General features: G+C 62.8%; 114 protein-coding genes and 4 pseudogenes (2 of these 118 cut by a window edge). 66 read left to right on the top strand and 52 right to left on the bottom strand.

What is annotated here, in order from left to right; genetic code table 11:
* The 15 genes from LPB73_RS15260 to LPB73_RS15190 all read right to left on the bottom strand — a co-directional run.
* Positions 1 to 46, bottom strand: partial view of a hypothetical protein gene (locus tag LPB73_RS15260; protein ID WP_093759161.1) — the 5' portion only. 212 nt of this gene lie to the left of the window's left edge; only the first 46 of its 258 coding nucleotides appear in the window; its start codon is at positions 44 to 46; its stop codon lies beyond the left edge, outside the window.
* Between the two features lie 113 nt (positions 47 to 159).
* Entirely contained in the window at positions 160 to 1,413 is a 1,254-nt protein-coding gene (locus tag LPB73_RS15255; RefSeq protein ID WP_231077381.1) for a multidrug effflux MFS transporter, read from the bottom strand.
* 153 nt (positions 1,414 to 1,566) lie between these two features.
* Positions 1,567 to 2,235, bottom strand: a complete 669-nt coding sequence (locus LPB73_RS15250) for a pyroglutamyl-peptidase I (RefSeq protein ID WP_231077380.1) — start codon at positions 2,233 to 2,235, stop codon at positions 1,567 to 1,569.
* Between the two features lie 200 nt (positions 2,236 to 2,435).
* A complete protein-coding gene (meaB, locus tag LPB73_RS15245) occupies positions 2,436 to 3,419 on the bottom strand; it encodes a methylmalonyl Co-A mutase-associated GTPase MeaB (RefSeq protein ID WP_231077379.1) in 984 nt (327 codons plus the stop codon).
* Positions 3,416 to 4,213 carry a DUF3298 and DUF4163 domain-containing protein gene (locus LPB73_RS15240; RefSeq protein WP_231077378.1) on the bottom strand — a complete coding sequence of 266 codons (798 nt, stop codon included), beginning with the start codon at positions 4,211 to 4,213 and terminating at the stop codon, positions 3,416 to 3,418. Before LPB73_RS15240 ends, meaB begins: the two co-directional genes overlap by 4 nt.
* Positions 4,210 to 4,626: a DUF86 domain-containing protein gene (locus LPB73_RS15235; protein ID WP_231077377.1), complete on the bottom strand. Its 417-nt coding sequence runs from the start codon at positions 4,624 to 4,626 to the stop codon at positions 4,210 to 4,212. Before LPB73_RS15235 ends, LPB73_RS15240 begins: the two co-directional genes overlap by 4 nt.
* On the bottom strand, positions 4,545 to 4,862 hold the full coding sequence (locus tag LPB73_RS15230) for a nucleotidyltransferase family protein (RefSeq protein ID WP_093759043.1): 318 nt from the start codon (positions 4,860 to 4,862) through the stop codon (positions 4,545 to 4,547). Before LPB73_RS15230 ends, LPB73_RS15235 begins: the two co-directional genes overlap by 82 nt.
* A 35-nt stretch (positions 4,863 to 4,897) precedes the next feature.
* Complete coding sequence (gene scpA / locus LPB73_RS15225) at positions 4,898 to 7,051, bottom strand: methylmalonyl-CoA mutase (RefSeq protein WP_093759042.1); 2,154 nt, start codon at positions 7,049 to 7,051, stop codon at positions 4,898 to 4,900.
* Between the two features lie 199 nt (positions 7,052 to 7,250).
* A complete protein-coding gene (locus tag LPB73_RS15220; protein WP_093759041.1) occupies positions 7,251 to 7,718 on the bottom strand; it encodes a GFA family protein in 468 nt (155 codons plus the stop codon).
* A gap of 11 nt (positions 7,719 to 7,729) precedes the next feature.
* Positions 7,730 to 9,601 (bottom strand): methylmalonyl-CoA mutase subunit beta, encoded by a 1,872-nt coding sequence (locus tag LPB73_RS15215; protein WP_231077376.1) that lies wholly within the window; start codon positions 9,599 to 9,601, stop codon positions 7,730 to 7,732.
* A 283-nt stretch (positions 9,602 to 9,884) separates the two neighbouring features.
* A complete protein-coding gene (gene folK, locus LPB73_RS15210; protein ID WP_231077375.1) occupies positions 9,885 to 10,376 on the bottom strand; it encodes a 2-amino-4-hydroxy-6-hydroxymethyldihydropteridine diphosphokinase in 492 nt (163 codons plus the stop codon).
* 3 nt (positions 10,377 to 10,379) lie between these two features.
* Positions 10,380 to 10,745: a dihydroneopterin aldolase gene (gene folB, locus LPB73_RS15205; RefSeq protein ID WP_068734298.1), complete on the bottom strand. Its 366-nt coding sequence runs from the start codon at positions 10,743 to 10,745 to the stop codon at positions 10,380 to 10,382.
* Positions 10,742 to 11,587 carry a dihydropteroate synthase gene (gene folP, locus LPB73_RS15200; protein ID WP_231077374.1) on the bottom strand — a complete coding sequence of 282 codons (846 nt, stop codon included), beginning with the start codon at positions 11,585 to 11,587 and terminating at the stop codon, positions 10,742 to 10,744. Before folP ends, folB begins: the two co-directional genes overlap by 4 nt.
* 211 nt (positions 11,588 to 11,798) lie before the next feature.
* Entirely contained in the window at positions 11,799 to 12,206 is a 408-nt protein-coding gene (locus LPB73_RS15195; protein ID WP_068734294.1) for a DUF4332 domain-containing protein, read from the bottom strand.
* A 59-nt stretch (positions 12,207 to 12,265) separates the two neighbouring features.
* Entirely contained in the window at positions 12,266 to 12,631 is a 366-nt protein-coding gene (locus LPB73_RS15190) for a DUF2267 domain-containing protein (RefSeq protein ID WP_231077373.1), read from the bottom strand.
* 368 nt (positions 12,632 to 12,999) lie between these two features.
* On the opposite strand from LPB73_RS15190, the gene LPB73_RS15185 reads away from it, so the two are divergent.
* The 4 genes from LPB73_RS15185 to LPB73_RS15170 all read left to right on the top strand — a co-directional run bounded on the left by LPB73_RS15185 (position 13,000) and on the right by LPB73_RS15170 (position 17,904).
* On the top strand, positions 13,000 to 14,628 hold the full coding sequence (locus LPB73_RS15185; RefSeq protein WP_175367502.1) for a helicase HerA-like domain-containing protein: 1,629 nt from the start codon (positions 13,000 to 13,002) through the stop codon (positions 14,626 to 14,628).
* A gap of 140 nt (positions 14,629 to 14,768) precedes the next feature.
* The gene (locus tag LPB73_RS15180) at positions 14,769 to 16,061 is read left to right on the top strand and encodes a glycosyltransferase family 87 protein (protein WP_231081159.1); all 1,293 of its coding nucleotides are present in this window, start codon (positions 14,769 to 14,771) and stop codon (positions 16,059 to 16,061) included.
* Between the two features lie 12 nt (positions 16,062 to 16,073).
* Positions 16,074 to 17,477 carry a M20/M25/M40 family metallo-hydrolase gene (locus LPB73_RS15175; RefSeq protein WP_231077372.1) on the top strand — a complete coding sequence of 468 codons (1,404 nt, stop codon included), beginning with the start codon at positions 16,074 to 16,076 and terminating at the stop codon, positions 17,475 to 17,477.
* A 211-nt stretch (positions 17,478 to 17,688) separates the two neighbouring features.
* A complete protein-coding gene (locus LPB73_RS15170; protein WP_093759036.1) occupies positions 17,689 to 17,904 on the top strand; it encodes a hypothetical protein in 216 nt (71 codons plus the stop codon).
* A 170-nt stretch (positions 17,905 to 18,074) separates the two neighbouring features.
* On the opposite strand, the gene LPB73_RS15165 is transcribed toward LPB73_RS15170, so the two are convergent.
* Together LPB73_RS15165 and LPB73_RS15160 are read right to left on the bottom strand one after the other, a co-directional pair.
* A complete protein-coding gene (locus LPB73_RS15165; protein ID WP_089267004.1) occupies positions 18,075 to 18,854 on the bottom strand; it encodes a class II aldolase/adducin family protein in 780 nt (259 codons plus the stop codon).
* Positions 18,855 to 18,993: 139 nt separating this feature from the next.
* A complete protein-coding gene (locus LPB73_RS15160) occupies positions 18,994 to 19,998 on the bottom strand; it encodes a GlxA family transcriptional regulator (RefSeq protein ID WP_231081158.1) in 1,005 nt (334 codons plus the stop codon).
* Between the two features lie 61 nt (positions 19,999 to 20,059).
* On the opposite strand from LPB73_RS15160, the gene LPB73_RS15155 reads away from it, so the two are divergent.
* Positions 20,060 to 20,776, top strand: coding sequence for a DJ-1/PfpI family protein (locus LPB73_RS15155; protein ID WP_231077371.1), 717 nt, complete (start codon positions 20,060 to 20,062; stop codon positions 20,774 to 20,776).
* Between the two features lie 36 nt (positions 20,777 to 20,812).
* On the top strand, positions 20,813 to 21,187 hold the full coding sequence (locus LPB73_RS15150) for a nuclear transport factor 2 family protein (RefSeq protein WP_231077370.1): 375 nt from the start codon (positions 20,813 to 20,815) through the stop codon (positions 21,185 to 21,187).
* 7 nt (positions 21,188 to 21,194) lie between these two features.
* Here the strand turns inward: LPB73_RS15150 and LPB73_RS15145 are convergent, their stop codons facing one another.
* Positions 21,195 to 22,691 carry a PLP-dependent aminotransferase family protein gene (locus LPB73_RS15145; protein ID WP_231077369.1) on the bottom strand — a complete coding sequence of 499 codons (1,497 nt, stop codon included), beginning with the start codon at positions 22,689 to 22,691 and terminating at the stop codon, positions 21,195 to 21,197.
* A 109-nt stretch (positions 22,692 to 22,800) separates the two neighbouring features.
* On the opposite strand from LPB73_RS15145, the gene LPB73_RS15140 reads away from it, so the two are divergent.
* Positions 22,801 to 23,757, top strand: coding sequence for a DMT family transporter (locus LPB73_RS15140; RefSeq protein WP_175367496.1), 957 nt, complete (start codon positions 22,801 to 22,803; stop codon positions 23,755 to 23,757).
* Here LPB73_RS15140 and bla read toward each other — a convergent pair.
* The gene (gene bla, locus LPB73_RS15135; RefSeq protein WP_175367495.1) at positions 23,717 to 24,586 is read right to left on the bottom strand and encodes a class A beta-lactamase; all 870 of its coding nucleotides are present in this window, start codon (positions 24,584 to 24,586) and stop codon (positions 23,717 to 23,719) included. The two genes, LPB73_RS15140 and bla, sit on opposite strands and share 41 nt — an antisense overlap.
* Before the next feature lie 227 nt (positions 24,587 to 24,813).
* On the opposite strand from bla, the gene LPB73_RS15130 reads away from it, so the two are divergent.
* A complete protein-coding gene (locus tag LPB73_RS15130; protein WP_175367494.1) occupies positions 24,814 to 25,527 on the top strand; it encodes a DNA helicase in 714 nt (237 codons plus the stop codon).
* Between the two features lie 143 nt (positions 25,528 to 25,670).
* On the opposite strand, the gene LPB73_RS15125 is transcribed toward LPB73_RS15130, so the two are convergent.
* A complete protein-coding gene (locus LPB73_RS15125) occupies positions 25,671 to 27,320 on the bottom strand; it encodes a glycosyltransferase family 39 protein (protein ID WP_231077368.1) in 1,650 nt (549 codons plus the stop codon).
* Between the two features lie 352 nt (positions 27,321 to 27,672).
* Between LPB73_RS15125 and LPB73_RS15120 the strand changes: the two genes are divergently transcribed.
* The 4 genes from LPB73_RS15120 to thrS all read left to right on the top strand — a co-directional run bounded on the left by LPB73_RS15120 (position 27,673) and on the right by thrS (position 31,785).
* Complete coding sequence (locus LPB73_RS15120; protein ID WP_231077367.1) at positions 27,673 to 28,536, top strand: hypothetical protein; 864 nt, start codon at positions 27,673 to 27,675, stop codon at positions 28,534 to 28,536.
* A 163-nt stretch (positions 28,537 to 28,699) separates the two neighbouring features.
* Positions 28,700 to 29,113 (top strand): MucR family transcriptional regulator, encoded by a 414-nt coding sequence (locus tag LPB73_RS15115; RefSeq protein ID WP_089267012.1) that lies wholly within the window; start codon positions 28,700 to 28,702, stop codon positions 29,111 to 29,113.
* Between the two features lie 540 nt (positions 29,114 to 29,653).
* Positions 29,654 to 30,250, top strand: a complete 597-nt coding sequence (locus LPB73_RS15110) for a DUF6456 domain-containing protein (RefSeq protein WP_231077366.1) — start codon at positions 29,654 to 29,656, stop codon at positions 30,248 to 30,250.
* 323 nt (positions 30,251 to 30,573) lie between these two features.
* Positions 30,574 to 31,785 (top strand): threonine--tRNA ligase, encoded by a 1,212-nt coding sequence (thrS, locus tag LPB73_RS15105; protein ID WP_231077365.1) that lies wholly within the window; start codon positions 30,574 to 30,576, stop codon positions 31,783 to 31,785.
* 63 nt (positions 31,786 to 31,848) lie between these two features.
* Here the strand turns inward: thrS and LPB73_RS15100 are convergent, their stop codons facing one another.
* Together LPB73_RS15100 and LPB73_RS15095 are read right to left on the bottom strand one after the other, a co-directional pair.
* Positions 31,849 to 32,292, bottom strand: a complete 444-nt coding sequence (locus tag LPB73_RS15100) for a SufE family protein (protein ID WP_068734257.1) — start codon at positions 32,290 to 32,292, stop codon at positions 31,849 to 31,851.
* A gap of 92 nt (positions 32,293 to 32,384) precedes the next feature.
* Positions 32,385 to 32,774 (bottom strand): DUF5330 domain-containing protein, encoded by a 390-nt coding sequence (locus tag LPB73_RS15095; RefSeq protein WP_231077364.1) that lies wholly within the window; start codon positions 32,772 to 32,774, stop codon positions 32,385 to 32,387.
* Positions 32,775 to 33,182: 408 nt separating this feature from the next.
* Between LPB73_RS15095 and LPB73_RS15090 the strand changes: the two genes are divergently transcribed.
* The gene (locus tag LPB73_RS15090; RefSeq protein ID WP_231077363.1) at positions 33,183 to 35,027 is read left to right on the top strand and encodes a PAS domain-containing sensor histidine kinase; all 1,845 of its coding nucleotides are present in this window, start codon (positions 33,183 to 33,185) and stop codon (positions 35,025 to 35,027) included.
* Positions 35,020 to 35,748 carry a peptidoglycan-binding domain-containing protein gene (locus LPB73_RS15085; RefSeq protein ID WP_231077362.1) on the top strand — a complete coding sequence of 243 codons (729 nt, stop codon included), beginning with the start codon at positions 35,020 to 35,022 and terminating at the stop codon, positions 35,746 to 35,748. The genes LPB73_RS15090 and LPB73_RS15085 overlap by 8 nt, the downstream gene beginning before the upstream one ends.
* Positions 35,749 to 35,779: 31 nt before the next feature.
* Here LPB73_RS15085 and LPB73_RS15080 read toward each other — a convergent pair whose 3' ends face one another.
* Together LPB73_RS15080 and LPB73_RS15075 are read right to left on the bottom strand one after the other, a co-directional pair.
* A complete protein-coding gene (locus LPB73_RS15080) occupies positions 35,780 to 36,103 on the bottom strand; it encodes a helix-turn-helix domain-containing protein (protein ID WP_089267016.1) in 324 nt (107 codons plus the stop codon).
* Positions 36,036 to 36,470, bottom strand: coding sequence for a type II toxin-antitoxin system RelE/ParE family toxin (locus LPB73_RS15075; RefSeq protein ID WP_120290804.1), 435 nt, complete (start codon positions 36,468 to 36,470; stop codon positions 36,036 to 36,038). The genes LPB73_RS15080 and LPB73_RS15075 overlap by 68 nt, the downstream gene beginning before the upstream one ends.
* Before the next feature lie 141 nt (positions 36,471 to 36,611).
* Between LPB73_RS15075 and LPB73_RS15070 the strand changes: the two genes are divergently transcribed.
* Positions 36,612 to 36,959, top strand: coding sequence for a DUF1491 family protein (locus LPB73_RS15070; RefSeq protein WP_175367485.1), 348 nt, complete (start codon positions 36,612 to 36,614; stop codon positions 36,957 to 36,959).
* Here the strand turns inward: LPB73_RS15070 and LPB73_RS15065 are convergent.
* Positions 36,956 to 37,930, bottom strand: a complete 975-nt coding sequence (locus LPB73_RS15065; RefSeq protein ID WP_231077361.1) for a DUF2336 domain-containing protein — start codon at positions 37,928 to 37,930, stop codon at positions 36,956 to 36,958. The genes LPB73_RS15070 and LPB73_RS15065 overlap by 4 nt on opposite strands.
* Positions 37,931 to 38,036: 106 nt before the next feature.
* Complete coding sequence (locus tag LPB73_RS15060; RefSeq protein ID WP_231077360.1) at positions 38,037 to 39,014, bottom strand: class I SAM-dependent methyltransferase; 978 nt, start codon at positions 39,012 to 39,014, stop codon at positions 38,037 to 38,039.
* A gap of 174 nt (positions 39,015 to 39,188) precedes the next feature.
* Between LPB73_RS15060 and LPB73_RS15055 the strand changes: the two genes are divergently transcribed.
* The gene (locus LPB73_RS15055) at positions 39,189 to 39,395 is read left to right on the top strand and encodes a hypothetical protein (protein ID WP_068730489.1); all 207 of its coding nucleotides are present in this window, start codon (positions 39,189 to 39,191) and stop codon (positions 39,393 to 39,395) included.
* A 16-nt stretch (positions 39,396 to 39,411) separates the two neighbouring features.
* Complete coding sequence (locus LPB73_RS15050) at positions 39,412 to 40,203, top strand: hypothetical protein (protein WP_231077359.1); 792 nt, start codon at positions 39,412 to 39,414, stop codon at positions 40,201 to 40,203.
* 32 nt (positions 40,204 to 40,235) lie between these two features.
* On the opposite strand, the gene LPB73_RS15045 is transcribed toward LPB73_RS15050, so the two are convergent.
* Positions 40,236 to 41,216 carry a sterol desaturase family protein gene (locus tag LPB73_RS15045; RefSeq protein ID WP_231077358.1) on the bottom strand — a complete coding sequence of 327 codons (981 nt, stop codon included), beginning with the start codon at positions 41,214 to 41,216 and terminating at the stop codon, positions 40,236 to 40,238.
* A gap of 133 nt (positions 41,217 to 41,349) precedes the next feature.
* Entirely contained in the window at positions 41,350 to 42,171 is an 822-nt protein-coding gene (locus LPB73_RS15040) for an outer membrane protein (protein ID WP_231077357.1), read from the bottom strand.
* Positions 42,172 to 42,413: 242 nt separating this feature from the next.
* Here LPB73_RS15040 and LPB73_RS15035 point away from each other — a divergent pair, with 242 nt between their 5' ends.
* Positions 42,414 to 43,547 (top strand): helix-turn-helix transcriptional regulator, encoded by a 1,134-nt coding sequence (locus LPB73_RS15035; protein ID WP_231077356.1) that lies wholly within the window; start codon positions 42,414 to 42,416, stop codon positions 43,545 to 43,547.
* Between the two features lie 103 nt (positions 43,548 to 43,650).
* Here the strand turns inward: LPB73_RS15035 and LPB73_RS15030 are convergent, their stop codons facing one another.
* Genes LPB73_RS15030 through LPB73_RS15020 form a run of 3 tightly spaced genes read right to left on the bottom strand, consistent with a single transcriptional unit; the run spans position 43,651 to position 47,117 of the window.
* The gene (locus LPB73_RS15030) at positions 43,651 to 44,229 is read right to left on the bottom strand and encodes a DUF1254 domain-containing protein (RefSeq protein WP_089267023.1); all 579 of its coding nucleotides are present in this window, start codon (positions 44,227 to 44,229) and stop codon (positions 43,651 to 43,653) included.
* Positions 44,226 to 44,804, bottom strand: coding sequence for a DUF1214 domain-containing protein (locus LPB73_RS15025; protein WP_231077355.1), 579 nt, complete (start codon positions 44,802 to 44,804; stop codon positions 44,226 to 44,228). The genes LPB73_RS15030 and LPB73_RS15025 overlap by 4 nt, the downstream gene beginning before the upstream one ends.
* Positions 44,805 to 44,828: 24 nt before the next feature.
* Entirely contained in the window at positions 44,829 to 47,117 is a 2,289-nt protein-coding gene (locus tag LPB73_RS15020) for a transglycosylase domain-containing protein (protein ID WP_231077354.1), read from the bottom strand.
* Between the two features lie 292 nt (positions 47,118 to 47,409).
* Here LPB73_RS15020 and LPB73_RS15015 point away from each other — a divergent pair, with 292 nt between their 5' ends.
* A complete protein-coding gene (locus LPB73_RS15015; RefSeq protein WP_184515499.1) occupies positions 47,410 to 47,922 on the top strand; it encodes a YcgN family cysteine cluster protein in 513 nt (170 codons plus the stop codon).
* Positions 47,923 to 48,115: 193 nt separating this feature from the next.
* Positions 48,116 to 49,729, top strand: a complete 1,614-nt coding sequence (locus tag LPB73_RS15010; protein WP_231077353.1) for an MDR family MFS transporter — start codon at positions 48,116 to 48,118, stop codon at positions 49,727 to 49,729.
* 285 nt (positions 49,730 to 50,014) lie between these two features.
* Here the strand turns inward: LPB73_RS15010 and LPB73_RS15005 are convergent, their stop codons facing one another.
* Together LPB73_RS15005 and LPB73_RS15000 are read right to left on the bottom strand one after the other, a co-directional pair.
* Entirely contained in the window at positions 50,015 to 50,833 is an 819-nt protein-coding gene (locus LPB73_RS15005) for an alpha/beta fold hydrolase (RefSeq protein WP_231077352.1), read from the bottom strand.
* An 85-nt stretch (positions 50,834 to 50,918) separates the two neighbouring features.
* Positions 50,919 to 51,069: pseudogene (locus LPB73_RS15000) on the bottom strand (alpha/beta fold hydrolase); the annotation flags it as partial.
* Positions 51,070 to 51,177: 108 nt separating this feature from the next.
* Between LPB73_RS15000 and LPB73_RS14995 the strand changes: the two are divergent.
* The 13 genes from LPB73_RS14995 to LPB73_RS14935 all read left to right on the top strand — a co-directional run bounded on the left by LPB73_RS14995 (position 51,178) and on the right by LPB73_RS14935 (position 59,977).
* Complete coding sequence (locus LPB73_RS14995; protein WP_231077351.1) at positions 51,178 to 52,101, top strand: LysR family transcriptional regulator; 924 nt, start codon at positions 51,178 to 51,180, stop codon at positions 52,099 to 52,101.
* A gap of 260 nt (positions 52,102 to 52,361) precedes the next feature.
* Positions 52,362 to 52,526, top strand: coding sequence for a Flp family type IVb pilin (locus tag LPB73_RS14990; protein WP_093759013.1), 165 nt, complete (start codon positions 52,362 to 52,364; stop codon positions 52,524 to 52,526).
* A gap of 166 nt (positions 52,527 to 52,692) precedes the next feature.
* The gene (locus LPB73_RS14985; protein WP_158596822.1) at positions 52,693 to 52,977 is read left to right on the top strand and encodes a DUF3551 domain-containing protein; all 285 of its coding nucleotides are present in this window, start codon (positions 52,693 to 52,695) and stop codon (positions 52,975 to 52,977) included.
* Positions 52,978 to 53,006: 29 nt separating this feature from the next.
* Positions 53,007 to 53,315: a hypothetical protein gene (locus LPB73_RS14980; RefSeq protein WP_147421687.1), complete on the top strand. Its 309-nt coding sequence runs from the start codon at positions 53,007 to 53,009 to the stop codon at positions 53,313 to 53,315.
* Between the two features lie 283 nt (positions 53,316 to 53,598).
* A complete protein-coding gene (locus tag LPB73_RS14975; RefSeq protein WP_176454703.1) occupies positions 53,599 to 53,766 on the top strand; it encodes a hypothetical protein in 168 nt (55 codons plus the stop codon).
* 185 nt (positions 53,767 to 53,951) lie between these two features.
* On the top strand, positions 53,952 to 54,566 hold the full coding sequence (locus LPB73_RS14970; protein ID WP_231077350.1) for a hypothetical protein: 615 nt from the start codon (positions 53,952 to 53,954) through the stop codon (positions 54,564 to 54,566).
* Positions 54,535 to 55,806 (top strand): DNA-packaging protein, encoded by a 1,272-nt coding sequence (locus LPB73_RS14965; RefSeq protein WP_231081157.1) that lies wholly within the window; start codon positions 54,535 to 54,537, stop codon positions 55,804 to 55,806. Before LPB73_RS14970 ends, LPB73_RS14965 begins: the two co-directional genes overlap by 32 nt.
* 36 nt (positions 55,807 to 55,842) lie before the next feature.
* Entirely contained in the window at positions 55,843 to 57,033 is a 1,191-nt protein-coding gene (locus LPB73_RS14960) for a phage portal protein (RefSeq protein ID WP_231077349.1), read from the top strand.
* A gap of 207 nt (positions 57,034 to 57,240) precedes the next feature.
* Entirely contained in the window at positions 57,241 to 58,071 is an 831-nt protein-coding gene (locus LPB73_RS14955; RefSeq protein ID WP_231077348.1) for an outer membrane protein, read from the top strand.
* Positions 58,072 to 58,243: 172 nt separating this feature from the next.
* Entirely contained in the window at positions 58,244 to 58,924 is a 681-nt protein-coding gene (locus LPB73_RS14950) for a metallophosphoesterase (RefSeq protein WP_231077347.1), read from the top strand.
* A 75-nt stretch (positions 58,925 to 58,999) separates the two neighbouring features.
* Positions 59,000 to 59,257: a hypothetical protein gene (locus LPB73_RS14945; RefSeq protein WP_089267034.1), complete on the top strand. Its 258-nt coding sequence runs from the start codon at positions 59,000 to 59,002 to the stop codon at positions 59,255 to 59,257.
* Between the two features lie 5 nt (positions 59,258 to 59,262).
* Positions 59,263 to 59,805 (top strand): hypothetical protein, encoded by a 543-nt coding sequence (locus LPB73_RS14940; RefSeq protein WP_141137162.1) that lies wholly within the window; start codon positions 59,263 to 59,265, stop codon positions 59,803 to 59,805.
* Between the two features lie 22 nt (positions 59,806 to 59,827).
* On the top strand, positions 59,828 to 59,977 hold the full coding sequence (locus LPB73_RS14935) for a hypothetical protein (RefSeq protein ID WP_158596823.1): 150 nt from the start codon (positions 59,828 to 59,830) through the stop codon (positions 59,975 to 59,977).
* A gap of 49 nt (positions 59,978 to 60,026) precedes the next feature.
* On the opposite strand, the gene LPB73_RS14930 is transcribed toward LPB73_RS14935, so the two are convergent.
* The gene (locus LPB73_RS14930) at positions 60,027 to 61,037 is read right to left on the bottom strand and encodes a tetratricopeptide repeat protein (protein ID WP_231077346.1); all 1,011 of its coding nucleotides are present in this window, start codon (positions 61,035 to 61,037) and stop codon (positions 60,027 to 60,029) included.
* 194 nt (positions 61,038 to 61,231) lie between these two features.
* Between LPB73_RS14930 and LPB73_RS14925 the strand changes: the two genes are divergently transcribed.
* Both LPB73_RS14925 and LPB73_RS14915 read left to right on the top strand, forming a co-directional pair.
* Positions 61,232 to 61,447 (top strand): hypothetical protein, encoded by a 216-nt coding sequence (locus LPB73_RS14925; protein ID WP_089267037.1) that lies wholly within the window; start codon positions 61,232 to 61,234, stop codon positions 61,445 to 61,447.
* 436 nt (positions 61,448 to 61,883) lie between these two features.
* A complete protein-coding gene (locus LPB73_RS14915; RefSeq protein ID WP_231077344.1) occupies positions 61,884 to 62,600 on the top strand; it encodes an HK97 family phage prohead protease in 717 nt (238 codons plus the stop codon).
* Between the two features lie 28 nt (positions 62,601 to 62,628).
* Here LPB73_RS14915 and LPB73_RS14910 read toward each other — a convergent pair whose 3' ends face one another.
* Complete coding sequence (locus tag LPB73_RS14910) at positions 62,629 to 63,540, bottom strand: outer membrane protein (protein WP_089267040.1); 912 nt, start codon at positions 63,538 to 63,540, stop codon at positions 62,629 to 62,631.
* Positions 63,541 to 63,610: 70 nt separating this feature from the next.
* On the opposite strand from LPB73_RS14910, the pseudogene LPB73_RS14905 reads away from it, so the two are divergent.
* A pseudogene (locus LPB73_RS14905) lies at positions 63,611 to 63,823 on the top strand (phage major capsid protein); the annotation flags it as partial.
* A 72-nt stretch (positions 63,824 to 63,895) separates the two neighbouring features.
* On the opposite strand, the gene LPB73_RS14900 reads toward LPB73_RS14905, so the two are convergent.
* From LPB73_RS14900 to LPB73_RS14890, 3 genes are all read right to left on the bottom strand, one after another.
* Positions 63,896 to 64,060 carry a hypothetical protein gene (locus tag LPB73_RS14900; protein ID WP_231077343.1) on the bottom strand — a complete coding sequence of 55 codons (165 nt, stop codon included), beginning with the start codon at positions 64,058 to 64,060 and terminating at the stop codon, positions 63,896 to 63,898.
* 154 nt (positions 64,061 to 64,214) lie between these two features.
* Positions 64,215 to 65,030 (bottom strand): putative phage abortive infection protein, encoded by an 816-nt coding sequence (locus LPB73_RS14895; protein WP_231077342.1) that lies wholly within the window; start codon positions 65,028 to 65,030, stop codon positions 64,215 to 64,217.
* 135 nt (positions 65,031 to 65,165) lie between these two features.
* Positions 65,166 to 65,660, bottom strand: a complete 495-nt coding sequence (locus tag LPB73_RS14890) for a hypothetical protein (RefSeq protein ID WP_231077341.1) — start codon at positions 65,658 to 65,660, stop codon at positions 65,166 to 65,168.
* A 209-nt stretch (positions 65,661 to 65,869) separates the two neighbouring features.
* Here LPB73_RS14890 and LPB73_RS14885 point away from each other — a divergent pair, with 209 nt between their 5' ends.
* Positions 65,870 to 67,126 carry a phage major capsid protein gene (locus LPB73_RS14885; RefSeq protein WP_231077340.1) on the top strand — a complete coding sequence of 419 codons (1,257 nt, stop codon included), beginning with the start codon at positions 65,870 to 65,872 and terminating at the stop codon, positions 67,124 to 67,126.
* Positions 67,127 to 67,175: 49 nt separating this feature from the next.
* Here the strand turns inward: LPB73_RS14885 and LPB73_RS14880 are convergent, their stop codons facing one another.
* Complete coding sequence (locus LPB73_RS14880; RefSeq protein ID WP_231077339.1) at positions 67,176 to 67,505, bottom strand: hypothetical protein; 330 nt, start codon at positions 67,503 to 67,505, stop codon at positions 67,176 to 67,178.
* 118 nt (positions 67,506 to 67,623) lie between these two features.
* Here LPB73_RS14880 and LPB73_RS14875 point away from each other — a divergent pair.
* The 6 genes and pseudogenes from LPB73_RS14875 to LPB73_RS14850 all read left to right on the top strand — a co-directional run.
* Positions 67,624 to 67,824, top strand: a pseudogene (locus LPB73_RS14875) (phage major capsid protein); the annotation flags it as partial.
* Between the two features lie 161 nt (positions 67,825 to 67,985).
* Complete coding sequence (locus tag LPB73_RS14870; protein ID WP_231077338.1) at positions 67,986 to 68,999, top strand: AAA family ATPase; 1,014 nt, start codon at positions 67,986 to 67,988, stop codon at positions 68,997 to 68,999.
* Between the two features lie 136 nt (positions 69,000 to 69,135).
* Entirely contained in the window at positions 69,136 to 71,475 is a 2,340-nt protein-coding gene (locus LPB73_RS14865; protein WP_231081022.1) for a S8 family peptidase, read from the top strand.
* A 277-nt stretch (positions 71,476 to 71,752) separates the two neighbouring features.
* Positions 71,753 to 72,460: a hypothetical protein gene (locus LPB73_RS14860; protein WP_231081021.1), complete on the top strand. Its 708-nt coding sequence runs from the start codon at positions 71,753 to 71,755 to the stop codon at positions 72,458 to 72,460.
* On the top strand, positions 72,375 to 73,646 hold the full coding sequence (locus LPB73_RS14855; RefSeq protein WP_231081156.1) for a DNA-packaging protein: 1,272 nt from the start codon (positions 72,375 to 72,377) through the stop codon (positions 73,644 to 73,646). Before LPB73_RS14860 ends, LPB73_RS14855 begins: the two co-directional genes overlap by 86 nt.
* A gap of 76 nt (positions 73,647 to 73,722) precedes the next feature.
* Entirely contained in the window at positions 73,723 to 74,034 is a 312-nt protein-coding gene (locus LPB73_RS14850) for a hypothetical protein (RefSeq protein ID WP_231081020.1), read from the top strand.
* Between the two features lie 81 nt (positions 74,035 to 74,115).
* Here LPB73_RS14850 and LPB73_RS14845 read toward each other — a convergent pair whose 3' ends face one another.
* The 3 genes from LPB73_RS14845 to LPB73_RS14835 all read right to left on the bottom strand — a co-directional run bounded on the left by LPB73_RS14845 (position 74,116) and on the right by LPB73_RS14835 (position 75,744).
* Complete coding sequence (locus LPB73_RS14845) at positions 74,116 to 74,325, bottom strand: hypothetical protein (RefSeq protein WP_089267048.1); 210 nt, start codon at positions 74,323 to 74,325, stop codon at positions 74,116 to 74,118.
* A gap of 188 nt (positions 74,326 to 74,513) precedes the next feature.
* Positions 74,514 to 74,846, bottom strand: a complete 333-nt coding sequence (locus LPB73_RS14840) for a cytochrome P450 (protein ID WP_231081019.1) — start codon at positions 74,844 to 74,846, stop codon at positions 74,514 to 74,516.
* A 112-nt stretch (positions 74,847 to 74,958) separates the two neighbouring features.
* Positions 74,959 to 75,744: a S1 family peptidase gene (locus tag LPB73_RS14835; protein ID WP_231081018.1), complete on the bottom strand. Its 786-nt coding sequence runs from the start codon at positions 75,742 to 75,744 to the stop codon at positions 74,959 to 74,961.
* A gap of 94 nt (positions 75,745 to 75,838) precedes the next feature.
* On the opposite strand from LPB73_RS14835, the gene LPB73_RS14830 reads away from it, so the two are divergent.
* The 8 genes from LPB73_RS14830 to LPB73_RS14795 all read left to right on the top strand — a co-directional run bounded on the left by LPB73_RS14830 (position 75,839) and on the right by LPB73_RS14795 (position 79,902).
* Positions 75,839 to 76,408 carry a head-tail connector protein gene (locus tag LPB73_RS14830; protein WP_231081017.1) on the top strand — a complete coding sequence of 190 codons (570 nt, stop codon included), beginning with the start codon at positions 75,839 to 75,841 and terminating at the stop codon, positions 76,406 to 76,408.
* A complete protein-coding gene (locus LPB73_RS14825; protein ID WP_231081016.1) occupies positions 76,405 to 76,725 on the top strand; it encodes a head-tail adaptor protein in 321 nt (106 codons plus the stop codon). The genes LPB73_RS14830 and LPB73_RS14825 overlap by 4 nt, the downstream gene beginning before the upstream one ends.
* A 178-nt stretch (positions 76,726 to 76,903) precedes the next feature.
* Positions 76,904 to 77,323, top strand: coding sequence for a DUF3168 domain-containing protein (locus tag LPB73_RS14820; RefSeq protein ID WP_231081015.1), 420 nt, complete (start codon positions 76,904 to 76,906; stop codon positions 77,321 to 77,323).
* Positions 77,324 to 77,401: 78 nt separating this feature from the next.
* Positions 77,402 to 77,809, top strand: coding sequence for a phage major tail protein, TP901-1 family (locus tag LPB73_RS14815; protein ID WP_231081014.1), 408 nt, complete (start codon positions 77,402 to 77,404; stop codon positions 77,807 to 77,809).
* A 169-nt stretch (positions 77,810 to 77,978) separates the two neighbouring features.
* Positions 77,979 to 78,305 (top strand): gene transfer agent family protein, encoded by a 327-nt coding sequence (locus LPB73_RS14810; protein WP_231081013.1) that lies wholly within the window; start codon positions 77,979 to 77,981, stop codon positions 78,303 to 78,305.
* The gene (locus LPB73_RS14805; protein ID WP_231081012.1) at positions 78,302 to 78,517 is read left to right on the top strand and encodes a rcc01693 family protein; all 216 of its coding nucleotides are present in this window, start codon (positions 78,302 to 78,304) and stop codon (positions 78,515 to 78,517) included. The genes LPB73_RS14810 and LPB73_RS14805 overlap by 4 nt, the downstream gene beginning before the upstream one ends.
* Positions 78,510 to 79,079: a phage tail tape measure protein gene (locus LPB73_RS14800; protein ID WP_231081011.1), complete on the top strand. Its 570-nt coding sequence runs from the start codon at positions 78,510 to 78,512 to the stop codon at positions 79,077 to 79,079. Before LPB73_RS14805 ends, LPB73_RS14800 begins: the two co-directional genes overlap by 8 nt.
* Before the next feature lie 184 nt (positions 79,080 to 79,263).
* Positions 79,264 to 79,902 carry a DUF2460 domain-containing protein gene (locus LPB73_RS14795; protein WP_231081010.1) on the top strand — a complete coding sequence of 213 codons (639 nt, stop codon included), beginning with the start codon at positions 79,264 to 79,266 and terminating at the stop codon, positions 79,900 to 79,902.
* 31 nt (positions 79,903 to 79,933) lie between these two features.
* Here the strand turns inward: LPB73_RS14795 and LPB73_RS14790 are convergent, their stop codons facing one another.
* On the bottom strand, positions 79,934 to 81,502 hold the full coding sequence (locus LPB73_RS14790; RefSeq protein WP_231081009.1) for a serine hydrolase domain-containing protein: 1,569 nt from the start codon (positions 81,500 to 81,502) through the stop codon (positions 79,934 to 79,936).
* Positions 81,503 to 81,603: 101 nt separating this feature from the next.
* Between LPB73_RS14790 and LPB73_RS14785 the strand changes: the two genes are divergently transcribed.
* A complete protein-coding gene (locus LPB73_RS14785; RefSeq protein ID WP_231081008.1) occupies positions 81,604 to 82,470 on the top strand; it encodes a DUF2163 domain-containing protein in 867 nt (288 codons plus the stop codon).
* Positions 82,471 to 82,476: 6 nt separating this feature from the next.
* On the opposite strand, the gene LPB73_RS14780 is transcribed toward LPB73_RS14785, so the two are convergent.
* The gene (locus tag LPB73_RS14780; protein ID WP_170849701.1) at positions 82,477 to 82,617 is read right to left on the bottom strand and encodes a hypothetical protein; all 141 of its coding nucleotides are present in this window, start codon (positions 82,615 to 82,617) and stop codon (positions 82,477 to 82,479) included.
* Positions 82,618 to 83,182: 565 nt separating this feature from the next.
* Here LPB73_RS14780 and LPB73_RS14775 point away from each other — a divergent pair.
* Entirely contained in the window at positions 83,183 to 87,142 is a 3,960-nt protein-coding gene (locus tag LPB73_RS14775) for an autotransporter outer membrane beta-barrel domain-containing protein (RefSeq protein WP_231081007.1), read from the top strand.
* A 375-nt stretch (positions 87,143 to 87,517) separates the two neighbouring features.
* On the opposite strand, the gene LPB73_RS14770 is transcribed toward LPB73_RS14775, so the two are convergent.
* A complete protein-coding gene (locus LPB73_RS14770; RefSeq protein ID WP_231081006.1) occupies positions 87,518 to 88,279 on the bottom strand; it encodes an SDR family oxidoreductase in 762 nt (253 codons plus the stop codon).
* A gap of 34 nt (positions 88,280 to 88,313) precedes the next feature.
* Positions 88,314 to 89,546, bottom strand: a complete 1,233-nt coding sequence (locus tag LPB73_RS14765) for an MFS transporter (protein WP_231081005.1) — start codon at positions 89,544 to 89,546, stop codon at positions 88,314 to 88,316.
* Positions 89,547 to 89,716: 170 nt separating this feature from the next.
* Here LPB73_RS14765 and LPB73_RS14760 point away from each other — a divergent pair, with 170 nt between their 5' ends.
* A complete protein-coding gene (locus LPB73_RS14760) occupies positions 89,717 to 90,640 on the top strand; it encodes a LysR substrate-binding domain-containing protein (RefSeq protein ID WP_231081004.1) in 924 nt (307 codons plus the stop codon).
* 202 nt (positions 90,641 to 90,842) lie between these two features.
* Here the strand turns inward: LPB73_RS14760 and LPB73_RS14755 are convergent, their stop codons facing one another.
* Positions 90,843 to 90,983, bottom strand: coding sequence for a hypothetical protein (locus tag LPB73_RS14755; protein WP_170849700.1), 141 nt, complete (start codon positions 90,981 to 90,983; stop codon positions 90,843 to 90,845).
* A 526-nt stretch (positions 90,984 to 91,509) separates the two neighbouring features.
* Here LPB73_RS14755 and LPB73_RS14750 point away from each other — a divergent pair.
* A complete protein-coding gene (locus tag LPB73_RS14750; RefSeq protein WP_231081003.1) occupies positions 91,510 to 94,071 on the top strand; it encodes an autotransporter outer membrane beta-barrel domain-containing protein in 2,562 nt (853 codons plus the stop codon).
* Positions 94,072 to 94,111: 40 nt separating this feature from the next.
* Here the strand turns inward: LPB73_RS14750 and LPB73_RS14745 are convergent, their stop codons facing one another.
* From LPB73_RS14745 to LPB73_RS14735, 3 genes are all read right to left on the bottom strand, one after another.
* Positions 94,112 to 95,302: a helix-turn-helix transcriptional regulator gene (locus tag LPB73_RS14745; RefSeq protein WP_231081002.1), complete on the bottom strand. Its 1,191-nt coding sequence runs from the start codon at positions 95,300 to 95,302 to the stop codon at positions 94,112 to 94,114.
* 268 nt (positions 95,303 to 95,570) lie between these two features.
* Positions 95,571 to 96,095 (bottom strand): DUF3455 domain-containing protein, encoded by a 525-nt coding sequence (locus LPB73_RS14740; RefSeq protein ID WP_231081001.1) that lies wholly within the window; start codon positions 96,093 to 96,095, stop codon positions 95,571 to 95,573.
* A 19-nt stretch (positions 96,096 to 96,114) separates the two neighbouring features.
* Positions 96,115 to 96,537, bottom strand: a complete 423-nt coding sequence (locus tag LPB73_RS14735) for a GFA family protein (protein ID WP_231081000.1) — start codon at positions 96,535 to 96,537, stop codon at positions 96,115 to 96,117.
* 192 nt (positions 96,538 to 96,729) lie between these two features.
* Here LPB73_RS14735 and LPB73_RS14730 point away from each other — a divergent pair, with 192 nt between their 5' ends.
* The 9 genes from LPB73_RS14730 (at position 96,730) to LPB73_RS14690 (ending at position 107,528) form a co-directional block, all read left to right on the top strand.
* Complete coding sequence (locus LPB73_RS14730) at positions 96,730 to 97,170, top strand: NlpC/P60 family protein (RefSeq protein WP_231080999.1); 441 nt, start codon at positions 96,730 to 96,732, stop codon at positions 97,168 to 97,170.
* Positions 97,170 to 101,024, top strand: coding sequence for a baseplate multidomain protein megatron (locus tag LPB73_RS14725; RefSeq protein WP_231080998.1), 3,855 nt, complete (start codon positions 97,170 to 97,172; stop codon positions 101,022 to 101,024). The genes LPB73_RS14730 and LPB73_RS14725 overlap by 1 nt, the downstream gene beginning before the upstream one ends.
* Before the next feature lie 101 nt (positions 101,025 to 101,125).
* A complete protein-coding gene (locus tag LPB73_RS14720) occupies positions 101,126 to 102,196 on the top strand; it encodes a DUF2793 domain-containing protein (RefSeq protein ID WP_231080997.1) in 1,071 nt (356 codons plus the stop codon).
* Between the two features lie 43 nt (positions 102,197 to 102,239).
* Positions 102,240 to 103,004, top strand: a complete 765-nt coding sequence (locus LPB73_RS14715) for a glycoside hydrolase family 19 protein (protein ID WP_231080996.1) — start codon at positions 102,240 to 102,242, stop codon at positions 103,002 to 103,004.
* Between the two features lie 2 nt (positions 103,005 to 103,006).
* Positions 103,007 to 103,594 carry a 3TM-type holin gene (locus tag LPB73_RS14710; protein ID WP_175367436.1) on the top strand — a complete coding sequence of 196 codons (588 nt, stop codon included), beginning with the start codon at positions 103,007 to 103,009 and terminating at the stop codon, positions 103,592 to 103,594.
* Between the two features lie 76 nt (positions 103,595 to 103,670).
* Positions 103,671 to 104,336 carry a response regulator transcription factor gene (locus LPB73_RS14705; RefSeq protein WP_089267078.1) on the top strand — a complete coding sequence of 222 codons (666 nt, stop codon included), beginning with the start codon at positions 103,671 to 103,673 and terminating at the stop codon, positions 104,334 to 104,336.
* Between the two features lie 22 nt (positions 104,337 to 104,358).
* The gene (locus tag LPB73_RS14700; protein ID WP_231080995.1) at positions 104,359 to 105,735 is read left to right on the top strand and encodes a sensor histidine kinase; all 1,377 of its coding nucleotides are present in this window, start codon (positions 104,359 to 104,361) and stop codon (positions 105,733 to 105,735) included.
* A 404-nt stretch (positions 105,736 to 106,139) separates the two neighbouring features.
* Complete coding sequence (locus LPB73_RS14695; protein WP_231080994.1) at positions 106,140 to 106,682, top strand: helix-turn-helix transcriptional regulator; 543 nt, start codon at positions 106,140 to 106,142, stop codon at positions 106,680 to 106,682.
* Positions 106,683 to 106,757: 75 nt separating this feature from the next.
* Entirely contained in the window at positions 106,758 to 107,528 is a 771-nt protein-coding gene (locus LPB73_RS14690; RefSeq protein WP_231080993.1) for a carbon-nitrogen hydrolase family protein, read from the top strand.
* A gap of 18 nt (positions 107,529 to 107,546) precedes the next feature.
* On the opposite strand, the pseudogene LPB73_RS14685 reads toward LPB73_RS14690, so the two are convergent.
* Positions 107,547 to 107,759 (bottom strand): annotated as a pseudogene (locus LPB73_RS14685) (transposase); the annotation flags it as partial.
* 373 nt (positions 107,760 to 108,132) lie between these two features.
* On the opposite strand from LPB73_RS14685, the gene LPB73_RS14680 reads away from it, so the two are divergent.
* The gene (locus tag LPB73_RS14680) at positions 108,133 to 108,603 is read left to right on the top strand and encodes an RT0821/Lpp0805 family surface protein (RefSeq protein WP_231080992.1); all 471 of its coding nucleotides are present in this window, start codon (positions 108,133 to 108,135) and stop codon (positions 108,601 to 108,603) included.
* 99 nt (positions 108,604 to 108,702) lie between these two features.
* Entirely contained in the window at positions 108,703 to 110,082 is a 1,380-nt protein-coding gene (locus tag LPB73_RS14675; protein WP_231080991.1) for a hypothetical protein, read from the top strand.
* 59 nt (positions 110,083 to 110,141) lie between these two features.
* Here the strand turns inward: LPB73_RS14675 and LPB73_RS14670 are convergent, their stop codons facing one another.
* Positions 110,142 to 112,146, bottom strand: partial view of a pyridoxamine 5'-phosphate oxidase family protein gene (locus LPB73_RS14670; RefSeq protein ID WP_231080990.1) — the 3' portion only. It continues 71 nt past the right edge of the window; the window shows 2,005 of its 2,076 coding nt (coding positions 72–2,076); the start codon falls outside the window, past its right edge; its stop codon occupies positions 110,142 to 110,144.

Raw genomic sequence — 112,146 nt, 5'->3', positions numbered from 1 at the left:
AGGATTTGCTCAGTTTCGCGTCGTCACAGAACAGTGCGTAGGGCATCGGATTGCTCCGGTAAAAATTGATAACGTTCATGGCGGCGCCGGGTTCGCCCCGACGTATTCCCAGACATTTCAAAATTGCGCGACGGCCATTCGGCTACGCCGCGAGAGCGCTCAGCTCACCATCTTGTGAGACTTGAACAGGCGGCCCTTTTCCACCACGAGGATCACCGCCAGCGCGGCGAGCGTGCAGAGAAAGAGGCCGGTCGCAAACGGCAGCAGCGTGCCGTCATAGTGCTGCCCGATAACATAGCCGATCCCGATGCCGAGCAGCGTGGTCAGTGTGCCATAGAGCGACGATGCAGTGCCGGCGATGTGGCCTTGCGGCTCCATTGCCAGCGCTGTGAAATTGGCGAACATCAAGCCAAAGGAAAACATCATCAGCGCCGATAGCGCCATGAACAGCGGCAGTGGCAGCATGCCGTTGCTGGCCGCCAGCAGCATCGTGCCACCCACCGCGACATAGCCAAGCAACGCGCCATGCGAGATCACGCGCATGCCAAGGCGATTGACGAAACGTGCATTCGTAAAACCGGCAATGGCGACGCCCAACGCAATCGCTGCGAAGGCCAGCGGGAAGTAATGGCCGAGATGATAGATTTCGGTGAACACCTGCTGCGAGATGAAGACGAAGGCAAACAGCGAACCCTGCAATCCGCCGGCCGCGAGCGCATAGCCCAGCGTCTGCCGGTTGGTGACGGTCTGCCGATAGGCAAGGAGGACGTCGCGCAGCGCGATCGACCTGCGATCGGCGACCGCGAGCGTTTCCGGCATGCGCACGGCGCTCCAGATCAGCGCCAATACGCCATAGAGCGTCAAGACCACGAAGATGCCGCGCCATTCGGTGAGCAGCATCACGGCCTGGCCGAACGATGGCGCAATCACCGGCACGGCGATGAACACCATCATCGCGAGCGATACGACACCGGCCATGCGACGGCCGGCATAGCAGTCGCGCACGATCGACACGGCGATCACGCGCGTCGCGGCGGTGCCGAGGCCCTGCAGCAGGCGCGCCAGCAGCAGGAGTTCGAAACTGGGCGCGATCACCGCCAGCAGGCTGGCGACACAATAGACAGCCATGCCACCGAGCAGGACGGGGCGGCGGCCGAACCGGTCCGACAGCGGACCGATGGCGAATTGCGCGACGCCGAAGCCGAGCAGGAACACCGACAGCACCGTTTGCAGCCGGTTCGCATCGGCGATTTTGAAAGCTGCGCCGAGATGGGGCAGCGCCGGCAGCATGATGTCCATAGCCATCGGATTCAGCGCCATGATCGAGGCGATCACGACGACGAATTCCGGAAATTTCATCGGGCTATGGGTCGATGACACCACCAGGGCGGCGTCGGCGTTGATGTCGGTCACAAAGCTATTCCTGAAAGCATTCCCGCCATTAGGGTGTTCATGCTGCGATGCACAAGTTGACTTTCGGCATGGCTGCGTCGCGGAAACCGGCGGAATTTTCCCATTGTATGAATTAATGTTCAGAGAATGGCCGGGAGCGTCGTTTCGACGGTCTTAAACCCCGGAATTCCGGGCCGCGTCACCCAGCTTGACCCGGGTCATGCGGATCATTTCCAGCAGGATCGCTTCACCGGTATCGGTGAGTTGGTCGGAGGTCATGCGGTGCGAGGTGGTGTCTTGTGTCAGCAGCGGCACGTGGACGAAGGCCGCGAGGCGTGGCCCGTTCGGCGCGCGGGTGGCCTCGATGCTGCGCCAGGACAGATAATTGCAGAGATAGCGGCCGGCATCGCGTGAGGAGCGCACGTGGGCGCCGGTGGCGAGGGCAGCCCGGAACAGACGCGCCGTGTGCGGGCCGAAGTTTTGCGCGCTGGCGCCAGGCACGATGCAGGCGCGGCGCACCGTGGCGTGGCCGGCATCGGGCCACAGCATCGACACCGCGTTGCGGGCGCGCGTCTCGATCCGGATATAGGGCGTGCGTGCGGCGAGGCCGAACATCAGCAGTGCATCCGGGCGATGGCGTGCGATAAGCTCGGGCAGGTCGCGATCGACGGTGGCATAGGTGACGTCGAAAATATGCGCGATGCGGGTGACGTCGGCGAAAGCGGGGCGGCGCAGCGTTGCGAGTTTTCGCACCAGCGCCTGCGTCGGGTTCACCGGCGCGCCGGGGAAGGGGCCGAAGCCGGTGATGAGGATGCGGGGGGATGTACCGGGACGGTTCAACATTCGCCTCCATGATCGCGACGGCGCGCTAACCTCTCCCCGCTTGCGGGGAGAGGTCGCCTGTAACATGCGAAGCATGTGGAAGGCGGGTGAGGGGGACTCTCCACGAACTAGGAGCGAGTGGATAGTCCCCCTCACCCGTCTGGCTTTGCTGCGCTCCGCCAGCCGACCTCTCCCCGCAAGCGGGGAGAGGTTAGGGCGCGCTACCTCAACAACTCCACGATCGCTTCCGCCGCGACGGCCGGCGTCATCGTGCCGTCGGCGACGTCGCGTTCGACTTGTTTGACCTTGCTGCGAATGCCGGGATCGCTGCGCAGCCGCGCTTTCAAACGATCCTCCAGCATGGTCCACATCCATTTCACCTGCTGCTCGCGGCGGCGGGCGGCGAAATCGCCGGAGGCATTCATGGCGGTGCGATGCGCGACGACCTTGTCCCAGAGCTCGGTGATACCCGTCTTGGTCAATGCCGAATAGGTCACGACCGGCGGATGCCAGTGCTCCGAGCGCGGCGCCAGGATATGCAGCGCGCCGCGATAATCCCCAGCGGTGATATTGGCGCGTTTAAGGTTGTCGCCGTCAGCCTTGTTGATGGCGATCATGTCGGCGAGTTCGATCAGGCCTTTCTTGATGCCCTGCAACTCGTCGCCGCCGCCGGGCAACATCAGCGCAAGAAAGAAATCGGTCATGTCGCAGACCGCGGTTTCCGACTGGCCGATGCCGACGGTCTCCACCAGCACCACGTCGAAGCCGGCGGCTTCACACAGTAACATGGCCTCGCGGGTTTTCGCCGCGACGCCGCCGAGCGTGCCGGAGGACGGCGAGGGGCGGATGAAGGCGTTCGGATGGGCCGACAGATCGTTCATCCGCGTCTTGTCGCCGAGGATCGAGCCGCCGGTGCGCGCCGAGGACGGATCGACGGCCAGCACGGCGACTTTGTGGCCGCGCTCGATCAGATACATGCCGAGCACATCGATGGTGGTCGACTTGCCGACGCCGGGCGAGCCGGTGATGCCGACGCGAAACGCACGGCCGGTGTCGGGCAGCAGTGCCTGCACGAGTTCGCGCGCGGCGGCCTGATGATCGGCGCGGCGGCTTTCCACCAGCGTGATCGCCCGCGCCAGCGCGGCGCGGCTGCCGGCGCGGAGGTCTTTGGCGAGCGCGTCGATGTCGAGGGGGGCTTTCGTCACTGCGGCCCCTTGTCGTCGTCCTTCGGCCGCTCGCCGGCGAAGATCGCGCTGCCCTCGGCGGACAGATAGGGCTTGAGTTTCTCCCACGGCACGAAGGCGTCGTAGTCGCCTTCGGCATAGGATCCGACCGCATAGGGGCCGTAATGGAAGCTGAGACCGGAGCTCTTGCCGGCTGATGTCGACGGCGCCAGCGACACCGGGCCGATCTTGAGCAGCTTCGGCTCCAGCGCGTCGACGAGGCTCATGTCGGGATTGTCGTTGTCGCGCTTTTTCTTCTCGACTTTGAGATCGGCGATGACCGCATCGCGGATCGCCGTCATCGCCGGCCCGCTATCGGCGAGCTCGGTGAAGAAAGGACGAATGCTGATCATCTTGCCGACCTGCCTGTCCCACAGCAGCGTGTCGTTGGCACGATTGGGATGCGCGCCGCCGGTGTAGTTGTAGTCCGCGCGGATGATGCTGACATAGCGGCCCGCGACCAACGAGCTTTGCGCATAGGTCCGCTCGGATTCCCATGGCCGGTTGCGCATGTCGGCAGGGAGATCGTTCATCTCCTTGCGCTGCTCGGCCAGTTCCTTGAGCGTCTTCGCAGCCCAGCCATTGCTGGCGGATGTTAGATATTTCAGCAGCGGGGCATCCGACTTGATCGCGGCATCGAAGAAGACGGCGACCTCGGTGTATTTGGCCTTGAGCTGGATGTCGGGCTTTAGCTCAGCGGCGAGGGCGGGCGCGATGCATGGCAGTGCGAGGAGCAAAGCCGCAAGCAGCGACTGATGAAAGGCACGTATAGTCATTCGCGGATGACGCTTTCAACAAAGGCTTTGAGGGGAGGCAGGTCATTCTGCACGATCTGCCAGACTTCGTCCGCATCCGTTAGATGATAAGCGTGACGGAGGTGATTTCCGAAATCATTCATTCTTCGCCAATTGATATGCGGAGCGAGAATCTTGACGTTATCCGGTAACCGCAATGACGCTTCGTAGATGATGGCAAGGAAGCGCTCTACCGCACCGCGAACAACTTCGTCTTCGGCGAACTGATCCGGCGCCATGCCGCTCGTGACGCGCTCGATGAGATGAACGCGATCAAGAATGTCTTTCAGACGATCTTCGGACGTGGGAGGCATCAAAACACCTCGATCAGATCGTCGGCCATGCGTTCCCTGATGCGAGGTGTCAATTCGGTTGGAAACATGACGTGCGGCCAAATTCCAATCGTATCCTCGATGAGATGCATGACCTTGAACAGATCGAAGCGTCGCGCTGAAGACGCTCTGTCGAACGTCTCAATCAAAATATCCAGATCGCTGTCCGGCCGTGCGTCACCGCGAACCCTAGAGCCGAACACGGCCAGCCGCGTCACGCCTTCTGCTTTGATGGCAGGCGCAATCGCTCGCAGTTTTGCGAGGATCGTCTCCAGCGGGATGTCGATCACGTCGGTCATCCCGCGATCCTACCACGTTTGCCGTGACGCTGCAGCTACGCCGCCGCCTCGCTATGGCCCAGCCGTGCATTGAGCTTGTGGATCAGCTCTTCGGCGGCCTCGGAGATCACCGTGCCGGGCGGGAAGATCGCCTCGGCGCCGGCCTTGTAGAGTTCGTCGTAATCCTGCGGGGGGACGACGCCGCCGATGATGATCATGATGTCCTCGCGGCCCTGCTTCTTCAGCGCGGCCTTGAGTTCGGGCACCGCGGTCAGATGGGCTGCGGCCAGCGACGACAGGCCGAGGATGTGCACGTCGTTTTCGACGGCCTGCCGCGCGGCTTCATCGGCGGTGGCGAAGAGCGGCCCGATATCGACGTCGAAGCCGACATCGGCGAAGGCCGAAGCGATCACCTTCTGGCCGCGGTCGTGGCCGTCCTGGCCGATTTTCGCGACGAGAATACGCGGGCGGCGGCCCTCGGCGTCCTCGAAGGCGTCGATCAGCGCCTGAACCTTCTGGACCTTGTCGTTCATGGTGGACGCCTCGCGCTTGTAGACACCGGTGATGGATTTGATCTCGGCGCGGTGGCGGCCGAACACTTTCTCCATCGCGTCCGAAATTTCGCCGACGGTGGCCTTGGCCCGCGCGGCATCGATCGCCAGCGCCAGCAGGTTGCCGTTGCCGTCCTTGGCGCTGCGCGTCAGCGCCGCCAGCGCGGCATCGACGTCGGCCTGGCTGCGCTCGCCACGAAGCCTCTTCAATTTGTCGATCTGCAGCCGGCGCACGGTGGAGTTTTCCACCTTGAGCACGTCGAGCGCTTCTTCATTTTCCGGCTTGTACTTGTTGACGCCGATCACCGCCTGACGGCCGGCATCGATGCGTGCCTGGGTCTTCGCCGAGGCTTCCTCGATGCGCAGCTTGGGCACACCGGCCTCGATGGCCTTGGCCATGCCGCCGAGTTCTTCCACTTCCTGGATGTGCGCCCAGGCCTTGGTGGCGAGATCATGTGTCAGGCGCTCGACGTAATAGGAGCCGCCCCATGGATCGATGATGCGGTTGGTGCCGGTTTCCTGCTGCAGGAACAGCTGCGTGTTGCGGGCAATGCGCGCCGAGAAGTCGGTGGGCAGCGCCAGCGCTTCGTCGAGCGCATTGGTGTGCAGTGACTGGGTGTGGCCCTGCGTCGCCGCCATCGCCTCGATGGTGGTGCGCATCACGTTATTGTAGACGTCCTGCGCGGTCAGCGACCAGCCCGAGGTCTGGCAATGGGTGCGCAGCGACAGCGATTTCGGGTCCTTCGGATTGAACTGCGTCAGGAGTTTGGCCCACAGCAGCCGCGCGGCGCGCATCTTGGCGACTTCCATGAAGAAGTTCATGCCGATCGCCCAGAAGAACGACAGCCGGGGCGCGAAGCGGTCGACATCGATGCCGGCGGCAAGACCCGCGCGCAGATATTCGACGCCGTCGGCGAGCGTGTAAGCCAGCTCAAGATCCTGCGTCGCGCCGGCCTCCTGCATGTGATAGCCGGAGATCGAAATCGAATTGTACTTGGGCATCTTTTGCGAGGTGTAGGCGAAGATGTCCGAGATGATCCGCATCGAGGGCGTCGGCGGATAGATATAGGTGTTGCGCACCATGAACTCTTTCAGAATGTCATTCTGAATGGTGCCTGTCAGCTTCTCCGGCGGCACGCCCTGTTCTTCGGCGGCGGCGACATAGAGCGCGAGGATCGGCAGCACCGCGCCGTTCATGGTCATCGACACGCTCATCTGGTCGAGCGGAATGCCGGCGAACAACGTGCGCATGTCATAGATCGAGTCGATCGCCACGCCGGCCATGCCGACATCGCCCGAGACGCGCGGATGATCGCTGTCATAGCCGCGATGGGTGGCCAGATCGAACGCGACCGAGAGGCCCTTCTGGCCGGCGGCGAGATTACGGCGATAGAAGGCGTTGGAATCTTCCGCGGTGGAGAAGCCGGCATATTGCCGGATCGTCCAGGGCTGGTTGACATACATGGTCGGGTAGGGGCCGCGCAGGAACGGCGCGATGCCCGGATAGGTGTCGAGGAAGTCGATGCCGGCGACGTCGGATTCGCCATAACCGGGTTTCACCAGGATGCCTTCGGGCGTCAGCCACGGCTCGCCCTGCGATGGCGCACCGGCGGCGATGGGCGAGAAAGCGATGTTGGTGAAGTCAGGAATCTTGGTCATGGTCGTTTCTCGAATTCTCGATTGCGTTCGATGAGTCTCTGAACGTTCTTCTTGTAGGTCGGGTCGTCTGACGGGGGCGTTTCAGTTTTCCGCCAGAGTACCACGTCAAACACTTTTTCAAGCACCTTGGCGATCGGCCACATCAGCAAGTCGAATAGCAAACTGCCCATGCGCGCGATCCTTGTTGAAACACGCTATCTCAATCATGATCCGGATGCTGATAGCTGAACACTTCCGCGCATTTCTCCGGTCCGAAATTCTGCATCGTCGTCTTGCTCGGCAGGTTCGACACGTTGCCGACCCAGCCCAGGCGTGACTCCGTGCCGAATTGCTGCGTCGGCACCACGCGGTCCGGCCTGTCGAAGGCGCCGGTCATGATCTCGATTTTGGGGCCGCCGATGGCGCGATAGCTCAGCGGCGTGCCGCATTTGGCGCAGAAGTCGCGCTCCGCAATCGACGATGACTTGAACGCCGCCGGCTTGCCGCGGGTCCATGCAAAGTTCTCGTTCGGGATATCGGCAAGCGAGGCGAAGGGCGCGCCGGTGGCCTTCTGGCACATGCGGCAATGGCAGATGCTGACCCGGGTCGGCGCAGCCGACAGCGCAAAGCGGATCGCGCCGCATTGGCAGCCGCCGGTCAGCGCGGGTTTGCTCGCCGTTGCCGTCATGGCTTACTCCATCAGGCCGAATTTAGTAGATCATGGGCCTGCACCAGCATCGCCAGCGCATCGCCGCCGGCAATGATAAAATCCCTAACGCCTGCGTCGCGCAAGGGCGCCTCGAGGTCGCCGGGGCGGCCTGCCAGATAGATATGCTTCGCGCCGGCGGCCTGAAGCGCTTTTGCTGCGGGCGCGGCCTGGCCGGCATAGAGCTTGTCGGACGAGCAGATACATACCAGCGCGGCGCCGGAGGCCTTCCAGGCCTTGGCGAGTACGGCCGGATCGGCGAACCCGTCGCTGTCGAGGGCTTCGATGCCGCCGGTCTCGAAGAAGCTCTTGGCGAAGGTCGCGCGGGCCGTGAAATCGGCCGGCGTGCCGAGATTGGCCAGAAACACTTTCGGACGGGCACCCTTGCGCGCCAGCAGATGATCCGACTTGTCGCGCAGCGCCTCGAAGGGCGAGGCCAGCCGGATCGGTTCCAGCGGGTTGAACTTGATCTTGTCCTTGCCATAGGGCTTGCCGGGGATCGGCTTCACCTTCAGCACGGTGGCGCGGGCCTCATGCAGGTTCGGGAATTCGCTGGCGCCGGTGAGCACTTCGCGGCGCTTGGCGACGCTGGCCTGACGGGCGGCGCGGGTGGCGGCGATCTTCGGCTGGATCACATTGTTGCCAAGCGCCGGGAAGGCGCCGCCGGCTTTTTCGATATCCTGGAACTGGGCCCATGCGGCGTCGCACAGTTCGCGCGTCAGCGCCTCGATGCCGCCGGCGCCGGCGGCGGGATCGGTGACCTTGGCGAGATTGGACTCTTCCAGCAGCACCAGTTGGGTGTTGCGCGCAGCGCGGCGCGCAAAGCCATCGGGCAGGCCGAGCGCCAGCGTATGCGGCAGCACGCAGATGGAGTTGGCACCGCCGAGACCGGCGGCGAAGGTCGCCATGGTGGCGCGCAACATGTTCACATAGGGATCGCGCTGGGTGAGCATACGCCATGCGGTGTCGGCAGCGATGAACAGCGGCTTCGGCGCGAGGCCGCAGCTTTCCTCCACGCGCCCCCAAAGCAGGCGCAGCGCGCGGAATTTCGCCATGGTGAGAAACTGATCGGCATCGGCCGCGAGACGCGCATAGACCATGCCGCGGGCCGTCTCGAGCGGAATGTTATGGTCTTCCATCGCGCGCAGATAGGACACCATCACCGCGAGGACGTAAGACAGCTCCTGCACTTCGGAGCCGCCGGCATCGTGGATGATGCGGCCGTCGGCGACGGCGAACGGGCCCTTGAAGCCTTGCACGGCGAGCTTCTTGATGGTGTCGGTGACGGCCGGCGCCATCTCCCACCAGTTATAGGCGCTGGTGCCCCACACCGCGGTGGCGCCGATGGGATCGAGGCCAAAGCGGATATCGCATGTGGCGGGATCGATGCCCTTCGTCTTGATGTAATCGGCCAGATGCGTCACGGCCATGCGCGACTGCGGGCCGGCATGGAGTTCGATGCCGATGCCGGCGTCGAGATAGATGCCGTCGAACAGCGTCTCGATGGTGTCGGGCGAGGCGACGAGGCCGAAGCCACGCGCGCCATTGGCGCCTTCGAACACCAGCGTGAGACCAGTGGCGCCGTTCTCCAGATCGTGCAGCGCCTGCTTGTTCGATTTCGCGGCATCGGGGTGGTCGATCCGCTGCATGATCTGCCATGGCGCCGCGGCCGGCCGGCCGGCAATCGGCGCCGCATCCCGGGCGCGCGGATAGATCGGCTGGATCTTGACGCCGTCATAGGTCTTGCTGATCAGCTTCTCGAACGGAGCGCCTTTCAGCACGCCATCGACGAGCTTGCGCCAGTCATCGTAACTCGCAGGCGCAAAATCGGCGGCCAGCCGCAGGTCGTCAGTCGCAGTCGACATTGAGGAACTTCACTCCCGGTATTGCTTCGTGGTTGAGCCGGAAAATGCCATGCCGAGAAGGGGTTGCCAATGGCTGTTCGAGCATAGGGATGCGCGGAATTGGCGCGTGGAGCCGGGGAGCGCGGCCGTTTCCCTCTCCCCGCAATGCGCGGGGAGAGGGTGGCGCGGACGAAGTCCGCGACGGGCGAGGGGCGGGGCACAGAGCTAAACCAATCTGGTCCGAGCTGGTCGCGCCGTGGGATCTGCGAGTGGTCTTGTGAGGATAGTTCCGGCGTGTTGGCGCTCAATCGAGGTCCGGCAGCTTCTCGATGCCGTCGGTTGAGAGGGCCTTCAGATGCTCGGCAACGGTCTTGCCTGATATCATCCGGTCCGGGGCGATCTCGGCCAGCGGCACCAGGACGAAGGCGCGTTCCGTGGCGCGGGGATGCGGCAGGTGCAGTTCCGGCTTGGCGATGACCACGTCGTCATAGGCGATCATGTCGAGATCGAGCGGACGCGGACCCCAGTGCCCCTCGGCAACGCGGTTGCGGCCGAATTTGTGTTCGATCCTGTGCAACGTGAACAACAGTGCGTGCGGATCGAGTTCGGTCTCGATCTCGATTGCCGCATTGACGAAGTGGTCCTGCGGCACATCGCCCACCGGCGGTGTGCTGTAGTCTGCCGAGCGCTCGATCAGCGCGGCCTGTGTCATGCCGCAGATATTGCCGATCGCCTTGCGGAAGGTCGTGCGAACATCGCCGACATTGCCGCCGAGCGCGATGAGGACGCTGGCCATCGGTTACGCCCGCGATCTGCGCAGCACCACGCCGACATCGTCGAAGATCGCGGCGATCGGCGCGTGCGGCTTGTGCACGGTGACCTTGACGGAACTGATGCGCGGGAAATCCGCGAGCACCGCATCGGCCACGGCACCGGCGGCGCGCTCCAGCAGCTTGTAATTGGTGTCCTTGAAAGCGGCGATCGCGGTGGCGACGACATTGGCATAGGACACGGTATCGGCAAGGCGGTCGCTGCGCGAGGCAAGGTCGATATCGGCGTCGAGTTCGAGATCGATGACGAAGCGCTGCCCGACCACGCCTTCGTAATCGAGCACGCCGTGATGGGCATGCACAGATACGCCCTTGATGAAGATCATGTCGGTCATCTTAAGTCCTCGATGGCTGCGGTGACGCGCAGGGCCTGAACGGTTTCCGCGACGTCATGGGCGCGGACGATTTTGGCGCCGTACCGCACCGCGAGCAGATGCGCGGCGAGCGATCCGCCGATGCGCTGCTGTGGCTCCGACGGTACGACGGTCGATATGAATTTCTTGCGCGAGGCGGCGATCAGCACCGGCAGGCCGAAGCTGGTCAGCTCGTCGAACCGCGCCAGCGCAATCATGCTCTGCTCAGGTGTCTTGCCGAAGCCGATGCCGGGGTCGAGCACGATGTGGCCCGCGGGGATGCCGGCCCTGGCGGCGATCTCCAGCGAGCGCGCGAAGAAGCTTTTCATGTCGGCGACGATATCGATGCTGCCATCGACGGTGTCACGGTTATGCATGACGACGACAGGCGCGCTGTGCTCGGCGATGACGCGTGCCATGTCGGGATCGCGCTGCAGGCCCCAGATGTCATTGGCTATGGCGACGCCGGCGGCGAGCGCTTTGGCGACGACGGACGCCTTCATGCTGTCGATCGATACCGGCGTGCCGAGCGCGATGACGTCGGCCAGCACCGGCACGAGCCGCGCCCATTCTTCATCGGCAGTGACCGGCCGGGACCCATAGGGCCGTGTGGACTCGGCGCCGATGTCGATGATCCCCGCGCCCTCGGCGATCATTCGCCTGGCCTGCGCCAGCGCACGCTCGGGGGCATCGAACTGGCCGCCATCGGAGAAGGAATCCGGGGTGACGTTCAGGATGCCCATCACGGCAGGCACCGGCGATGCCAGCAGCGCGGCCAGCACCGGGTGGACCGTCGGAGCAGACGTGGTCGGACGCGCGATCATGCGGTCGCTTTGCGCGGTCGGGGGGAGGGAGTCAAGATGGATCAAAACGTCATTCCGGAGCGCATGCGGCGTGAGCCGCAGGCGAACCCGGAATCTTGCAGTGTGAAGCGATCCGGCGTTTCAGCCATCTCGGGATTCCCCGTCACTCCAATCGGAGTGGCTGCGGTTCACGCTCCGCTAGCGCTGCGCGTGCCCCGGAATGACGAGAGGCTCAATACGAAATCTTCAGCGGCAGCTGGCGGGCCTTTTCGATCAGGTCGCCGACGGACTTCTCCGAGGGCATCACCCGGACCAGCTTGCGCTTGTCATTGGCGTCGCGCATCGCCTGAGCGAGGCGGGCGGGATTGCGGTGGGTCAATTCGCGTACCGTGTTGACGCCGGAGGCGCGGAGCAGTTCGGCCTTGGCCTTGCCCATGCCGGGGATGCGCAGGTAGTCGGCGAGGTTCGCCCATTCGAGCAGTTGCTGTTCGCTGAACCCGGTCTTGGCAGCGAGTTCCTTGCGGCACTTCGCGGAGTGAGCGGCGTCCAGCAGCCCTTCCATGGTGCGGATGCCTGCCTTTTTCAGTTTGGTCGCGGCGAAGGCCGTCAAACCGTCAATCTTGGAGATGGGATATGTCATGGTACTCAGACGTATGAAGATGCTGGACGCTTACGCGCGGCTGCTGACGTAACAGACGGTCAGGAGAACTGGCTCAGGCCAGGTGTGCCGGCAACGATCTCGTCCATGGCATCCGCGCCGATCTTCTCGCGGCCGAACTTGAACAGTTCGCGCGCGACGCTCTGGATCTCGCCCATGCCGAGGCCAAGACCCATCAGCTTGCTGCCCAGAGCCATGATGCCGCCGCCCATCAGGCCGCTCAATCCACCACCGCCCTCTGACGATGCGATGGCTGCATCCGCACCCGGAATTTTTTCGATGAGCGCATTGACCGGCGCGGCCGGTGCTTCCTTGCGCAGGAACCCCAAGATAATGCCGACAGCCTTTTCAGCCACAGCTTCGTCGATGCCGACCTTTGCGGTCAGCGCTTTGATCAATTCGTCCATGATGCCCCGCCTCACATCGGTTGAGTGCCGATGCCCTTATGTTGAAAAGTGATCTTGAGCCGCTGTGATTCGAATTACAAGCGCGCCAACTCGCCCGACGTGCGATTCAGTGTGATCGCGTATCGAGTGTTGCACCAATGCAAGAGCAAACGTGAAATTTTGGTCAATTGTTCGCAGATGCGACAGCGCCGTACTTTGGAAAGAGCAAAAAGATACGGCTTGTGTTTCGTCCGTGGGAACGACGGACGGGTTTCAGGTGTGGCGGGAACGCTTTGCGTTTCAATCGCTCGCCAAGATGCGGTAAGATCATGGTGAGCCGCAAATTTTTTTGAAATCTTTTTCTTGATGCGCGCGACAGAGGCGATCCGATGGCGACCACCGAACTGAAGTCAGGCGATACCGACGGCAAGATCTTCATCGGCAAGGGCGACCAACCGGCATGGCTGACGCTGGCCCTCGGCAATCGCCACGGTCTCGTCACGGGCGCGACGGGAACAGGTAAAACCGTATCGCTGCAGGTGATGGCGGAGGGCTTTGCACGTGCCGGTGTGCCGGTCTTCGCTGCGGACATCAAGGGCGACCTCTCGGGGATAGCCGAAGTCGGCGAGGGCAAGGACTTCATTTTGCAGCGCGCCAAGGAGATGGCGCTGACGTTCCAGCCCGATCAGTTCTCGACCGTGTTCTGGGACGTGTTCGGCGAACAGGGTCATCCGGTGCGCGCGACCATTTCGGAAATGGGGCCACTATTGCTGGCGCGGCTGCTCGATCTCAACGATGTGCAGGAAGGCGTGCTCAACGTCGCCTTCCGCGTCGCCGACGAGAACGGCCTGACGCTGCTCGACATGAAGGATCTGCGCGCGTTGCTCGACGCCATCGTGCCGATGACCGCCAAGAAGGACGAGGTCGATCCGCTTGCCGATGTCCGCAAATCGGCCTTGAGCTTCGGAAACGTCACCAAGGCGACAATCGGTACCATCCAGCGCCAATTGCTCGTGCTGGAGAACCAGGGCGCCGATAAATTCTTCGGCGAGCCGGCGCTGGAGCTGAAAGATTTTCTCAAGACCGACCGCGACGGTCGCGGCATGGTCAATATCCTCGTTGCCGACAAGCTGATGTCGAGCCCGCGGCTCTACGCAACCTTCCTGCTGTGGCTGCTCTCGGAACTGTTCGAGGAATTGCCCGAAGTCGGCGACCTGCCGAAGCCCAAACTGGTATTCTTCTTCGACGAAGCGCATCTCTTGTTCAACGATGCGCCGAAGGCGCTGCTCGACAAGATCGAACAGGTCGTGCGCCTGATCCGCTCCAAGGGCGTCGGCGTCTATTTCGTCACCCAGAACCCGATCGATGTGCCCGATCGCGTACTCGCCCAGCTCGGCAACCGCGTTCAGCACGCTCTGCGCGCCTTCACGCCGCGGGACCAGAAGGCGGTGCAGGCGGCAGCACAGACCTTCCGTGCCAATCCGAAACTCGACACGGCCACGGTCATCACCGAACTCGGCAAGGGCGAGGCACTGGTCTCGTTCCTCGAAGGCAACGGCACGCCTGCCATGGTCGAACGCATCATGGTGCGTCCGCCGACCGCACGTATCGGGCCGATCACGCCTGAGGAGCGCAAGGCGATCCTCGCGGCGAGCCCGGTGAAGGGCAAATACGACACCGCGATCGATTCCGAATCCGCCTACGAGACGCTGCAGAAGCGCATCGCCGGGACGGCGGCGACGCCCGCCGAGGCTGGCGACGCGGCGGGCGGTGGTGGCGGTGGTGGTGGATTTTTGGGCCAGCTCGGTGCGATCGTCGGCACCATCTTCGGCACCAATACCGGCCGCAACAGGCTCTCCACCGGCCAGGTGATTGCGCGGAGCGTCACCCGCAGCGTGACCAACAAGGTCGTCGGTGGCATCGTCGCCAATATAGGCAAGCAGGTGGGCGGCTCGCTGGGAAGCTCGATCGGCCGTGAGATCGTGCGCGGGACGCTTGGCGGGATTTTGAAGCGGTAAGGACCGTCCAGACTGTCCATTATGCACCCGCCCGCGGCTTTGCAGGTCCCGGCGCCATCTGCTACCCACCGCGGTCTGAACCGCGCCGTGCCGGCGGGTCTTTTAAGCGGGACTGCGAAGTGACGAAAAGTGACGGCGAAATGCCGGTTTTGCGGTGGCCGTCCTTGCGGCAGCCGCTGGACGTGCTGTTCCTGATCACCTGCGTCCTGCTGACGGCGGATGTGCTCGTTCCGGAAATCTTCGGCAACGGCAAGACCAAGGACTACGCGCTGTGGTTCTGGGCCGGGCGGCAGGTGCTGCACGGTGCGCCGCTCTATGAGGCGAAGACCAATGGTGCGCTGGACTTCATCTATCCACCGCTGTCCGCGGTCTTGCTGGCGCTCCCGAGCTGGTTCGGCAAGGTCCCGCTTTATCTCTTGCTCTCGATCCTGAATTCGGCGGCCTGGGCGATCACCAGCCAGCTGTCCAATGCCATGACCGGCTCGAAGAAAATTCCGGCGGCGTGGCTTGCGGCGCTGCCGGGCTTTGCGACCATCACCTTCGTGTTCGACATGTACGATCTCGGCCAGCCCAATCTCGTGCTGCTGGCGATGATGCTGCTCGGCTTCTGGTGGATGCAGAAGGATCGGCCGTGGCTCGGCGGCAGCATGTTCGCGCTCGCCACGGCCATCAAGGTGTTCCCGGTGGCGGTGCTGCCCTATCTGATCTGGCGGCGGCACTGGGCCGCCTCGGCGAGCATGATCATCTGCACGCTGCTGTTGCTCTATGTGGTGCCGGCGCCGTTTCGCGGCTTCGAACGCAATGCGGCCGAGGTGAAGACCTGGTACACCGAAATGGTCGGCTCCAGCTCCGAGAAGGGGTTCGGCCAGCGCGACGAACAGAACTGGTCATGGGTCAATCAGTCGATCATCGCGATGACGCATCGTCTGGTGCGGCCGATCGATTATTTCCAGGATGATCGCAAGCGTGGATCGGCCACGATGAACGTGATCGATGTCAGCTACAAAACCGCGAACCTGATCGTGCTCGCAGTCTCCGGTCTGATCGGCCTCGGCTTCATCTGGTCGCTGCTGCCGCGATCGAAACTCACGCCGCGCTCACGTGCCGAAGAACTCGGCATCCTGTTCTGCCTGATGACGGTGGCATCGCCGCTGGCGCGGCAATATTACTTCATGTGGCTGTTCCTGCCGCTCACGGTGTTGATGCATCGCGCCGCCGATGATCCCAGGCCGAATGTACGGACCGGGACATGGTGGCTGCTTGGCGTCGTCGGCGTGCTGATGGCGCTGTCGATCCCGGTATTCCCGGCCATGCTGCAGGCCTGGGGCAATAATCTGCTGGCAACGGCCATCCTCGCAGGTGGATTGATCTGGCATATGCACCACCCGCCGGTGCTGCTAGATTCCACCGAAGTTCCGGACCATCACGCTTAAGGAAATTCGCTCATGTCCAATACGCAGCTTGCATCCGTTCTCGATCGCGTCGATGCCGATTTCGACAAGGCTCTGGAGCGGTTGTTCGCGCTGTTGCGGATCCAGTCGATTTCCGCCGATCCGGCTTACGCCGAGGACTGCAAGGCGGCGGCAAAGCATCTGGCCGGTGAGATCGAAGGCTTGGGCTTCAACGCCGAGGTGCGGCCGACTGCGGGCCATCCCGCTATCGTCGCCACCGCCAAGGGCAATACCGGCAAGCGGCCGCATGTTCTGTTCTATGGTCATTATGACGTTCAGCCGGTCGATCCGCTGAACCTGTGGCATCGTCCGCCGTTTGAGCCGGTCGTCACCAAACATGCCGATGGCCGCGACATCATCGTTGCGCGCGGTGCGCAGGACGACAAGGGCCAGCTTTCGACCTTCGTGGAAGCCTGCCGGGCCTGGGTGAATGTCACGGGCTCGCTGCCGATCGATCTCACCATCTGCATCGAAGGCGAGGAGGAGGTCGGCTCGAAGAATTTCGTGCCGTTCCTCGAAGCCAACAAGAAGGATCTCGCCGCCGATTTCGCGGTGGTCTGCGACACCGGCATGTGGGACCCGTCGACCCCGGCGATCACCACGTCGCTGCGCGGCCTCGTCTATGAAGAGGTGAAGATCACTGCAGCCAACCGCGATCTGCATTCCGGCATCTATGGCGGCGGTGCGCGCAATCCGATCCGCGTGCTGACCAATATTCTCGGCAAGCTGCATGACGACAATGGCCGCATCACCATTCCCGGCTTTTATGATGGCGTGAAGGATTTGCCTGCCGATATTCTGGCGCAGTGGAAGGGTCTCGGTCTCACCGCGGAGAGCTTCCTCAAGCCGATCGGTCTCTCTATTCCGGCCGGCGAGCGGGGCCGCGAACTGATCGAACAGATCACGTCGCGTCCGACCTGCGATATCAACGGCATCGTCGGTGGGTACACGGGCGAGGGCTCCAAGACGGTGATCGCCTCGCATGCGTCGGCGAAAGTTTCGTTCCGCATCGTCGAGGGTCAGGACCCCGGCAAGATCCGCGATGCGTTCCGGGCTTTCGTCACGTCGCAATTGCCCGGCGATTGCACGGCGGAGTTTCTCGATCATTCCAATGCGCCGGCCATCGCGCTCGACTGGAACATGAAGCCGCTCGCCGCTGCGCGCGATGCGCTGACCGACGAATGGGGCAAGCAGGCGCTGCTGATCGGCTCAGGTGCGTCGATTCCCATCGTCGCGGATTTCAAGCGCACGCTCGGTCTGGACTCGCTCCTGATCGGCTTCGGCCTCGATGACGACAATATCCATTCGCCGAACGAGAAGTACGACCTCAAGAGCTTCCACAAGGGCATCCGGTCGTGGGCGCGGATCATTGCGGCGCTGGCGGATGTGAAGAAGTAAGCTGGCAATAGCCGTCATGCCCGGCATATGCCGGGCATCCACGTCTTGGCCGCGAGCTGAGGCGCGGATGGCCGGGACATCTAGCGAAGCTGCGCTTCGCGCTTTAGCCCGGCCATGACGGAGTGTTGGGATGACGACTGCCTTCGCGTTGACCCACATCAAGGCTTGCGTCAGGCTTTCCTGATCGAAAGACAAAAAAAGGGAGGATGCAATGTCCGCAGCCGAAATCGCCAATACTCATTTCTCTGCCGCGATGGCGGCAGCTCAGACCGCCGGGGTCGATCAGGACAGCGTCTGTCGCTCCCTCGTGAATCTCGTGGTCTCGAAGTATCTGGAGACAAGGACCACGGCTGACGTACAGTCGGAGCTGCATTTCGTTGCCGATAATTGCGATCCCGACACGGATTTTGCGTTCATGCGGCCGTGATCCCAGGCTCGTCATTCCCCGCCATTCCAAGTGGAATGGCCGAGGTTCGCCTGCGGCGTCGCACGCGCCCCGGAATGACAGTCTGCACCAAACATAAAAACGCCGCCCGGAATTGGACGGCGTTTTGAATCACTGTGTAGAGGTATGTAACCTCTCTATAGCACCAAATCTCAGGTCTTGTAAGACGGATCGCGGCGGTCGAGCTTGCGCAGCATCGGCGGCCAGACCAGCTTGGTCGAGCGCAATTCGGCCTTGTCGGGGTTGCCCACCAGCGCGGCGTTCTTGTCGATGACGATCTGGTCGACCGGATAGGCGGTCGGGCCGAGCATCCGGGTGCGGACCTGCATGGTGCAGGCGCGTTCCAGATAATACATGCGCTCGAATGCCGAGGCGACCGAGCGGCCAACGGTCAGCGTGCCGTGATTGCGCAGCAGCATGGCGTTCTTGGTGCCGAGATCCTTCTGCAGGCGGGGGCGTTCGTCGTGATCGAGCGCGACGCCTTCATAGTCGTGATAGGCGAGTTCGGGGATCACGAGCTGAGCAGTCTGGTTCAGGGGCTGCAGGCCTTCCATGCAGGAGGCCACGGCGGTGCCGTCCGGCGTGTGCAGATGCATCACGCAGCCGGCGTCTTCGCGGACTTCGTGGATTGCCGAATGGATGGTGAAGCCGGCCGGGTTGATGCTGTATTCGCTTTCGGAGAGCTGGTTGCCGTCGAGGTCGACCTTGACCAGCGACGATGCCGTGATCTCTTCGAAGATCAGGCCATAGGGATTGATCAGGAAGTGATGGTCGGGGCCGGGCACGCGGGCGGAGATGTGGGTGTCGATGAGATCGTCCCAGCCGTAGAGCGCAACGAGGCGATAGGCAGCGGCGAGGTTGACGCGCTGGGCCCATTCGCCCTCGCTCATATGCGACGGCACTTCCTTGAGGCGGGCTTCGGCTGGTGACATGTTGAGTGCTCCCGGATTGACTGGCAGTGTTTTGGCGTTTGGCTGATGCCAGCCTAATCCCGCCCTGTTGCGGCAGCAAGCCGGACGGTTTGCGCGGCAGACATGCTTACCAGGGTGGCAGAAGGCCCGATCGCGACATTCAGGAACTGAAACGCGCGCGATAGTCCTGCGGCGTGGCAGAAAGCAATCGCAGGAAGCTGCGTCGCATGGTTTCTTCGGAACCGAAGCCGCAGCGTTGCGAAATGCGTTTCACCGGCAGTTTCGTTTCCGAGAGCAGCCGCCGTGCGGCTTCGACGCGCAACTGCTCGACGGCGCGGGCGGGCGTGATGCCGGTGGCGTCCGCATAGTGCCGGCTGAAGCTGCGTTCGCTCATACCGGCCTGTTCTGCCAGCATGGGTAGCGAAATGTCGTCGGCGAGATGCTTGCCGATCCAGTCATGCAGCGCGCCGAATTTGTCGTCCGCGGTCTGCAGCGACAATGCCGCGCTGAATTGTGACTGGCCGCCGGGGCGCTTGAGAAACACTACGAGGTGACGCGCCACCATGAGCGCGACGCTGCGCCCGAGGTCTTCCTCTACCAGCGCCAGCGCGAGATCGATTCCCGCGGTCACGCCGGCCGATGTCCAGAACGCGCCGTCGCGGACGAAGATCGGATCGGACTCCACATGCACGTCGGGAAAGCGCTGCGCGAGTTCGGAACACCAGGACCAGTGGGTGGCGGCACGACGGCCGTCCAGCACGCCGGTTGACGCAAGCAGGAAGGCGCCGGTGCAGACCGAGGCGGTGCGCCGCGCCTTGGCCGCGCGCTTGCGCACCCAGGCGACCATAGCGGGATCGGAAGCGGCGGCATGGACGCCGGGACCGCCGGCAATGAGCAGCGTGTCGATCGGTTCGGCCTGGCGCGGCAGATCGCTCACGGCGAGGCCAAGTCCGGCAGAGGCGGTCACACTATGGCCGCCGCGCGCGATCACGCGCAGCCTATAGGGCGCAGGTTGTCCCTTGCGCTGCATGATCTCATTGACCGTGGCGAAGACCTGCAGCGGGCCGGACACGTCGAGCAGTTGCACCGACGGGAACGCCAGCACGTCGATAACGCGCGGAACCGTCGCAACAGAGTTTGGCGGAGAACGAGGGGTCTTTGGCATATTCGCCAGACTGTGCCGGGCTAGGTTCGGCTTGTCCATTCACAAATGCTTGGAGCATTCCATGATCCCGCCAGACCAACATCTCCAGATCGGCTCGCTGTTGTTTGAGGGGCTTGACCAGATCGATCTCACCGGCCCGTTCGAAGTGCTGTCGCGGATCCCGAATTCGACCTATCGAATCTATGGCAAGACCACCGATCCCGTGCGCGACTACAGGGGGCTCCGTATTACGCCGGATGCCGCCATTGGCGACGCGCCCCAGCTCGACGTGCTGCATGTGCCCGGCGGCTTCGGCCAGGAAGCGCTGATGGACGATACGGTTGTGCTCGATTGGCTCCGTCAGCAGGCCGGACATGCTCGAATCTTTTCGGTCTGCACTGGCGCGCTGATCTGCGGCGCTGCGGGATTGCTGATGGGCCGCCGCGCGACCACGCATTGGGCGTCGTTTCATCTGCTGCGCTATTTTGGCGCAACGCCGGTCAACGAGCGCGTGGTGATCGACGGCGACTGGATCTTCGCCGCCGGCGTGACGTCAGGCATCGATGGCGCGCTGCGTCTGGCTGCAGAACTGCGCGGCGACGAGGTGGCGCAGGGAATTCAGCTGTTCATGGAATATGCGCCACAGCCGCCGTTCAACAGCGGCACGCCCGAAACCGCACCGGCGACGGTGCTGGCGCAGACCCGTCAGTCGGTGGCGAAGATCACCGCGCAACGCGAGGCCACCGCACAACGCGTCGCGACGAAGCTTGGCATCATCGTGCCGACAGCGGCGGAGTGAGTTGCGCAAGCCGCTTCTAATATGATCGAAAGGATCATGACCATGAACCTCACCCATATCCACGCCTTCACCGCAGCGATGCAGAGCAAGAACCTCGATGCCATGCTCTCGCATATGGCCGACGACATCGTGCTGAAGACGCCGCTCGCGGCCGAGCCGTTCAAGGGCAAGGCTGCGATCCGCCCGGTGGTGACGGCGCTGCTGGGTGTCGTCGACAGTTTCGATTTCCGCGAAGTGCTGCAGGGGCCCGAACACGTGTCTGCCTTCTTCGGGATCACCGTCGGCACGGAACAACTGGATGGCGTCGACTACTGGCGTGTGAACGATGCCGGCCTCATACAGGAAATGACGGTGCTGTGGCGACCGCTGCCGGCGGCGCTGGCCGTCGAGAAAAAGCTCGCGGCTGCATAGGAACGCGTCAGCCCTTCGGCCGCTTCGGTGCCTTGCCGGAGCGGCCGCGCGGCGTGGCGGTGGCGCGCAGCACCTGTCCGACGATGGCGGCGGCCTTGTCGATCTCCTGTTCGTTCCAGGCGGAAAAGCCCATGAACAATCCCTGGCCGGCCACAGGTCCGGTGAAATACATCGATAGCGGGCGGCCGGTCACGCCGAGCTCGGCAAGTCGTGCCGAAATGGCGCGGTCGTCGCGATCGAGATCGAGATGGGCGAGCAACTGCATGCCGCCGGCGGGCGGTTCGATCGTCAGGTGATCGCCGGCATGAACTTGCAGTGCCTGCAGCAGGTGATCGCGCCTGCTGCGATAGACACGCGTCATCTTGCGGATATGCGCCGCGAAGTGACCGTCGTCGATGAATTCGGCCAGCGCATCCTGCACCGGCGCCGGCACGATATGGCTGCCGTGGCGCTGCGCCTTTTCGAACAGGTCGGCAAGATCCGGCGGCACGATGGCGTAGCCGCTGCGCACATCCGCGAACATCGGTTTCGAGAACGTGCCCACATAGAACACGCGGCCGCTGTCATCGAGGCCTTGCAGGGCGGCGACGGGGCGGCCGTCATAGTGGAATTCGCTGTCATAGTCGTCCTCGACGATGGCAGCCCCGATGTCATTGGCAAATGCAAGCAATTGCTGCCGCCGGCTCACAGGCATCAGCCGTCCGGTGGGGTGCTGATGCGACGGGGTCACGAAGATCAGCCGCGGGCGATCGCGCCGGCCTTTGATGGAGAGGCCGCTGCCATCCAGCGAAATGCCGCGCATGGTCGCGCCGGCCGCATTGAGCGCCGCATATGCGCCGCCATAGCCGGGGCTTTCGACCCAGGCGAGATCGCCGGCATCGAGTAACACGCGCGCGATGAGTTCAAGCGCAGACTGCGCCGATGGCATCAGGATGATCTGTCGTGCCTCGGCCCGCACGCCGCGATAGGCGATGAGATGGCGGAGCAGGGCGTTGCGCAACGAGGCGCGATTGATGGCGGGATCGCCGGTCGATCCGCGTCGCGCCGCGCGGCGCAGGCAGCGCGCCCAGATGTCGTGGGGAAACAGCCGCGCATCTGCCAGCGCCGGGGCCAACAGCAGTGGCCGCCCTTTGTTGATGAACGGCCAATCCGACTTCTGCACGCGCTCGGCCCAGCGCGACAGGCCGAGCGGCTTCGGCGTCTTGCCGGCAATGTTGGGCCCGGTCAGCAACGCCTTGCGCTCAGCGGCGGCGACCGTCGGGCGTCGTCCCTGCGCGACGTCGAGATAGCCTTCCATGGCCAACTGATCGATGACGGACGAGACGGTGTTGCGGGCGAGGCCGAGCTGCTGCGCGCAGTCGCGGCTCGACGGCAGGCGATGGCCCGGCGGCAGCGCGCCGCTCAGGATCGCCGCACGGAGCTGATCATAGAGCTGCCGCGTCAACGTCTCGCCGCTCGCGGATCCGCGAGCGATATCGATCAGCCCTGCGAGAATGTCGCCCATTAAACTGGCTCAGTCATTTTTACTGGAATGGATCTTTGATTGGGGCCAGTAAAACCTAGTGTCCTCGGTCTGTCGAGTGCGCCATGCACCGAAGCCGTGAGATGAAGCCATGTCCGAATATCCCCTGTCGCGCCGCACGGCGCTGCTTTTGTTTGCCGTCGTCGTGACCATGTGGGGGCTGAACTGGACGCTGACGAAATTTCTGGTGCAGCACATTTCGCCGCTGTGGTCGGTGGCGATCCGCGCGATCGTTGCCACGCTCGCTCTTGCGGCGATTACGCTGGCGCGCCGGCAATTCATCGTGCCGCGGCGCGGCGACATGCCTGTGATCGTCAGTGTCGCGGTGCTGCATATGGGCCTATTCTCGGTGCTCGTTGCCTTCGGCCTGCAATTCGTGCCGGTCGGGCGCTCCATCGTCCTCGGCTACACCACGCCGCTCTGGGTCGCGCCCGCCGCGTGGTTGCTGCTGCGCGAACCCGTTCCGCGAGAACGTCTCGCGGGCATCGTGCTCGGGCTTGCCGGCATCGCGGTCATGTTCAACCCGTCGGCGTTCGACTGGAGCAACGGCAACGCGCTGATCGGCAGCGGGCTGCTGTTGCTCGCGGCTTTGTGCTGGGCGGCGAATATCGTCTATGTCCGCGGCCACCGCTGGATCTCCGAGCCGTTTCAACTCGTGTTCTGGCAGGCGCTGCTCGCGAGCGTGCTGCTGACATCGCTGGCGCTGATCCGCGAAGGCGTCCCCGATATCGCCTGGACGCGCGAACTCGTCGGCGCATTGCTGTTCGGCGGGATCTTCGGCACGGCGCTGGCGCATTGGGCGATGGTGATCATCAACCGCAGCCTGCCGGCGACCATTACGTCGCTCGGTCTGCTGGCAACGCCGGTAATGGGCGTTGCGATTTCCGCGCTGGTGCTGGGCGAGGCGATCGAGCTGTCGCTGATCGCAGCGATGGCCATGATCCTTGGCGGGATCGTCATCGGAACGATGTCGCGCCGGAAGCCAGATGTTGTGCCGACGACGCAGCCTATCCCAGTTGCCGCCCGACCATCTCGCCAATCGCCGTGAACACCGTCTCCAATTGCGGAGTCGTCGGCGTGCCGCCCTGCGTATAGGCGGCGATGACGACGGGCTGGTCCGGCTTCGGCCAAGTCACGGCGATGTCGCCGGCGGCGTCCTTGCCGTTATTGCCGGTCTTGTCCCCGATCTTCCATGTCTTCGGCAACCCGGCGCGCAGGCGCTTGTCGCCGGTCTTGCAGTTCACCATCCAGTCGGTGAGCTGATCGCGCGACGTGGGCGTCAGCACATTGCCGGTGACGAAGCGTTTGACGTTGCCGGCCATCGCGGCAGGCGTGGTCGTGTCCTGCGGATTGCCGGGACGCGACCGGTTCAATAGCGGCTCGTTGTGATCGAGGCGCGAGACGCCGTCGCCGGTCTTGGTCCAGAAGGCGGTGAGGGCGGCCGGACCGCCGACGCGCGCCAGCAGCATGTTGGCGCAGGTGTTGTCGCTGAGTTCGACGATGGCCTTGCACATGTCGGCGACCGAGAGCGCGCCCTTGGCAAGATTGTCGCGCGCGACCGGTGCATATTGCAGAAGGTCTGCAGCGGCATAGGCAATCATCTGATCGGGCTTGTCTTCGCCGCGGTCGATGCGGGCGAGAACGCAGGCGGCGAGCGAGGCCTTGAACGTGCTGCACATCACGAAGCGCTCATGGGCGCGCCACGCGATCTTTGCGCCCGTCTTGAGGTTTTCGGCATAGACGCCGATCCGCCCGCCGGTGTCGCGTTCATAGGCTTGCAACGCTGCCGGCGCGTCCTTTGCCGTTTCCTTGGCAAAGGCCGGCCACGCCATGAGCGCCGGCGCAGCCGCCAGCAATGTTCGTCGATTGATCATCATGGCGTGTCATTCGCGGGCGAAGAGGGAGAATTGATGGCGGGCGATTGGAAGTCCGCAATTTCGCGGGGAAGGGGATTGCGCTACACTCTGATTCTGGCGCGGCCCACGCCTCCCCCCTCCAGCGGGAAAGTATCGATCATACCGGGCTCTCTGATCACCGAACCAACTGTTCGAGCATCAAGCATAAGGAGGGGTTGTGACAACGCTCGCACCAGGAGGTTCTCACAATGCGTCTTTCTGCGCCTGTTTATCAATTGAAGCGCAAGGCCAGGCTTCTCTCCCGCGCCGATAACATTCCGCTGCACGAGGCACTCGACCGGATCGCCGTGCGAGAAGGCTTTGCTGCCTGGAGCCTGCTGGTGGCGCGGATGTCTTCGGTGACACCTGCCGCGAAACTGTTCGAGCAACTGTCTCCTGGTGATCTCGTGCTGGTCGGCGCGCGCCCGGGCCATGGCAAGACGCTGATGAGCCTGAAGCTCGCCGTGGAGGCGATGCAATCCGGCCATCGCAGCGTGTTCTTTTCGCTGGAATACGGCGAAAAGGACGTGCTGGACCGTTTCAGTGCCATCGGCGTGGAGCGGGGGCGTTTCGATACGCTGTTCGCATTCGATAATTCCGACGACATCTGCGCGGACTACGTCGCCCGGAAACTGGCGGACGCGCCGCGCGGCACGCTTGTGGTGATCGACTATCTGCAACTGCTCGATCAGAAACGCGAGAACCCGGCATTGATGGTGCAGGTGCGCGCGCTGCAGTCATTCGCGAGGGAACGCGGGCTGATCTTCGTCTTCATCTCGCAGATCCACCGGTCCTACGATCCGGCTGTGAAGCCATGTCCTGATCTGGACGACGTCCGGTTGCCGAATCCTGTCGATCTCGGCCTGTTCAGCAAGACGTGTTTTCTGAACAACGGCGACATCAGGTTTCAGGCGGCGCGTTAGTCAACGACGCGGGCCATGAACAACAAGAGTCGTCATGGCCGGGCTTGTCCCGGCCATCCACGCCTTTCATGTCGCCAAGACGTGGATGCCCGGCACAAGGCCGGGCATGACGAAAACTTGGAACTTAGTACTAACGCAGAATTTTACGGCGCGGGGATCGCGAGCAGGCTCGAAATGCTGCTGCCGCGGATGTCGTAGACCTTGGCGAAGACGACGTCGTCGCGCTTGATCTCGGCAATCACAGGGGCGGTGAGGCCCTTGCAGTAGAACTCGCCAAGCGTCATCGCAAAGTCGGCCGACTGGCTGTCCCAGCCGATGGTGAAGTCGGGACCGAGCGCGACCTGTGCCGGACGCTGCGGGCCGCACACGGCGACCTTCCACTTGCGGCCGACCGGCGGGCTTTCCTGGCGCTCAATGATCTGCTCGCGCAGCGCATCGGAGGCCTGCTTCAGCGCAAGGCCCCAATAGTCCAGCATGTACAGCGCATCGGCCTGGCGAACGGTGCCGGCGATGTAGTTGAAGTGGGTGTACTGATACGGATGCAGCCGGATCATCTCGGCCGTCGGCAGCATCAGGCCGAAGGAGAACACGGCGACGGCAGCCGCTTGCGCGCCGCGATGATTGACGCGCAGCCAGTCCATCAGCGCCGCGAAAGCCGCGCCGCCGAGCACGGCCATCGGTGGGAGCACGAAGATGAAATGCCGGATGCCGTTATACAGCGCCGGGCGCTTCACCATGGCGATCACCAGCGGCAGAGTGGCGGCAAAGGTCAGCATCAACAGGATGGTCTTGCGACGCGCGGGCACGGTGTCGCGCGACAGCGACATGATGGTCAGCGCGATGCCGCCGAAGGTGAGGCTGAGCAGCACTTCCGGAAGCTGCAGCGCGAACAGCGTCGGCAAATAGGACCACGGCATGTCCGGCACCGAGATCATCGCGCCGTCGAACATCTCCTTCCACGGTTTCTCGAAGAAGTGAGAGAAGTAGCCTAGGGCGCGCAGCGGATTGGCGGGCTCGAGAATCGACCACGGCCAGATCAGGCCCATGATCAAATAGCCGAAAGCGAGGCCGGGCAGCAGCACGTAAAGGACATGCAGCAAGCGATGCACGCTCTCGCGCATGCCATTGGTGCGGACATCCTCGATCCACAGAGGCATGAAACCGATCACTGCGTAGATCAGCGTGAGGCCGGCGAGAATGCGGCAGCCGATCGCGCAGCCGGCGCCGACGCCGAGGATCAGGACCGTACGCGGCGACGGGTTCGGATATTCCTGCGCAAGGCGCACCAGCCCGAGCATCAGGATGACCATCGCTACGGCGAAAGGCGCATCCTTCGGGTTCATGAACATATGGCCGTAGAAGGTCGGGCACAGCGCCAGCAGCAGCAGCGTGGCGAGGCCGCCCACGGGGCCGGCGACACGGCGGCCGAGGCGCCAGGTGACGCCGAGGCCGATGACGCCGACGATCGCGCCGAGCAGGCGTCGCGTCTCGAACAGCTCCAGCGGGATGATCTTGTGCAGCAGCGCGGCCGCCATATCGAAGCCGCCGCCATACATGTAGAGATTTGCAAACGACAAAGCGCCGGTGTCGGTGAAGCCCGACCCGTACATCTTCAATAGAAGATCTGCATATTCAGCGTGAGTATAGTCGTCCCATCCGAGACCATAGTCCCGGAACGTGAAGCTTGCGACGATACTGACAACGACAAGCGCCAGGATGGCGAGGTCGTCACACGTCCGTTCCACCGAGCGCCTTACTGGCGTGTCGATGGCCGCAGTCGTAATCGATGACATGGCGATGGATAACCCGGTGTCCCCAATGGCTCGGCTTTAGCGCTCTTTGAGCCTCGTTTCCCCGGCATCGATATAGCGCACTTCTCTTTTGAAGTAATTGAGAATTGTGGCTGAAGTTTCTTAATGCGTTGCAACAAACAGGACAAGGTAAAAGCTTTACCGTTTAGGGATAGATCGGCGTCGGCTGTCCCAAACCTGTTGTCTCCGGTGGAAGAAAACTCTCCCAAAACTTACCACCAGGCCGATGTACAAGGGATGAACGCAAAATGCCGTTTGGCGGTGCACGCAATATGACGCTATCGTGGCACCCATGACGAGACTCGCGAGTGGTCCGTCGAGGAGTTCGAAGACTATGAAATTGCTGCTGATTGCCGGGATCGGGGTCATTCTGGCGGGCCTTGCCGCGATCGGCTTCGGCATTCCGGTCAAGGAATTCGGCTTCGGCAATACCCTGATCCTGACTGGAACGGTCGGCGCCTGCACCGGCCTGATCATGGTGAGCATGGCGCTCGCCGTCGGCGAGCTGAAGAAGTTTGGGCCGCAGGGCGAGATCGATGAACCGGTTCCGTCGCCCCGGCTGCCGCGCCGGGAACTGAAGTTGCCGCCGGTTCCGGGGGAGGACGCAGAGGAGGCGGATGACGCGCCCGCGTCGGGCCCGCTGTTCAGCCGCGACCAGCCGGCTGCGCGACCTGCCGTTCCGGAGCCAGGTGTTCCCCCATGGCAGGACGAAGTGCTGCGCGACCGCGAGCGGCTTGCGTCCGCTGCCGCCGAGGCACCGGTGCCTGAGGAGCCGAAGCGCCGCAATCTGCTGTTCCAGTCGTCGCGCCGGGAGCGGGAGAGGGCCGAGGCAGCTGCCGCATTCGAGGCGGCCATGCCAACGCCGGAGGCGCCCGCCGAGCAGCCGAAGAGTTTCGAGGATGCCTGGCCGCAGCCGGATCGGTCGCGCTCCGACGCGATCCGCCGCGCCGCCCGTACCTCGTCCTCGCCAAGCGACAAGCTGCCCGATGCCGCGCTGATCCCGGATCGCTACGTTCCGCCGACGCCGGCTGAAGAGCCGCCGCAAGCACCGGACGTCACCGTGCTGAAATCGGGGGTCGTCGATGGCATGGCCTATTCGCTGTATTCCGACGGCTCCATCGAGGCGCAGATGCCCGAAGGCATGATGCGCTTCGCCTCGATCGACGAGTTGCGTGAGCATCTCGACAACAGGGGCTGACGCCGCTCAGCCATTTCCGTTGGCGGTCACTTTCAGCTGATCTCGACTAATCTTGCGCGCAGAATGAAATCGGCGCGCTATACGTTGTTATTGCCCTCGTGGCTGTAATGCCCGCATGATTGTCAAGTAAAGTGCGGCTCCAATCCTTGAAAGACGACGGATCATGAACGACATCGCCGGCAAGAGCTTCATCGATCTCACGGCGACGATCGTGTCGGCCTATGTCGGTCACAATCCAACACCGGCGTCAGAACTGCCGGCGCTGATCGGTCAGGTTCACGCTGCCCTGGTGCGGGTGTCGAACGGCCGGCCGGAGGTCGCAGCGGAGCCGGCCAAACCGGCGGTGTCCGTCAAGAAATCGATGACCGCCGAATATCTGGTCTGTCTCGAGGACGGAAAACGCTTCAAGTCGTTGAAGCGCCATCTGCGCACGCAGTACGCGATGACGCCGGAACAGTATCGCGAGAAATGGGGCCTGCCGGCCGACTATCCGATGGTCGCGCCGAACTATGCGGTGGCGCGTTCGCAGCTCGCCAAGAAAATGGGGCTGGGTCAGCAGCGCCGCCGGCGCAAGTGACCTGAACAGGTGACCTGAGCAAGCGATCTGGGCGAGTGATCCCGCAAGTAATCCGCACAAGTAAAGCTAAGCAATAAAGTCAGGTTCCATCCGCAGGAACCAATATAGAACAAATCGGAGACGAAGAAAGTTCTACGTCGGGATGCGGGATACATCTCCCGCCACGCGCAATTGGTGTGTGACACCACAGGCAGGCGATACGTGAACTTGGCGAGTATGACGGGAGACTTTCAAGCGGACGTTGAGGCCATCCCGCGCATCGATGCCGTGCCGCGAATTCTGGACGTGATCTGTCGGACGACAGGGGTGGGCTTTGCCCGCAGGTCGTGGCCGAAGACTGCGATGAACTCTTCGCGCGCGCCGGCCGCGGATCAATCGCGGTCGCCGCCGGAAACCCGCTTTCTCAACGCCGCGGCTTTGAGCGATCGTGCGAAGGCACTGGTTCTTTTGAATAAAAGCCCAGGAAGGAATAAAGTCTAAAATTCTGCTTGCCGGGCCATTCTGGATGTGAGCTTATTATCCTAAATGGAGTCGCTCACGATGAAAACGTCCCGCAGCACCACCAGGCATCCCGACCGCGTCGATCACCATCGCGCGCAGCATCTGTCGCTGGAGACGCGACAGATCCTCACCGAGGACGGCGTCGCCAGCGTTCTCGTCAATGACAGTGAAAGCCCGCTCGGCTGGCTGGCCCGGCGCAAGGGCCGCGATGGCCGCAGCATGATCAGCCCGCATCAGTTCATCGCCGGCGAAAAGCTGCGCGCCGATTTCACGCGCGGCAACATGGCGCCGTGCATGACAGCGAACTGGGCCGCGCCGACCGGCGGCCGACCACGCGGGGCCGGCAGCAGTCCCGGCGAGATGACGGATATCATGATGACAGCGCGCCAGCGCGTCAGTCAGGCGCTGGAGGCTTGCGGGCCCGAATTTTCAGGGGTTCTGATGGATGTGTGCTGTTTTCTGCGTGGCCTCGAAGACATCGAGCGCGAACGCAACTGGCCGGCGCGCTCCGCCAAGATCGTGCTGCAACTCGCGCTGGATCGCCTCGCGCGGCACTACGGCTTCGCCAGTGAGGTCAGGGGACAGCCATCGAAAGTGCGAACCTGGCTCGCGGATGATGCGGCGTTCAAGAGCTAGGAACGCGGAGTCGATCGTAGGCAGCCGAGTGCGGATGGATGCGAGCCTGACGACGGGGAGGTCGGTGGCCGCGCTCACAGGCCCGCGACGCCAAGCAGCTTTCGTTGACGCATGCGCGTTTTGCCGCCATATACAGCGCATGAACAAGCTTCGATCAGCTGCATTGACCACCACGGCGACCGCTCACGGCGGATCGCCTTCTGGTCGCGCGCGCTAGAGACAAGCGTACTTCACCCAGAAAAGGCCCCGCCGGCGACGGACGGGGCCTTTTCTGTTTCTGATGATCCCCGTCCGCGCTTTTTCCCCTCGTAAGGAACACAGCCATGGACGATCTCGACCATAGAAATCTCGGCGTACAACTCAAACTCTGGCACCTGCAGGACGATGCGCCGGGCATGGTGTTCTGGCATCCGCGCGGCTACGCGATCTACCGGGTGCTGGAGGACTATCTCCGGCGCAAAATGCGCACAGCCGGCTATGCCGAGGTCCAAACGCCACAGCTGCTGCCAAAGGACTTCTGGAGCCGCAGCGGCCACTGGGACAAATTCCGCGAGCACATGTTCCGGGTCGATGACGGCGAGCAGACGATGGCACTGAAGCCGATGTCATGCCCCTGCCACGTGCAGATCTTCAACAAGGGTCTGCGCTCGTGGCGAGAGCTTCCAATCCGCTATGCCGAGTTTGGCGCTTGCCACCGCAACGAGCCGTCCGGTTCGCTCCACGGCATTATGCGAACGCGCGCCTTCGAGCAGGACGATGCGCATGTGTTCTGCCGCGAGCAGGACGTGGAGGACGAAGTCGCGCGCTTCATCGCTTTGCTGGGCGAGGTGTATCGCGACCTCGGCTTTCCCGACTACGAAGTGGCGCTGTCGACGCGGCCACCGGTGCGCGCCGGCGACGACGCGACGTGGGACTGGTCGGAGGCGAAGCTCGGCGATGCCGCGCGGCGCTGCAGCCTCGCGCCTCAAATCAATCCTGGCGAAGGCGCGTTCTACGGACCGAAGCTGGAATTCGCGTTGCGCGACCGGCTGGGACGATCCTGGCAGTGCGGCACGGTGCAGCTCGACAGCGTTCTCCCGCAGCGGCTCGACGCGTCCTACATCGCCGCCGACGGCAGCCGCGCAAGGCCCCTGATGATCCACCATGCCATCTTCGGATCGCTTGGCCGCATGATCGCGATCCTGCTCGAGCACCACGGCGGCGTGCTTCCTTTCTGGTTGTCGCCGGATCAGGTCGCCGTTGCGCCGATCTCGAAAGACCAGGCCGGATACGGCGCGGATGTCGTGGCGGCGTTCGAGGATGCGGGGATCCGGGCTGTTGCCTATAACGGCGCCGATACGCTTTCACGGCGCATCGTGGCAGCGCACGACATGGCGGTGCCGGTGATGGCGATCGTCGGCGGGCGCGAGATGAGGGACGGCCGGGTGAGCCTGCGCGAGCGCGACGGCTCACAGGCCGACGTTCCTCTGGCCGAGGCGGTGTCCCGGTTGCAGGCGAGGGCGCGGTCGGGCGCGCTTGGGGCTGAAGGCCGGTAAACGGGCCTCAGCTGCGCTCGATCCCTGGCGGAGAGTTGGCGCAGCACCCGCGGCCGCTCGAGCCTATGGGGTCACGCCCTGGTTCGCATCTGCCAGGGTCTCGGTGGCGTCCCGGCGGATGCGCTCGACCATGGCGCGCAGGCCGTTGGAGCGCTGCGGTGTGAGGTGTTCCTTGAAGCCGAGTTCGTCGAACACCTTGATGGCGTCGGTGGCCAGAATGTCCTCGGCCTTGCGGCCCGAATACAGCGTCAGCAGGATCGCGATCAGCCCGCGAACGATATGCGCGTCGCTGTCGCCGAGATAGCTGAGCACCGGCGTGCCGTGGTCGCGAGCGACCTGGCGCGACAGCCAGACCTGGCTCGCGCAGCCATTGACCTTATTGGCGGAGGAATGTTCCTCATCCGGCATCGGCGTGAGGCTGCGCCCGAGTTCGATGACGTACCGGTAGCGGTCGTCCCAGTCCTCGAGTAGCTCGAAATTATCGCGGATATCGTCAATCGTGGTCATCGGGGCCTGCAAGCAATGTCAGGCCCTATATAGGGACGAACAGCGCCGAAAGCGACCGCCGTTTGCGGTAATTATCCGCCGCAATCAGCCGTTTAGGGAGCAGCGGTGGGTGGCTGCCATTCGGCGGCGAGGTCGTCCTGGGTGAGCGTGTCGGGTTTGACCATGGCGATCGTCCCCTGGTTTTCACCTTCGCCACCGATGGAGCCGGTAGTATCCGGCTTCTTCTCGGTGATGATCTGGTAGATTTTCTTCGCGCCGTCCTTTGCACGTTCGCCGATCACGGTGGCCGCATGGCCGCCGACTTCGCAGGTGGCCGGCTGGCGCTTGCAGAATTGAGCCATGTCGGACATCGCCGCACTCGCAGCCGATACCGCATCGGACGCGCCGATCTGCGGCAGCTTGTCCGATTCCGGCGTCTTGTCCCTCGGCAGCAGCACGAGCACGAGCCCGAGCCAGAATGCCATGCGAAGCAGGAAGAACATCGCGAACCCCGTTAGTCTCTTCGAACCGTTGCGATTTGTCGCAATTGGGATCGAAGTTAGCAGCAGTCGATAAATTGCAAGTATTTGCGATGCGGTTAAATCGACGAAAATTCGCTTCATTCGGTTTGGCGTAAATTTTCCATTGATGAGCTGTTCGTGCGTTTTCCGACACGATGTTGGGGATGCACACTTTCGAAACCATATGGACGCGGCGATGGAAACTACTCGTTCACCATCGTTGTCGAATGGAAACGCGAAAACTCCTCTTAAATCAGCACTTACACGTTAGGCATGGCGAACGCGGCGGTCACTTTAGTGTTCGCTTAATGTCGCTCTGACACGTTGGCGCAACGATAAAAGGAGGCGTTTCGGCGCGTCTGAATTGACGATCAAGCCGAAGCGAGACCAGTGACAGTATCGACCATCATCCGCGACTGCCTTGATGCCATGCTGCACCCTTCAGTGCGCTACGATGCGCTGACGAGTGCGCGTCATCGCGCATTCATAGCGCCGCGTCTGCTCGGCAGCCTTGCGGCCTTTGCGGCTTTTCCTGTCTATCTCGCGCTGCGCGGCGCGCCGAACGCGATCGAGGTCGCGGCTTTCGCCTGGCTGATGGCGCCGATCCTCTGCTCATATTTTCTGTCGCGTACCGGCCGCTATGAAAGCGCACAGGTGCTGTCGTCCGTCGCACTCGCCGGCCTCGTGATGATGATGGCGATCTCCACCGGTGGCATCAATTCGTTCGCCGCGATCTGGCTTGTCGTGGTGCCGATCGAGGCGGCACTCTCGGCTTCGCGCCGTATCGTTGCCTTTGCATCGGCGCTGGCGCTGTCCTGCGTCGGCATTCTCATCGCGCTGACCAGCCTTGACTGGTTGCCCGCATCCGAAGCTGGTGTCGCCGGCCACGGCGTCTTCATGGGCTTTGGTATTGCCTCCGCCACCATTTATGCAGCAGGTCTGGCCTTCGGCGCGGAGTCGCTGGCGCGCACCAGCGTCTCGCTGCTCTATGTCGAGGAAGACCGCTATCGCCTGCTGGCGCGCAATATGAGCGACGTGATCTCGCGTCATCGTCACAATGGCGCCGTGCAGTTCATTTCGCCGGCGGCTGAAGCACTGGTCGGCGCTCCGGCGCAGCGGCTGCTCGGCCATGGCCTGTTCGATCGCGTCCATGTCGCGGATCGCCCGGCCTATCTCACGGCTCTGTCCGACGCCGCACGCGGCGGCGAAGCCCGCTCCGTCGAATTCCGCCTGCGCCGCGATGTCGTGCGCGGCAATGATCGCATGCGCCCGTCTGGCGCCGAATTCATCTGGGTTGAAATGCGTTGCCGCCCAATGGAGCAGGACGTCGATACGTCGATGCCGGTCAATGCCGATGCAGAAGTTGTGGCCGTGCTGCGAGATGTTACCGACCGCAAACTCCAGGAAGAGGCATTGGCACAGGCCCGCATCGAAGCCGAGCGCGCCGATGCGTCGAAGACGCGCTTCCTCGCCACCATGAGCCACGAGCTGCGCACGCCACTGAATGCCATTATCGGCTTCTCGGATATGCTGGTGCAGGAAGAGCTGATGATGCTCGATGCGACCAGGCGCAAGGAGTATGCCCAGCTGATCAACGATTCCGGCCAGCACCTGCTCTCGGTCGTCAACGGCATCCTCGACATGTCGAAGCTGGAATCCGGCAATTTCGAGATTTCGCCTGAGCCCTTCGCGCCACGTCCGGCGCTGATCAATTGTTGCAATCTGCTGGCGCTGAAGGCGCGCGAGAACGGCATCGATCTCATCACCGATGCGCCGAAGGATCTGCCTGAGGTCAACGGCGATCCGCGTGCATTCCGGCAAATCCTGCTCAACCTCGTATCCAATGCCATCAAGTTCACCGAGCGCGGCGGCAGTGTCACCGTGGCAGCGGGCGTCGAAGGATCGCGCTTGATGCTGCGCGTCAGCGATACCGGCGTCGGCATTGCATCGGACGATCTCGCGCGCATCGGCGATCCGTTCTTCCAGGCCGGCAAAACCTATCAGCGGCGCCATGAGGGCACCGGGCTCGGCCTGTCCATTGTGAAGAGCCTTGTCGGCATGCATGGTGGCGAGATGCAGGTGCAGAGCCGGATCGACGAAGGCACCACCATCACAATCGCGCTGCCGCTGGAGTTCACGCCGCAGGCTGAACACGTCAGCAATATCGCGATCTTGAATCCCGCGGCGCGCACCGCGCCGTCCGACCAAGCCCATCAGGTGAAGAAGAGTGCCTAAAGCCAGTTCCAAAGCGACCAAGTCCAAACGCGGCCGCGCCGTCGCCATCGTCGACGAGCCCGCGGAGCGCGGCATCGTCCTGCGCGTGCTGCTGCACAGCCCGAAGGACATGGTCGCCGGGTTGATCGCGTTCGCGGCGGTCAGCGCCATCATCGCCAATGCGATCTTCCTGCAGAAGGGCCATCATCCGTCGCCGATGTTCGGTTCGAGCACCGTCGTTGCGTTTCCGGCACCGGCGCAGGTCGCCAATCCGCTGCCCAAGCCGCGTCCGCTGGATGCTGCTTCGCCGGACACCAAGCTCGATTCCCGCATGCTGGATTCCAAGCCGGTCAACAGCGCCAATGAGCCGAAGCCGTCACTCGCCGCCAAACCCGTCGAGCAGCGCGCGGCCGATCCGGTCGGCAATCTCCTGAAGGCGCCGGCACCACCGGCGTCACCGGCGACCACGGGCGCCGTGGCACGCCCGCCGGCGGCGATCCCGAATGCAACCCGCACCGATCCGCTCGGCGACCTCATCACCAATACGCGCCGCGTCGCCGCTGTTCAGCGTGCGCTCACCGAATACGGCTACGGTCAGCTCAAGCCGACCGGCAATGTCGGCTCGGACACTGCGGCTGCGATCCAGCGCTTCGAGCGTGAGCGCAAGCTGCCGGTCACCGGCCAGGTGTCCGATCGCATGGTGCGCGAACTCGCCACTGTCACCGGCCGCGCGATCGACTAGCGCTGCCGGGCTGCTGGCCCGGCGATGCGGTTCACGACATTTCGAGTTCGACGCGTGCCTGCTTCTTCGTCTTCGCGTCCGACACCTCGATTTTGACGCGCTCGCCGAGGGCAACGAGAAATCCAAACAGGCGCTCATAAGAGTAGCCGCTGAACTGCCCGCGCAGCAGCTTGGAGACGTCGGGCTGGGCAAGGCCAATCAGCTTGGACGCCTGTGCCTGAGTTAGCCCTTTGCTTTTGATGCGTGCGGCAATGCCGAGAACGATCTCTGCCTTGATGAGATGCTCATCAGCGTTTGGCAGGCCGAGGTCGGCGAATACGTTGCCGCTGCTCTTTGTGCTTGCTGGCTTTTTCATTGCTGCTCTCCATGGCTTCTTCGTAAAGCGCCATTGCGTCTTTTAGACGGGATTTGATCAGGTCAATCTCGGTCTTAGGGGTCTGGATCCCGGATTTCGACTTCTTCTGAAACGCGTGGAGAACGTAGACCATGCCCTTCAGTTTGATGGTGTAGACCGCGCGAAATGTATCGCCATCAAAATCAGAGACGATCTCCACAACGCCTGCGCCGTGGAAGCCTTTTAAAGGCTTCGCATCCGGGTGCTTCTTGCCTTTCTGGGCCGCACGCAGAGCAAAACCAATGCATACCTTCACGGGCACCGGAAACTCCGAAAGATCGTCTTTCGACGACCCTACGAATTCCAAGGGTGTGTCGGTGGGTGACATTCTGATATTGATGCCGGGCGACGTTGCGCGTTATAGTCATAATACTATAAACGGGCGTCGCGTCAATTGCGCATTTCGGGCTTGGTCCTCGGTCTCGAAGTCACCTCGCAATCTCGTTCTCCGGAGTAATCAAGGGCTCAGATGTCACGATTGAAGTCAGCCATTTGGGTCGCAGCCTATCTGCGCCGTTGCCAGACCGAAGGCGTGTTCGGCGCCGTGCGCCGTCGTGGTGCAGAGGAGGCGGGCGCCGTATTCGTGAAGGTCGCGCTGCTGGATGGCACCGCGATGCTCTACACGCCGGCGCCGCAAAGCGCCTATGACGAGAGCCGCCCTGTCGACCGCGTCTTCGCAGCCTCGCCGCCGCAGCCCGTCGAAGAACGCAAGATCGAAGAGCGCTTGCAGAAGGAGATCTCGTTCGATCCCGACGTCTGGATCGTCGAGACCGAGGACAAGGCTGGACGGCATTTTCTCGAATTGGCGAAGGGCTAGCGCCCCGGCGAATTTCTGATGCGCGTGATATCCTCGCCTGGCTGAACGCCCGGTCGTGCCTGCGGCGCGCTTGGCCGCGCGCGCTGGCGTTCGTCGTCATAGAGCGCAGGGCGGAACTTGGCGCGCGTCGCTGCCATATGCGCGCCGCGCCAGGCGGCCACCATGATCAGTGCCGAGCGTTCGCTCAGCACGTCATACATGCGCGCGATCCGGTAGACGTTCGTCACCGAGGTGCCGAATTCCGGATTGAGGAACAGCAGCACGCGCTGGAAGATGTCGCTCTTCATGCCGAGCGCCTTGGCGCAGCAGGCAAGCGGCTCGCCGCCGGGGTCGCTCACGACCTGTTCGGCAATGGCGGCAGGCAGCATCAGGGCTTCGCTCAGCTCGCGTGCGAAGTTGTCGCGGTCTTCGGCGAAGGCGGCCATTTCGAGGATATGCATGGCGCGGGCGGCGCGCGCTTGCGGGATCCGGGCGGAGGATCGCAGCGGCGTTTCAGCGAGGTTATGCAGGATCTGCGCACGCTCGCTGCTCGATGCGGCAAAGAATAGCGTACTGATTTCGGACGCGTCCCTGGGCGCCATGGCCATATTGGCGGCGACACGCATCTGCGCTTCGCTCGGCTGCTTCGCGATCGGGGCGGGAGATTCTGCGGCGGAAATGGGCTGCGCGAGCGGCACCGATTGGCCGGGTTCGGTCGGGCGCAGATTGAGCCGGTTGAGGATCGCGCGCGGGGTGTTCGGATAGATCGACAGCCGCGCGCGCACCGCAGCGCGGGTGGCGTCGTCGACCTGATCGATCAGGCGCGCGGTGAGTTCGACGAACTGCTTCTCTTCGTCGATCGTATGGTTCGGTGCCTGGACATAAAGATCCGTCAGCACGCGCAGCAAGGTCGGTCGCACGTCCACACCTTCGCGACGCGAGAGCGTCAGCAATCCGTCAAAGCCCGGAAACATTGGAGGTGAGGCAGGCATGGCATACGCTTACTAAGGGAACCTTGCCTCAAATTATCGCGGACGCATTAATATGTGTTTAACCATGGGCCTCTGGCCGAGGCAGATCTGATTCCGACGAGTCGCTTTAGGCCTGGGCGTTGTAGTAGCGCGGCATCTCGCGAGGCCTGATGGCCCGTTCGGCCCGGCGGCCCATGAAATACACGCCTGACGCCGCGTCGGCGCGGGCACGCGAGCGGCCGAGGCGATCGAAGTAGCGCAGCCAGAAGAATGGCAGGGTGAAGAGGCGCGAGAATTTGTCGCCGGCGCCCAGCGTGCGTGAAAAATACCGGATCGACCAGAGCAGGCCGATACCAGCGCCGCTGACGGCGCCGGCGTCGATCTCGGTGAATTTCTTGAACAGCCAGCGATGTCCGCTCTGGGTGAAGCGCGAGAAGTCGTAGGCGCGTTCGTGCACCTGCTGCATGAAGGGCGTCTCGGCATAGACAATGCCGTTCTGGCGCAGCACCCGATGGATTTCGGCCGCGACGGTGGCCGGCTCCAGAACGTGTTCGAGCACAGCCTGAATCCAGACGCCGTCAAAGGTCGCGTCCTCGAATGGCAGTCTGTGCGCGTCGGCGACCAGCGCGGTGTTGTCGGTGGAGAACACGTCGGTTCCGACGACTTCGACATCCGGATCATCATAGAGGCAGTCCGCACCGGAGCCGACGGTGCCACCGCCGACAACGAGCACGACGGGTCTCGCAGTTTCCTGCTTGAGAAGGTCGAGGAATTTCTCGCAGTTCTTGGCCGCGACAGGATTTTCACCAAACGTGAAGCGATGCAGGCGCGTACCGATCGATTGGCCGGCGACATCCCGCGGCATCACCGAGCCATTGTCGCGATGATACAAGCGGCGGTCGAACACGCTGGACTCGAAGTCAATGAGTACCGGCTGCCCATCGACAACCGGGAATCCGGCATCACTGTAGTCGCAGTTATAGTTCACGCAGGACGGCTTGGTCTGAATGTCGGAGATCGACGAGCCGCAGCGCGGGCAGCGCATGCGGAATTTCCAGTCCGTAGAATGGGAGCATTCCATCAGGGTTCCAACGATATCGCTCATGAAAAAATGCGCCCCTATACCATTCCACTTTTGGTCAATGCTGCGACGCCCAATCATGTTCCTCAAGGCGGCCAGCATATGGCGGCATGGCGGCGTTAACACGCCATTAACCATGACTGTCCTTAATGACGGTGCGTCGGCAAAACGGGCGAAGCGGCGCGGAGAGACTGGATAATGAGCACCATCATCAAGTTCCCGGCGGATGCGGCAGCGCGACGGCTGGGCGTGAATGTGGCGCCGTCTCCCCGCGAAACCTCCGCAGAAATCCTGATCCTGCCGGTGATCCGAATCGAGCGTCAGATCGACGACAGCAATGGTGGCAGCGGCCCGGAAGAGGGCACTGCGCCGGGGCGCCGCCGCAAGCGCCGCGCCCGTTCCTGACCCCGGACTTATTCTGATGTCGGCGATATCCCATCCGAACCGGATACGGCTTCGGCGCAAGACGTCGTTTCTTGCGCCGTGTTTCATACTTGCGACCTTGATCGGCAGCACGCTCGGCGGCTGCGCCGGTGGCGATTTCGGCCGTACCCGCAACAATGCGGTGACCGACGACATGCATCGCTGGATCGGCGTCGAGGCCACCGGCAGCGTCGGCCTGAAGTCGTCGGAATTCCAGCTCACCGATCTCGAACGCCAGATGCGCGATCTCGCTTATCCGCTGATCGAGCCGCCGCATTCGCGCCCTCTCTGGAAGAGTGTGTTCGGCGACTACAAGCCGATCGCGTCGCCATGGCGGCAGAACGTCACCTTCGATCGCGCGGCCTATGGTCGGCTGCTGATCGACGAGCCACATCGCTCGCATACGTCGCGCTACAGCGTGCTGATGGACGACGCGCGCGACGACATCCTGCGCTTCGAAGCCTTCTATGCGACGGCTGCGAAAGTCGTTGAGCTTGATCGCAAACGCAATGCCAGCCTGAAGCTGGTGTCGGCGCTGGAGCCGAAGGAGCGCGCCGACGCCATCGCGCGCATGGATGAGAACGCGCTGATCGTGCAGTGGGTCGAGCAATGCCTGCAGCGCCGGGTATCGTCCTATAAGTGGGCGCTGGAACGGATGGTGATCCACGCCCCCGATGGCATGGCGTCCAGCGCTGATATGCTGATCGGCGAGTTGGCGGCGCAGACCACGGCCATGGCCGGCAGCCTCACGCCGGTTCGCCCCGGCAAGGTGCTCCAGGTCGGCGGATAGTTGGACGTGTAGGGCTGGAAGCGCGGGGCGGACTACGCTTCGCTGATCCGCGCTACGGCGTCGGACGTTTCCACTGGCTTCACCTGATCGTCCGGCACGGTCTGGCGGCCAAGAATCTGCCGCGCGCCCTTGCGCGAAAACGGCTGCACGATCTGTCCCAGAAAATCCGGTGCAACCTTGCCGCTGATGCCGAGCCGATCCGGCGACGCCTTGGCGGGATTGAGATAGGTGCCGAACACATGGTCCCACACCATGATGTTCTCGCAATAGTTGCTGTTGCCTTCCTTCAGCGTCTTCGAATGATGCCAGCGATGCAGTTTTGGCGTCGCAAAGATCGGATCGAACAGCGCCGTGCGCGTCTCCACATTGCAATGGGTGAGCAGGCCGGTGATCGCAGTCACCGCGCCGACCCACAGGAACACCGGCAGCGGCGCATCGAGCAGGTAGAGCGGTGCCTGGCTGAGCGCCATCTTGATCAGCGAGTCGATCACATGGAAGCGTCCTGTGTTCACCACCCAGAGCCGGACCACGCTGTGATGAAGCGCATGGAAGCGCCAGAAGAACAGGTTTTCATGCGCGATCCGGTGTGACCAGTAGAGCCCGAATTCGGCAATCACCAGCGCGAGCACGACCTGCGCGATCAGCGGCCACTGTGTCGGCCACAGATGCGAGGCATGATCGTCCGCGCGCGTTACGGTCGCCACCGCCATCGGCACAATCGAGGTCGCCGCGACGGCCAGTTGCGCCGCCCCCTTGGTCAGCAACGTGTGACCGAGGTCATTCAGCGTTTCGCCATCATGCTCCAGCCACTCGGCGCGATGCGGCGTCATGCGTTCGAGCAGCACAATCGTCAGCAGAAGCGCGGCATAGACGATATTGAACCAGAGGATTGGTGCGTTGCTCGCGAAGGCAACCCACGCGCCCGCCAGTGCGCCGAAATACAGCAGCGGCCACCAGATCAGGGACAGGAAATAGTTGGCGGCCGTATCGGACGGCTCTTGGTCGTGTTGCATGGAGGCCCCGCATTCGCGCCGATTCGTGGGTCGACGATGGATGCGGAGCTTCGCTGCGGGAGATTGCAGGCAGATTACGCCAGAGGGCTCCCTGGATGTTTTCCATGCGGAAAAACGTCACGCCGAGGTCGTCTTACAGCTGATAATTCACGCCGATGCGGACGATATTGCCTGTGACGTTCGAATTAACGCCCATGATCGGTTTTCCTGGCCAAGCCGCGAAGGTGGCCTTGCTCAAGCTCGTATCGCTGATCGTTCCGAGATCGAAATGCAGATATTCGACCTTCGCGGTCCAGTTCGATGCGATCTTCGATTCCACGCCGCCGCCGATCGCCCAACCGATCCGTGTCTCCGATGCAGACCCTGCGGAGCAGAGAGCGTTCCGGGCACATGGAAATGTCGGCTCCGGCACAAGAGTGGACGAGACTTTCACGTGGCCGTAGGCCAGACCGCCGGTAGCGAAGAACAATGTCTCCGGTGTTACCAGATAGCCCAATCGTGCACGCGCGGTACCAAACCAGCTCAGCTCGGTGTTATGGCTGGTCAGGGTTTCCGGATTGGCACCAATCTCCGGGGCGTAATAGGTGACGCCCGCGCCCATTTTCGAATAGGACAAGTCTGTTTCCAGACCTGTTACCCAACGGTCGATCTGCCAATTGTAGCCGATTTCAGCGCCACCGATGAATCCATCGAAGCGGGAATTGAGCGACCGGGGCATCGTGCCCTGCGACAGGAAAAATGGCGTGATGATCGTGTCGATGGCCGTAATGGTGGACGCACTTTCGGTCCAGCCATAGCCCAAGGTGGCGCCGATATAGGCGCCTGTCCATGTCACTATTTGTGGGGACACTGCCGCCTTGTAGTGCGGTTGAGCGAGATTGTCCGCGGTTAGCGCGGGCGTTGACGCAAACAATACGCAGCCGATCGCGCAGGCCAGTTTGGCAGATTTCGACATTGAGTTCTCCAGCACTTCGAGACGAGACTTCCAGACATGCGGGGGCGATCAGGCAAGCAGGCCCCCATATGCGCCCTCCGAACAGCCCAGAGTCGCCATCGCTACTGCTAAGCGCTGCAGGATTCCGTGTCGTCACCCCGAAGTATGATGTGGTAAAATATGCTGCGTGTGCGCGTCCGGAAATTGACTTCGATCTCGCCCTGCCACACCAGAGCGCGCGCAATCACGGATTTGGAATGTTCATGGACGTTGTCGACAATGACGTACTCTCTTCAATCATCGGCGATATCTACGACTGCGTTCTGAACCGTGAGGGATGGTCGAGCGTTCTCACCCGCATCACGCAGACGATGGACGCGGCCTACACCACGATCGCACTCGCCGGCACGTCGGACAATCACGGCCGGTTTGCTGCCCAATCGCCCTGGGATGCCGAGCGCATGCGCGCGCTGCAGGACTACAGTTTCGATGATATTCCGGGCCTGAAAGCTGCGGTGGTCGGCGATATCGATACGCCCGTATCCACGCTCTCGCTGATGCCCGAAAGTGAATTGCAGCAGACCGCGTTCTTTCGCAATTGGGCCGGACCGCAGGGATTGCGGGAGGGGTGCATTGTCAAATTCGTTCATACGCCGGATCGCATCGGTCTACTCGGCTGCACCACCTGGGCGGACAAGGCTGCCGTATCTGCCGAGGATCAACGGTTTCTGACCTTGCTGTCTCCGCATTTGCGCAGGGCTGCGATGATCAGCGACCTGCTCGATGACGTGCGCGTGACGGCGCATCTGTTTCGCGAATCCCTCGAGAATCTTGCAGTGCCCGTCGTGCTGACCGACGCGGTCGGATCGGTGCTCCATGCCAATGCAAGTGCCGAACGCATGTTCGCAACTGATGGTCCGATCCTGCGTCAGGGGCGAACCATTCAGGCACAGAACGCATTAATGGGCGATGCCTTGCTGCAGGCGATCGCAAGCGCTGCATCGGATCTCTCGCTCGGCGCTAAAGGCATTGGCTTGCCGGTGTCGGCGGCAGGACAACCGCCCGCTGTCGCCTATGTCCTGCCTTTGACTGCTGGTACGGCGCGTGCCGCTTTCCGCCCCGCATGTGCGGCCGTCTTCGTCTCGACAACGACCTCGGCCTCTCCAATGCCGGAAGCCGTGTTGACGACGCTGTTCGAGCTCACGCCCGCCGAAGCGCGCGTGCTCGTGAGCGCCGGAAAGGGGCTCAACCCATCCCAGACTGCTACTTTGCTTGGGATCTCAGAGAATACGCTGAAGACACATCTTAACCGGATCTACGCCAAGACCGGCAGGTCACGGCAGGCCGATCTCGTGAAGCTCGTGGCGGATATCGGCACGCCGCTGGCAACGGGATAGCGCACGTAGGATGGGTAGAGCGCAGCGAAACCCATCATATACACACGACGACATGATGGGTTTCGCGAAGACGCTCTACCCATCCTACGATGACGATCGCTTATCAGCGCTTCCCCTTCACCGGCGCGGCCGGCGGATCGGTCTGCACCCGACAATTCGATGCGGCCAGCGACGCCTGGGCCTGGATCATCAGGCCGGGTTCGGCGGCGAGCGCCTTCAGCACGATCAGGCCGGTCGCGGTCGGCGAGTCGATGATGAGGCGGTCGGCGGACGTGACGTCCTCTTCCTCGGGCAGAGCTTCGTGCTGCGCCTCGGTCATCAGATCGAGCTCGATGACGCGGCGGCCGGCGGAGCGGTCGTTGATCGCGTAGTAAGCGACGTCGCTGCGGGTATAGAACGACACCGACGTGTAGGACTGGCTGACCGGCACGGTGAGCTTGATCGGTCCTTTGGCCAGGTCGTAGCGGCAGACCGCCATGGCGAAGGCCGGGTCCATGAATGGCAGCAGCGCATTGGCCGGCTCGGTCTGCGGCAATGCTGTCACCGCATTTTCTTTCGTCACCGAAGCGAGGCGCGAATAGGCGTCCTGCGTCGCGATGCGCGGCAGCGCCAGCACGCTGACAAGGTGCACGATGCCGCCAAGCACGACACCCCCGATGAGCGCGAACATCAGCCGGATCATGGGCAGCTCACCGTGGCGATGGCGGGCATCGGCGCGTCTTTCTGCGTCCGGGTGGCAACGCCAACCGGCGTATCGTACAGCCGCAGCATCAACACATAACGTTCCAGCGCTGATGTCGGCAGCCAATTTCCGGCGCGCGAGCGTGCAGCGATGCGGATCTCGAACGCGCCGTCGGCATTGCGCACCACTTCCTGGCTGGTGAAGCCGTAGCGCTGCAATGTGTTGGGCACCAGGCGGCCCTTGGTGTCATAGAGCGAGACCGTCCAGAAACGCGCAGCCGGTGTCACGCCTGACACGACGATATCGCAGCGACCGTCTAGCGGCTTTTTCTTGTCATCGGTGGTGGCAGTGAAAGTGACGCCGTCACCCGTGCCGATCGGCAATTCGCCCGACCGTGCAATGGACGCACGCGCATAGGGATCAATCTCGCTGGTGCCGGTGCGTGGGCGCGCCGTCCATGCACCGATGGTGAGTGTGCCAAGGTCTGTGCCGCGGGTCGCGGTCGTCCAGGTCAGGCCGAGACCGACAGCAGTGGCGATCGCGAGCGCCAGAAGCGTGAGGAAGATCAGCCGCACGTGCGCACCGTCATGATAGCAGCTTCAGTTCTTGCGCGACGCGGGGGCGGTTGCGGATGTGGTCGTTTTGGCATCCGGTGCATCATTCGCCGACGCGTAGCTCTCGGGGAAGGCCAACGCGGAGGAGGCGCGGGGCTTCAACGGTTCGTTGGATGATGCGCGGCCGGCGGTCTTGCCGGCGTCATCGAGCAGCTTCTCGACACGCAGCAGGACGTCGGCGCCGCGGCGCGTCAGCACCGGCGGCGGGCCGGGCTTGGCGTCCTGCGCGTTAGCGGCCATCACGGATGAGACGGCTGCAGCAGGATTCTTGGTACCCGCGCCGACACCCGGGATTTCCTTGATCTCGATACCCTGATGGGCGGCGACCATGATGTCGTGCCATGTCTGCGCCGGCAGCGATCCGCCTGTCATGCGGTTGGTCGGCGAGTAGTCGTCATTGCCGTACCAGACTGCGCAGCTGAAGTTGCCGGTGTAGCCGACAAACCAGGCGTCGCGATACGCATTGGTGGTGCCGGTCTTGCCTGCTGTCGGGATGCCGTCCAGTGCGGCGCGGCGCGCGGTGCCTTCGCTGACCACGTGGCTCATCATGCCGGCCATATCGGAGGCGACGGAGGCGGGGATGGCCTGCAACTGTTTCGGACCATCGCGGTCGAACCGCCAGACGAGGTCGCCCGCGCCGGTACGGACTTCCAGCACTGCATGTGGCTTCGACGAGCGCCCCTTGTTCGGGAAAGTCGCATAGGCGACCGCGTGTTCGAGCACGGTGACTTCGGTGGAGCCGATCGGCAGCGACGGCGTATCGAGCAGCGGCGCCGTGATGCCGAAGCGGCGCGCGGTCTCGACGATCTTGACGCGGCCGGCCTTGGCCGGATTCTGCGCGCCCTTGCCGAGCGCAATCGAAATCTTCACCGGCACGACGTTGATCGAACGGGTGATGGCCTGCGTCAGCGTCACGTTGCCGGAATAGGAGTGGCCGTAGTTCTGCGGGCACCAGTTGCCGATACAGACCGGGCCGTCGAGGATGATCGAGGTCGGCTTGTAACCGTTGAGCAGCGCCGTCGTGTAGACATAGGGCTTGAACGACGAACCGGGCTGGCGCATCGCGTCCACCGCGCGGTTGAACTGGCTTGCGCCGTAGTCGCGGCCACCCACCATGGCGCGGACGCCGCCTTCGAGGTCCGACACCACCGTGGCGGCCTGCGTCGCATGATAGTCGCGGCCGAACTGGCGGAGCTGGTTTTCGACGGCGGCTTCGGCGGCGCGCTGCACATTCATATCGATGGCAGTGCGGACCACGAAAACGCGCTCGACATAGGATTTCGGGAATGTATCGACGAGCTTGCGCATCTCATCGAAGGCCCAGTCGAGATAGTAGTTCGGCGAGATTTCCTGGCGGCGATCGACGGCGACGGCGGGATTTCGCCGCGCACCGAACACCTGGCCTTCGGTCATGAAGCCGGCATCGACGAGGTTGTCGAGCACCACGTTGGCGCGGGCGCGTGCGGCGGGCAGGTTGATATGCGGCGCGTATTTGGTTGGGGCCTTGAACAGGCCGGCGAGCATCGCGGCTTCCGCGAGGTTCACGTCGCGCGCGGATTTGTTGAAATAGAAATGCGCTGCGCCGTCGACGCCGAACGTGCCGCCGCCCATGTAAGCGCGGTCGAGATAGAGCTTCAGAATTTCGTTCTTGGTCAGGCGGGTTTCCAGCCAGATGGCCAGGAACGCTTCGTTGACTTTGCGCTCGATGGTGCGCTCGTTGGACAGGAACAGATTTTTCGCGAGCTGCTGCGTCAGTGACGAGCCGCCCTGGCGTACGCCGCCGGCCTGCGCGTTGGTGACCAGCGCGCGCGCGGTGCCGGCGATGTCGATGCCGAAGTGATCGTAGAAGCGGCGGTCCTCGGTGGCGAGGGTGGCCTTGATCAGGTTATCGGGGAAATCTTCCAGCGGAATGGAGTCGTTGTGCTTGATGCCGCGGCTGCCGATGGGATTGCCGTAGCGATCAAGGAACGTGACCGCGAGGTCGGATTTCTTCAGCCAGTCTTCATCGGCGGTTTCGCGAAACGCCGGCTGCGCCAAAGCGAGCATGAGGATCAGACCGCCCAGGCCGATGGTGGCCATTTCCGACAGCGGCTCGATGAATACCCAGCGCTTCCAGCGACCGACGTAGAAGCGGTCCATGAAGGTGGAGTAGCGCTCCCAAAGCTCGCGGGTGCCGCGGCCGGAAGAGAACAGGCCGGAATCGATGCGCGCATCCAGATCCAGCAGGAAATGCCGGAACTTGGTCTTCCAACGGGATGGCACGATCTGAGGCACAGGGGCCCTTGGTTTGTTGCAGCGCTCGCGTGCACCCACCGGCACCGCGCGGACGTCATGCTGAAATAATGCGGCAACCCGGCGGCAGGTTTGCGGCCGCCGGAGAGTCGTTCAAGTTCTAGCCGAGCAGGGCGGATAAACCAATGGCATTGCTTATCATTTGCACGACAGGGCTAACAGCTTTGCCGGTTTTGCCCTTGTTTGCGAGCCGGCCGACACGATGTTGCTTGCAGAGCCTGCGCCGCACCTCCTAGAAGGGCGTTTCGCCGCAACCTGGATCGATTCAAATCGCATGACCGCGCGTCCCCCGCGTCCTTCCGCACAGGAGGGAATGTTCTGGAAAACCAAGACGTTGGAAGAGATGTCCGGCGCCGAGTGGGAAAGCCTGTGCGACGGCTGCGGACGCTGCTGTCTGGAAAAGCTGGAAGACGAGGATACCGGCAAGATCTATTACACCCATGTGTCCTGCCGATTGCTCGATGCGGGTCTTTGCGCCTGCAAGGATTATCCGAACCGCTCCGACCATGTTCCCGATTGCGTGCGGCTGACCCCGGACAATGTCCGCACCCTGAGCTGGCTGCCGCCGAGCTGTGGCTACAAGCTCGCGGCCGAGGGCCGCGATCTCTACTGGTGGCATCCGCTGATTTCCGGCAGCCCCGACACCGTCCATGAAGCCGGCGTATCGGTCCGCGGGCGGGTCGAGGGCAGCGAGGACACGATCTCCGACGACGAGCTGCAGGATCACATCGTGACCTGGCCAGCGCTGCTGCCGCGCAAGGCGAAGCTGAAGAAGCGGCCGGCGTAGAATCCCCGGCGCGCGGTGTCCGATCACGCGCATATGACGGTCAGATGATCGCCGCGGGACGCTCCCATGCAAGGAAACAACTGTTGCTGCATAGGGTAGGGGAATAGATTTCTTCCAAAGAGAGTCTGCGCGCGGAAGGTCGCGCCGTTCTGGCTCTCCGGTTACTTCCCAAGTCCTCTGAATCCGAAGTTTCATGAACAAGTTCGAGCGACAGAGCCGGTCAGCGGCCGATGATCAGGTATTGCCCGAGGAAATCTCGTCGGATGAGCTCCTGTCGGACGAAATCGCGCAGGAACTGTCGCGGATTCCCACAGAAGTAATCGAACCCGGCGACGCGCCTGCTGTCGTGAAGGCGCCGCTGACCCCCGCCGAAGTCCGCACCATCCTGATGAGCCTGCTGCTGACCATGTTCCTGGCAGCGCTCGACCAGACCATCGTCGCCACCGCGCTGCCGACCATCGGCCGGCAATTCGCCGACGTGAACAATCTGTCCTGGGTCATCACCGCCTATCTGCTGGCATCGACCGCGGTGGCGCCGGTGTTCGGCACGCTCAGCGATATCTATGGCCGCCGCGCCATGATCATCACCGCGATGTCGCTGTTCATGGTCGGCTCGATCCTCTGCGCATTGGCGCCGAACATGATCGTGCTGATCATCGCGCGCGCTTTGCAGGGCCTCGGCGGCGGCGGCATCCTGCCCATCGTGCAGGTGGTGATTTCCGACGTGGTGTCGCCGCGTGAGCGCGGCCAGTATCAGGCTTATTTCAGCGGCGTGTGGGTCGCGGCCGGCATCGGCGGCCCGATCATCGGCGGGCTGTTCGCCGAACACCTGCACTGGTCGATGATCTTCTGGATCAACATTCCGCTCGGCGTGGGATCGCTGGCGCTGCTGCTGCCGAAGATGAAGAAGCTTCCCGTGTTTCATCGCCGCCGCAAGGTCGACTGGCTCGGCGGCCTGCTGCTGATGGCATCGGCCGTTGTCTTCATGCTGGTGCTGACATGGGGCGGCACCAAATTCTCATGGGCGTCGCCGACCATCGTCGCAATGATCGGCGCTGCGGCTGTGATGGCTTTCGCCTTCATCTGGCATGCGATCCATCACGATGAGCCGTTCCTGCCGTTGCCGCTGATGTCCGGCTCGGTGGTGCCTTTCGCGATGGCCGCCGGCGGCTGCGCGATGGGCGCGATGCTCGGGCTCACCGTGCACATGCCGCTCTATTACGAAGTGGTTTACGGCTTGACGGCAGGCGAGGCCGGCGTCGCGCTGATCCCGATCGCGGCGGTGTCGGTCGGCGGCGCCGCCTTTGCCGGCCACATGATGACCAAGGCGAAGCACTACAAGCGCGTGGCGATCGCCGGCACCGCCATGTCGGCGCTGATGGGCCTGTTGCTGGCGCTGATGACGCCGTTGCCGCTATGGGCGCTGCTCACGATGCTCGGCCTGTTCTCCATCGGGCTCGGCACGGCGTTTCCCGTCAGCCTCGTCTCGATCCAGAACGCTGTGCCGCGACCACAGATCGGGACCGCCACCGGCGCGATGAACTTCTTCCGCGCGCTGATGGCGTCGTTCACCGTCGCCGCCTTCACCACCATTCTCCTGATGGCGCTCGGCACGGACATCTCGATCTCAGGCGAGCATGCCGCCAGCACGCATCCGATCGCGGCCAGCGATATGGTCAGCGCCTTCCGCTACGTGTTCGAAGCAGCGGCAGCCCTGCTGGCGCTCTCGACACTGTTCCTGCTGCTGATGGAAGAGCGCCCGCTGGCAGGGCCGGCAAAGGCGAAGCCGTCACTGGTTTCGGAGTAATCGACAGTAGCCCGCATGAGCAGAGCGATATGCGGGAAGCAGCAGTCATCCCCGGATGTCGCTGCGCTCATCCGGGCGACGTGTGCTGTATAAATCCGGCGGCGCCATGTGACTGGTGACTACGTCCGCTTTGCTCCGAGACCGACCGCCTTTGTGCAACAACAGAAAATGACGCGACGGGCCAAAAGCGGCCGTCGCACACCGTCTCTTGAACTGGAAGGAGAGACCGTCTTGCAAACGGCATCTCCTTCGCGCGGGATAGGCGATGACGGAGGAGAGATGTCGTCAAGACCTGATGAACGAGAGCAGGTCGGGGTTGAGGACATCCGCATGAGTGGTGAGCATGCCATGGGGATAGCCGGGATAAGTCTTCAGCGACCCGTTCTTAAGCAGGTCGACCGCACGCGGCACTGAACTTGTGAACGGGACGACTTGATCAGCCTCGCCGTGCATCACCAGCACCGGCACGGTGATCTTCTTGAGGTCTTCGGTATAATCTTCGAGCCAAGAGTCGACAGTCGCGTAGTGAGCGAGGGCACCGCCGGCCATGCCTTGGCGCCACCAGTTCGCAATGATCGCCTCCGAAGGCTTCGCCCCATCTAGGTTGTAGCCGTAGAACGGATTCTCAGGGACGAAACGGTAGAACTCCGACCGGTTGCCCAGCACGCCTGCCCGGATCGCTTCGAACCACTCCGGCGGTTGACCGGACGGGTTGTCCTCGCTCCGGTACATGTTCGGCGTCAGTGAAGCGACCAGCACCGCCTTCGCGACGCGCTCCTGGTGGCGAGCGACGTAGCGAGCCACCTCACCGCCACCTGTCGAGTGCCCGATATGGATCGCGTCGCGCAGGTTGAGGTGTTCAGTCAGTGCCGCGAGGTCGGCAGCCCAGCGGTCCATGTCGTTGCCGATGCCGGGCTGGTCGGACCGGCCGTGGCCGCGCCGGTCGTGGGCGATCACCCGGTAGCCGTGGCGAAGGAAGAAGGTCATCTGGGCGTCCCAGTCGTCCGCCGACAGCGGCCAGCCGTGGCTGAAAACGATCGGCTGACCTGAGCCCCAGTCCTTGTAGAAGATGTTTACGCCGTCTGTAGTAGTGATCGTGGACATCGAGTCGCTCCATCTGCGCTGTTAGATTGATCCATTGAGCCACGCGTTACTCAATTTTGCGGGCGGAGTTTGAGAATTAAAGGCCCACGTCATCCGCGTAGTTGTTGAGCCCGTACTGGACAGCGATCACTTCGTGCCCATCCGCCTGCAAGGCCGGAATGACTTTGCTGAAGCACGAACCCTCGGGCCCAAAGGCCGTGGCAAAAAACGATTGCCGGCTTGGAAGTTGAAGGCATGGTTGTTACCCCTTTTGGTTGAACCGCTGCGAAGGTAAGTCTTGGTTCAGCTAAAGACAAAGACCTAGTAGACTGCGATGTATGCCTTGGAAGCATATCGAGGGGCGGATGGAACTTCGGCATTTGCGCTATTTCATTGCAGTCGCAGAGGAAGGTAGCTTTTTGACCGCTGCCCAACGGCGCCTGAACACTTCGCAGCCGTCGCTGAGCCGGCAGATTCGTGATTTGGAATCTGAAGTTGGCGTGCAGTTGCTGGAGCGCCAGGCGCGTGGCGTGGCGCTTACCGATGCCGGAAGAGTTTTTCTCGATCACGCGCGGCTGGCGCTGTCGCAAGTCGAAGCGGCGACAGATGGTGCGCGGCGGACCGCACAGCCGCAAAAGCCAGCACTTTCCATGGGGTTCATGGTCGGGTTGGAGGTGATGTGGCTCCCCCACTTATTGCGTATCCTCCGCGAGGAAGAGCCGGAGATCGAAGTCACCCTGTGTAGTCAGTCCTCGCCAGAACTCGCCCTCGCATTAACGCGCGGGAAGCTGGACATAGCCTTTCTCCGCCCTGAGAAACAGAACGCAGGCCTGACCTTCAAGCTGTTGGCGAAGGAGCCCTTGATCGCAGTGCTGCCGGCAGACCATCGCTTGGCCTCGCGCAAAAGGATTCGCCCACAGGATCTTGTCCGCGAGATCTACGTCAGCTCGGCGAGAACGTCTCCGGTATTGCACGCTGTAATTCAGGATTATGCGTCGAAGGTTGGGATCGTGCTCAAGGCAAAGTATGAAGGCGAGAACATATCGTCGGCCATGTCGCTGGTCGCATCCACAGGCGGAGTGACTCTCGTTCCGCTCTATGCGCAAAATATGCTGGCGCCAAACGTTGTTGCTAGAGGGCTCGAGGGCGTTCCACCAACCGTCGATCTCACTCTCGGCTACAACCAGGCAAATTCGTCTCCTTTGCTCTACCGGCTTTTGTCTCGCGCGGATGAATTGGTTGCGAACGTTCAAAATCAGAGCATCATTCGCTACGTTGAAGCTGACTAGTGGGTGATGCGAGAGTCCGCTTCGGGTCATTTTTTCACGGTTTAAGCAGCAGTCATCCCCGGACGTCGCTGCGCTCATCCGGGCTACGGGTGCTGCGCTAATCCGCCCTACAGTAACGAACCGGCGCACACATAGTTACCGCATGATTAATTCATAATTGAGCCTGTTGGTGAACCTTCCTGCAACCTCTGCCGCTTAGGTTGAGTTCAGTTTTCAGGGGACGGCGTGGAAGAAATCCGCGGCCGTATGAGGAGATTTCCGTGTTGCGTTTGATTTCGAAATTTATCGACGATGAGTCCGGTGCAACGGCCATCGAATATGCGCTGATCGCTGCAGGCATCAGCCTCGCGATCATCGTCGCTGTGCAGGGCCTTGGTACCACGCTGAACGGGCGCTACGCCGCCGTGAATACCTCGCTGAAATAGGGCCGCGAAGACCGGCCGGTGCCGGGCGCGCCGCCATTGCAATCGACAAAAGACATGGCTGTCTTGTCGAAACGCAATGTTGTGAATGTCCTATCGATTGCGATGCTGCACCCTATATGATCGTGCGCGGGCCTCGAGCCTGCGCATTTTCATATGGATGACCATCATGACATTGAATTCGCGTTTGAAGCTTTCGGCATTGGCCGGTTTGGGATTTGCGGCATTCGTCCTCGCGGGAGCGACGCCGGCCTCGGCGGCTGGTGCGCAATTCTGCATCGCCCAGAGTGGCGCCAACGGCGAATCCTCCTATGTGAGCAACTGCATCTTTTCTGACTACCAGCAATGCATCAATGCTGCCGTCGGTACGCGAGGCAACTGCGTGGGCAATGTCGAGTATCGCGCTGGAGCTGCCACGGAACCGGCGCCACAACGTCGTCGGCGCGCGCGGTGAGTGATCGCCCGCTCGTGAAGGACGCATCGATGACAACAAGGATTCGCGGGCTCGTATGGGCTGTGGCTGCGATTACCATCGCGTCGGCGTCGTTGCCGGCTCTGGATTCTGCGCAGGCGCGGCCCTCGGTCGCGGCCCGTTCCGGTATTCCGCCGTTCTGCGTGTTGACCGGCGGCCCTCGTGGGCCGGGGAGTGTGCCGCAGATCTGCCGGTTCTTCGACTATCAACAATGCCTGCAGGCCGCGGCCGAGCTGCGCGGCAATTGCGTGGTCAATATCGACTATCCCGGCAAGATCACAGGTGCGCCAGGAGCGGCGTGGTCGCAGCCGCTACGATAGCCAGTGCGTTGATCGCGTGGACAAAATTCCGATTTAAGGACTAAATTCAAATTATAGGATTTTTAGCCTTGACAGCGTTGCGCTGTCGAAGTAGGTTTGCGGCATGCTCCACAATTGGGTTCGCAGGAAACGCCGCTGCTGATTGGCGGCGAAGCTGCGCCGTCGCTGTTCAACCCGATGTGGCAGTGAATACCCGGAACATCGATCCAAATCCCGCGTTGCTTTCCATACGGTGCCGCAAGGAATCTCATCGGCATCCAACAGCAAGCGAAACGAGGGTGCCATGATAATCAGGAATTCGGCAACCAAGCAAAAAGAGCAGATCGTCGAATCCGCGACGGAGGCACGCCAGGCCGAACCGGGCCCGTCGATCCTCGCGCTTTTGGCGATCAGCCTCGGCCTCGCTGTGTTGATCCTCGGCGTGGTCTGGTTTGTGTTCTTCAGGACGTGATCGGTTTCGGCGATCGGCCGATCAATTTCAGTCCGTCCGGCATGATCGACTGATAGCAGCAACGAGTTCCCAACATGGTCAGAAAGCCAATAGCCCGCCCGGCGAGAACGCCGGCGCGGGCTGCTGTCGTTGTGAAGGCCGCGCGGAAACCAAGGGCGGCGAAGAAGAGCTCCAAGAACTCGAAAGTGAAGAATTCACAGAAGACATGGAGCGCCGTTGACCCGGCCACCATGGAAGCAGCCGCTGAAAAAATCCGAGCCAGCGTGGCGGCCCGGAAGAGGACGATTGCGGCAACGACAATCTTCGCCGGACCGGGGAGGCCGAAACCAGCATCTGCTGCTGAAGTTGATATACCTCCAACTCAAATCAAGAAGCGACCGGCCGCAATGAAAGCTGTTGCCAAGAAGCGGTCCAGCGCTCCGCGTGCAAGACGGCGAACGGCCGTCGATCGGTTCAATGTTTTGCCGCCTGATGCGCCGCTGACCGATCGCGTTACCCATGCCATCGAACGCGAACTCGATTCGATCCAGAAGATCGTTGGCCGCCGGCGCTTGAATGAAGCGTTGCGCACAGAGGCCGAGCGCCGCGCCCGCACGCTGGCTTCCCTGGCGCGCACATTGACCGAACTGAAGAAAGTGCAGGGCGGCAACGAACAGAGGTCCGCCGAAGATGACGACCGTCCCCGAGACCTCGACGAACTCCGTCGACGCATTGCTGAACGTCTTGCAAGACGGCCTGGCGGGCGACCGCCAATTCCTGTCGACGGGAATGACGCGGGGCGAGAGAGGCTTCCTGAGTGAGTGCTGGAATGTCTTCGCGCATGCGCATCAGGTGCCGCCTGACATCGCGCCGAATGGTGCGCCGTGGCTGACATGGCTCATGATTGGCGGACGAGGCGCAGGCAAGACACGCGCCGGTGCCGAATGGGTGCGTGCGCAGGCGCTCGGTCAGGCGCCACTAGCGCACGAAAAAGCCCGTCGCATTGCGCTTGTTGGCGAAACCGAACACGACGTGCGTGAAGTGATGATCGAGGGAGTGTCCGGGCTGCTCAGTGTGCATCCGGATCACGAGCGCCCGGTCTGGATGCCGTCGCGCAAGCGGCTGGAATGGAGCAACGGCGCTGTCGCACAGGTGTTCTCTGCGGAGGACCCCGAGAGCCTACGCGGCCCGCAATTCTCCTGCGCATGGTCCGACGAGATGGCGAAGTGGCGCTATGCCGAAGCCACGTTCGACATGCTGCAATTCGGGCTGCGGCTGGGCCACCGGCCGCGGCAGATGATCACCACGACGCCGCGGCCGACGGCGCTGCTGAAACGCCTGATGGGCGATCGGACGACGGTGACGACGCGCGCCGCAACCGTAGTGAATGCGTTCAATCTCGCGCCGACGTTTCTGCAGAGCGTGATGGATCGCTATGCCGGCACGCGGTTGGGACGGCAGGAACTGGACGGCGAGATCATCGAGGACCGGCCCGATGCATTGTGGTCGCGCGCGCTGCTCGAACAATGCCGCGTGCGCGAGGTGCCGCCGCTTCGACGCATCGTCGTGGCTGTCGATCCGCCTGTGTCGTCCGGCAAACGTGCGGATGCCTGCGGCATCGTTGCAGCGGGGATCGCCGAGGACGGCATCGTTTATGTGATGGCCGATGACACCGTATCGTCAGTGACGCCGAGAGCGTGGGCCAACAAGGCCATCGCGCTGTGGCGCAGGCTGGAGGCCGACGCGCTGGTGGTGGAAGTCAACCAGGGCGGCGAGATGGTGCGCAGCGTGATCAACGAAGTCGATCACACCGTGCCGGTGACGCCGGTCCGCGCCTTGCGCGGCAAATGGCTGCGCGCCGAGCCGGTGGCGACCCTGTACGAGCAGGGCCGCGTCAAACATGCCGGCAGTTTTGCCGCGCTGGAAGACGAGATGTGCGACTTCGCAAGTTCGGGGCTGTCGTCGGGGCACTCGCCGGATCGGCTCGACGCCATGGTCTGGGCGGTTGCCTCGCTGGCGCTGGTGCCGCGCGGGGATGGGCCAAGGATCAGGGTGTTGTGACCTCGTGTCCCGTGCACAGTTGAATTGGATCATATCATGTTCGATCGCTTGAAAGCCTATCTGGCGGCGCCGGAAGTGAAGGCGTCGCGCACCGCGCGCGTGCTCGCATTCGAGAGCGGCGGGCGTGCGCGCTGGACACCCAAGGATTTTGCGGCGCTCGCCCGCGAAGGCTATCTCTCCAACGCCATCGTGCATCGCGCCGTGCGATTGATCGCGGAGAATGCCGCGGCGTGCAGCTTTCTCGTCTTCGACGGCGCGCAGGAGCGCGAGGCGCATCCGCTGGCGCAGCTGCTGACGCGGCCGAATCCGCGGCAGGATGGCGGGGTGTTCTTCGAGACGCTCTATGCGCATCTGCTGCTCGCCGGCAATGCCTATGTCGAAGCCGTCACGCTCGACACGCAGGTGCGGCAGCATGAGGTCCGTGAACTCTACGCGCTGCGGCCGGATCGCATGAAAGTCGTGCCTGGCAGCGATGGCTGGGCCGAGGCCTATGACTACAGCGTCGGCGGCCGCAGCGTACGCTTCGATCAGCAGGCGTCCGGCGTGCCGCCGATCCTGCATCTGACCTTCTTTCATCCGCTCGACGATCACTATGGTCTGGCGCCGATCGACGCGGCCGCGACCGCGCTCGACACCCACAACGCCTCGTCGAAATGGAACAAGGCGCTGCTCGACAATGCGGCGCGGCCGTCGGGCGCGCTGGTCTATGCGGGACCGGAGGGATCGGTGCTGTCCGAGCCGCAATTCGATCGCCTCAAGCGCGAACTCGAGGGCAATTATCAGGGCGCCGCCAATGCCGGGCGGCCGCTGCTGCTGGAAGGCGGGCTCGACTGGAAGGCGATGTCGCTGACGCCGAAGGACATGGATTTCCTCGAGGCCAAGCACACTGCCGCGCGCGAGATCGCGCTCGCCTTCGGCGTGCCGCCGATGCTGCTGGGGATCCCCGGCGACAACACATTCGCGAATTTCCAGGAAGCCAACCGCGTGTTCTTCCGCCAGACCGTGCTGCCGCTGGCGGCGCGCACCGGCAACGCGCTGGCGCAATGGCTCGCGCCCGCGTTCGGCGACGGCATCCGCATCGACATCGACACCGACCGCGTGGATGCGCTCGCCGCCGATCGCACCGCGCTATGGGAGCGCGTCAGCAGCGCGGACTTCCTGACGCTGAACGAGAAACGCGAAGCGGTAGGCTACGCGCCGGTGGAGGGCGGGGACCGGCTGGGGTAGGGGCCTGACTGCAACGCGTTCTCCAAGCGGTGCGGACGGACCCGCCCGACGTTATGGACAGACGCGAACAGTACTGGAGTGTATTGCGCATTTGTTCACAATCAGGGGTTGAGTTTGACCGTGGGTGTTGCCGTCGCGTGACAGCATTCGGGCCGTGGGCGGCCTAGGATCGCTGACATAATAAGACGACAGACTTGGGAGATTCTCGTGAACAAGATCATTCTGGCAGCTTCGGTTCTCGCCTTGAGCGCAACCTCTGCATGGGCCGCTGATATGGCGCCGCGCCCATACACGAAAGCGCCGGTGATGGTCGATCCCGTTTACAGCTGGACCGGCTGGTATATCGGCGGCAATGTCGGCTACGGCTTCGGTCGCAGCGGAGCCGATACGGTTCTCGATCCGACCAGCAGCTGGGCCATTGAATCGCCTGCTTTCCGCAACGAACTGATCGGCCTCAGCAACCAGCGCTACAGCCCGCAGGGCGTGGTCGGCGGTGGGCAGGTCGGCTACAACTATCAGGTCGGCAGCTGGGTGTTTGGCCTCGAGGCCGATATCAACGCGTCCGGCATGAGCAAGACGATTGCCTTGTCGGGCCTCAATGGTGGCTTCATCACCCGCAATTTCACGGAGACCACCAAGAGCGACTGGTTCGCCACCGTGCGTCCGCGCCTGGGTTACGCGGTGAACAATACGCTGTGGTACGCCACCGGCGGTCTGGCGGTCGGCGATGTGCAGGGCAGCTGGACGCTGCTGTCGAGCAATGGCTACAACAAGACCGGCTCGGGCAGCGAAACCAAGGTCGGCTGGACGGTCGGCGCTGGCGTCGAGCATGCCTTCCAGCCGAACTGGACGGTGAAACTCGAATATCTCTACACCGACCTCGGCAGCATCTCCTATAACTCGACCTATATTCCGGGCAGCACCTTCGCTCCGCCGGGCTTCAACTACCGCGAGAATATCTCGCAGGATTTCACATTCCATACCGTGCGCGTCGGTTTGAACTACAAGTTTGGCAGCCCGGTGGTTGCGCGCTACTGATGACCTGAAATCTTCTCCCGAAAACGCAAGAGCCCGGCCTCGTGCCGGGCTTTTTCTGTGGTAATGCACGGAGCGTGCGGCTCATGTCACATGAATGACGGAGAACGGGACGTATCACCGCTGCCCAGTTGCGCCGGTGGAGAGATCGCGCCGGTTGGGATATGATTGCGCGATGCCCCGCACCTACGTCATTCCTGATCTGCACGGCCGACGCGATTTGCTCGATGCGGCACTGCTGCGGATCGAGACGCATGCGGGCGGCAAGGAAGCCACCATCGTCGTGCTCGGCGACTATGTCGACAAGGGCCCGGACTCGCGCCGCGTCATTGCGCGGCTGCGGGCAGGGGTGGCACCTGGCCTGCGGCTGGCGATGCTCAAGGGCAATCACGATGCGCTGATGGTGGCGGCGCTGCGCGGCGATGTGGCGATGGCAAACTGGATGACGAAAGGCGGCGATACCGCGCTCGCCTCCTATGGCGGCGACGTCGCCGATGTGCCGGTGCATGACATCGACTGGCTCGATGGCCGGCCGCTGTGGCACATGGATGCGCATCGCATTTATGTCCATGCCGGCGTCGATCCCGCGCTGCCGCTGACGCAGCAGGACCCGGTATTGCTGATGACCAAGCGCTATGCGGATGATGACGCGTCCGGCCATGACGCAGGCGAGGGCGCGCGCCATGTGGTGCATGGCCATGACCGCCATGCCGATGGGCCGCTGCTGAAACAGGGCCGCAGCAATCTCGACACCTATGCCTGGAAGACAGGCCGGCTGGTGATCGGCGTGTTCGATAACGCGCTGCCGGGCGGGCCGGTAGAGCTGATCGAGATCACCGCGCCGCCGGCGCCTTGAGGCTGATATGACCTCTTGAACCAAAGACCGCGCCGCGACGCCTAACCGGCAACGCAACTGAACCGGCACGCTGGCATGTCCTCGATCATCGAAACCGTCGTCGAATTTTTTGCCGAGCTCGTCTGGGGCTGGGTGACAGCGCGATGGCCATGGGTCGGGGACGCCGTAGGAGCGACCTGCCTCGTGGCCGGCGCGGTCGTGGCACTGTCGTCATCCGGCACTGAGCGCGTGCAGGCACTGGTGATCGGTGGTCTTGTCGGCATCGGTGCTGGTGGGTTGCTGCTGGTGTGGTTCTGGCGCCTGCGCCGCGCGGCGGCGACGCGGACGGAGTGATCGCCATGACTGTGACACCGGCGATGCTCGGCGCCAGCCAGGCGCTGCGCGACATGTTGTGGCCGTTCGAATTCACGGTCACGGACAATCAATCCCACGGTCCGGTCTGGATCGATGTCACCGCGCTGCAGCCGTTCGAGGTCGTCGGGCAGAACGGATCGGGCGGGGTCTTCGCGCTGGTCGGCGATATCAAGCATGTATTGCACCTGACGAGCGAAGGGCAGGCCGGCATCGTCGCCGCCAGCCTGCAGGAATTCCTCGAACTCGTTGTCGAACATCCCTGGTGGGAACAGATCGCATCGGGCTGCGACGGTGATCTGGCCGCGATGCGCGCAATGCTGGATGACGAGGGCGCGGACCTGGACGCGGACGCCATCGATAACGATCCGGCCATCGAAACCAATCGCCCGCTGCTGCAGCAACAGCTCGGCCTCGGGATTCCCGCCGATCCGTTCGGCCTGCTGCATCATGCGCTGGTGACGCTCGGCGCCGCTTACGATCTGCGCGATCTCGACGGCCAGCCGATGGAACCGCTGTTTGCGGCCTAGTAACACACGAAGGGACATGCCGATGCCGGATTGGATCTTGCCGCTGCTGCTGCTGATCGGAATCCTCGCCGTTCTATATCGCGCCTTCCTGCACACGCCGCGGGCGCCGCCCAGCGGCAGGAACCACGACGAAGGCGTGACCAATTACTGGGACGTGCACCGCGATCGCTAGAGATGCCGATGCGCGGCGCTGAGGGCGTCACGGCTCCCCGCAAAAGCGTCTAGTGCGTGGTTTGTGCCGCGACCCAGTCGGGATCGATGCGGGTCGCCTCAGCGATATCGTTGAGTGCGCCTTCGGCATCGCCGGTGACGCGTCTCTGCACGCCGCGGTAATACAGCGCCTTGGCATTGTCGGGCGTGTGCGTCAGCACGGCATCGAAATCGGCGATAGCGCGCAGCGGCTCGTGCTTGTCGATCAGGGCCGCGCCGCGGTTGAACAGATAGAGCTTGGACTCGGGGTTGAGCTTCATGGCCATGCCGAAATCGGCGATGGCGCGGTCGAGATCGTTCCGCATGTAGTGGATGACGCCGCGGCTGTTATAGGCGCTGGGATAGTCCGGGCTGATCCGTATCGCTGTCTCGAAATCGGCGATGGCGCGGTCCCTGTCGCCCTTGTCGTCCCAGGTGCGGCCGCGCCAATAGACTGTCACGGCATTGGTGGGATCGAGCCGGATCGCTTCGCTGTAATCGGCGATGGCCCGGTCGAGATCGTGCTTGTCTTTCCAGGCCCGGGCGCGGCTCTCATGGGCGGAGGCGTCGTCCGGCGCGAGGCGGATCGCGGCATCGAAATCCGCGATGGCCTGGTCGGTCTTGGCGGTGTCGAACCAGATGCTGCCGCGGTCCTTGTAGAAGTCTGCATCGTCGGGCCGCAGCCGAATGGCGGCGCTGAAATCGGCGATGGCCCGGTCATACACTTTCATGACCTGCCAGAGGTGGCCACGCATGGCGTAGCCCGATGCGTCGTCCGGCTCGAGCCGGATGGCGGCGTCGGCGTCGGCGATGGCTGCATCCGTTTCGCTATAGGTCTCATGCAAGAGCGAGCGGCTGCGATGCAGCGCCGCCAGATCGCCGCCGCGGTAATAGTCGAGCCCGATGGCGCGGTCGCAGGCCTCCATCGCCTTCGTGCCGCGGCCTTTCAGGCAAATGGCATAATCGCCGCCCGGGCCGGCCAGTGTGGCGGCGGTGGCATAAGTCGGCGTCGCGGCGGCACTGGCGGCCAGCGCCATTGCCATCAGCGCGCTGCAAAACGGCAGGCGCAAGGATAGGCGCAAGGGCAGGCCAGATCGTGCGTTCGGGTGCATGTGTCGTGCTCGGATGGCGAGGGAGCCGGGACGGCGTTGCTGCTTGGTCGGCGGTATCGGCTGAAAGGTTCGACGGCGCGCGAACGCGGCAGCGGATGCGCACGCAAGATGGAAGTACAATCGCCATGGATGACCTGATCCGCATTTTCACCGAGCGCGGCGACCTCGCGCATCTCGCTTTGTTTCTGTGGGCGAGCGTGGCCAGCGCCGCGGCTCTGTTCGCGCTGCGTGAACTCGCCGGCGCCTCGCGCCGCTTCGACGAATTCGTGCGGCAGCTCGCGCGCTTCAACCGCCGTGCACACCGCCGCCACCGCATGCGCGACGACACCGACGACATCTGAAAGGGATCATCCATGGACAGTCTGCACGACGTGATGCGTTCGATCCGCCCGGAGACGAAAGCGGGCAAGGATCATCTCAGCGTTTTCAGAGAATTTCTGGCGCATCTCGACCAGTTGCAACGCAAGGCGCTAGCTTCGAGGCCGCGGGTGAAGCCGGCAGCGCGACGGAAGCCGCCGCGGCGCGTAAAAGTGTAGTTCGCTTTTTCCCCTCTCCCCCAGCACGGCGCAGCCGTGCGCCGCGGGAGAGGGTGGATCGAATGCACATCGTGCATTCGAGACGGGAGAGGGAGCCGCAGGCTCCGGTGCTTGTAGCGCCCCCGCTCCCTGACCCTCTCCCGCCAGACGCAGCTGCGCTGCGCCCGGGGGAGAGGGGACATCTCCCCCGTAGCTTGTTGCTCTCCTCTCTCTTCTTCCCCCGCATGTTGCGAGGCCGCCGATGCATGCCCCGTCGCCATCTCCCTGGCCATCCCCCCAGCCATCCCCCGCGCGCCTAGCACTCACGCCGGACGGCGTGATCGAGGGCTATGCCTCGCTGTTTGGCGAGATCGACCAGGCGCGCGACATGGTGATGCCCGGTGCCTTCACGCAGACGCTGAAGCAGCGGGGCCTGCGAAAAATCCCGATGCTGTTCCAGCACGATCCCTCGGAGCCCGTCGGCGTCTGGCTCGAGATGACGGAAGACCTGCGCGGATTATGGGCGCGGGGCCGGCTGATCCCGGATGTGACACGCGCCCGCGAATTGCTGGCGCTGCTGCAGGTCGGCGCGGTCGACGGATTGTCGATCGGCTATCGCACGCAGCGCGGCCAGATCGAGCCGAAGACGCGGGTGCGCAGGCTCTATCAGGTCGATCTCTGGGAAGTGTCCATCGTCACCTTCCCGCTGCTGAACGGCGCGCGGGTGAGCGCCGTGAAGGACGCGCCGCACTCGCGCCTGCGCGATCAGGCCGAGCGCGACTGGACCCAGCTCACCGGCCAACACGTCATCGACTCATATCGCACCGATTTGAGCGGCGCCGCGGATGCACCGGCGCTGGTCATCCGGCGTGGGCGCAAAGCGGGCGGACCTGTCCAGGCCTGTTCGCTGCGCGCCCGCGCCGATCGCAAACGCGCGCTGCACGGCGTCGCCGCCCACGCCCGGTTCGCCGGGCGCTGAGAACAACGCGCCGCGCCGCGATGCGCGCTCAGAACAGTTTGTTGATCGTCGCCGTGATCGCCTGGGTCTGGGTCCGCGCGGCGGCGGTGCCGACCATGGTGCCCTGGTTGGTGGTGCCGCCGGTGCCGTTCGGATTGGTGAACGGGCTCGCATAGTTCGCGGTGTTGTTTTCGGTCATGGCGAACATGTAGTTCACATCCACGAACCAGGTCGGATCGAGGAAGTAGGTGGCGCCGACCATGGCGGCGCCGCCGAGCACCCAGCTCTTGCTGGTCAGGTTGATCGGCGCGCCGGAAACGTCGGTGCGGTTGCCGTTGAGGTCGGCGAAGCCGATCAGGCCGTTGAGGTCGGTGCGGACCCGGGTCAGCGTCGGGCCGGCGCCGAGATAGACGAAGCCGCGGTCGAACGCATGGCCGATGAAGGGCACGAACGTCATCTGGTGATCGATATGAATCTGGTAGGACTGCACCAGCGCGTTGCCGGTGAACGGCACCACCGTGCTCGTGCCGGTCGGCGTGAACGATCCCACCTGCGGCAGCAGCGCCGCGCGGATGTTGGAACTGGTGCCGAGATAGCTGTAGCCGAACTTGGCGCCCCACAGCCAGTCGCTGCCGGAGAAACGGGAGAAGTAGCCGCCCTGCGCCGAGAAGGCGATCTGGGCACGGTCGTCCGGATACAGCGTCGCCGGGCCGGCGGCCGATCCCGAGGAGGTCAGCACGCCGTTGGTGAAGACGTTCGACGTCCCCACCGCATAGACATTCTGGGTGCCGAAATCGAGCGTATTGGCGCTGCCGCCGATGCCGACGAAGAAGCCGGAGTGCGGCACCCACGAGGTCTCGGCCGGCGGCAGCCGCGGCGCCTTGACGGTCACATCGGCCGCTTGCGCGGCTCCGGCCGCGACCAGGCCGGCGAGCATTCCAGTCATGGTGATGTTGCGCATGTCGTTCCCCCGGCGGGGCGAATCCCCGCTTGCAGCAGCCTAGGCAGAGCGGGGGAGGCGGGTCTGTGCCATTCCGCACAGTTCCGTCGCGTCCGAGACAAGTGACTTCGATCATCGCCAATCAACGCCGCGCGAGGACTACGACGAACTGCGCAGCACGTTCGAGGAATTCAAGTCCGCCAATGACGAGCGCATCGCGCGGATCGAGCGCGGGCGCGGCGACGTGTTGCTGGAGGAGAAGGTCGATCGCATCAACCAGGCGCTCGATGCGCAGCAGCGCCGATCGCAAGCAGGCACTCGGCGCCGTGAGCGCCGGTGTCGCGTTTCGCCGCAAATCTGAAAACCGCGTGAAGACCTAGTGCAGCTCGTCGCGCGAAATCGGCAGGTGCAATTGCGCCGCGCGCTCCTCACGCTCGCGCTTGCGGAATTCACTTTCGCGCCGCTCGAAGGCGAGCATCTGTTCCTGCGCCTGCTGCAGGAATTGCTCGTATTTCGTCATCGGTGGTTGAGCGTGTTGCATCGTGTCGGCTCCGTGCCCTGTCCTCATAACGGGCGATAACACCATACCCCGCCCGCGGGTTCACTGTTTCAGATCAAATATCGTGTCTCTTGGGCGCCCCCGGCGCTGGTCACGCGGCGCGGCAGCACAGTGAAGCGGTAATAATGATCTAGAGCTATTCACCGTAAGCAGATAGTGAAAATAACCTGCGGTGTTGCTTCTCGAGTAAGCGTTCAGGAATATTGTCGAACAATGCAAATTCCTCTGCGAACACCTTGAAGTTCTTACCCTGTTCCGAGAGACAATTGTAGAAGAGCAACAAAAGCTCCTGATCGGAGAGCTGAGAACGTATTAGCTTTATATAGAAATCGTTGTTAGGCGAATTTTGGCGGACAAATCGGATCATATTGAAAAGGAAACGATAGTAGTGACCGAGTTCTAGTTGCACTTCCTTCCAATAGGCTCTGTAAGCTAGAGCAAGAATTTGTTCGTCTGTAAGTCGGTTGCGGCCGTTTTTTTGTTTCTCGCGATAAATCTTTGTGAGCCGAGTATAGAAAATGCGGAAGCAGTCTCGTCCTTGTGTTCGCGCACTGGACTGTCGGTCCACGAGGTCAATTGAATTGACGATATTGTTGTGGAGCGACAACATCTGAAAGAACGTTGAATCGAAGGTCTGCTGTTTTGTTGTCGATATTTGACTTTCAAGCGCGTCTGCTGAGCGGCTTAACTCCTCTCTAGTTAAGTTCATTTCGATTTTTTGAAGAGCGAGCGTGAACAGAACGCCGATGAATGAAAGAAACGTCAATATCGGATTGAGCGTGCCACCGAAAAAGTCTCCCCATGGGCCATATCTCATATATGTTTTGGGATTGTAGTATCCGATGTAGGCGGTGGTTACTACCATCGCTGCGGCAATGGAGAAGAGGGTAAGAAGTCCGAAGGCAAACAGCACTCCAATTTTTGGTTTTGGATAATTAGAAATTGGTTTCACTGTCGCATCCCCCACGAACTGAATAACTTAGCCAACTCTTTTAGCTGCAAGATAATCTGCTGGCTCTCTCGCCGAGCATTTATCAACCATAAAGTGTGCTTCGCTTAAGAGTGGTTCAACCAAACTAGTTGCGCACTATCGCTCCGGCCGCGGCTTGTTGAACCGATACATTGGCGGCAGTTTGAGTTGCGGCAAGTCTGCCGGCTTGTCCGGATAGTGAAATTCACTGCCGTGCAGCCATCGTGCCTGAAAGTGATTCCAGAACAGAATGGCGTCCATCTGCCATGTGAAATCGAAGACACGCCATCGACCGCCGCCACCAATCCGCTCTCCGGTGGGATTGAATGGGATGCCGTTCAACTTGCAAATCTCGTCGATGTCGAACCAGTTCTCGCGCACATAGGTGTCTTCGAGCGCGACATGATAGGGGCGGTCCGAACGCCACCGATAATGACCCGAGCCGCGCGGATAGAAGCCATGCCGCTTCATCAGAAATTCCGGCAGCCGCGCGATGCCTTTGGCGATGCGCCGGGCTTCGTCGGATGTCAGCTTGTCGTGGCCGAAACTGTACTTCTGCAGATCGTCGCGGCTGTAGACCCAGGCGACCGTGATGCCATTGGCATCGACCACGCGAAAGCTATCGGCGTTGTCGCTCTGGACCCGCCAAGGCGGCGGGAAACGTCTGTTTTGGCCCTCTGACGGCATAAGAACAAAATAAGAACATTGTGGCCGGGCGGTCAACCCGACGCGGTGGCAAACACGACCCAAAATTCAGTTTTTACAACGCGTTACGGCATCGCCGTACCGCTCCTTCACCCATGTCTTACCAGGAGAAGCAAATGACCTTCGACCACAACCAGAGCGCGCCCGAAATCAAGGCCGGCATTCCCTCCGGCGATGCGCAGGACGTCTATGACGCGATGATGCGCACCTTCGAGGACTTCAAGTCCGAGAACGACGCGCGCCTCGCCAGTATCGAGAAACGATCCGGCGATGTCCTCGTCGAAGAGAAGGTGGCGCGCATCGATGCCGCGCTCGATGCGCATCAGCGCCGGCTCGACCAGCTTTCCCTGAAGGGCGCGCGGCCCGCACTTGCTGCGGACAGCGCCGCGCGCCCCCAACCTTCCGAACACAAGTCGGCCTTCGAGGCCTATGTGCGATCCGGCGAGAGCGAGGGCCTGCGGCAGATCGAGACCAAGGCGATGTCGGTCGGCTCCAATACCGATGGCGGCTATCTGGTGCCGGTCGAACTGGACACCGTGATCGCCGAACGGCTCGCGATGATTTCGCCCATCCGCGGCATCTCCGGCGTGCGCCGGATCTCCAGCGGACTCTACAAGAAGCCGTTCATGACGGCGGGGCCAAGCACCGGCTGGGTCGGCGAGACGGCGGCGCGCCCGCAGACCAATTCGCCGACATTCGATCTGCTGTCGTTTCCGGCGATGGAGCTTTACGCCATGCCGGCGGCAACTTCGACGCTGCTCGACGATGCGGCCGTCGATCTCGATGACTGGATCGCCGGGGAGATCGATCAGGTCTTTGCCGAGCAGGAAGGCATGGCCTTCGTCTCCGGCGACGGCGTCAACAAGCCGAAGGGATTTCTGAGCTACACGATGGTGGCCAATGCATTATGGAGCTGGGGCAATATCGGCACCATCGCCACCGGCGCGGCAGGCGCCTTTGCGGCGTCCAATCCGTCTGACAGTCTCGTCGATCTGATCTATGCGCTGAAGCCCGGCTACCGCCAGAACGCGACATTCGTGATGAACCGCCGCACCCAGGCGGCGATCCGCAAGTTCAAGGATTCCACCGGCGTCTATCTGTGGCAACCGCCGGCCACCGCCAGCGGCCGCGCCAGCCTGATCGGCTTTCCGCTGGCCGATACGGAAGACATGCCGGATGTCGCCGCAGGCTCGCTCTCCATCGCCTTCGGCGATTTCCGCCGGGGCTATCTGATCGTGGACCGCCAGGGCGTGCGCGTGCTGCGCGATCCCTACAGCGCCAAACCTTATGTGCTGTTCTACACGACCAAGCGGGTGGGCGGCGGGGTGCAGGACTTCGATGCGATCAAGCTGCTGAAGTTTGCGGTGAGCTGAGGGCAGGCGATCGGTGCGGGCGATGTGCCGTCGCCCGCCATTGCCTGGTTCAGCAATAGCGGTCGTTGCAGCCAAATTGCTGGCGGCCAACAAGCAGCTCCGGCGGCACACCATAATGGCTGTAGTAATAGGAAACCTGCGGCGGGCCGAAATAATGGTGAACCTGAAGCGGACCGGCGCCCTGGGGCGCATAGGTGATGATCTTGTCGAATGGCGGGGACTCGACGGCAAGGTAACGCCCGCGGCCAGCAAGCGGTGCCGGCTCCACCACCTGACCTTGGCCATAGCGCGGAGTGCCCGAGAGATCGGCGGCTGCCGCCGGCAGCGTCACAGCAGCAGCGATGCAGGCGAAGGCGAGCTGGCGCAGCACGACGGGCATTCCTTCTGATCGGCGCGTCACTGCACGAGAGCGACGGCGACGGTTGTGCGATGGATGTTTGCCAGAAAGAGCTTGTGTGAGGCTGATCTGACGTGCGCGGCGTGTATCGCAGATATGCCCGGATGTCGCGGTGGGGTCGCTCTCCATCGCCTTCGGTGACTTCCGCAGGGGCTATCTGATCGTGGACCGCCGGGGCGTGCGGGTGCTGCGCGATCCCGGCGGCGCCAAGCCCTATGTGCTGTTCTATACGACCAAGCGGGTCGGGGGCGGGGTGCAGGACTTCGATGCGATCAAGGCACTGAAGTTTGCGGTGAGTTGAGGGCGATTGCGGGCCTCCAAGACCAGCACTGGAACCGGAGGCTGGCCGAATCGGTAAGATGATTGTGGGATCATTGAAATCTCCGCATCGGGTGCCCTGTTAAATAGGGGAACAAAATGCTAACCATTTCCTGTTGAGATTACATTTTGGACCAACTTGCCGTGGCACGTAGCGACCTAATCCTTTCCATTGTTCGCGCCAGCGCAGCCGGTGATCGCAAGGCGCTGCGCGCGTCCGTAGAGGCTATCGTTGCCGAGGAACGAAGCAAAAACCACCATATTTTGGCGGACAGGCTTCAGAGAGCGATGAACTCAGTATCGGTGGCGCCACCGGCTGTTTCTTCCCATTCCGCGGGACAATCTGGCAAAGACTCTATTTTAGAGACTGTTCCGCGTCAGCGGATTGATGATTTGATCCTGTCGCTACCCGTGGGTGAACAGATCAAGCAGTTGGTTGAAGAACAACACCGTGCAGATTTGTTGCGCTCGTATGGGATGCAACCGCGGCACCGCGTCTTGCTATCGGGACCTCCGGGCAACGGGAAGACGTCGGTGGCCGAAGCGATAGCAGAAGCGCTCGCTGTTCAGTTCTTTACGGTGAGATACGACGCCCTTGTAGGTTCTTTCCTTGGGGAAACGAATACTCGTCTTGCCAAGCTGTTCGACTACGCGAGAACGGTCCCATGTGTACTGTTTTTCGATGAGTTCGATTCTATCGGCAAAGAACGAGGTGATATTCATGAGACTGGTGAGATCAAGCGGGTCGTCTCGTTTTTGCTTATGCAAATTGATCAGCTTCCGAGCTATGTTGTAACCGTTGCAGCGACAAACCATGCGGAGTTGCTTGATAGGGCAGTTTGGCGGCGATTTCAGTTGCGCCTCTCCATGCCACAGCCTTCAGCGGAAGCCTTAGCTGTGTACTTAGACCGCCAATTAGCTCAGTGGCCCGAACCCGCTGGTCTGACAGCTGATCTCCTAGCGAAAAAACTAGGGCCGGTCAGCTTCGCTGAGGCTCTTGAGTTCTGTCAAACCGTGCGTCGAAGACATATTTTATCTTCAAACAACCGCGAGTTGAAAGCTATAGTGCGGGAGCAGCTGGATCTTTGGGCTGCTAGAGTCATCCCGAAAGTAGCAGATGCCGCACGATCCCGAGAAGCCGCTCCTCCGCTTAAATGAAGCTAAAGACGTAGCCCGGCGCCGAACGGGAGGCGGTGGTAGTGACAGTCGACAATTTGGTGCGACTGAACAGGCGAGAAACCACGGGCCAATATTCCGGCGACTTAGCAATGTCCTGCGTAGCAGCAATGCTACGATGCAGTTGCGCGCTGATCCAAATGCGCTCGCACCTGAACGACTTCTAGTGTTTGAAGTCACCGGCTCTATCCAGGACTTTGCAAAAGCTGTCGCAAGGATAGACGGTCTCGAATTCGCGGGTGAAGAAGAACTAGAGGCCGATGAGTTTGACGCCAATCCCGAGTTATACCTTCTAGTTCCTCAACTCGGAGCCCTTCGGGAGATCGTCTCGCTCTGGGATACTTGGCACCGCGATGGAAGTCTGCCTCGTGGCTTTGCTCCCTGGCGCCAACTATTCCTCCATCTGCGATCTGTGCGACCATGGGGTCCCTCAGATCGCGTTTCGGCGAGAAATCGCGAGTACTTTCTACTCGTTGTCGAAGATGCTCCCGACGATCATTTGGTGCGAATTGAATTAGAACTTGTGTTTCGAGTTGATGATGGCGCGGCGCTTGCGGCTGAAGAACTGGTCAAAGATCATGTAGCGCTTGTAGGTGGCGAAGTTATTCACAGTGCTCGCCGACCGGAATTCTCTTACCACGCGCTACTAGTCGATGTTCCTGCGAGTGAAGTGCGTAGTATCGCCGAACTCGACCCTGGCTCTCTCGCTGGCTCCGATCCTGTCGCGACGATCACGCCGCAAAGCGTGGGAACACCTCTCGAAACAGCCGAAATGGCTGGGGCGCGCATATCCCGCCCAACGCCCACTAACGATGAGCCGATTGCTGCGGTCTTCGATGCCGCACCAGCGCAATCCCATCAGCTTCTTCGCGGTAGCCTAGCGTTAGATGATCCTTTCGATCTCGAAAGTCAGTCAGTTGGCTCACGTATCCATGGAACAGCGATGGCTTCCATTGTCATACATGGTGACTTGAACGATGCAGCCTCGCCAATAAGCCGCAAAGTGTATTTCCGGCCGGTTATGTATGCACCCTCGCTCGGCGATGAGCGATTTGACGATGAGAAACTGCTAGTCGATGTAATTGTTGAGGCCGTGAGGCGAATGCGGGCTGGGGGTGGATCGGAAGTAATTGTCGTCAACCTCTCTTTGGGAGACAGTACCAAGCCTTTTGCGGGAAAGATGTCGACTTGGGGGAGAGCGTTGGATTATCTCGCATTTACCTACGGAATACTCTTCTTGGTAAGCGCTGGAAATATTAGTGACGGAGTAGCTGTCCCAGAATTCGAGAATGGCGATGCATTTTTGCGTGCGCCATTTAATCTTCGATCCTTGGGCGCATTCCGCGGATTGGACGCTGCAAAGGCCGATCGGCGCCTTTTGGCCCCCGCGGACAGTTTGAATTCCTTGACGATTGGCTCTTGGCATAGAGATTCGTCGATCGCACCGTTTCGTGGGGCAAGCCCGTTCATGCCGTATGTAGACATGGATATGCCTAACTTATCTTCTCGCCTCGGCCCTGGATTGCGACGGAGCACTAAGCCCGACGCGCTGTTCGCAGGCGGCCGCCAACCTGTTCGACTTGACCCACTGAGCGCAGCTCCTGTTCTCGTCAGTCATCCCCATCCAAGTCAGCATTGGGGATTGAAGGTCGCGGCGCCGAGTTCTGGCACCTATCACTATACAATGGGAACTAGCGCAGCTACGGCACTAGCGACCCATTCAGCGCATCGAATATTTGATGCGCTGGAAGCGGCTTACCCTGACGTGATCGAGGGGACACCGCTTGATGAGCGCGCAGCTCTATTGAAGGCTCTGTTGGTTCATTCGGCAAAATGGAATGGGTCGGAAACTTTCATCCGATCCGTGGTCGATCCCGCCAGTACGATGCACCACGAACATTGGCGTCGCGAAGTTTGCCGCCACCTCGGATATGGGTTTGTGGATCCGGAAGATGCGATCGCGTGCGCAGTTGATCGAGCTACGATGTGGGCGACAGGCAGAATTGGCCTAGAAGGCTCTTTAGCATTCGATGTGCCAATTCCGGCTGAGCTGGGAGGGAGTGCTACGGTGCGAGAAATCAGGGCTACTCTCGCTTGGTTTACGCCAATTCGGCCCGGGCATCTTGCATATCGTGCGGTCAAGCTGAGAATACCGTCACTTCAAAGAGATGATCTGGAAACTATCGGTGTCAGCACATCGAGTGCGCAACCAACAAATAGCCAATCAGAATCTGGAACGGTTACACATAGGCGATGGAGTGACGCTCGTATCGGCCAGACTGACGGAACCAATACGATCTCGATTCAGATTCAACGAGAGAAAGATCAGGGCGTTCCGTTAGACGAAGCTGTGCCGTTTGGTCTTGCGGTAACCTTGGAGATGCCTGGCGCAGCTCAAGTGTATGATCAGGTTTTGGCGAGAATCGCTCTGCGGCCACGCGCCTACGTGAGAGTCTAATGAATTGACGCGAACGGTCGAATAGGCACGGCGATTGAATGCCGAATTCGAAATGACGATGTGCCAACGGTGCGCGATCTGCCAGAGCTTTTGCGCCTGAAACACACGGCTGTCGGAGCAATCGGCGATGCTGCCAATGTGCCAGATTCCCTTCCAAATATTGCGCCGCTGGAGCAGGCGGTCGAGAAGGAATAGCGCAAGGTTGAAGCGCTGCGCAACGAGTTTGCACTCGAGCCGCAACCGTCAATGAATTTGGCCCCTTACTCAGGTCTTGCAGATGGTCAACAAACCGCCCATCCAGCGTGCGCGCGGCTTCACGCCCGCAGCTATCGAAAACGTGCGGCAGCGCTACGAGGAGACCAATGAGTCTCTGGAGGCCATCGCCGCAGATTTCAATTGTCATCGGAGTACCGTGGAGCGGCTAGCACGCGTTCACGGCTGGATGCTCCGCAAGGAGCGGGTGGCGCGGGATCTTCCGGCGGCGTTGCAGCTTGATCTGGCGGTCGCGCAAGTTCTGGATGCTTCAACGAATGGCGATGATTCCACGGAGCGGCCGGTGTCGGAGAATTCCGCTGCCGATGCGGGGGCGCCGCTCGTCGAGCCGTCACTGGCGCTGCGCCTTGAGCTGGCGGTTGCGAAGGAATTGGAAAAGGTCGAACGGCTGCGTTCGGAAACTGGCAGCGCCGCCCGTCGCACCATTGAAGCCGAGCGGATCGCCCGCACGCTGTCGGCGCTGACGCAAACGCTGTTCAAGGTGCGCCGCCTGCGTGAGACCGGGAGCTCGATCGCCGATGACCATGACCAATTGCCAAGCGATGCCGATGAATTCCGTCATGAGCTTGCGCGCCGCATTGACGCGTTTGTCCGCAGCCGGTCTGACGCAGGCGTGGCTCGACCAGATGAATCTTCCGGCGCAGCTTCGCCTCCATCACGATTTTGCGGTGCTGGCTCATCGCCATCAGGAGCATGCGGACAGGGGCAATAATGGCGGGCCGTGGACGACATGGCTAAATCTGGGTGGGCGCGGCGCAGGCAAGACGCGTTGCGGCGCGGAATGGGTGCGGGCCATGGCTCTGGGGATCTCTCCGTATGCCGACCACGCGCATCGTCGTATCGCGCTGGTCGGGGAGTCCTGGCAGGACGCCCGCGAGGTGATGGTGGAGGGCGAGTCCGGTATCCTGAACACATCGCCACAGGCCGAGCGCCCGCTCTGGACAGCCTCCCGTCGGCGGCTGGAATGGCCGAATGGCGCCGTCGCGCAGGTGTTCTCGGCCGATGAACCGGAGAGCCTGCGCGGCCCGCAATTCGAGGCTGCATGGTGCGACGAGCTGGCGAAGTGGCGCTATGCCGAAGCGGCGTTTGATACGCTTCAGTTTGGGCTGCGGCTTGGCGCGAGACCGCGGCAGTTGATCACCACGACGCCGCGCCCGCTGCCACTGATCAAGCGGCTGCTGGTCGATCCACGTACGCGGGTGACGCGGGCGCCGACGGTGGCCAACAAGGATTACCTGTCGCCGGCCTTTCTCGATGCCGTGGTCGGCCGCTACGCCGGCACGCGGATGGGGCGGCAGGAACTGGATGGCGAGCTGATCGAGGACCGGCCGGATGCATTGTGGTCGCGCGCGCTGATCGAGGCATGTCGGGTGGTCGAGCCGCCGCCGCTGCAGCGCATCGTGGTGGCCATCGATCCGCCGGGCACCTCACGCAAAGGCGCAGATGCATGTGGCATCGTCGCAGTGGGGCGTGCCGAGAGCGGCTGGTTCTATGTGCTGGAAGATGCCTCGGCAGCGGGGCTTTCGCCATCAGCCTGGGCCAGCAAGGCGGTGGCGCTGTATCGCCGGCTCAATGCCAACAACATCGTCGCCGAAGTGAATATGGGCGGCGAGATGGTGCGTGCGGTGCTGCGCGAGGTGGATCACACGGTGCCGCTGAAGGAAGTGCATGCGACGCGCGGCAAATATCTGCGCGCCGAGCCGGTGGCGGCGCTCTATGAGCAAGGCAAGGTGAAGCATGTCGGTTGCTTCCCCGATCTGGAAGACGAGATGTGCGACTTCGGAGTGGAGGGACTGTCGAGCGGGCGTTCGCCTGACAGACTCGACGCCATGGTTTGGGGGATCACCTCGCTGATGAGCAGTTTCACCAGTGGTGGGCCGCGCATACGGCTGTTGTGACAATCGGGCGAAGTCGTGGAACCATTCTCCCGCTGCCGTCGTTACCTCCATTCACGCAAGCTTTGGGAGAACGACAATGAGACTGACCGAACGCGTCGCGTGTGCGGCGGTAATCGCCGTGATGGGGGCCTTTGCGGGATCTGCAGCTCAAGCTGCTGACCAGACCTTCACGGGGGTCGTCACCATCCTCGATCGCACCACCAGCGAAGTGGTGATCAAGCAGGCGCCGGCTGGCGAGACCGTCGGCGCCAATACGCCGGGCGCGGTGGAGAAATTCAGGCTGCGCACGGTTCCGGAGTCGCTGCATGCCGGCGAGCGCGTCACGGTGACCTATACCGAGAGCAATGGCGTCAAGACGATCAGCAATGTGACCGAGAAGAAGGACTAGCCGATACGGGCGCGTGGGCTGCTGTCGCAGGCGATACTGCTGCATGGGACCATGCGCCCGGAATTCCTGGTGCGGACAGGTTCAATCCTTCAGCACGAACTTCTTGCGCAGTTCCACGGCCACTTCGTCGGCGAGCTGCTGCGCATAGGTGGCGTGTTTCGGCGCGGTGATCACCATCGGCCGCCAACCGAGCAGGGCATCCCTGCGTACCGACACATAGACGCCGCCGACAACGATGCGCTGGGCGATCATTTCCTCAAGTTCGGCTTCGGTCTTTTCTTCTTTTCCCATAACCGGCTTCCCGTGATGCTCTGAAGCACCCCTCTAGCTAGGGAGGCGTTTCGGAAATGCAGTTCACAAGAATGAGAGACGCCACTATCACAATGTCGCAGGCAATGTTGTCGCAGGAAATGCTGTCGCATGAAAATGCTGTCGCAGTCTGAAGCCTCCGCAGTCGGCGCGCCTGTTCCGCGCGGCGCTCAGCAATAGCCGTAATAGCCGCAGCCATAGGGCGCGCGGCTGAAGATCGTTTCGGACGGGGTGCCGTAATAGTTGCGGTAATAATAGGAATTCGGCTTGCCGTAATAGCCGTGCACGATGGAGGAGATATCCACCTCCGGCGCATATTGCACGATCGGCTCTTCCATCGGCTTTTCGTCCTTGACCACCACCACGCGGCGGCTCTTCACCACCGGCTCGTCGAACAGGCGGCCGATGCGGCCCTGGCCGGCCATGTCAGCGGCCTGCGCGCCCGCGATCAGGGCAGCGGCTGAAATGGCCATGGAAACGGCGGGGATGAGCAGGCGCAGCATGCGGGATGTCTCCATGATTCGCGGATCATAGCGGAGAACCTTTCACGGATCTTAACGACACCTGCCTTGCGCGGCGCTTGCTTGCACAGTCTTGCCTTGAGCGCGCCTGCGATCAGAGCGGCGTGCCCCAGGCGCGCGCCGTCTGCAAAATCCAGTCGCGATACAGCGTCAGCGGCGTCACGCCGGTGAGGCCGCCGCAGCCGGCACTGCTCTTCGCGCCGGTGGACCACGACACCACGCCGATCACGATGTTGCGGCCATTTTGCTGTTGCAGCACGGGCCCGCCTGAATCGCCGGTGCAGGCGCCGAGGCCGTCTCTGATATTGTCGGTCGCGGGATCGACCAGTCTTATCTGCAATTTGCCGGGATGGCTGGTGGAGGTGAGCTGCGCCGCGCGCACGGTGCCACCGCTCTTGCCATCGCCGCGCGCGGCGACGCCGATGCCGGCCACGAGATAATTCTGTCCGGCGGCGAAGGGCTCGGTGGGCACGCCGAGCGGCAGCGCCGTCTTGCCGGGCAGCGGATCTGCGAGCTGCAGCAGCGCCACATCGGCGCTGGCGCGATGCGCCTTGATGCCTTCCGCATTGAACTGCGGGTGATCGGCGACGCGCTTCACCGCCAGCAATTGCGGCTGCCGCTGGGCGTCATAGAGCACGATCTTGTAACTGGCGCCGGGCGTCACGCAATGCGCCGCCGACAGCACCAAAGTCGGCGCGATCAGCGCGCCCGAACAGAAATTGCCGCGCGAGCCGACAATGGTGATCACCGCGCGGCCGATCTCGTCATTGCGCACGCTGGCGCCGCCGACGAGCGCGGAAGCGGGAATTGAGATGAACGATGCAAGCGCAATGCTGGCAATGGCGAGAGAGCGCCGCGTCACGCGTGTGCGCGGCGGCATGCGGGAACCTGTCTGAATCATGGCGGGGATGTCAGCCCCGCGGACCCGCGATGTCAATTCCCTGATTGGTCACACGAGCCTCCCGGAGATTCCCATGTCCGCCATTCTGCTGGTGCCGCCGGCAAGCGAACCGCTGTCGCTTGCCGAGGCCAGACAATTTCTGCGTGTCGAGCACGCCGACGATGACACTGTTATCACCGCGCTGATCGCCGCCGCCCGCGCGCATGTGGAAGCGCTCACACGCCGCGCGCTGCTGACACAGACCTGGCGGTTCGTGCTGGACGCGTGGCCCGCGAATGGACGCATCGCGCCGCGTATCGGCCCGCTGCAGAGCCTGCTCGCCGCGCGGGTGTTCGATGCGAGTGACGTCGCGCAGGCGCTGGATGTCGAGAGTTTCGTCGTCGATAGCGCTGCCAATGTCATCGCGGCGCCGTGCTGGGCATTGCCCGCACCGGGGCGCGCTGTCGCCGGCATCGAGCTCGATGTGATCTGCGGCTTCGGCGCGCTTGCGAGCGACGTGCCGGCGGATCTCCTTCATGCGCTGAAGATGCTGCTGGCGCATTGGTATGACAATCGCGGTCTCGCGGCGGTCGGCACCGGCGCGGTGATGCAGCCTGCAGGTCTGCACGCGCTGATCGCGCCGTATCGGGGGCTGTCGCTATGATCGATCCCGGACGGTTGAAGACACGCCTCGTAATCGAGGCGCCCGATGAGGCCGATGACGGGCAGGGCGGCGTTGCGCGCAGCTACAGCGCCGTCGCGACCGTCTGGGCCGCCGTGTTGCCGGCGCGCATGACGCACGCGGTCGAGGCCGATGCCGACGGCGCGCTGGTGCATCTGCGCATCATCCTGCGCGGCGGCTTCGCGCTGACCCTGCGGCATCGCTTCATCGACGCCGCGAAAATCTATCGCATCACTGCGCTGCGCGAGATCGATGAGCGCCGGTTCGTCGAGATCGACGCCGAATGGCGCATCGATTGAACTGAATCTTACCCTTCCCTGGAGGGGGAGGGTCGTCACGTGCGTAGCACGTGGCGGGGTGGGGTGAATGTTCATCGACGATGCTTGTGGCTTCACCCCACCCCGTCTCGCATCACGCTTCGCGTGATGTTCGCCGACCCTCCCCCTCCAGGGGAGGGTCAGAAAGAGGGATCATCCCATGCCCGCAGCCCAAGCTGGTGCCAGTGTCGCCTTGCGCGCGGCGATCTTTGATGCGCTCAAGGCCGACACGGCGCTGGGTTTCGCGCTCGGTGGTCACCGCGTTTATGACGAGCCGCCGGCCAATGTCGCGTTTCCCTATGTCACACTCGGCGATGCGCGCATCGTCGATGTCTCCGCCGATGACGGCCAGGTGCAGGAGCATCAGCTCACGCTGCATGCCTGGTCGCGGCAGGGCGGCCACAAGGAGGCGCATGTCATCACCGGCGCGCTGCTGCAGGCGCTGGACGACGCGCCGCTGACGCCGGATGGCCATCGGCTGGTCAATCTGCGCTTTGCCATCGCCGATATCCGGCGCGAGGCCGACGGCCGGACCTATCACGCCGTGGTGCGGTTTCGCGCCGTCACCGAACCGCAGTGATCTTTGCTTGACGCGTTTTCTTGACGCGAACCGGCATCCACTTCGCTTGAAAACGCTATTGTATAAAGGGAACACGCGATGGGCGCACAGAAGGGCAAGGATCTGCTGATCAAGCTTCATAACGGCACGACCTTCGTCACGGTGGCGGGGCTGCGCAGCCGGCGCATCGCCTTCAATGCGGAGATCGTCGACATCACCCATGCGGAATCCGTTGATCGCTGGCGCGAGCTGCTGGCCGGCGCCGGCGTGCGGCGCGCGTCGATTTCCGGCCGCGGATTGTTCAAGGACGGCGCCTCCGACGCCTTGGTGCGGCAGGCGTTCTTCGACGGGGTGATCAATAACTGTCAGGTCCTGGTGCCGGATTTCGGCACCATCACCGGGCTGTTCCAGATCGCCAGTCTCGAATTCGCCGGCGAACACAATGGCGAAGTGAGTTTCGATCTCGCGCTCGAGTCTGCGGGCGCGCTGACCTTTGCGGCGGTGTGACCCTTACCCTCCCCTGGAGGGGGAGGGTCGTCACGTGCGTAGCACGCGTGGGGTGGGGTGAATGTTCATCGACGGTGCTTGTGGCTTCACCCCACCCCGTCTCGCATTGCGCTTCGCGCGCTGCTCACCGACCCTCCCCCTTCAGGGGAGGGTAAGAACGGAGATCACCATGCCCAACAGACTGCGCGGCGAGATCGCCGCCGAACTCGGCGGACGCAGCCATACGCTGGTGCTGACGCTCGGCGCGCTGGCGGAGCTCGAAAGCGCGTTCGGCGCCGACGATCTCGCAGCACTCGCCGAACGTTTCGGCTCCGGGCGGATGTCGGCGCGCGATCTCATCCGCATCATCGGCGCCGGATTACGCGGGGCGGGGGAAGCCATCAGCGACGACGAGGTTGCGGCCATGACCGTGCCGGGCGGCGCGGCAGGCTTTGTCGGCATCGCCGCCGAACTGATATCAGCGACCTTCACCGACACGCCGCAGGTCGCGCGATGACACAGCCCGCGCCATTTCCATGGGCCGAGGCGATGCAATTCGGTTTCGGCGTGCTGCGGCTGTCGCCCGGTGCGTTCTGGCGGATGACGCCGCGTGAACTGGCGCATGCCATCGCGGCGGTGCGCGGACCCGTGTCGATGCCGATGGACCGTGGCGCGCTCGACGCATTGATGAAACAGTTTCCGGATTCCGGGGAGCCTTTGCATGAGTGACACCAGTGACCTCTCCGCGGCGTCCGGCACGCTCGACAGCATGACCACGAAGACCGCCGGTCTGACATCCGCCGCGACGACGTTCTCGAAAGTGATGACCCAGGCCTTTTCGAGTTCGGTCGCATCGGGCCAGAAGTTCGACGACGTGCTGAAATCGCTGGCGCTGAAAATGTCGGACCTGGCGACGAAATCGGCGCTGCAGGCCGGCGCGGGCGCGATGTCATTGAGCATTTCCTCGCTGGTCTCGAGCCTGTTCGGCGGCGCGGGCAAGGCTGGTGTCAGCAGTCCGGTGAAGGCGTTCGCGTCGGGCGGCGTGATCGGCACGCCCAGCTATTTTCCGATGCCCGGCGGCGGCACGGGTCTGGCCGGCGAGTCCGGGCCGGAAGCGATCATGCCGCTGCAACGTGCCGCGGATGGCAGCCTCGGTGTCGCCGCGCAGGGCGGTGGCAACACCATCCATGTGCAGATCGCGACGCCGGATCTCGACGGCTTCCGTCGTTCGGAGAGCTACGTCACCGGCCAGATCGCCCGTGCGGTCGCGCGCGGGCAGCGCAGTCTGTGATGGATAGCGTGCGATCTGCTTACCCTCCCCTGCAGGGGGAGGGTCGTCACGTGCGCAGCGCGTGACGGGGTGGGGTGACTGTTCATCGACGGTACTTGTGGCTTTACCCCACCCCGTCTCTCATCGCGCTTCGCGCGCCGATCGTCGACCCTCCCCCTCCAGGGGAGGGTGAAGGAAGAGTCTCATGACAGTCTTTCACGACATCCTGTTTCCGCTCGATATCGCGCTGAAGAGCGCAGGCGGGCCGGAACGGCGCACGGAGATCGTGTCGTTCGGCTCCGGACGCGAGGAACGCAATGCACGCTGGGCACATTCGCGCCGCCGCTACGATGCAGGCTACGGCATCAGGACGCTGGCGGCACTGCAGAGCGTTGTGGCGTTCTTCGAGGAGCGGCGGGGACGACTGCATGGCTTTCGCTGGCGCGACCGGCTCGATCAGACATCGAACATATCAGGCGGAGCGATCTCGCCGTTGGATCAAGGCATCGGCATCGGCGACGGCGCGACCGCGTCGTTTCGATTGATGAAGACCTATGGCAGCGCCTTTGCGCCATATCAGCGGCCGATCACCAAGCCCGTCGATGGCAGCGTGCGGATTGCCGTTGCCGGCGACGAGATCGCGAGCAGTGCCTTCAGCTGCGATGTGACGACGGGCCTCGTGACATTCGCCAGCGGACACATTCCCGCGGCGGGGGCCGCGATCACCGCCGGCTTCCAGTTCGATGTGCCGGTGCGTTTCGATACCGACTATCTCGAAGTCGATCTGTCGGCCTTCGCCGCCGGCGCAATCCCGAAAATTCCGCTAGTGGAGATCAGGATTTAGGAGGCGCATCGGTCGTGAGGGGGGCAGACTATCAGTCGGTAGTCTCGCCGTGCAGTTCGAGCTTGTAGCTGTCGGTGTTCTCGAAATTGACCGTGACCTTCTTGCCCTCGAAAGCCAGCGTCCAGGACTGCATTTCGCTGTGGCCGAGAATACGGCGCTCGACGACAAAAGTATTGGCGTTCGTCCATCGTCCGCGGACCGCATCGACACCGTAGCTGACGGGAGAACCGGTCCGGAAGTTGCCGTCAAGTCCAAGTGGACCGGTGAAGCGGCGGGTCTGCTCGGGCTTGCCGGTGACGGTGGTGATCTCCCATGACGGGCTATCGCCGACCAGGGTCAGGCTGAACGTCCCGACCCGGATTGCATTTTGGGTGAAGCGGTAGGTCTTGCCGGAGACGTCTTTGGCCAGATCCGGCGTCAGGCCGAGCGGTGACGGCCGCGGCATTGCCGCGTTGCGGATCGATGCGGCCAGCAGGGCCTGCGCAACGGGATCGTCGGGCAAGGCGCTCTCGGATTTCACTGCACCGGCGATGTCGTCGATCAGACGGCGGGTCGGATAGAATTCATCCTTGCGCATGCTGCCGGTCAACACGGCGACAATATCGAGTTTCGGCAAAACCATGATCAGCTGCGAGTGCAGACCACGCGCCATATAGGCGCCTTTCTCAGGGATCGACCACCACAGATTGGCGTAATGATTGTCGGCAGTTGCGACGATCTTGCCCTCGGCCGCGCGATCGACCCATGACGGCGGAATGATCTCGCGGCCTTCCCACACACCGTTTTGCAGATAGAGATAGCCGATCTTTGCCATGTCATGCGGCGGGATATAGAGTCCGGCTTCGCCATCGGTCACGCCCTGTGCGTCGGGGCGGCCCCAGTCGATGTCGGTAATGCCCAGCGGTCCGAACAATTCGCGCTTGGCGAATTCGAGTGCGTTCTGTCCCGTCTTCTTGTTGATCAGCGCGGAGAGCAGATAGGGATTGCCGCTGTTGTAATAGAACCGCTCGCCCGGCGCCCGGCTCATCTCCTGGCCGAGCACGAATTCGGTCGGATTTTTGCTGCGATACATCCGGTCAAGCGTTTCGTCGGATGTGTAGGCTTCCTCCTTCCAGGCGATGCCGGAAGTCATGTCGAGTAGATGCTGGATCGTAATGGCCTTCTTGCGATAATCCAGTTTGTCGATCTGGTTGTCGGTGAACAGATCGACGACCGGGTGATCGACACTGTCGAGTATCCCGTTTTTCAATGCGATGGCGATCAGCGTCCCGGTGACGCTCTTGGTCACCGAGCGCAGATCGTGACGCAGGCCGGCGACATAAGGCGCGTAATAGGCATCGGCGACCAGCTTGCCATGGCGCACGATCAACAGGCTGTCCTGCTGGCGTACGCCGACGGTATCGATCAATTGGGCGAGCCTGCCGGAATCCATCCCTTGCGATTCCGGTGTTGCGACCTGCCAGCCCTTGGTTGGCCATGGCGGCGTCGTCGCCGGCGTTTCGTCCGGCGCACCTGCTGCGCGAATGACGGTCGCGGGAGTAACGATCAGTGTGACGATTGCCGCGAGCACCGCGATCCCGGCAAGGCGTTGTCGCAGCATCCGTCCGCTCCCTGTGCCCGGCTTGTTGCATGCCGGTACTGTGAGAACAATTAGAGCGCGAAGGATGGTCGCGCGCAACGACGACGTTTCAGGATTCAACCATGCGCAGCATCCCCGCAGCCCTGCAGACCAAACTCGATTCCGGCGTCACCACGCTGGCGCAGGTCTGGAAGCTGACGCGGCGCGATGGCGTCGTCGCGGGCTTCACCGATCATGACTGCGATCTCGTCATTGATGGCGTCACTTATCGCGCCGGCACCGGGCTCGCCGCGTCGGAAGCCACGAGCCGTTTTGACCTGTCGGTGGACGGCGGCGATATCGCCGGTGCGCTGGACGACGACATCCTCACCGACGCCGATCTTGCGGCGGGGCGCTACGATGCCGCGCAGGTGGAGACCTGGCTGGTGGACTGGAGCGAGACCTCGCTGCGCGTGTTGACGGCACGCGGTACGCTGGGGGAGGTGAAGCGTGAAGGCAACGCATTCATCGCCGAATTGCGCGGGCTTGCGGCGCTGCTGTCGCAGGAGAGCGGGCGGCTTTATACGGCGCGATGCGGGGCGGATCTCGGCGATGGCAAATGCCGCATCAATCTCGCGGGCTGGCAAGGCGCTGGCGCGGTCGAGGGGCTCGAGGGGACATCGATGTTCTCGGCGAGTGGTCTCGGTGCCTTCGCAGATGATCTGTTCACCGCGGGGCGTCTGACATGGACGAGCGGCGGCAATGCCGGGCTCGCCATGGAAGTGAAGCAGCATCGCGTCACGCCGGGCCATGTGCGGCTGTCGCTGTGGCAGGCCATGGCGGAGCCGGTTGCAGCCGGTGATGCATTCACCGTCACCGCCGGCTGCGACAAGACGCTGGCGACCTGCCGCGATCGCTTCGGCAATGTCGATAATTTTCGCGGCTTCCCCGACATTCCCGGCAACGACTTCGTCATGAGCTATCCGACGCCCGGGATGGGTGGGGGATAAGTGCGATCAATCCGTCCCCTGCAAGGTGAGGGATGGCGTGTGGATCCCATGTGATGCGGTGGGATCGATTCGTTGCAGGGCGATGGAGTAGACGATCACGAAACAGGCGATTGCGGCGGCGTAGAGCAGACGTTCGAGTAATGCCATCGGTGGTCCATCCGGATGAGAGACACGCTTGTCGAAGCGAGCCGGGCGGCCATCGGCCAGAACGGAGTCACTGACATCATTTGCAGCTATCTCTTGGGAAGGTGAGCATGCACCTTTGCAGGCGTGCCTATGCCGGCACATCGACGATGCGTGATTGGAAAGCTATGTGGCTCCGGCGGCGATGTCGTTGCCGAACGCGCAGAAGCTGTGTTTCAGCATGCGAAATATTTTCCGGATGATGCGCGGAATAAATCGCAAACTACGGACGCGCATTAATCCATCCCTGACAGCAAAATAACGGCGCTTGCGGCGCCGTCATTTGAACCAGGGCGTGGACTCATTGGACGTCCATATCCAGTGCGTGTTCCTCCTGTGATATTAATGACGCAGTCGGCCGAATATGGCGGCGAGCCTTGTCGGATGACCGATATTGGTTGGACTCCGCGATGTTTCCCCCCACTAACCTGTTTGCACAGAACCCCGCTTAACGGGTCCAAGCACGACGGGCGCCGCAAAGGCGCAACGGAATTTCAGACGTCGCTATTTGGGCTGCGGGGAGATTTTTTTGTCTTATTTTGTAGCGTCTGAAGGCGCGCTGGAAACCGGTGCGGCCGTTGTTGCGCGCAAGCGATCGAATAGCCGCTTTGCGGCGCTGACCTTGGCCGTGTTGTCCAACCGCCTGCTGGGCACCAGCTCCATGGTGGCGCTCGGACTGGTCCTGGCAACATCGACGCCATCGCGCGCCTCCGACTGGACCGGCGGCACCTCAACCGACTGGTTCATCGGCACCAACTGGTCGGGCGGCGTTCCAACCGCAGGGAGCAACGCGGATATCGGCACCGTCGCGCTCAATACCACGGTGGTCGGAGCGCCCGGCGCGCAAGCGAACGCTGTCAATGTCGGCAAGTCCGGCATCGGCACGCTGACGATCCAGAACGGCGGCGCGGTGAGCAGCGGTCTCGGCGTTCTCGGCTACAATGGCGGCTCGATCGGCACCGCGACGGTTGATGGCGTCGGCTCGACCTGGACCAATTCCGCCGTGTTCATTGTCGGCCAATCCGGCACCGGCACGCTGACGATCCAGAACGGCGGCGCGGTGAGCAGCGCCACCGGCTATCTCGGGCTCTTTGCGACCGGCACTGCGACGGTTGAGGGCGTCGGCTCGGCCTGGACCAGTTCCAGCGACCTCTTTGTCGGCTATTCCGGCACCGGCACGCTGACGATCCAGAACGGCGGCAATGTGAGCAACGCCGGCTTCGGCATGCTCGGCGTCAATGCCGGCTCGACCGGCACCGCGACGGTGGATGGCGCCGGCTCGGCCTGGACCAATTCCGGCGACCTCTTTGTCGGCCAAGACGGCACCGGCACGCTGACGATCCGGAACGGCGGCAAGGTGAGCAACGTCACCGGCGATCTTGGCGTCAATGCCGGCACGACCGGCACCGCGACGGTGGACGGCGCCGGCTCGGCCTGGACTAATTCCGGCGACCTCATTGTCGGCGATTCCGGCACCGGCACGCTGACGATCCGGAACGGCGGCACGGTGAGCAACGTCGCCGGCTATCTCGGCTCCCTTGCCGGCTCGACCGGCACCGTGACGGTTGATGGCGCCGGCTCGTCCTGGACCAGTTCCAGCACGCTCTTTGTCGGCCGTTCCGGCACCGGCACGCTGACGATCCGGAACGGCGGCAATGTGAGCAACGCCGGCTTCGGCTATCTCGGCTTCACTGCCGGCACGACCGGCAGCGCGACGGTTGACGGCGCCGGCTCGACCTGGACCAATTCGAGCACTCTCATTGCCGGCGTTTCCGGCACCGGCACGCTGACGATCAAGAACGGCGGCAAGGTGAGCAACGCAGGCATCGGCGTCCTCGGCTTCAATGCCGGCTCGACCGGCACCGCGACGGTGGACGGCACCGGCTCGGCCTGGACCAATTCCAGCGACCTCTATCTCGGCTTTAGAGGCACCGGCACGCTGACGATCCAGAACGGCGGCGCGGTGAGCAACGCCGGCTTCGGCTATCTCGGCTTCACTGCCGGCTCGACCGGCACCGCGACGGTTGATGGTGCCGGCTCGTCCTGGACCAGCTCCAGCGTCCTCATTCTCGGCGATTCCGGCACCGGCACGCTGACGATCCGGAACGGCGGCACGGTGAGCAACGTCGCCGGCTATCTCGGCTCCCTTGCCGGTTCGACCGGCACCGTGACGGTTGATGGCGCCGGGTCGTCCTGGACCAATTCCAGCGACCTCAATGTCGGCAATTCCGGCACCGGCACGCTGACGATCCAGAACGGCGGCGCGGTGAGCAACTTCAATGGCGTTCTCGGCTTCACTGCCGGCTCGACCGGCACCGCGACGGTGGACGGCACCGGCTCGGCCTGGACCAATTCCAGCGTGCTCGCTGTCGGCAATTCCGGCACCGGCACGCTGACGATCCAGAACGGCGGCGCGGTGAGCAGCTCCGCCGGCTATCTCGGCTTCAATGCCGGCTCGACCGGCACCGCGACGGTCGATGGCGCCGGCTCGTCCTGGACCAGTTCCAGCACCCTCAATATCGGCATTAACGGCACCGGCACCCTGACGATCGCCAATGGCGGCACGGTCTCGGCGGCTGCGGGCATGACCATCGCCAATTTTGCCGGCTCGACCGGCACGCTCAATATCGGCGCCGCCTCCGGTCTGGCCGCAGCCGCGCCCGGCACGCTGACCACACCCTCGGTCGCGTTCGGAGGAGGCACCGGCCACATCGTCTTCAACCACACCGCCTCGAACTACAACTTCGCCCCGGTCATTTCCGGCGCGGGGGCGGTGACGGTGGAGAACGGCACCACGATCCTGACCGCGACCAACACCTATAGCGGGGCGACCACGGTCAATGGCGGCACGCTGGCGGTCAATGGCTCCATCGCCAGTTCGGCGGTGACGGTGAACAATGGCGGCATGCTCGGCGGCACCGGCACCGTCGGCAATACCACCGTCAACTCCGGCGGCGTGCTCGCGCCCGGCAATTCGATCGGCACGCTGACGGTCGGCGGCAATCTGGCGTTCGGCGCCGGCAGCCTCTACCGCGTCGAGGTCTCGGCATCGGCCGACCGCACCAATGTCACAGGCGCCGCGACGCTCACTGGCGCCACCGTGCAGACGGTCTTCCTGCCGGGCAGCTATGTCAGCAAGAACTACACCATCCTGTCGGCGGCCGGCGGCCTCGGCGGCACCAGTTTCGGTGGCGTGAGCGGGCTGCCGAATTTTAATGTCGGCCTGAGCTACACGCCGACCGACGTGCTGTTGAATCTCACGGCGGCGCTCGGCCTCGGCGGAGCATTGGGCGGCACTCAGCAGAATGTCGCATCCACGCTCAACAATTTCTTCAACACTGGCGGCGCGCTGCCACCAGCCTTTGTCGCGCTGTTTGGTCTCACCGGCGGCAATCTCTCATCCGCGCTGTCGCAGGTATCGGGCGAGACCGCCACCGGCTCGCAGCAGACGACCTTCAGTGCGATGAACCAGTTCATGGGCGTGATGACCGATCCCTTCATCGACGGTCGCGGCGATCCGGTTTCAGCGGGATCATCGGGCGCATCGGCCTACGCCTCACCGGACATGCCACGCTCCGCCACAGCGCGCGACGCCTATGCGATGTTCACCAAGGCGCCCGTCATCGCCGATCCGTTCGCGCAGCGCTGGAGCGTGTGGGCGGCAGGCTATGGCGGCTCGCAGACCACGAACGGCAACGTGACACTCGGCTCCAACAACACGACCAGCCGCATCGCAGGCATCGCGGTCGGCGCCGACTACCGTATCTCGCCGAATACGCTGGCAGGCTTTGCGCTGGCGGGCGGTGGTACGACCTTCAGCACCGTCAATGGCGGCTCTGGCCGATCCGATATGTTCCAGGCCGGCGCCTTCATCCGGCACAATGCGGGTGCGGCGTATCTCTCCGGCGCGCTGGCCTATGGCTGGCAGGACATCACTATCAATCGCACCGTGACGGTGGCCGGCATCGATCAGTTGCGCGCGCAGTTCAACGCCAATGCTTTCTCGGGTCGCGTCGAAGGCGGCTATCGCTTTGTCAGCCCGTGGATGGGCGGCATCGGCATCACGCCCTACGCAGCAGGACAGTTCACCACCTTCGACCTGCCGGCCTATGCCGAGCAGGCGGTCACCGGCGTCAACACCTTTGCGCTGGCCTACGCATCAAAGAGCGTCACCGATACGCGCAGCGAACTCGGCCTGCGCAGCGACAAATCATATGCGATGCCGGACGGAATCGTCACGCTGCGGGGGCGCCTGGCATGGGCGCATGGTTTCAATCCCGGCCGCAATATCGGTGCGACGTTCCAGACATTGCCGGGTGCATCCTTTGTCGTTGGCGGCGCCGCGCAGGCCAGCGACTCTGCGCTCGTCACCGCCTCCGTCGAAAAGAAATGGCTGAACGGCTGGTCCGTCGCCAGCACCTTCGAAGGCGAGTTCTCTCAGCTCACCAAGAGCTACGCCGGCAAGGGCGTGGTGCGGTATGCGTGGTGAGGTGACGACTTCCGGTCTTGGCACTTTTCGGAAGTGCCGTAATGTCCGACTTGATTCCGGAATGCGCACCAAAGCGGACGTCCACCGACTACCCTGAATTGAGTTCGCGACATAGTTCCTGATAATGGGCGGACGATTGCAACCCGACCCGATGGGCCTCAGTCGGCGTACAGCAGGGCTCCGGTTGTTTCATAATTGCGTCGGAGGCTATGGCGGCGATCCGTTTGTCCAACGCCGGGTAGGGGTGGATGAGCGGGTGAGCGAGTGGCCGATATGCGGGAGCTCACCGCACATGTCGCCTGCAGTCATCGCGGAGGAAGCTTAGGTTTCGATCAGGAAGGCGCTGCTGGAAGGCGCGGCGCCACAACCTGTTGCTCACTTGCCGCCAGTGACATCGAGGAACGTGCCGGTGACGAACGAAGCCTCGGCGCCCGCCAGCCACAGGATCGCTCGCGCAACCTCTTCAGGCTGACCGCCTCTACCCATCGGGATCGAGTCCTTGACGCGGTCCACTCGTCCCGGCTCTCCGCCGCTGGCATGCATGTCAGTGTAGATGTGCCCCGGGCGAATGCAGTTGACGCGTATCCCATCCCGCGCGACTTCCTTGGCGAAGCCGGTCGTGAATGTCTCGACGGCGCCCTTCGATGCAGCATAGTCGACATATTCGCCGGGGCTGCCGAGCCGGGCCGAAGCCGACGAGATGTTGATCACGGAACCGCCCCGCCCGTTGTGGCGATACGACATCCGCTTCACTGCCTGCTGGGCACAGAGGATCGGGCCGATCGCGTTAACCGCGAAGATGCGCTGCATCCGCTGGAATCCGAGATCCTCCAGCCGGGACTGCCGCGCGAGCATCGCGGCGTTGTTCACCAGCACATCGATCCGGCCGAACTTTCGGTCGATTGCAGCGAATAATTGAGCGACCTGCTCTGGATCTGCACTATCTGCGCGGACCGGCAAAGCCCGGCGCCCCGCAGCTTCGACATCAGCCGCCACCGCAAGGGCGGCAGACTCGTTGGAGACGAAGCTGATCGCCACATCGTAACCTTGCGTGGCAGCAAGCCGCGCCGTCGCGGCGCCTACGCCGCGACTTCCACCCGTTATCAGAATGAGCGGCGTCTGCGAGACTGTATCCATCTAACGAACCTTCATGTGATGGTGAAATAATAATCTAGGGCTGTCCGGATGAGTGCGATGCCAGACCGATTGCGACGTCATCGCTCAGATGCCTTGAGAGTGCGATCATGAACGGGCAGATCGCCAGCGCCGTCATTGCGGTCGCGGCCGTTGCCATTGCAGGTCCGAACGCGTCGCCCAGAAAACCATAGAGAACCGGGGCACCGGCGCCCGCGCCGATGGTGCCGGTATAAAACAGGGCGAAGGCACGCGCAGTGCGATGGGGCGGGGTCAGTTCGGGGACCGTTCCATACAGCACCGATGACGTGCCGTTGAGCATCACCCCCAGCGCCGGCAGAACGACAATAACCGGGATGAGCGGCAGGACCAGAACGCCGAGAATCAGAAGCGCAGTGGCAGCTTCGGTGAAGAGAACGGTGCGCCGGGTGCCGATCCTGTCGCCAAGCCAGCCGCAAGCGAACTTGCCGGCGGCTCCGCCGATGAAGAGAAGTGCCAGAGCGAAACCGCTGGTGGGAAGCGAGGCTCCTTTTTCAATCAGGAGAAATGGCAGAAAGGTGAGAAAACCCATTCTGACGGCGCTATCGAGCATTCCGATCGCCAGGAGCCAATAAAATCCGCCCCGACTTCGACCGGTCTTGCTGGATCGTTCCTTCGCATCTGCTGCATGCCCCATGCCCACGGCCGGCATCCACACCGCCATGGCGACAGACACGGCGATGCCGGCGATAGCGAGCGCAAATACGGCATGGCGCCAGGCGATGGTGACAAGCAGCAGAGACATCAGCGCCGGGATGGCCGCCTTTCCGAGATCGCCTGTGAAATTGTAGATGCCGAGCGGCCTGCGCGCAGCACGCCCATAAGCCCGTGAAACGGCGGCGGACGCCAAAGGGTGTTGGGTGCTCGAACCTGCGCCTGCCAATGCGAGCGCAAAGCTCAGTCCGACGATGCCACCGGAGATGCCCGCGAGAGCGTAGCCCAACGCCGATAGCGCAGTGCCGCAGCAGAGAATGAGTTTGGCATCGATCCGCTCCGCCAGATGCCCTGCCGGAATCTGCAGACATGCCATGGTGCCGGAATAAAGACCGCGAAAGATCGCAAGGACGCTATAGCTCAGCGCAAATTCGGTCTGCCAGATCGGCAGCAATACATAGATCGCGTCCGTGAAGCCGTCGTGCAAAGCGTGGTTGAGCCCGGTCAGCGCAAGCGTTCGGGCGGCGCGTGTCCGGTTCGCAGGAGCCATAGTGGTCGTGGTCTCGTGGCGGGTCATGTGCTGTTTCTTGGGTCTTCCGGCGCAGGCGCTGCAATCGCAGAAAATCTGAAGGTTGGTGCGCTAGAGCTGGTGTCTGGCGTGCAAAGCGCTGCTAAAGTCACTCTGAACTAGACTTCAGGCTGTCACAAATCAGTAATACTCAGGTCATGGGTTAGAAATTCTCAAGTATGTCCACCTTTGTCCCGCGCCGTAGTCTGCCGCCGCTGAATGCGGTCCGCGCCTTCGAAGCCGCCGCCCGCCTCGGCAGTCTGAAGGAGGCGGCCGTTGAGCTCAGCGTGACCCACGGCGCCGTCAGTCAGCAGATCCGGCTATTGGAAGACTGGCTGGGTGCTCCGGCGCTGTTTCGGCGTTCGGTTCGACGGGTCGTGCTGACGCCTGCCGGCGCGGCGCTGCTCACCGAATTCGGACCGGCACTCGATCGTATTTCGGCCGCCGTGCAGCAGCATCGAACCAGACGGCATGACGCGCCATCCATCGTGCTTCATGTGAACGCTCTCGCAACTTTCAGTCTGCGATGGCTGTTGCGACGCATGGGCGCTTTTCGTGCGGAGCATCCCGACATCGAGGTACGCTTGAGCACGTCGAATGAGACGATCGACGCTCTGGCAGAGCCGTTCGATGTCGTGATCAGAGGTGGCCCGGACGCTTTTCCCGGTTACACCTCGCGTTTCCTGTTCGGGGAGCGGCGGCTGCCGGTGTGTAGTCCGACCATCCTGGATCGGGCGCCGCTGACCGATATCCGCGATCTGTCGCACCATACGCTGCTTCACGTCTCCTCGATGGCGCGGCTATGGCGCGACTGGCTGGCTGAGGCCGGAGAGCCCGCCCTTCGCCCAGAGGCATCCCTGACCTTCGATCATTTCTATCTGACCATACAGGCAGCGATCGACGGACTCGGCGTGGCGATGGGGCCGACCGCACTGGTCGCCGATGATCTCGCGGCCGGGCGATTGATGACGCCGTTTCCGGACATCAGTCTTTCGGCGCGAAGCTACTTCGCTTATCTGCCGGAAGCGCGACGGACCGATCCACATATCGCCGTGTTCTGCGACTGGCTCGAGCAACAAGGCCGCGATCTCGTCCGGAGCTAGCGTCGATAACACCGTCGCTTTCATGAACCGCTGGGGCAAGGCGCGAGCGGCGACGCCGATCAGGGCCTCGTCGGTCGCTCTCCGGCCCCGAACAGATTCCTGGTGTATCGGCAATGTCGATAATGTCCGCGGCTTCCCCGATATTCCCGGCAACGATTTCGTCATGAGTCATCCGACGCCAGGATCCGGCGGATGAGCGCGATCAATCCGTGCCCTGCAGGGTGACGGATGGCGTGTGGGTCGCGTGTGATGCGACGGCATCGATTCGTTGCAGGGCGACGTAGTGAACGATCACGAAGCACGCGATTGCGGCGGCGTAGAGCAGACGTTCGAGTAATGCCATCGATGGTCCATCCGAATGAGAGACGCGCTTGTCGTGGCTCATCATCGATGGAGCAGTGATATCAAGCGTCCTACGAACGACCGATACGCGTTCACATTCGTCTGTTGCGTGCATTGCCACGTTCCGACGCGAGAGACATTGAACCAGCGCACGCACTGATAGATCGAGCTTGCGATGTGCCAACCGCATCCGATCTCGAAAGACTTTGTTAAGCGTCTTTCGTTGCGCAAACGGCACAGGCCGCGTGTTTGTGTGGGATGAACACGGTTCGATTATTGTCCGATTGTTGCGGCTCATCTAGCTTCGCAAGTGTCCTTCGCGGACGGCACGACAACAAACATCCGCATCCTCGAACGGTGTGGATTCGATCGAAGTGGAATAACGCATGCGCGAATGCATCGGACTTGCGACGATTAGACGACAGTCGGATGACATGCGCCACGAGAGTCCAGATCGCACCCGGCGATCCGCGCTCGATAGTCACGGAACGCGATTGCTTCGCTTGCTTTTGGCGAGCGCCTCGGCAATGGCGCTCACGGTTCTCTCTGCCGGATCGGCCGCGGCTCAAGTCAACTGGACCGGAAGCACAAACAACGACTGGATGGTCGGGAGCAACTGGCAGGGCGGCGCGGTCCCCGTCGGCGTTGCCGTCAACATCGGCGCGACGTCGCCAAACCCGACGGTGCTCGGTGTCGGCGGCGCGGCGGCCGGAACGACCGGCAACATCTCCGTCGGTGTGATCGGCGGGACGGGCAATCTGACCATTCAGAACGGCAGCACGCTGACCAGCACCGGCGCCAACGTGCGGCTCGGACAAGGGGGCGGAAGCAACGGCATAGTGACTGTCACCGGGCCTGGATCGCAATGGCTGGTTACCAACGGACAACTTGTTCTTGGCTTTTTGGGAAGTGGCACGCTCAACATTGAAAATGGGGCGAAAGTATCCGTATCAGCAGCCTTCAACACGAGGGTAGGCGGCGGTACCGGGTCTTCCGGCATGCTCAACATCAATGGCGGCTCCACGCTGGAGACCAACGTCCTGACCGGCAGCGGCGTTGGCGCCTCGCAGGTCAATTTCGACAACGGCATTCTCCAGGCACGAGCCAATCAAGCGACCTTCATCACCGGATTTTCGGGCACAGAGCTTAGCATCCTCGCGGGCGGGCTGACGATCGACACAGGCGCGTTCACGGTCGGCACAGATGCGGCATCCGCCCTCACAGGTGTCGGTGGATTGACCAAGATCGGCATCGGCACTCTGAACCTGGCTGCCAGCAACACTTATGCCGGCCAGACCGTGATCCAGGCAGGCACCCTTGCGTTGACCGGCGCGGGTGACATCAGCAATTCGAGTCGTGTCGTCGCGAACGGGACGTTCGATGTCACGGGTATCACTGCGGCTAGCACAAATATCCAGAGCCTGGCAGGAAGCGGGGCCGTCGCGCTCGGCGCCAAGAACCTGACCATCACCAATGCCAACGACCTGTTCTCCGGTATCATCTCCGGCACCGGTGGGCTGACGGTCAGCGGCGGCATGCAGACCCTTTCCGGCGTCAACACCTATACCGGTGGCACCACGGTGAGCGGCGGCACGCTCAGCGTCAACGGCAGCGTGTGCGGCGCCATGACTGTGTTGGCCGGCGGCACGCTGCAAGGCACCGGCACGGTCTGCGACACGTCGAACGCGGGTATCGTGGCGCCCGGCAATTCCATCGGAACGCTCACCGTCGCGGGCAACTACACCGGCAATGGCGGAACGCTGCAGATCGAATCCGTGCTCGGTGGCGATGCCTCGCCGACCGATCGGCTTGTCGTCACCGGCAACACCGCGGGCAGCACCAATGTGCGGGTGATCAATCTCGGCGGCGGCGGCGCGCAGACCGTCGAAGGCATCAAGATCATCGATGTCGGCGGCGCATCGAACGGCGCGTTCTCGCTGCTCGGCGATTATGTGATCCAGGGCCAGCAGGCGGTGGTCGGCGGCGCCTATGCCTATACGCTGCAGAAGAACGGCGTCAGCACGCCGACCGATGGCGACTGGTATCTGCGTTCGAGCCTGATCAATCCGCCGGTCTCGGCGCCTCCCGGTCCGCTCTATCAGCCGGGCGTTCCGCTGTACGAAAACTATGCGCAGGTGCTGCTCGGCATGAACGAGCTGCCGACCATGCAGCAGCGCGTCGGCAATCGCTATTGGGGCGGCAGCGATGCCATGGCGCGCGCCGGTGTCGCACTGGCGCCAGGCGAGGCGTCGCCGACGCCCACGGCGTTCTGGGGCCGCATCGAAAGCGGCCAATCCGATTTGCAGCCCACCACCACCACAGGCTCGACCTATAAGACCGACCAGTTGAAAGTGCAGGCGGGCCTCGACGGTCTCCTGATGGAGAACGAGCGCGGAAGGCTGATCGTCGGTCTCACCGGGCAATATGGCCTGACAACCGCCAATATCGCATCGGCCTTCGGCAATGGCCGGATCCGCGTCGAAGGTTCGGGTGTCGGCGGCACGCTGACATGGTTCGGCGACAACGGCTTCTATGTCGACGGCCAGGCGCAATCGATGTTCTACCGCAGCGATCTCTCCTCGGTGCTGGCCGGCAGCATGACCCACGGCAACGAAGGGGTGGGCTATGCTTTCAGCGCTGAAACCGGCAAGCGGTTCGCTGTCGGCAACGGCTGGTCGCTGACGCCGCAGGCGCAGCTGTCCTATTCGAAGGCCGAGTTCGATCGCTTCACCGATCGGTTCGGCGCCCCGGTGTCGCTGCGCGACGGCGACAGCCTGCTCGGCCGCGCCGGCCTTGCGCTCAACCACCAGAAGACCTGGAACGACGGCGCAGGCATCGTGCGCTCGGATATCTATGGCATCGGCAACCTGCGCTACGAGTTCCTCGATGGCACCCGTGTCGATGTCGCCGGCACCGGCTTCGCCAGCGCGCAAGACCGGCTGTGGGGCAGCATCGGCGGCGGCGGCACCTATAGCTGGGCCAACGGCCGCTACGCTGTGTTCGGCGAGGTCTCCTATAGCGCGAGCCTTGAAGACGCGGCGGCGAACCGCAGCTACAAGGGCACTGGCGGCTTCCGCATCGTCTGGTGAGCGACCCGATACGACATACTCGCGGCAAACTATCTGGCGCTCATCCGATCATGCGCGTCGCATAGCCGGCGAACAGCTTGACCAGATCCGCCTGCCGCCGGGTGCCGGTTTTGTAGAACAGGCGGCTAAGATGCGTCTTGATCGTCGTTTCGGCGACGCCGAGCGCTGCAGCGACCTCCGGCACGCCGCCGACCTGGACGATCGCCAGCAGCACGCGAAGCTCTGACGGTGTGAGCTGGAATGTCTTGCCGATGAGTTCGGGCGGCGAGGTGGCGTCGATATCCGCCTTGCGCACGAACAAAGCCGCCGTGGCCGAATAGACCAGTCCGGCCTGTCGCCGTGCTCCCGATGTCAGCGGCAGGAGATGCGCGACGTATCGTTCGCCAGTGCTGCCGACGAGCGGCATGGCGATTCCGCGGGTGCCGAGCGCGCTGTCGCCTTCACCGGCGACGGCGAGGGCCTCCCGCAAGGCGCGATCGGCCTGGCCGTCGCGAGCACTGAGGCGGCCGGAGGAAGCGCGCAGGACGTCCGCTGTATCGAGCATGGCATGGCCGGCAAAGTTGGCATGAACGATGCGCGCAGCCGAATCGACGAGGAACAGGCCGACGCTCAGCCCGTCCAGCGTATCCGCCAGCGTCGCGGCCTCGGCGGCTTTCAGATCGAACATGCGTCCGATCATCACGGCGCGGCGGATATGCGGCGCGATCAGTCGCATCCGGTGACGTGCGCGCTCATCCGCGACGCCGTCACGTTCATGCCGGAACACGCCGAACATGGCGACATTGGTGATGGACTTGTCGAGCACCGAATTGATGCAGTCCGCCAGTCCCTGCGGCTGCACCCATTCCTTGTAGAAGCGGGTTTCTCTGAACTCCGCGTAAGGCAGGATGTCCTCGATCCCAATCGGTTCATCGAGCTCTGCGAAGAACTGCACGGTCGTGGTGGGATCGAGCGCAACATATTTGTCGAAATAGGAGTTTTGATAGTCCGCGGAAATGCCGACCACGTGGAGAATATGCCCCGACGGCATGGCTGCATTCTTGGTATAGAGGCTGGCGCCGACGCCGCCGACGAATTGCATCGCGCGCTCGATCGCATTCGTCCAGGACGACGAGTCGAGGACGGTGTCGTAGATGCAGCCGATCAGGTCGCTGAGCTGTTCTGCGCCTTCTGCGAGATCAGGCGATGCGAGCCGGGCGGCCATCGGCCAGAGCGGAGTCACTGACGTCATTTGCAACTATCTCTCGGGAAGGTGAGCATGCACCTTTGCATGCGTGCCTATGCCGGCACGCCGGCGATGCGTGATTGGAAAGCTATGTGGTTCCGGCGGCGATGTCGTTGCCGAACGCGCAGGAGTTGTGTTTCAGCGCGCGAAATATTTTCCGGATGATACGCGGAATAAATCGAAAATCGCGGACGTGCGCCGATCGGTTTTTGATAGCAAAATGACGGCGCTTGCGGCGCCGTCATTTGAACCAAATTCAACTGATGCGGAACACTCAATCCTTGTGCAGGAACGCGTAGTCTGCCGAATAGGGCACGCTGAGAAACTGGCCGGCATCATCGCAAGAACTGGCGGCAACGCCGCCTTTGGTGTTGATGCGCTGGATCACGTCGACCATTGCGAGCTTGCCGTCGCCATGCCGGTCAGTCACCGTCAATTTGAGCCACGGGATATCGCTTGTGGTTTTACCTGGTGCGCGGCCAACCGCTTTGCCGCGCAGCGTGCTACCATCGGTGAGTTCCCAATGCGGGCCCGCGTAGTGGCGGCCGACGGTCAGTCCATTGGACAGCAGCGTGGCGATCGGCTCGCGGAAGCTCCAGGAGAGCTTGCCGTCGGAGGCCGCCATGCACTCATACACCTGCGCTCCCTCTGCGTGATAGATCGCGACGATCGTGGCATCCGGCTCGGCAATCTCGGACGGCACCTGAGCCGCGACCGCATGCGTCAGCGCGGCGAGGGCGGCGATGAGCGCCGCCCCGAACAGTCTGCACTTCACTTTGCAATTCATGTGATCGTTCATGGGACCTCGCGCGTGATGTCTATTCAGCGACGGCCTCGCCGGAGCCGCCGAGCTCCGCCGGAAAGTCCTTCAACTTCGGCAGGCCGTCCTTCATCGGCAGCACGGTCTCGGCATAATTGACGTGGACACCGGGTTCGAAACGGAGTGTCGGGATGGTCGCCGCAAAGACATCGACCAGGCCGAGCGTCGGATGATTGGTCAGCAGGTGTCCACCACATTTGCTGCAATACTGGCGCTGGCTGAGCGGCGTCTTCTGGAAGCTTGCAATATGCTTGGCGCCCGCGGTGATCCGCACGGCACTCGGCTTCCACAGGCTGAAGGCATTGACCGGACCTCCGGACCACGAACGGCATGAACTGCAGTGGCAATAGCCCATCGCTTCCGGGGCACCATCCACTTCCAGTTCGACTGCGCCGCAGAAGCACTTCCCAACATGTGTCATCGATCTCGTTTCCTCTTGCTCGTGCATTGTGTCCCGCGGCGAAGCGGGCGCGCCGGGCATGCTGCTAGCAGCGGCGCGCGAGGCGAAGCGTCATTCGATCGAATGAGAGCCGATCACAAGATGTGTCGTCGCAAAATGCGGACAGACAGTGACGTGGCGCGCAGTGCAGTCATGGATTACGGGACAGACAATATGATCGAAACGCTCACGCGCGCCGCCATTGTCAGCGAGGCGCGCGACTGGATTGGTACGCGCTATGTGCATCAGGCGTCGCTCAAGGGCGTCGGATGCGACTGCCTCGGCCTCGTGCGCGGCGTCTGGCGTCATTGCATTGGCGATGAGCCGGAAACACCGCCGCCTTATGCGCCGGACTGGGCCGAGGCGCGCGGTGAGGAGGCACTGGCACAGGCGGCGCTACGCCATCTTGTGCCTATCGCGGTGGATGAGATCGGCGCCGGCGACGTGTTGCTGTTTCGCTGGCGCGACGGCTTCGTCGCCAAACATACGGCGATCGCGAGCGGCGAGGGCACGATGATCCACGCCCATGACGGCGCGGCCGTCTGCGAGGTCGCCCTGACACCCTGGTGGCATCGTCGTCTGGCCTATGCGTTTCGCTTTCCCGGAGTGAGCTGATGTCGCAACTCGTCCTCTCCACGGCCGGCGGCGCCATCGGCGGGATGTTCGGACCCATCGGTGCAATCGCGGGCCAGCTCGCCGGCGCGGCGCTCGGCGGTGCGATCGATAGCGCGCTATTTGGCTCAAACGATCAGGCCACAAGCGGGCCGCAACTGGCCGATCTCGATGTGATGGCGTCCACCGAGGGCGCGCCGATCCCGCGCGTCTATGGCCGTGCGCGGCTGAGCGGCCAGGTGATCTGGGCGACGCCACTGGAGGAAGTCGCAACATCGGATACGGTGCCGACCGATGGCGGCAAGGGCCTCGGCGGCGGGCCGACCATGACGACGACGACCTATAGTTACTTCGCGAATTTCGCGGTGGGTCTGTGCGACGGCGTGATCGGCCGCGTCGGGCGGATCTGGGCCGACGGCAAGCCGCTCGATCTCGAGGGCATCAATTTTCGCGTCTATCGCGGCACCGAAGATCAGATGCCGGACGGGTTGATCGTCGCGAAGGAAGGCGCGGGTAACGCGCCGGCCTATCGCGGGCTGGCTTATGTCGTGTTCGAGCGGCTGCCGCTGGCGAATTTCGGCAACCGGATTCCGCAACTGTCCTTCGAGATCATCCGGCCGATCGGCCTGCTCGAAGCGATGGTGCGCGCGGTGACGCTGATCCCCGGCACCACCGAATTCGGCTATGAACCGTCCACGGTGGTGCAACTGCTCGGTCCCGGACAATCCGCACCGGAGAACCGCCATCACGGCTCGGCGCGGTCCGATGTGGTGGCGGCGCTGGACGATCTGCAGGGCCTGTGCCCGAACCTCCAGCGTGTCGCCATTGTTGTGGCGTGGTTTGGTTCGGATCTGCGCGCCGAATATTGCGTGGTACGGCCGGGCATCGACAATCCCGCCAAGACGACCAGCCCGCTGTCGTGGTCGGTGGCTGGCGTCACGCGCCCCTCCGCCTATGTGGTGTCGCAAATCGACGGACGTGCGGCATTCGGCGGGACGCCGTCGGATGACAGCGTCGTGCATCTGATCGGCGAGCTGAGAGCGCGCGGGCTGAAGATCACATTCTATCCGTTCGTGATGATGGACGTGCCTGATGGCAATGGCTTGCCCGATCCGTGGAGCGGGGCGGGCGCGCAACCGGCCTATCCCTGGCGCGGCCGCATCACCTGCGATCCCGCGCCAGGACGACCGGGCTCACCCGATGGCACCGCAACGGCCGGCGCGCAGGTCGACAACTTCTTTGCCGGAGGTGTCTGGAACTATCGCCGGATGGTGCTGCATTATGCGCAGCTCGTATCGCTTGCCGGCGGCGTCGATGGCTTCCTGATCGGCTCGGAATTGCCCGGGCTGACGCGCGTGCGCTCGGCGTCGGGCAACTATCCCGCTGTCGCTCAACTGATCGCGCTCGCAACCGACGTGAAGACGATCGTCGGGGGCGGTACGGTGGTGACCTATGGCGCGGACTGGACCGAATACGGCGCGCATGTTGTTGGCGCGGATGCGTCTGAGATCAGGTTTCCGCTCGATCCGCTCTGGGCCTCGGCTGCGATCGACGCGGTCGGCATCGATTACTATGCGCCACTATCCGACTGGCGCGATGAGGCCGATCATCTCGATCGTGATCTCGCCACCACGATCTATGATCGCGGCTATCTGCGCGCCAATGTGGCGGGCGGCGAGGCCTATGACTGGTACTATCCGAATGATAACGGGCGCGATGCGCAGGCGCGCGTCGCGATCACCGATGGTCTTGACAAGCCGTGGATCCATCGCGTCAAGGATCTCTGGAACTGGTGGGGCAATGCGCATCATGAGCGCGTCGGTCATGCGGAATTGGGCAGTCCGACGGCATGGGTCCCGCGCAGCAAGCCGATCTGGCTGACGGAAGTCGGTTGTCCCGCCGTCGACAAGGGCGCCAATCAGCCCAGCGTGTTTCCCGATCCGAAATCGTCGGAGAACTTTGCGCCGTATTTCTCCAGCGGCGCCCGCGATGACCTGATGCAGCGGCGCCATCTGGAAGCGCTCATCTCCGCCTTCGATCCCGCCTTCGGCGCCAGCGATGCCGACAATCCGGCGTCGCCGGTTTATGGCGGGCGGATGATCGATGTATCGGCCATTCATGTCTGGACCTGGGATTCGCGGCCTTATCCGATCTTTCCGGCCGCCGAGGACATCTGGGGCGACGGTGCCAACTGGCATACCGGCCATTGGCTGAACGGCCGGCTCGGCGGCGCGCCGCTGGATGCGCTGGTCGACAGGCTGGCAACGGATGCCGGTGTGACGGGGATCGATGCTTCGGCGCTGGCCGGCGGCTGCGACGGCTATGTCGTGGACCGGCCGATGGCGCCGCGGGCGATGATCGAGCCGCTGTCGGTGGCCTATGCCTTCGATGCGACGGCGGGGGATGGCACGTTGCGCTTCATCCCGCGCGGCGGGCTGCCGGTGGCGGAATTCACCGAAGACGATCTGGTGGCGCCGGATGACGGCGCGCTGGCGCGGCTGGTCCGCGCACAGGAGACCGAATTGCCCCGTCAGGTCAGCATCGGCTTCAGCGATGCGCTGACGGATTATCGGCGCTCGGCAGTCACATCGCGCAAACTCACCGGCGGCGCCAGCCGGATGCTGCATGCGGATCTTGCCGTCATCACCAGCGATACGGCAGCGACGCAGCGCGCCGAGGTCTGGTTGCAGGATCTGTGGGCGGGGCGCGAGCGCGCGGAGTTCGCCGTCGGCATGACTGCGCTCGCACTGGCGCCGGGCGACGTGATTGCGCTGACGCTGAACGGGCGACGTCGGCTGTTCGAGATCGGCGGGCTCGTCGATACGCAGGCGCGGCAGGTGACGGCGCGCAGTATCGATCCCGACGTGTTTGCCGTGCCGCTGCTGGCGCCCGAGATCAAGCTGCCGCCCGTGCCGCCCGCGCTCGGGCCGGTGCAGGTGCTCGCGCTGAACCTGCCGGTCATCGACAGCGCCAACCCCGACGTGCTGACGCGGCTCGCTGTCTTCGCCAATCCGTGGCCGGGCTCGGTGGTGATCTGGCAATCCAGGGACGGTGCGAGTTTCCAGGTGGCCGCGGTGGCGGCAACACCTGCGGTCATTGGCGAGACGCTGGATGCGCTGCCGGCGGGGCCGACAGCACGCTGGGACAATGCCAGCACATGCCGCGTGAAGCTCCATGGCGGCGCGCTGGCGTCATTGTCTGACGCGCGGGTGCTCGGCGGCAGCAATTCCGCAGCCGTGCGGAATCCGGATGGCGATTGGGAGATCATCCAGTTCGCCAATGCCGAACTGGTCGAGGCCAACACCTACAAGCTGTCGCGGCTGCTGCGCGGGCAGGCGGGGTCGGAATCCGCGATGGCAGCGCTATTGCCGGTTGGTGCGCCGTTCGTGGTGCTCGACAGAAGCCTGGTACCGATCGCACGAGGAATCGACGCACTCGAACGACCATTGTCGCTGCGCGTCGTCGGCAATGGTCGCAGCCATGACGATGCCTCGGCCGTCGCGCTGACGCTGACGCCCGATCGCAGCGCGCTGCTGGCGCTCGCGCCCGTGCATGTAAAAGCCGTGCGCAAGCCCGATGGCATCCAGATCTCATGGATCAGGCGCACGCGTCTCGATGGCGATGGCTGGAATGCCGAAGTGCCCCTTGGCGAAGACGACGAGGCGTACCGGCTCGAGATTCTCTCAGGTAGCACTGTCGTCCGCAGTATCGCCTGCACCACATCGCAGGCGCTCTATGCAGTGGCCGACGAGGTTGCCGATTTCGGCGCGCCGCAGCCGAGCCTGCATCTGCGCGTCGCGCAGCTCTCCGGCACCGTCGGCGCCGGGCATGCGACCGAGGGTATAATTTCATTGTGATCGTCATTGCGAGGAGCATAGCGACGAAGCAATCCAGCTCTTGGTTTTCTGGATTGCTTCGCTGCGCTCGCAATGACGGCTGAGAGCGCGAGACCGTAGACATGACCGACACGCCGAATCTCAAGCTGCCCTTCATCGATGGCGGGCAGGCGCAGAAGCACGTCACCCATAATGAGGCGCTGCGCATTCTCGATGCGGCGATCCAGATCTCGGCACTCGATGTGACGCGGACCGTTCCGCCGGCATCGCCGGCCGAGGGCGCACGGCATATCGTGGCGGCCGGGGCGTCAGGGGCCTGGAGCGGCCATACGCTGGCCATCGCCACGTGGCAGGACGGTACCTGGGCTTTCCTTGTGCCGAAAGCCGGTTGGTGCGTCTGGTCGATCGCCGATGACGTGATGATGGTGTTCGACGGCGCGCTGTGGCGCGACCTGCGCAATCTTGCGCTCGACAATACCGATCACCTCGGCGTCAACACGTCGGCTGACAGCACGAACCGCTTCAGCGTCAAGTCGGATGCCGTTTTGTTGTCGCATGACGACGTAACGCCCGGCAGCGGTGACCTGCGGGTGACGTTCAACAAGCTGAATGCGACAAAGGATGTCGGCTTCACATTGCAGTCGAACTATTCGCCGCGCGCGTTGATCGGCTTGCTCGGTAGCGACGATCTCTCGATCAAGGTCTCCGCCGATGGCGTGACCTATCGGACCGCGCTGGCAGTCGACAAGACCAGCGGGCAGGTCAGTTTCGAGCAGTCCCCGAAGTTTCTCGCCTATCTGAACTTCGACAAATACTGCGCGGCGAACACCTTCACCAAGGTGCAGTTCAACAATAGCCGGCATAACGACCAGAGCGTTTTCGATGCCGCGAACAATCAGTTCGTCGCGCCGGTCGCCGGCATCTATGCGCTCGGATTCCGCGTGATGTTCAAGGCCAATGCGGCGGTGCCGACCATGCTGACGGCGGCCATGTACAAGAACGGCGTCGAGCTGCTCGACGATACGCGCGAGCAGACGTCGTCGGCGCTCATCAGCAACAAGACGATGCTGAGCTGCAATGCGTTGCTCAAGCTGGCGGCGGGCGACGCCATTTCGGTCTGGGCCGCGATGGAGACCAGTGACGGCTATATCGCCGCCGCGCAGAACGGCTTCTACGGCCACCGCATCGCCTAGTTGCGCGACGGCGACGATCTCTCTCTCCCACAGGATCATCATCATGAAGCTCGATGAAACAACTTTGCGGCGTCTCTGGCCGCTGGGCGACAGCCGCGTGCCCGGATTGCTGTCGGGTATGGTGCAATCGTCCGAGGCCGTGTTTGCGCGCTATGGCATCACCACGCCTTTGCTCGCCGCGCATGTGATGGCGCAGATATCACACGAATGCGGAGCAGGGCGCGATGTCGTCGAAAATCTGAACTACAGCGCCGGGCGGATGATGCAGGTCTGGCCGTCGCGCTTTCCGACCATGGCGAGTGCCGCACCTTATGCCGGCAATCCGCGGGCGCTCGCCAACAAGGTCTATAACGGCCGCATGGGCAATGCCGTTGGCTCCGACGACGGCTGGAATTTCCGCGGCCGGGGCGGGTCGCAGACCACGGGCCGCGAAGGCTATGAGCGGGTCAGGAAGGCCACGGGCATCGATGTGGTCAGCCATCCCGAATACCTGATCGATCCGCGTTACTTCCTCACTTGCGCCGTGTCGGATTTCATCAATTGCGGCTGCCTGCCGTTCGCGAAAGCCGATGACATCGTCGGGGTCACACGGCGGCTGAATGGCGGCACCGTGGGTCTCGCCGAGCGCAAGGCGTGGCTGGCGAAATGGAAGGCTGCGCTGCGCGATGTGTCGCTGGCGCCAGCGCCGTCCGTGGGGCTACCGCCCGTGATCGCATCGCCACCACTGGCGCCGGAACTGCCGACAGCCAAACCGACCAATCTTTCCGCTTTCATTGCCGCGCTTATCGCGGCCTTCCGGAGGACATGACCATGGACTGGGGTGACCTTGCCAAACAGGTGATTGCGCTGGGGGCGCCGATGCTGGGGACGGCATTGGGCGGCCCGCTCGGTGGTGTGGCCGGCGAAATCCTCGCCAAGGCGGTGGGCTCGGTGACGCTGACACCGGCGGCGGTGCAGGCGGCGCTCCCCGCGGCCGATCCGACCAGGCTGGCTGAAGCCGAGGCGCATTGGGCTGACATGATCCGCGCCGAGGCGGAGACCCAGCGCGCGGCGATATCAGAGACCCAGGCGACGATCCGCGCCGAGATCGTCAGCGACGATCCGCTGCAGCGCTGGTGGCGGCCGGCCTATGCGCTGGAATTGACGGTAGAATGCGCCGCGCTGTGGTGTGTGCTGATGCATGAATTCTGGACCGGCGACATCCAGACCATCAATGCGCTGGTCAATGCCACGGCGCTGCTGGTGACCTATTGGGGGTTCCGTTTCGGCGTGCTAGGCGTCTATATCAGCGGCCGCACCCGCGAAAAGGTCAGCGCGCTCACCGGGCAGGATTCGCCCGGCATGGTCGAGAAGCTGGTCAAGGCGGTTCTGGTCAAAGACGGTGTGAAGAAAAAGTAAGGTTGGCGGCCGTCGCCATTCATGGAGTGTTCACGCGTCCGGGCATCAATTCGGATTGTGAACGCGGAGAAGTCACTTGCGCCTGCTTGTTGTCGAAGATGATCCCGATCTCAACCGTCAGCTCACCACGGCGCTGACCGATGCCGGCTATGTCGTCGATCGCGCCTTCGATGGCGAGGAGGGGCACTTCCTCGGCGACAGCGAGCCCTATGACGCCGTGGTGCTCGATATCGGCCTGCCGAAGATGGACGGCATTTCGGTGCTGGAAGCCTGGCGCCGCAACAACCGCATCATGCCGGTACTGATCCTGACGGCGCGCGATCGCTGGAGCGATAAGGTCCAGGGCTTCGATGCCGGCGCCGACGATTACGTCGCCAAACCGTTCCACCTCGAAGAGGTGCTGGCCCGCATCCGCGCGCTATTGCGCCGCTCCACCGGCCACGCCCAGTCCGAACTCACTTGCGGACCTGTGTCGCTGGATACCCGCACCGGCCGCGTCAGCGTTTCCGGCAATCCGATCAAGATGACATCACACGAATACCGGCTGCTGTCCTATCTGATGCACCATACCGGCCGCGTGATCTCGCGCACCGAACTGGTCGAGCATCTTTACGATCAGGATTTCGATCGTGACAGCAACACCATCGAGGTGTTCGTCGGCCGTATCCGCAAGAAGCTCGATGTCGATATCATCCAGACCGTGCGCGGCCTCGGTTATCTGCTCACGCCGCCGCAGCCGTGATCGTCCCCGGGATCATGCGCTGATGCGCAACAGCTCGCTCGCAACGCGGCTGTTCCTGTCGGCGACGGCCTGGGTGGTGGTGATCCTCCTGATCACCGGCATCGTCCTGTCCTCGGTCTATCGCAGCGCCACCGAGCGCGCCTTCGATCGCCGCCTCAATCTCTATCTCCGTACCCTGGTGGCCGAAGTCGCCAATCCCCCGGACGCGCCCGATCACGACACGCCATCGCTCGGCGAGCCGCTGTTCGAACTGCCGCTGTCGGGCTGGTACTGGGAAATCGCGCCCACCGAAGGCGCGAAGACCGAGATGCGGGCCTCGCGCTCGCTGTGGGACAAGAAGCTGCCCAAGCTCGAAGACCAGGGCGTCGAGCTCACGGCGTCGGGGATCCGCCAGGGCTATGTGGACGGGCCGGAAGACCAGCGCCTGCGCATGGTGGAGCGTCCCGTCGATCTCGGCGCCGACGGCAAATTCCGCATCAGCGTTGCCGGCGACGCCACCGAGATTTTCGAGGAAACCCGCACCTTCGACTATTATCTTGGCGGCACTTTCGCTGCACTTTCGATCGTGCTCGTGCTCACCACGATCTTCCAGGTCCGCTTCGGCCTCGCGCCGCTGAAGCGCATGTCGGATGCCATCGCCGATATTCGGTCCGGCCGTGCCGAGCGGCTGGAGGGCACATTCCCTGTCGAGATCTCACCTCTGGCGGGCGAGATGAACGCGCTGCTCGATGCCAACCGCGCCATCGTCGAGCGCGCGCGCACCCATGTCGGCAATCTCGCCCACGCCATCAAGACGCCGTTGTCGGTGATCGTCAACGAGGCGAACAGCCGGGGTGTCGACCCCTTTGCGAGCAAGGTGCTGGAGCAGGCCGATGTGATGCGCGATCAGGTGACGCATCATCTGGAGCGTGCGCGGATCGCGGCGCGTGTCACCATCGTCGGCACCGTCACCGATGTCGCGCCGGCGCTGGAGGCGCTGTGCCGGACAATGCAGAAGATTCACCGGGATCGCGGCATCACCATCGACCTTGAGGCCGATGCCGCCGCGAAATTCCGTGGCGAAAAACAGGACATCGAGGAGATGGTCGGCAATCTCGTCGACAACGCCTGCAAATGGGCGGACTCCCACGTCACCATCGGCGTGCAGGTCGAGCGCACCGGCAGTGCCGATCCGGCGTCGAAGCTGCGGATCATCGTCGATGACGACGGACGCGGGCTGTCGGACACCGAGCGCGCCCAGGTCGCGCGCCGCGGCCAGCGGCTCGACGAGACCAAGCCGGGGTCAGGTCTGGGTCTGTCCATCGTGGTCGATCTGGCCGCGCTCTATGGCGGTAGCCTGACGCTCGGCAAGGCGCCGATCGGCGGGCTGCGGGCGGAGCTGGTGTTGCCAGGCGTGTGAGGGCTTGCCCGTCGCCGCCTGGAAATGCCTATCCCCATATGCAACCTGTAGTTTAATGTTGTGCTGTTACTGTCGGTAGATGCCGTCTCAGGCCGCTTGGGTTTAGGGAGAAACCAAAGGGTGTTGACATTTGTTAACAGCAGAATAGGTATTGGGTGTGAGGATGGCTAGGCGGCCTTTGCATCCGAACAAAGAGGTCGAAGCTGCGGTTGCTTATGCCGAGCAAAATGGCTGGTCATGGGTAAAGGTCAAAGGGCATGCCTGGGCGAAGCTCTTGTGCGCGCATCATGATCGCGAAGGGTGTGCGGTATTCGTCTGGTCGACACCCCGAAATCCGCAGAACCATGCGCGCCAGCTGAGACGCGAGATCGATCGTTGCCCGCACCGAGAACAGGAGGACAGTGATGACAGAATTTGAGTTCAGCATCATTGCATCCGGTCTCGATCCGGACGCGGAGGATTTCGCTGATCGCTTTTTCGACGCGGGTTGCGACGATGCGACAATTTCGTTCCAGAAAGGCCACATCATTGCTGATTTTGCCCGCGAAGCGACATCGATAGATGCGGCCATCTGCTCGGCGGTCGAGAATGTCATGAAGGCGGGCGCGCAGGTCGATCGCGTCGAGCCAGACCCGCTGGTGAGCCTTTCGGATATTGCCATGCGAACCGGGCTGTCGCGCGCGGCGATCACCAACTATGCCAGCGGCAATCGTGTCGGCAATTTTCCGCCACCGGTTGCACGCGTGACGTCGAAGACCTCGCTGTATGACTGGTCAGCGGTGGCGACATGGCTGTTCCAGCACGATCACCTGTCGCGCGAGAAGGCGATGGAGGCGGAGGCTGTCGGGGTCGCAAATGAGGCGATCCGCGCGCGCACGCCGAAATTGCAGGAGGCACTGCGCGATGGCTTGGCGGCCTACGCAAAGAGGCTCGACGGCGTCGCATAGGCTAGATCCGCGTCTTTTGCTCTCGCTATCGACACGCATCTCATATAACGCCGAGGCGAAGTCATGAGGATGGCAATGCGGGTAGGATTTGTTGAGTGGCCAGATAACTTAATTGCCGATAGCGAGCAATGGCTTAGTTTGGCAAACGATCTTTCCAAGACGACAGTCGATATATTGGTAACGAATGAGTTGCCTTTCGGTCCCTGGATTGCGTCAACCCCGGATTTCGATCCGAGACTGGCCGAATATAGCATTGAGTGTCATCGGGCAGGTGTAGCGGCACTCGAAAGGCTAAATATCCCAGCGGTCATTTCTTCTCGACCTGTTTGGGAGGGGGCGCGGCTTGCAAATGAAGCTTTCTGTCTTGAAGGTGGAGAAGTAAGACATCTCCACACAAAGCAATATTTTCCAGCGGAATTGGGCTGGTATGAGTCGAATTGGTACACGACCCAATCGCGCGAGTTCGAGCCGGTCGTAGTTTGTGGTGTATGCGTAGGAGTGCTGCTATGCACGGAAGTGATGTTCAACGAACATGCTCGCCATTACCGTAAACAAGGCGCCGAGTTGATCGTTGTACCGAGAGCCACGGGTAGAACCGTGGATGTTTTTCGCACAGCAGGTGCGATGGCCGCGATTGTTTCAGGCTGTTATGTCGTAAGCTCGAACCGCGTTGGGCAAGGATCAAGTGGGCCGATATTTGGAGGCAAAGGTTTCGCGTGCGCGCCTACTGGAGAACTAATCGACATGACGTCTCCGGAAAACCCGTTCGCGGTAATCGAGCTTGATATCGCTTCCGTCAAAGAGAAGCAGAAGAGCTACCCCTGTTATGTGACTGGACCTGTTTGATCAGCGCAGTGGTTCCAGCAGCCGTGTGGCCTCCGAGATATCCATTCCGCCGAATTTGCCTTTCCAATTGTACAGTGTCGCCTTGGAGACGCCGTGCCTGCGCGCGCGATCAGCGGCTTTCGCCCCCGCCTCGTGCTCGCACAACACATCGATAGTCTGTTCGTCCCTTAACCTGGCTCGCTTCTTCGCTTCTGTCCTGCTTACCGGGCGAGGCGGAGTCGCGCTTTCTATAACTCATTTTTGACCCATCGTATGAGCTATAGGAAAGGCCGCGATAGCTCATGGGATGGAGCTGACAGCAGCCGGATTGGCCGGAATTCCGCTACGGATAAGCGTCGCTGAGTGTCGCTTTGAATGCGCTTATTGAGAATCGCCCGTTCGCTGGAGCGCCGTATATGGTCTTCGGCTCTGTGGGCCGGCAGCCCAGTTTTATCGATGGATTTGCGACAGGCCTCCTCAGCCTATGCAAGCCCACCCCGTTTCTGAAGAGATCGAGCAGGGTCCGAAACCCGCCCGCCTTGCGCCCCGTTGTCGCCCGAATTATCCCGTTCGTAACGTCTTTGACGTTTCCTGTGTTCCGGTTTGCGTTCGGGGTCTGCGGTCCATGGTCAAGTTCAACGCCTTCTGTGTTGCCGCCATCGCGCTGGCGCTGGGTGGTTGCGACGTGACGACGTCGGACGGCGGGCTGGGCCTCGGCACCGATACGATCGCCCGGGCCTATAGCAGCACCAAGTCGGCCGTTGGCCTGTCCGAGGAGAACGCGGCAGCGGCGGTGACCAATGCCGCCTTTGGCGGGCTGATCGGCGCCAAACTCGGCGCGCAGCTCAACGACGAGGACCGCCGGCTGGCCTACGAGGCCCAGATCACCGCCCTCGACCGCGGTGCACCCGGCGCGCCGGTGCCCTGGCGCAACGCCACGTCGGGACGCTATGGCAATATTGTCGCCGGACCGGCCTATAACCAGAAGGGCCGGGAATGCCGAGGCTTTTCCCACACGGTCACTGTGAATGGTGACCTCAAGACCGCCCGCGGCACCGCCTGTCGCAGCCCTGAAGGCACCTGGGCGGCTGCCTGATCCCGGTTCCTCAACGCCTTCTTAACGGGGCGCCTGCTACAAAAATCGGTGGCGATTTTCGGTTGTAGATCGACCGGAAAGCACGGATTCCTAGGCTGCATGAACAAAACCTCGATCGATCGCTTGCGGGAGTATTTGGCGCAACTGCCCGAGCAGTCGCAGATGCTGCTGATGCGCGAATATGAGCGCGCGATCGAGCGCGGCGAAGACGTCGTGGTCGCCAATTTCGTGCTCGACCTGCTGCGCGGCGTGGTTCGTGGCCACGAGAATGCAGTGCGCCCGCGCGTCGAGGATCCGACCCGGCTCGTGTTCAAATCGCTCGAGCCGTTCCTTGTCGAAGGTGTGGGCAATGTCCGGCCCGGACAGATCCGGCGCGCCTCGCTGCTGCCGATCTGGCAGTGGCTCGAGCGCGACGCCGCAGACGCCGTGCGCGAGTTCGAGGCGGCCGTCACCGTATCGCCCGAGCCGGGCGCTTCGGACATCGAGCGCGCCATCAAGAAATTCCAGCAGGCGGCAGCAGCCGCCATTACCGCTGCCACATCGGGCAATCGCGGCGCGGCCCGCATCGGGCCGACCCATGCGGTCGAGGACCTGCCATCTATCGGCGCGGTGCTGAAGGCGCGCGAGCAACTCGACGGCTTTGCGGGCAAGCTGCCGAGCGTGCTGCGCAGCTTCGGCGATAGCCAGATCGCCTCGGTGAACAGCGCACTGAACGTGCCGACGCTGACCACGCCGCAGGTGCTGCCTTTCGCACTGTCGCTGGTGATGCAGCGGCTGGCGGCGCCATGGCAGATCATTCGTCTGGCGGTAAAGATCGCGGCCTCGGACGATGAAATCCGCGTGGCCGCCACGCCCTATGGTGTCGCCGTGACCATGGCGCTGTCCGATCTCAATCGCGTCGCGGCCGAACTGCGCTCCGATATCAGGCGCGGCAAGTTCGACAGCGCCCCCGAACATCTCAAGGTCGCCCATGACGGCGTGCGCGGCCTGCGCACCGAACTCGACATGCGTAACGATTCCACTTGGGGCCGCCAGATGGCGGCGATCCGGGTGGAGATTTCCTCGACGCTGCAGTCGGAGATCGAGAGCGTGCCGGGCAGAGTGCGGCGTCTGCTGCGCCAGCGCCCTGACAAGGATATTGCCGCAACGGCGACGATCGATTTCGCCGAGGTCGAGGAGACCGTGGCGCTGATCAATTTCGTTGCGGTGTGCCGGACCTATGCCAGCGAACTCGCGATCAACGAGGTGACGCTGCGGACCTATTCCGACCTGCAGCAATATGTCGAGAAGTCCACGGAGTCGCTGGTGCAGTCGCTGCGCGCCGGCGATACCCGCGTCCGTAGCTACCGGCAGATGCAGGCCAAGGCCGCGATCCGCTTCTGCCAGGTGTTGTTCGGCCAGGAATACGCCTCGCTGATGAGCCGCGCCGCCGAACAGGCCATGGTCGTGGTCGAGCGCAAGCCGAAGCGGGCCGGCTAGGCCAGGCGATGCGAAATGGCTCGTCGGCGATGTGACATCCGCATCGCCTCATCCCGAGATCAGAGCGCCAATTGAATGCGATTGGCTTCGTTGCCGTTCTGTGCGGCCGCAACGGCACAGCAGATCAGGACTTCATCGTCGGCCACCGCAGCGGCTGGTTCTTTGACGTAGGTCACCGCTCCCGCCAGAAGCTTCGTTCGGCAGGTGCCGCAATGCCCTTCCCGACAACTGAAATCGGGGCTCAGGCCTCGGGATTCGGCGAGGTCGAGCAGCGTGCCGGATTCAGGCGTCCAGCGCGCTTCCTTCAATGACTCTGTGAACACGACATGCACCGATGCCGACGACGGTGGCTGGCGCGCCGGCGCTGTCGCCGGGCTGTCGACGGTTCGCACCAGTGACGCGGGGCCGAATGCTTCGGCGTGGATACGGTTGTCAGCGATGTTCAGTGCACGAAGACCGTCATAGATCGACTGCATGAATCCGGAAGGGCCGCAGAGATAGTAATCGTAGTCGCCAACCGGCATGAACCGTGACAGCAGGGCCATGTCGATACGCCCCGCAGCGTCGTAGTCGGGACCTTCTTCGGCATCCGTGATGTCGCCGAGAACTCGGATGACCCGGACTGCGTCTCCAGCGGAGGCCGCAAGTTCATCCAATTCGTTGCCGAAGGGGCGCTCGTTCTTCGAACGGGCTGCCTGAAAAAGCACGGTGGGTCGAATCTTGAGCGTCCGCAGCCCCTCGTAAATCACATGCCGCAGCATCGCGAGCATCGGCGTGATTCCGATGCCGCCCGCCAGCAGCACCGCTGGCCGCGCCTCAGCGGCATCGATTGTGAATTCACCGGCGGGCGCCCTTGCTTCGATCACGTCGCCAATATTGATGCCGTCGTGTAGCCGCTGCGACACCAGTCCGTCGCGTTTGACGCTGATGCGATAGACGTGATCCGAAGGCGCGACCGACAGCGTATAGGTTCGGATGGCGGTCTTCTCCGCTCCGTCAATGGGTAGTCTGATCGGGAGATACTGCCCGGCACGATGAGGGAGGAGGCCGGCGCCGTCAGTCGGCTCCAGATGGAACGACCGGACCGTTGCGCTCTCATCGACGATGTTGATGACCTTGAACGGCCGCCATTTGGTCGCAAGTTCTGCAGCCCGCAGACGACCGGCTGCCTGCTCCCAACTGCCTGTCATGAGCGTGCTCGGAGCCCATCCGTCCGGCCGGAACGCCCAGCGCAGGGGCAGGGCACCGCGCCGAAGAACGACACGCCGCGCGTTGAATTGCCAGAGGCGCTCGGCGCCCTGAAAAGCGGCGATCTCCGGGGAGTCCAGGATGACCCGGGCGTCGCCGGTCATTTGCAGCACGTCGCCGGTCTCGAAATCGACAAACAAGAGTCCAGCTTTGCCGTTGATGAGGATGTTGCCCAGCGTGGCGAAGAACAGATTGCCCGCGAAATCCGGGATTGTGAGCGTGCCATCGTCGGCAACACGAACGAAACCGGGATTGCCGCCGCGGCTCGAGACGTCGACCTGTCGACGGGATTCTCGCTCGACATAGGACGCGACAAAGAACATGTCGGCGGCTTCGATCATGCGGCGTGCCGTTGCGTCGATTTCGGCTTTCTCTTCGATGTCGCCCGTAAACTGATCGCGTGGGTCGCGGGCAAATTCATAGTCGCGGAGCTGGATATAGCGTGGACAGTTGCCGAAGCTTTGATCGACGTCGAAGTGGATCGCGTTATTGTCCGATGGTCCAATGATGCCGTTGACCCGATTTCGCCGGCGCGTGTGAAGTTCGATGCCGAGCAGGCCGATTGCATCGCCCTCGTGCATCCCTTCGCTGGCGGGATCGCTTGGCTCCCTGACGACATCGATATCGAGCGATTGCGCTGTTGGCGATGAGATGAAGCCGGGCTTGCCGGTGACAAATGTGGCCCATGCGTCACCTGCGCCGTCGACGCTGCCGAGGGCGATGAAGGGGATCTGGGCGTAGAAATCCCGGTGTTGCGTCGGCATGTAGTCGCGCACGATGCGCCTGCCGAGCTCATCCATGTGAGTCGAAACGCCG

It is taken from the genome of Tardiphaga sp. 37S4, assembly GCF_021044645.1.
In the GTDB taxonomy this organism is placed as follows: domain Bacteria; phylum Pseudomonadota; class Alphaproteobacteria; order Rhizobiales; family Xanthobacteraceae; genus Tardiphaga; species Tardiphaga robiniae.
This window is presented reverse-complemented; position numbering and strand designations above follow the sequence as displayed.

Coding starts and splice junctions, on each gene's coding strand:
- LPB73_RS15250 (WP_231077380.1), bottom strand. CDS start 2,235: ATGTTGAACCGTCCCGGTACATCCCCCCGCATCCTCATCACCGGCTTC.
- LPB73_RS15240 (WP_231077378.1), bottom strand. CDS start 4,213: ATGACTATACGTGCCTTTCATCAGTCGCTGCTTGCGGCTTTGCTCCTC.
- LPB73_RS15230 (WP_093759043.1), bottom strand. CDS start 4,862: ATGACCGACGTGATCGACATCCCGCTGGAGACGATCCTCGCAAAACTG.
- scpA (WP_093759042.1), bottom strand. CDS start 7,051: ATGACCAAGATTCCTGACTTCACCAACATCGCTTTCTCGCCCATCGCC.
- LPB73_RS15220 (WP_093759041.1), bottom strand. CDS start 7,718: ATGACGGCAACGGCGAGCAAACCCGCGCTGACCGGCGGCTGCCAATGC.
- LPB73_RS15215 (WP_231077376.1), bottom strand. CDS start 9,601: ATGTCGACTGCGACTGACGACCTGCGGCTGGCCGCCGATTTTGCGCCT.
- folK (WP_231077375.1), bottom strand. CDS start 10,376: ATGGCCAGCGTCCTCATCGCGCTCGGCGGCAATGTCGGCGATGTTCGC.
- folB (WP_068734298.1), bottom strand. CDS start 10,745: ATGACCGACATGATCTTCATCAAGGGCGTATCTGTGCATGCCCATCAC.
- folP (WP_231077374.1), bottom strand. CDS start 11,587: ATGATCGCGCGTCCGACCACGTCTGCTCCGACGGTCCACCCGGTGCTG.
- LPB73_RS15195 (WP_068734294.1), bottom strand. CDS start 12,206: ATGACATATCCCATCTCCAAGATTGACGGTTTGACGGCCTTCGCCGCG.
- LPB73_RS15190 (WP_231077373.1), bottom strand. CDS start 12,631: ATGGACGAATTGATCAAAGCGCTGACCGCAAAGGTCGGCATCGACGAA.
- LPB73_RS15185 (WP_175367502.1), top strand. CDS start 13,000: ATGGCGACCACCGAACTGAAGTCAGGCGATACCGACGGCAAGATCTTC.
- LPB73_RS15180 (WP_231081159.1), top strand. CDS start 14,769: ATGCCGGTTTTGCGGTGGCCGTCCTTGCGGCAGCCGCTGGACGTGCTG.
- LPB73_RS15175 (WP_231077372.1), top strand. CDS start 16,074: ATGTCCAATACGCAGCTTGCATCCGTTCTCGATCGCGTCGATGCCGAT.
- LPB73_RS15170 (WP_093759036.1), top strand. CDS start 17,689: ATGTCCGCAGCCGAAATCGCCAATACTCATTTCTCTGCCGCGATGGCG.
- LPB73_RS15165 (WP_089267004.1), bottom strand. CDS start 18,854: ATGTCACCAGCCGAAGCCCGCCTCAAGGAAGTGCCGTCGCATATGAGC.
- LPB73_RS15160 (WP_231081158.1), bottom strand. CDS start 19,998: ATGCCAAAGACCCCTCGTTCTCCGCCAAACTCTGTTGCGACGGTTCCG.
- LPB73_RS15155 (WP_231077371.1), top strand. CDS start 20,060: ATGATCCCGCCAGACCAACATCTCCAGATCGGCTCGCTGTTGTTTGAG.
- LPB73_RS15150 (WP_231077370.1), top strand. CDS start 20,813: ATGACCATGAACCTCACCCATATCCACGCCTTCACCGCAGCGATGCAG.
- LPB73_RS15145 (WP_231077369.1), bottom strand. CDS start 22,691: ATGGGCGACATTCTCGCAGGGCTGATCGATATCGCTCGCGGATCCGCG.
- LPB73_RS15140 (WP_175367496.1), top strand. CDS start 22,801: ATGTCCGAATATCCCCTGTCGCGCCGCACGGCGCTGCTTTTGTTTGCC.
- bla (WP_175367495.1), bottom strand. CDS start 24,586: ATGATGATCAATCGACGAACATTGCTGGCGGCTGCGCCGGCGCTCATG.
- LPB73_RS15130 (WP_175367494.1), top strand. CDS start 24,814: ATGCGTCTTTCTGCGCCTGTTTATCAATTGAAGCGCAAGGCCAGGCTT.
- LPB73_RS15125 (WP_231077368.1), bottom strand. CDS start 27,320: ATGTCATCGATTACGACTGCGGCCATCGACACGCCAGTAAGGCGCTCG.
- LPB73_RS15120 (WP_231077367.1), top strand. CDS start 27,673: ATGAAATTGCTGCTGATTGCCGGGATCGGGGTCATTCTGGCGGGCCTT.
- LPB73_RS15115 (WP_089267012.1), top strand. CDS start 28,700: ATGAACGACATCGCCGGCAAGAGCTTCATCGATCTCACGGCGACGATC.
- LPB73_RS15110 (WP_231077366.1), top strand. CDS start 29,654: ATGAAAACGTCCCGCAGCACCACCAGGCATCCCGACCGCGTCGATCAC.
- thrS (WP_231077365.1), top strand. CDS start 30,574: ATGGACGATCTCGACCATAGAAATCTCGGCGTACAACTCAAACTCTGG.
- LPB73_RS15100 (WP_068734257.1), bottom strand. CDS start 32,292: ATGACCACGATTGACGATATCCGCGATAATTTCGAGCTACTCGAGGAC.
- LPB73_RS15095 (WP_231077364.1), bottom strand. CDS start 32,774: ATGTTCTTCCTGCTTCGCATGGCATTCTGGCTCGGGCTCGTGCTCGTG.
- LPB73_RS15080 (WP_089267016.1), bottom strand. CDS start 36,103: ATGAAAAAGCCAGCAAGCACAAAGAGCAGCGGCAACGTATTCGCCGAC.
- LPB73_RS15075 (WP_120290804.1), bottom strand. CDS start 36,470: ATGTCACCCACCGACACACCCTTGGAATTCGTAGGGTCGTCGAAAGAC.
- LPB73_RS15070 (WP_175367485.1), top strand. CDS start 36,612: ATGTCACGATTGAAGTCAGCCATTTGGGTCGCAGCCTATCTGCGCCGT.
- LPB73_RS15065 (WP_231077361.1), bottom strand. CDS start 37,930: ATGCCTGCCTCACCTCCAATGTTTCCGGGCTTTGACGGATTGCTGACG.
- LPB73_RS15060 (WP_231077360.1), bottom strand. CDS start 39,014: ATGAGCGATATCGTTGGAACCCTGATGGAATGCTCCCATTCTACGGAC.
- LPB73_RS15055 (WP_068730489.1), top strand. CDS start 39,189: ATGAGCACCATCATCAAGTTCCCGGCGGATGCGGCAGCGCGACGGCTG.
- LPB73_RS15050 (WP_231077359.1), top strand. CDS start 39,412: ATGTCGGCGATATCCCATCCGAACCGGATACGGCTTCGGCGCAAGACG.
- LPB73_RS15045 (WP_231077358.1), bottom strand. CDS start 41,216: ATGCAACACGACCAAGAGCCGTCCGATACGGCCGCCAACTATTTCCTG.
- LPB73_RS15040 (WP_231077357.1), bottom strand. CDS start 42,171: ATGTCGAAATCTGCCAAACTGGCCTGCGCGATCGGCTGCGTATTGTTT.
- LPB73_RS15035 (WP_231077356.1), top strand. CDS start 42,414: ATGGACGTTGTCGACAATGACGTACTCTCTTCAATCATCGGCGATATC.
- LPB73_RS15030 (WP_089267023.1), bottom strand. CDS start 44,229: ATGATCCGGCTGATGTTCGCGCTCATCGGGGGTGTCGTGCTTGGCGGC.
- LPB73_RS15015 (WP_184515499.1), top strand. CDS start 47,410: ATGACCGCGCGTCCCCCGCGTCCTTCCGCACAGGAGGGAATGTTCTGG.
- LPB73_RS15010 (WP_231077353.1), top strand. CDS start 48,116: ATGAACAAGTTCGAGCGACAGAGCCGGTCAGCGGCCGATGATCAGGTA.
- LPB73_RS15005 (WP_231077352.1), bottom strand. CDS start 50,833: ATGTCCACGATCACTACTACAGACGGCGTAAACATCTTCTACAAGGAC.
- LPB73_RS14995 (WP_231077351.1), top strand. CDS start 51,178: ATGGAACTTCGGCATTTGCGCTATTTCATTGCAGTCGCAGAGGAAGGT.
- LPB73_RS14985 (WP_158596822.1), top strand. CDS start 52,693: ATGACATTGAATTCGCGTTTGAAGCTTTCGGCATTGGCCGGTTTGGGA.
- LPB73_RS14980 (WP_147421687.1), top strand. CDS start 53,007: ATGACAACAAGGATTCGCGGGCTCGTATGGGCTGTGGCTGCGATTACC.
- LPB73_RS14975 (WP_176454703.1), top strand. CDS start 53,599: ATGATAATCAGGAATTCGGCAACCAAGCAAAAAGAGCAGATCGTCGAA.
- LPB73_RS14965 (WP_231081157.1), top strand. CDS start 54,535: ATGACGCGGGGCGAGAGAGGCTTCCTGAGTGAGTGCTGGAATGTCTTC.
- LPB73_RS14960 (WP_231077349.1), top strand. CDS start 55,843: ATGTTCGATCGCTTGAAAGCCTATCTGGCGGCGCCGGAAGTGAAGGCG.
- LPB73_RS14950 (WP_231077347.1), top strand. CDS start 58,244: ATGCCCCGCACCTACGTCATTCCTGATCTGCACGGCCGACGCGATTTG.
- LPB73_RS14945 (WP_089267034.1), top strand. CDS start 59,000: ATGTCCTCGATCATCGAAACCGTCGTCGAATTTTTTGCCGAGCTCGTC.
- LPB73_RS14940 (WP_141137162.1), top strand. CDS start 59,263: ATGACTGTGACACCGGCGATGCTCGGCGCCAGCCAGGCGCTGCGCGAC.
- LPB73_RS14935 (WP_158596823.1), top strand. CDS start 59,828: ATGCCGGATTGGATCTTGCCGCTGCTGCTGCTGATCGGAATCCTCGCC.
- LPB73_RS14930 (WP_231077346.1), bottom strand. CDS start 61,037: ATGGCAATGGCGCTGGCCGCCAGTGCCGCCGCGACGCCGACTTATGCC.
- LPB73_RS14925 (WP_089267037.1), top strand. CDS start 61,232: ATGGATGACCTGATCCGCATTTTCACCGAGCGCGGCGACCTCGCGCAT.
- LPB73_RS14915 (WP_231077344.1), top strand. CDS start 61,884: ATGCATGCCCCGTCGCCATCTCCCTGGCCATCCCCCCAGCCATCCCCC.
- LPB73_RS14910 (WP_089267040.1), bottom strand. CDS start 63,540: ATGCGCAACATCACCATGACTGGAATGCTCGCCGGCCTGGTCGCGGCC.
- LPB73_RS14900 (WP_231077343.1), bottom strand. CDS start 64,060: ATGCAACACGCTCAACCACCGATGACGAAATACGAGCAATTCCTGCAG.
- LPB73_RS14885 (WP_231077340.1), top strand. CDS start 65,870: ATGACCTTCGACCACAACCAGAGCGCGCCCGAAATCAAGGCCGGCATT.
- LPB73_RS14880 (WP_231077339.1), bottom strand. CDS start 67,505: ATGCCCGTCGTGCTGCGCCAGCTCGCCTTCGCCTGCATCGCTGCTGCT.
- LPB73_RS14865 (WP_231081022.1), top strand. CDS start 69,136: ATGCAGTTGCGCGCTGATCCAAATGCGCTCGCACCTGAACGACTTCTA.
- LPB73_RS14860 (WP_231081021.1), top strand. CDS start 71,753: ATGGTCAACAAACCGCCCATCCAGCGTGCGCGCGGCTTCACGCCCGCA.
- LPB73_RS14855 (WP_231081156.1), top strand. CDS start 72,375: ATGAATCTTCCGGCGCAGCTTCGCCTCCATCACGATTTTGCGGTGCTG.
- LPB73_RS14850 (WP_231081020.1), top strand. CDS start 73,723: ATGAGACTGACCGAACGCGTCGCGTGTGCGGCGGTAATCGCCGTGATG.
- LPB73_RS14845 (WP_089267048.1), bottom strand. CDS start 74,325: ATGGGAAAAGAAGAAAAGACCGAAGCCGAACTTGAGGAAATGATCGCC.
- LPB73_RS14840 (WP_231081019.1), bottom strand. CDS start 74,846: ATGCTGCGCCTGCTCATCCCCGCCGTTTCCATGGCCATTTCAGCCGCT.
- LPB73_RS14835 (WP_231081018.1), bottom strand. CDS start 75,744: ATGCCGCCGCGCACACGCGTGACGCGGCGCTCTCTCGCCATTGCCAGC.
- LPB73_RS14830 (WP_231081017.1), top strand. CDS start 75,839: ATGTCCGCCATTCTGCTGGTGCCGCCGGCAAGCGAACCGCTGTCGCTT.
- LPB73_RS14825 (WP_231081016.1), top strand. CDS start 76,405: ATGATCGATCCCGGACGGTTGAAGACACGCCTCGTAATCGAGGCGCCC.
- LPB73_RS14820 (WP_231081015.1), top strand. CDS start 76,904: ATGCCCGCAGCCCAAGCTGGTGCCAGTGTCGCCTTGCGCGCGGCGATC.
- LPB73_RS14815 (WP_231081014.1), top strand. CDS start 77,402: ATGGGCGCACAGAAGGGCAAGGATCTGCTGATCAAGCTTCATAACGGC.
- LPB73_RS14810 (WP_231081013.1), top strand. CDS start 77,979: ATGCCCAACAGACTGCGCGGCGAGATCGCCGCCGAACTCGGCGGACGC.
- LPB73_RS14805 (WP_231081012.1), top strand. CDS start 78,302: ATGACACAGCCCGCGCCATTTCCATGGGCCGAGGCGATGCAATTCGGT.
- LPB73_RS14800 (WP_231081011.1), top strand. CDS start 78,510: ATGAGTGACACCAGTGACCTCTCCGCGGCGTCCGGCACGCTCGACAGC.
- LPB73_RS14795 (WP_231081010.1), top strand. CDS start 79,264: ATGACAGTCTTTCACGACATCCTGTTTCCGCTCGATATCGCGCTGAAG.
- LPB73_RS14790 (WP_231081009.1), bottom strand. CDS start 81,502: ATGCTGCGACAACGCCTTGCCGGGATCGCGGTGCTCGCGGCAATCGTC.
- LPB73_RS14785 (WP_231081008.1), top strand. CDS start 81,604: ATGCGCAGCATCCCCGCAGCCCTGCAGACCAAACTCGATTCCGGCGTC.
- LPB73_RS14780 (WP_170849701.1), bottom strand. CDS start 82,617: ATGGCATTACTCGAACGTCTGCTCTACGCCGCCGCAATCGCCTGTTTC.
- LPB73_RS14770 (WP_231081006.1), bottom strand. CDS start 88,279: ATGGATACAGTCTCGCAGACGCCGCTCATTCTGATAACGGGTGGAAGT.
- LPB73_RS14765 (WP_231081005.1), bottom strand. CDS start 89,546: ATGACCCGCCACGAGACCACGACCACTATGGCTCCTGCGAACCGGACA.
- LPB73_RS14760 (WP_231081004.1), top strand. CDS start 89,717: ATGTCCACCTTTGTCCCGCGCCGTAGTCTGCCGCCGCTGAATGCGGTC.
- LPB73_RS14755 (WP_170849700.1), bottom strand. CDS start 90,983: ATGGCATTACTCGAACGTCTGCTCTACGCCGCCGCAATCGCGTGCTTC.
- LPB73_RS14750 (WP_231081003.1), top strand. CDS start 91,510: ATGGCGCTCACGGTTCTCTCTGCCGGATCGGCCGCGGCTCAAGTCAAC.
- LPB73_RS14745 (WP_231081002.1), bottom strand. CDS start 95,302: ATGACGTCAGTGACTCCGCTCTGGCCGATGGCCGCCCGGCTCGCATCG.
- LPB73_RS14740 (WP_231081001.1), bottom strand. CDS start 96,095: ATGAACGATCACATGAATTGCAAAGTGAAGTGCAGACTGTTCGGGGCG.
- LPB73_RS14735 (WP_231081000.1), bottom strand. CDS start 96,537: ATGACACATGTTGGGAAGTGCTTCTGCGGCGCAGTCGAACTGGAAGTG.
- LPB73_RS14730 (WP_231080999.1), top strand. CDS start 96,730: ATGATCGAAACGCTCACGCGCGCCGCCATTGTCAGCGAGGCGCGCGAC.
- LPB73_RS14725 (WP_231080998.1), top strand. CDS start 97,170: ATGTCGCAACTCGTCCTCTCCACGGCCGGCGGCGCCATCGGCGGGATG.
- LPB73_RS14720 (WP_231080997.1), top strand. CDS start 101,126: ATGACCGACACGCCGAATCTCAAGCTGCCCTTCATCGATGGCGGGCAG.
- LPB73_RS14715 (WP_231080996.1), top strand. CDS start 102,240: ATGAAGCTCGATGAAACAACTTTGCGGCGTCTCTGGCCGCTGGGCGAC.
- LPB73_RS14710 (WP_175367436.1), top strand. CDS start 103,007: ATGGACTGGGGTGACCTTGCCAAACAGGTGATTGCGCTGGGGGCGCCG.
- LPB73_RS14700 (WP_231080995.1), top strand. CDS start 104,359: ATGCGCAACAGCTCGCTCGCAACGCGGCTGTTCCTGTCGGCGACGGCC.
- LPB73_RS14695 (WP_231080994.1), top strand. CDS start 106,140: ATGACAGAATTTGAGTTCAGCATCATTGCATCCGGTCTCGATCCGGAC.
- LPB73_RS14690 (WP_231080993.1), top strand. CDS start 106,758: ATGCGGGTAGGATTTGTTGAGTGGCCAGATAACTTAATTGCCGATAGC.
- LPB73_RS14680 (WP_231080992.1), top strand. CDS start 108,133: ATGGTCAAGTTCAACGCCTTCTGTGTTGCCGCCATCGCGCTGGCGCTG.
- LPB73_RS14675 (WP_231080991.1), top strand. CDS start 108,703: ATGAACAAAACCTCGATCGATCGCTTGCGGGAGTATTTGGCGCAACTG.